Raw genomic sequence first — 115,343 nt, forward strand, 5'->3', positions numbered from 1 at the left:
TTATAGTAGATGACGAGCCCCTCGTTCGGATCGGGATCAAATCAGCGATTGACTGGGGGGCCCAGGGCGTGGACATTGTGGGTGAGGCTGGCGACGGAGAAGAAGCGCTGCGCATGATAACGGAAACCGCGCCTGACGTGGTGCTGCTGGATATCAAAATGCCGAAGATGGACGGGATCGAGGTACTCCGGGCGGTTAAGGACCGGCAGCTTCCTGTGCAGGCCATTGTGCTGAGCAGTTTCGATGATATTACGTATGTGAAGGAAGCTTTGAAGCTGGGGGCGTTCGATTATTTTCACAAACCCGACATGAATGAACGCGAGCTGACCGCGATGCTGAAGAGCGTCCGGGAGCAGTTTGGAAGCCGGGGGGGTCCCGCTCAAGTAGGGCCGAGTGCAGCGGGCAACCGGAAGGAGCAGATGTTATATGACGCTCTCCATGGCCATGTTCATGATTTGCATGAAACGGGGCTTAAAGAGGGCAACATGTACGTCGTCCTTTTCAAAATCAAAAATTATCACACGATCATCCAAAGGTATACCAAAGAAACCGAGTCAATCCTGCCGAATACGGTGCAGAACGTGGTCAGCGAGATTCTGTCCACGGAGAAGGAAGTTGAATATCTTCAGCTGGACGAGCAGTGCAGCGCCGTATTCATCAGCAACAGCGAGCTGAAAAGCCTGCTGGCTTCGTTGACGCGTGTAAATAAAATGGTGCAGATGATCAGCTCCGCGCTCAAGCGCTTTGTGAACATAGACATCGTTTTGGGCATCAGCGACTGGTTTGCCGATTTCGACGGTATTCGGAAGGGCTATGAGCAAGCAGGAACCGCGTTAGCCCATCAATTTTACCACCCGGATACGTCGATATTCTATTATCAGCATCTGAAGCAGAAGAGTGAGAGTGTCTATAAACAGGCGGATGCTTATTTAAGCCAGATGAAGTCTGCGCTCAAGGAAGAAGCGAACGACCGGTTTATGGAGTTGCTGTCCCAGTGGGAGAAGTTTCTGGCGCAAGAGGAATGCATGGAAGAGAAGGATGTCCGTAAGGTATACGAAGGTCTGCTGTTTATGATCGGGGAGAGCGGCGGAGGTGTGCCGGGCGGGGCCGTTCAAGAAGAGGTAGCAGCCTTTGAAGAGATCCACAATTTCCAGCAGCTGTCGGCTGCGTACCGGGCCAGATTCGAGGAGCGGTTTAAGAACCGCAACCATCTGGAGATGAAGGGATACAGCCAGCTCACGCGCAATATTATGGAGTATACGGAAAAGCACTACCCGGAGAGCCTCTCGTTAAAATTGTTCGGGGACTTATTTCATGTCAGCCCGAATTATGTCAGTCGTCTGTTTAAGCAAGAGGTCGGTCAAGGCCTGTTCGATTATATTAATGAGCTCCGGATCGAAAAGGCGAAGACGCTCCTTAAGGACTACCGCTACAAAATTTATGACGTTGCCGAGATGGTAGGGTTTAATAATCAGGCCCATTTTGCGATTGTATTTCAAAAATACACGGGCTTTTCTCCTAAGCAGTATAGGAAAGAAGAAGTGTGATATTCGAAAAGAAAGTGTTATTTTTCATAAAAACGCTCTTGCCGTGCAATCTATTTATAAAAAAATAGTCAATTTTAAAAAATTAATCATCATTTGATTAATTTTTTTTATTGCTTCCGCTCTTTATCATTAAGGAGCAAGGTAAAACGAAAAGAAACGTGGGGGGTAGCATCATGGGTAAATTGAACAAGAAGTTTTCGGCCATGCTGGTGTTGTGCCTGGCTCTTGTTGTTGGTTTAACCGCTTGCGGCGGCAATAAAAGCGCTGACAATAAAGATAATGGAGCCGCAGATGCGGAAAAAGTAACAGTGAATTTCGGATTCTGGGGTACGGCACAGGATTTGGAGATTTATCAGAAAGCGGCGGACACCATCTCCGAGCAATATCCGGAGCTTGAACTGAAAATCAAACAATATCCAAGCAGTGAGCAATTCTGGAACACGCTTCCGGGTGAAATCGCTGCCGGCGTTGCACCTGATTTCATTAAGATGTCCAACGAAGGTGCTTACGAGTACATCAACAAAGGATTGTTCTCGCCAATCGATGACCTGGTTCAAGCAACGGGCGTTGACATGAACCGTTTCCCGGATGCATCGAAGAAAATCTGGAACGTGGATGGAAAACAATACGGTGTGCCGAACAGTGATATGCCGGCGATGTTCTTCATCAACGAGCAAATGTGGAAAGATGCTGGCCTCGGCGAGTACCCAACCACTTGGGATGAAGTGATCAAAGCGGCGAAAGTGCTGAACAAAGGCGATGTGAAGGGCATTATCGTCAATCTGGATGCCTTCCATATTACGAACTACGTGAAGAGCTTCGGCGGCGGCTGGGGCAATGGTGAGACCATCAACTCGCCAGAGAACGTCAAAGCGCTGGAAATGATCATCGATATGTATGACCAAGGACTGGCTGTAACTCCTAAATCAGTCGGCTTTGGCTGGGACGGCGAAGTATTCAGCAACGAGCAGGGCGCTATGAGTACAGGCGGTTACTGGTACAAAGGTTACCTGAAGGATGCAAATCCGGACCTGAAAATGGTAGCTATTCCGGTACCAAAAGGAACAACCAACGGAAGCACCATGAGCTCTGACGCTTATATGGTACTGAAAGACGCGAAGAACAAAGAAGCTGCGCTCAAAGCTGCTTATTACATGACCAATGACGATACGCAAACCGCATTCATGGAGCTTGGCTTTAATCCGGCGGTAGCCTCATTGTCCGAGCAGTATTTCGAGAAAAACCCTGAATTCAAGGCGCTGCAGCCTGCGCTGGAGTACAGCACAGACTATGGTTATCCGACAGATACCAAGCGTTTCACGGATGAACTCGTGAAAGAATTGGAAGGCTTGATTCTAGGTGGCTCCGGTAAAACGGCTCAGCAAATTCTCGACGATATTCAAAGCCAGTTCAAATAAGAAAAAGGCAACACCCGCTCCCGCTCCTTGTTCTAAGGGAGCGGGAGCGGGTGTTAAATGATCCATTCAATTTAAGCCATGGAAGCGGGGGATAAATTATGTCCGATTACAGCAGCAAGCACGCTGATATGAAAGGGAACAAGATCAGGCAATCCTGGTTCCGTTCGCTGGCAGACTCCGACAAAACGCTGGGCTGGTTGTTTACGCTGCCCTTTTTGATTTTATGGGCGTGGTGGTTTCTCTATCCATTTATCCAGTCTTTCGTAAGGAGTTTTCAGGATGCGAATTTCGCTGCCTTGGACCAGGCGAAATTCATCGGCCTCGAAAACTATGTCACCATTCTTCAAGATAAGGAATTCTTCCAGGCGCTGCTTCACTCCCTGGAAATCGTTGTCATCTCGATTCCGATTCAGACCCTGCTGGGTCTGCTCCTGGCGATCCTGGTCAACCAGAAGCTGAAGGGCAAGGGAATATTCCGGACGGTATTCTTCATTCCGTACATTACCTCGCAAATCGCGATCACCACGGTGTTCATGATGCTCTTCAAGAAGGGTACCTTCCTGACGGAATTTTTCGGAGCGTTGGGCTTCGGGAATGTGACATGGTTTGCGGATACTAACTATGCGCTCTTATTCGTATGTATTCTGTTTATCTTTCAACAAGCCGGCTTCACCATGATTGTGTATTTGTCGGGTCTACAGGAAATTCCGAAGGATCTGTATGAAGCGAGCGAGATTGACGGAGCGTCCAAGTGGAACAAATTCCGCTACATTACGGTGCCGTTCCTGAAGCCGATCACGTTCTTCATCGTGTCGGTATCAACGATTGCCGGCTTCCAGATCTACGATCAGATTGCAGCGATTTCCCGGTATGGCGCACTCGGTTCGCCAGCGGGCGCTACCAGTACGGTGGTTACGTATTTCTACCAGCACGGAATCCGTTACATGAACATTGGATACGGAAGCGCGGCGGTGGTGCTGTTCTTCATGATCATCATGCTGATTACGTATCTGCAAAAAAAATTCTTGGATGAGAAGGAGTGAGGGGAATGTTGACCCGTACGAATAACGGTCGGCTGTTTCTGTATATCGGCACGATCATCCTTGGGCTCTTATTTGCCCTTCCTTTTCTCTATACCCTCTATACGTCTATCATCCCGATGCGCCATGTCAATACACTGACGTCGCCGGCCAACTGGACGCTCGAGAACTTTAAAATCTTCTTCACGAATGATGCGTACAACGTGCCGAGATGGTTTCTGAACACCGTGATCATGACCGGCGTCGTTGTCATCGGGAACCTGATCATTAACCCGATGGCCGGCTTTGCCCTGGCCAAGCTGAATTTCAAGGGAAAAGGTCTGATTTATTGGATCGTCGTTGCCACCATGATGGTGCCATACCATATGATCCTGATCCCGGTATATGTGAATGTGGCACAGCTCGGTTGGCTGAACACATTCTGGGGGTTAACGGTACCGTTCCTATATCAAGGTCTGTACATCTTCATGCTCCGCCAGTTCTTCATCTCGGTTCCGAATGAGTTTCTGGAAGCTGCGCGGATGGATGGCCTGACGAAGATGGGCGCTTTCTGGCGGATCGTCTACCCGCTGGCCCGTTCATCGCTGATTACGATGTCGATTCTTGCTTTTGCCGGAACCTGGAACAGTTACCTTGTTCCGAGTACGCTTGCGAATACGCCGGAAATGTATGTGCTGGTTGTGGGTCTGAACAGCGTGAAGGATATGTTCTTTGAGAATACGCCGATGATTATGGCGGGGGTTGTACTGTCCACGCTGCCGATCATCCTGTTCTTCTTCCTGTTCCAGCGCCAATATATTGAGGGGATTTCGAACGCCGGCGTGAAAGGTTGATATAAAAGCCTTGGGAGGGATTAGATATGGATAACGTGGAACAGCGTGCAAAGGATCTTGTCGCGCAGATGACCTTGACCGAGAAGGTTGGTCAGACGGTGCAGTACGGCCGGTGCGAGGAGCAGGAGCTGAAGCTGGTTGCCGAAGGCAAGATCGGATCGCTGCTGAATGTGCATGGTCCGAAAAAGATCAACGAGCTCCAGCGGCTGGCCGTGGAGAAAACGCGGCTGGGGATTCCCCTTCTCATCGGGGATGATGTCATTCACGGTTTTCGCACCATCTTTCCGATTCCGCTCGGCGAAGCCGCCAGCTGGGATCCCGAAGGGATGGAGAAGAACGCTCGCATTGCAGCGGTAGAGGCCGCAGCGGAAGGCATCCGCTGGACGTTTGCCCCGATGGTTGACATCACGCGTGATCCCCGTTGGGGCCGCATCGCGGAGAGCACGGGGGAGGACATCTATCTGTCCTCCCTGGCCGCTGCCGCGAAGGTCAGAGGATTTCAAAGTCCGAATGAGGACGGCTACCCGACGGTGGCGGCATGCGTGAAGCATTTTGCCGGTTACGGCTGGATCGAAGGCGGCCGGGACTATGACACGACGGACATGTCGGAGCGGACGCTCCGGGAAACCGTGCTTCCCCCGTTCTATCACGGGATTCAGGCCGGGGCTCTGTCCGTGATGAGTGCCTTCAGCGAACTGAACGGCGTTCCGGCTTCCGGCAGTCGGTATCTGCTGCGGGATATATTAAAGCAGGAATGGGGCTTTGACGGCATGGTGGTCAGCGATTGGGAGTCGATTGAAGAGCTGATCCACCATGGCTATGCGGAAGACCGGAAGGATTCCGCGTTGAAGGGATTGAACGCCGGCGTCGACATGGACATGCACGCCGGAGTCTATCTCGATCATCTGGAAACGCTGGTCCAGGAAAACCCTGAGCTGCTTAAGCTATTGGACGATGCGGTTCTCCGCATATTACAGGTAAAAATTCGCCTTGGATTGTTCGAGAATCCGTATGTGAGCGAAGATGCTGAAGGCGCCGGAGATCCGCTGAAAGGGCAAGCCATTCCAGCGGATCATCTGGCTCAGGCTAGGGACAGCGCCCGTAGATCGATCGTGCTGCTGCAGAATAACGGCGGAATTTTGCCGTTGGATACCAGTAAGCACAAGAGACTGGCGTTAATTGGGCCGCTGGCGGATGACCGCCACAATTCGATGGGCTGCTGGGCTTGGAAAGGCCGCGATGAGGACGTCGTCACGGTATGGGATGCTTTTCAATCGGAAATCGCACCTAAAGCCGAGGTATTCTATGAGCAGGGCAGCGGCATTCTGGAGGAACTGGATGGGGGAGTAGAACGGGCTGTGGAGCTCGCCAGACAGTGTGATGCCGCCGTGGTCGTTGTGGGTGAATCCGAAGCGATGACGGGCGAGCATTACAACGTAACGTCCATCACGCTTCCATCCTGCCAGGAGCGCCTGATTCAGGAGCTGAAACGCCAGACCGACACGCCGATCGTCGTCGTCCTGATGAACGGACGTCCGCTTGCCACTCCATGGCTGCATGAACATGCGGATGCTGTGGTTGAAGCGTGGCATTTGGGAACCACCACAGGTCATGCGCTTGTGGACGTGCTCACCGGCGCTTACAATCCGAGTGGTCGCCTGCCGGTTACCGTTCCGCGTGCGACGGGCCAAATTCCGATGTATTACAACCGGAAGAATACCGGACGTCCTCATTTGTACGAAGATTATATCGATTGCGATGATTCTCCGCTGTATCCGTTCGGGTATGGCCTCAGTTATACAACGTTCGAATATACGGATTTGCAGCTGGATCGGCATCAAATCGGCTGGGACGAGACCGTACATGTATCCGTGAGCATAACGAATACCGGATCCAGAGCCGGCGAGGAAACCGCGCAGCTGTATATCCGCGACTTGGTGGCAAGCTCTACCCGGCCGGTCAAAGAGTTGAAGGGATTCCGCAAGGTACAGCTGCAGCCCGGCGAGAACCGAACGGTGCATTTTACGCTGGGGCGTGAAGAGCTGGGGCTCTTGGATGAGAGGCTTGCGTTTACGGTCGAGCCCGGGAAGTTCCATGTCTGGGTCGGCCCGCATTCGGAAGAAGGATTGCAGGCTGAGCTTGTGGTTGTTGAGTAAACCGGAATCAAAGGGGGATTTATGCATGGACTACCGCGTAATTAAAGAAGGAGACGTATTTTTTCTGACCGGGCTTAATGGAGATATCGTCCTCGGGGATGATCAAGGCCATGGGTTATATACGAAGGATACGCGTTTCCTGAGCCGCATGGAGCTGTTCATCGACGGCGAGAAGCCTTCGCTCTTGTCCTCTACGGGCGACAAGAGTTATGTGGCATCCTTCCGCCTAATGAAGGATACAAAGGATGTAGGGGCGATTGAAGTGCTTCGGGAGCGTTTCATCTATAATGGCATCCTGTACGAGCGCTGCACCTTGACCAATTATTTTGTGACGGATTCGAATATCGAGTTCACGGTTTCCTTTGATGCCGATTTTCAGGATATGTTCCTGGTGCGTAAATATCGTACCGGGGAAGTTGGCAAGATGGAGGGTATACGGACAGGCGATCAAGATATGACGCTGGCCTATGTCGGCGCCGACAACCTGAAAAGGCAGACACGCATTACTTGGGATGCGGATGGCGGCCAAGCGGATGAATCCGGGAATGTTTCGTTCCCTTTGTCCCTGAAAGCCAAAGAGCAGAAGGTTATTACGTTCTTTGTTTCGCCGATGACGGAGCAGCATACCGCAGCGGAGCCGTTGACCTACGAAGAGGGGTTGAAGAAGCTCGAAGCCTCCTATGAAGCTTGGTACGCGAACAGCTCGCAGGTCCAGTCGGACTCCGCGCTGTTCAGCGGCTTGTACCAGAGAGGACTGCAGGATCTGCGCATGCTGACGACCGATGTAGGCTTCGGCGATACAACGGTCGCGGGGCTGCCGTGGTTCGCGGTTCCATTCGGCAGAGACAGCTTGATCACGGCCCTGTTCATGCTTCCGGTGAATCCGCTCCATGCCAAGGGGACCCTGAGAACGCTCGCAGCTTATCAAGGTGAGAAAACCGATCCTTGGCGGGATGAGCAGCCGGGCAAAATCATGCATGAGATTCGCTATGGTGAGCTGGTCACGACGAACCAATCCCCGTTCTCGCCGTACTACGGCACCATCGACTCCACGCCGCTGTTTCTGGCGCTGATCGGCGAATATTACCGCTGGACGGGCGATCTTTCCTTGGCGGAGGAGCTTAAGCCAAACATGCTGCGGGCATTGGATTACATCGATGCCGCGCTTGAAGCGGGCTCCGGCTTCATGGCCTACAAACAGGAAGCGGAGAAAGGCTTTCCGAACCAGGGCTGGAAGGATTCCGCCAACTCGATCATTCATGAGAACGGGGAGTACGCGGAATCTCCGATCGCGCTGTCGGAGGTTCAGGGTTACGTGTATCAAGCGAAGAAATCGCTGGCACCCGTCTTCGCAGAGCTGGGCGAGCCGGATCTGGCCCGTAAGCTGGAGACGGAAGCCGAGGAGCTTCGCGCCCGTTTCGAAGCGGCCTTCTGGATGGAGGATCAGCAGTGTTATGCCATCGCTTTGGATAAGGACCTGCGTCAGGTCCGAAGCGTCACCTCGAACCCGGGGCATCTGCTCATGAGCGGACTGCCGGAAGAGAGCCGGGCGAAAGCCCAGTCCGAGCGGATGCTCCGAAACGATATGTTTAACGGATACGGTATTCGTACGATGAGCACAGACTCCACCGGATATTATCCGGTGAGCTATCACAATGGCAGCGTATGGCCGCATGACAATGCCATGATCCTGCTGGGTCTCGGCAAGCAAGGATTCAAAGCTGAGGCAGGCAAGGTGATCTCCGGCCTGCTGCAGGCTTCCGCACATTTTGAATACCAGCGTCTGCCGGAGCTGTTCTGCGGACATGATGCGAAGCTGGGCCATCCGGTTCCGTACCCGACAACCTGCTCGCCGCAGGCATGGGCGGCCGGAACCTCGATTGTCTTCCTACAGGCAATGCTCGGATTGTATCCGAATGCGGTGACCAAGGAAATCGCATTGTCCCCGTTCCTTCCGGAAGGGATGAATGAACTGAAGGCCGAACGGATTGCGATCGGAAGCGGCCATCTGTCCGTCAGCGTCGTGCGTGAAGCTGACGGCAGCACGTTCCGCGTGGAAGTGCTTGAGAATACAACCGGATTTAATCTCGTTGGCTGATCGGTCATAAGATATATAGCGGAACAACCTGCCTCTTAGCATTTAAGGGGCAGGTTGTTTTTTTGTTGAAATATTAGGAACATATGTTCTATAATAATGAAGCGAGTTCGAACAACATATTAGTGTATACATATTGGATTGGAGAGAACATATGAATTCCTATTGTACATATGCATTACATCAGATTGAGGTTGCTATCGTTTCCATTGTTGCGATTATCGACAAGCTCGATGAAGCGGATTTGCACGTTAAGCCGACAGAGGGTAAATATTCTGTCGGGGAACTGCTTAAGCATATCGCCGTCATTTGCCGAGCCGATTTCCACATATCCGGAGGAGCCACGCAAGAGGAGATGAGCACCTATTATGCAAGTGTATCGTTAAATAACCTGAAGAATTTACAGGCTGAATTATTAAGCAGCTATTCTTATCTGGAGCAGGCGTTTAGAGAGATGACAGAAGAAGAGCTCCATCAGGAGATGACGTCCTACTGGGGTGTCACCTATTCGAGGTATGAATGGCTGCTCGAAATCGTGGCGCATGTGTATCACCACAGAGGACAACTGCATGCGATGCTGGTTCATTGTAACGGGAAGGATCCGAAGGTACCGTTATTCGAATAGCCTTTGCCCGCAGAAGAACTAAAGGAGGGGCCACGCAACGAAACATGTGGGATTCGTATGTAATTCAAGGTATGCAAAAGGCACCCCAAATCCGGAAATGACCGGAAATGGGGTGCCTTTTAACCCTTTTTATTAGCCTTTCTAGCTGTTTACATCGGATCTGGCAATATGGGCATTTGCCCAATCCGCATGGTCGTAGCCAGTGCCGTCTCCGCCATCAATGACGACCAGTTTCAGTACGTTTGCGCCTGAGATATCAGCATGAACTTTTTTGGCGGAATCAGATCCGGTAACAAGCCCGCTGTCATATACCTTCTCGCCGTCTGCCCAAATTTGAAAGACGACCGATCCTCTATTTCCCACTTCATCATCAATTCCGATATCTGCGGTAAATGTCGAGAAGTTGCCGCCTATATAATAAGCAATCTCAGCATTCGCATGCACACCTAAGCCTTTCGTATATTCTACGCCGCCAATAGTTATGGTTTTTCCGTCGTCTTTTGCTTTTTCACCGTTGCTTTGATCCCGTTCTACGGGCCCCCAATGATTTGCGGAATGAATCCATTCCACATCACTTACATAAGAATCGGCAGCTGGGAGCCGTTCTGGTATCCAGACTATAGAGCCGGCACTCCATTCTGTTTGCTTATTATTTTCTCCATATTTAAATGAGACGGCTGCATCTAATTTTGCGAATCCAGGCTCAACAGTATCAGGGGGCGTCACACGCCAATCTGTTTCAATCGAACTTCCAGGCGAAAGATGGGTGACCAGAGGATCGGTTACTGCCTCTACACTCCAACCATCGGGGGCCGTTAAGTCCAATTGGATGGCCTTGACTGTGTTTTGTCCATAATTTGTAAATTTCGTGGTTAATAGGGCGGTTTCACCCGGAATAACGTAGTTATTACGATAAGAAAATGTGGTTGCCGATTGGACATCAATCGTGTAATGCGCTTCGGGAATCCATTGCTTACGGTAAAAGTCACGTCCTTGGACTACGACCCTGTCATCGTAAATTTGCACATACAATCCTTGGCTTTCGTCCCAGTTTACTGTCGGTGCGAAGGTTGTATAATAGACAGAGGCTGTATTGATGCTCGTAAATTCATTCTGTGTTAGGTTAATATTTGGAAGTCGCATATCCCGATGGGTATGGCCAGAGAATAAAATAACTTGCGGATACTTCGAGAAGAGATCGGTTAGACGCTTTTCTGCTGCTTCATATACGGCGGAAAGGGGCTGATGAAGAAAAACAAACATAGGCTTCTCGCTCTTGCTGCGTTTCTCCAAAGTATCTTCCAGCCAATTCAACTGCTCGTCGCTCAGATAGGCATCGTCTTTGGCGGGAGAATCGACAGGCCCCCAGCTTTCAGAGCCAAGGAATATAAAAGGATAGCCGTTCACCATTTTCTCGTAATACACATGCTCCTCTTCGATAAAGTCTGCGAACCGATTGGTGTTCACTTCATTTCCAGCTCCATTAAAAAACTCATGATTCCCAATGGTCATATACAGATTCATCGGTTTAGGCGATTGATCAAGAAGCTCGCGAGCCTTTGCATATTCTTCGGGAAAACCGTTATTCGTTATATCTCCGTTGATGACCATAGCATCTGCCAGCGGGTCAATGGAATGCAGGTCGTGAAGCGCTTTCGAAAGCTTGTTATGAGAGAACGATGTATCCCTAATATGCAGGTCACTGATCACTTGAAAGGTTGCTTTTGGTTTTTTTTCATTTGCATTTATGTCCCCTTGGGCTGATTGCGCGTGCACTGGAGCACCTAAGGGGATAAGCATACAAGCGGCTAAACCGAGACAAGCCATTACTTTTTTCATTATTATACCCTCCTCAAACGTTCATATAGTTTTCACTTCGCTTTTCTCGGTACAGCTACTGCGGACCATTAGTTTTGTCGGCAAATAGCTGATCAATGGCAAAGGTATCCCCCCTTCCATGCGCTGAAGCAGTAATTTGACTGCGATTCTCCCCATTTCCTCCTTGTGGACCTGTACCGTTGTTAACGGAGGGTTAATGAATTCTGACATTTCGACATTATCAAAAGAAACAACAGATATATCATTTGGAATCGATAGCCCATATTCACCAATTGCCTTGTACGCCCCAAATGCCATTTTGTCGCTAGCTGTAAATACGGCCGAGGGCGGACTCTGCGTGTTTAAAATTTTTTTCATGGCTTCATAACTCTTGGTTAGATCAAAGCAGCCGTCTTGAACCCACTCCGGAATAATGTCAAGATGGTTAAACTCCATCGCTTCTTTATAACCATAGAAACGTTCTTCTTGATCAATCGGCATTCCAACTTGAGAGCTTCCGCCAATATAAGCAATTTTGCGATGACCAAGATCTACCAAATATTGAACTGCTTGCATTGCCGCATTACGAAAATCCACCGTAACATAATCAATGTCCAGCTTAGGTATTCCGCCCACCGATATGACAAATGGAACCCGCTTATTAAGCTCATTTATAAAATCATGCTTAAGCGGTCCGATACAAATAACTCCTAAGTCACTCTCGTTCATATCCCCGAATAAATTGAAATTGAAAATATCTTGCACCTCAAATGTAAAGTCCAATATACATTCTTGATCAAGCAATTCACTTTCGATCCCGTAAATGATCTCTGAAAAATACGGATCTTGGTATTTAGCTTTTACATCATATAAAGCGAGTCCCACTCTCTTTGGAACTTTTTTATTCACTGAAAAATTCTCATTTTTTTGCAGTGAATTGTTAAACTTATGGTAACCCAGGTCCTTGGCAACTTGAATAATGCGCAGACGCGTTTGGTCGTTTACAAGTGCTGTTGAGTTTGCGTTGTTTAAAGCCCTCGATACAGAAGAAATAGATACATTTGCATGGTCGGCAATGTCTTTTAAAGTTATTTTCATTTCGGCATAACACCTGTCTATTGAATTTTCGGAAAGCGCTTACCTTTCCCTTTGTCGCAATCTTATTCTACATTGGAAAATTATTCAACATTTTTTTTGCGCAATTTTTCATTTTTTTCTGCAAATGTCCCCGATAACCTTGGCAGATCCCGCCGGTCCGGGAATGTATCGAAGTGAGATGGTGTTAGCGTGGTCTTTAAGGTGATGCTATATCATGAATTCGTCGTTCGCGCCATGATATTTGTTACATTGAGTTGATATTCTTTTAAATTCGACAAAATAATACAAATTTCGCTATAGACTATGGCTAAATCATTCCTCTATGATAGATATTAAATAGTTTGGCGAGCTATTCTGAAAGCGCTATCCTAACCTCTTCGCTGAACCGAATGATCCTAAGTCTAGGGGGAATCCAACAAACCAGGGATATAGCAGAATCTGTTGTTAACTGAATAGTAAGCGTATACATGATATATCGAAGCCTTGATGAGTGCCGTTAACACAGATTTTACATATCGTTAATACTGTCATGATCTTATCGCTTTATCATAAGAGTGTTCGGTAGAAGGGGGACACGCACTTATGGCAGATCAAAGGACACGGCGTCTTCCCGTAATCGCTTCGATTACCAAGCTGGAACAGATCGATGCAGCTGTGAACAGCACGGTGGAGCGTGTGAACCTGATGACAGGCGATATCATAAAACTCAGGGATATCGTTAATCGACTTCACTCCTCAGGCAAAAAAGTGTTTGTTCATCTGGAGATGGTAAGCGGCATTGGCCGGGATAATTCGGCTGTGCAGTATTTGGCGGATTCGTACAAGATCGACGGGATTATTACGACGAAGACGAATACGGTATTGGCTTCGCGCCAAGCGGGCATTAGCTCGATACAGCGAGTGTTTGCCATTGATACGACAGCTTTAAGAACCGCAGTGAAAATGATCGGACAAGCCCGTCCGGATGAGGTGGAATTAATGCCGGGACTCATACCCCGCGTGATCCGCGACCTGAAGAAGGAAATTCACTGTCCGCTTATTGTGGGAGGTTTTTTACGAAGCGAGGAAGAAATCGATGAGGCGCTGGCAAATGGTGCAGACCTCGTATCTACAGGAGATACGCGTTTTTGGACGTAAGATTCCCTGTACGGTTGATGGATTAACTATAATTACATATTTGCTAGGGGTGGAGACGATGAGATAACCCGAGTAGCAGCTACTTTAGCTTTTATAGGAGGTGGTGGCTCTTAGGTTGCGCTCTTTTGACGTCTCTATTTTTGTGCGCTTTTTAAGGGGTAGACGGGTTGATTGGATGGGGGAATCCCCCCATCTTAGGATCCGCGTGCAGTTGAACCGGCCATTTGATGAAGTGGATAGACAGCAGTGATGAAGATGAATGATGAATAGATTCGAGAGGGGACAACAGATCATCTATGAAAAAGAAATCATGGTTGTTAATGTTACTGACCATATTTATGGTTATTACCACGGCTTGCGGAGGCGGCGGTGGAAGTGAAAGTGCCGGAGGAGAGGTTTCGCTCGACGATGTGGAAGCTGCTTCGATGGATATGAAGAATGATACAACGCCTGTCAAAATCCAGTACTGGCATGCCCATGCGGATGCTCAACTGGAAGGCTTGAACTACATGATCGCAGAGTTCCAGAAGAAGTACCCACATATTACGGTAGAACCGGTGTTCCAAGGCGGCTATCCTGATCTTCACAAAAAATTATCGGCTGCAGTAGCAGCGAACGATGTACCGGCCGTTACTAATGTTGAGGTATCTTCACTCGCTAACTTTGCGGATAGCGGCGTTTTTGCCGATCTGGGTCCGTGGATTAAGCGCGACGAAGTGAAGATGGACGATTTCGCTCAAGGTATGCTGAACGCTTATGCATACAACGGGAAACAATTCGGATTCCCTCTGATCGTCAGCACCAGCGTATTCGTCTACAACAAAACGATGCTGGACGAGCTGGGCGTAGAGCCTCCTGCGAAATGGGATGAGATCGAGGATTTCAATGCGAAAGTAACGAAAAAGGAAGGCGACAAAACGACGCGTTATGCTTTCTCTGTCCCAGGCTGGGACACATGGTACTATGACCCGTGGAACATTAACGGCGGTGGACAAATTCTGACGGAGGACCTGAGTGCCTCGGCTGTCGAGAATGAGGATTCTCTCCGTTACCTCCAGAATTTCTACAAGTGGCAAAATGACGGCAGCATGCATATGGGCTTCGGTAAAGGGGCCTCCGATAATATGCGTCAAATGTTCCTGAACGGTGAAATCGCGATGGTACAGCATACTTCCGCGATGCTGAAAATGTACCGCGAGAATGCGAACTTCGAGGTTGGCGTATCTTTCATCCCTGGTGATAAAGTACGGACCTCCAACATCGGCGGCGCGGGGATCGTCATGATGGACGGTGCCGAGGATCTGGAGAAGGAAGCGGCTTGGAAATTCATCGAGTTCATGACTTCGGCGGAGCAAAACATTAAGTGGGCTGAATCCGTTGGATACCTGCCGACAAGAAAATCCGCAATCGAGTCTGAGGAAGGCGATCAATATTTCGAAAGATGGCCGCAATACAGAGCGGTATACGAGCACTTTGACGAAGTGACACCGCGCATGCAGCACCCGGCTTACCCTGAATTCAGCGAAGTTTACAAAGAAGTCGTAGGGGAAATGGTGCTGAACAAAAAAGATCCGACACCACTTATGCAGGATGCAGCCAAGAAGATCAACGATATTCTGGCTGACTATGAGTGATGCCTATGGAGACCAATAAACATATGACAAAGGCGGCGTCCAATCGGGCGACCGCTTCGGTCTCTAAACGGATCTCCCATACGTTGATCGAGAAGTGGAAGGACTTCTCGTTCGCGGTCCCGGCGTTGTTATTCATGGGCGTGTTCCTGTATTATCCTCTGGGTTATTCCGTGTACATCAGCTTTACGAACTGGAATATGACGCGGCCCATGAAGAAGTTCGTGGGCGTCGATAACTATACGCGCTTGCTGTCAAACTCGGATTTCTATCACTCCTTGAAGGTCACGTTCTTGTACACCGTTATGGACGTAGTGTTCACGCTTGTCATCGGGCTGCTGCTGGCGCTGCTGCTCAACGTGTCATCCTCACGGTTGTTCGGTTTCATGCGCGGCGTTATCTTCATGCCGTATTATGTCTCGATGGTTGTCGCCGCCATGGTATTTACCTGGATTTACAACGGGCAATATGGGCTGCTGAATTCCATTGTCTCCTGGTTCGGCATGGAACCGGTCGAATGGCTGACCAACCCTTCGACGGCATTGCCGGCGCTGGTTGCCGTTTCGGTCTGGAAGGGCGTCGGTTTTGCGATGATCCTCTTTATCGCGGGCATGCGTGGGATTCCGGCCGAGTATTATGAGGCGGCTTCGATTGATGGAGCCAGCAAGTTCCGGCAGTTCCGCAACATTACGCTGCCGCTCTTGTCGCCTATGACACTGTTTCTTGTCATCACGAGCTTTATCTCCTCCATGCAGGTGTTCCAGTCCATCGACGTCATGACGGACGGCGGCCCGCTCAAGGCAACAAACGCGATTGTGTACTGGATCTATACGATGGCCTTTGATGAATTCAAAACAGGAAGAGCCTCGGCGCTTGTCATGATTCTGTTTGTAATCATATTGCTGTTAACATTGGTACAATGGGTGGTCAGCAGGAAGAAGGTGCACTATGAAGGATAATTATATGGCTGGATCCGCCAAATACCGAAAGACCATGATGACGCTCCGCATTATCGGAGCCGTGATCGTGACGCTCGTCATGTTCTTTCCGGTGTATTGGCTGCTGATCAGCGCGCTCAAGACACAGTCTGAGATGCGGATGGCCGTACCTACATTCTGGCCGGAAACCTTTGCCTGGCAGAACTTTGCCGAAGCTTTCCGGGTTATCCCATATGCGCGATTTTTCGGCAATACGCTGCTGATGGCTGTCGGAACGATTATTCTGCAGCTGAACGTGGCGCTTATGGCGGCGTATGCATTTGCGAAGGGGAAGTTCTGGGGAAGGGACGCTCTATTCTTGCTCGTTCTCACCGCATTGATCGTACCGGAGCAGGTTATTTTCGTTCCGGTATACGTCATGATGTCCAAGCTGGATTGGCTGAATACGTTCTGGGCGCTCATCGTGCCTCACGGGGCTTCCGCCTACGCGATATTCCTGCTCAGGCAGGCGTTCAAATCGATTAACAACGACGTGCTGGAAGCGGCACGCGTGGATGGAGCCGGTCGTTTCTCCATACTGTACAAGCTTTTATTCCCGATGGCGATGCCGACGATCGTTACCATGGGCGTGTTGATCTTCATCTCGTCCTGGAACTCGTATTTCTGGCCGCTAATCATGACTAATAACAACGACATGCGCGTGCTAACGGTAGGTATTGCGATGCTGAGGGATTCCATCGCTGGAAATGAAGCCATGTTCTTCAATGTCATTATGGCGTCCAGCGTCATGGCGATTATCCCGATCGTGCTGGTCTTTACGGTCATGCAGAAGCATATCGTGGCCGCGATGGCGAATTCGACGTTTAAATAACCGCATAACCGGATGATGTAGGTATTCTAGACGGTATGGATATGGTGGGTAAGCATACACCGCCATGCCGTCTCTCTGTTTTCTCCCGAAGGTTATGATCTGCTGCAGACAGCAGGGATCGGAAAGTTCATGGCGAACAGTCCTATAGAGCTTCAAATGGTATCCCGATTACGTAACTCAGTCCGTTAACGTACGGTACTGGCCGTGATCGAGGCCATCAATCGACTTAAATATGGAGGGAATGGCACATGGAAGTACGGGGATTGGCTCATAGAGGATATCCGCTGAAATACCCGGAGAACACGATGCTGGGCTTTCGGAAAGCGTTGGAGCTTGGCTTCTCACACCTGGAACTGGATGTCCAGCTGACAAAGGACGGCGTACCCGTTGTGATCCATGATCCAACGGTAAACCGGACGACCAACGGAACAGGGGCAATCAATGCCTTCACGCTGGAGGAAATACGCAAGCTGGATGCAGGTTTAGGAGAAGTCATTCCCACGCTGGAGGAAGCACTGCGCTTTGCCAAGGATCGGATGATCGTTGACATTGAGCTGAAGCAGATGGGGGATACGTACCCCGGCCTGGAACAGAAGGTCATTGACGTGATCAAGGAAACGGGCATGGAGAAGCAGGTATTCCTCACCTCCTTCGATCATTATTCCATTGAACGAGCACGTTCCCTGGACCCTGAAATCGAGCTGGGCCTGGTGATATATGGAGCTACGCCATCGGTATTCCCTTACCTGGAGGAGATCGGCGCTCGTTATGTGTCCGTTAAATATGTGTACGTGACCCCTTCATTTATGGAGGAAGCGCGTAAGCGGGGGGTTCAGCTCATTGTCTGGACGCCGGATGATGAGGCTGTACTGGCATCTCTTGCCCAATACCCTGAGCTCTTGATCGTTACGAACAATCTGGAGGGCTGGGCCAGAGTATACAAGGAGAAGATTGCGCTGAACGCATAACGGCTCACGAAGCCGACGTGCGTGAATAATAAAATCGAAGGATCTGTCCTAAGTTGCGGCGTAGGGCGGATCCTTTTTTTGTGAAGAAGATAACAACCCGTAATTCTATGTGTGTCCACTGCATGACCCAGCGGATTCGTACCATGGAAGGCATCCATTTTTCTTTTATTGAAAATTTAATGAAAATTTTCAGTTGACCTGCGGACAATTGTCCGTTACAATAAAAAACGCATTACCGGACAATTGTCCGTGTATACAGAGATAAGGGAGGATAAGCTCTTGGATATGGGAGTGGGGCCAAGTTCGGCCAAGATTGATTTAAGCAAAATAAAGAGAGGGCCGATTGTTGCCGCACTGATTATTGGCGCGTTCGTTTCCATCTTGAATGAGACACTGCTGAACATCGCTTTCCCAAGCTTGATGGAGCAGTTTGGTATTGGAGAGTCTACGGTGCAGTGGCTTTCAACATCCTATATGCTGGTTGTCGGTATTCTGGTGCCAGTCACGGCGCTGCTGCAGCTGTGGTTCACGACAAGACAGATGTTTATAGGCGCCATGACGCTATTTCTTATAGGTACGATTATCTGCGGCTTTTCACCGGTATTTGGGGTGCTGCTGGTAGGGCGTATCCTGCAAGCGGTCGGAACGGGGCTTATGCTGCCGGTTCTGATGAACACGATACTTAGTATTTATCCGCCTCAGAATCGCGGAGCCGCCATGGGGATGATCGGTCTTGTCATCATGACTGCCCCGGCGATCGGACCGACGCTGTCCGGCTTGATCGTGGACGCGCTGAACTGGCGCTGGTTGTTCTATCTGGTCATTCCGCTTGCTGCGTTCTCCATTGCATTTGCAGCGGTTTTCCTTAAGAACGTATCGATCCTGACCAAGCCGAAGGTCGATTATATCTCGATTATTCTGTCTACTATCGGTTTTGGGGGTATCGTATATGGATTCAGCAGTGCCGGAGAAGGCACTTGGTCTGATCCGAAGGTAGTATGGTGCATTACGGCAGGGGCTATCAGCTTGCTGCTCTTCGTATGGCGCCAACTGAAGATGAAGGAACCGATGCTGGATCTGCGTACCTTCAAATTTCCGATGTTCTCGCTCGTAACCGTGCTGATGCTGGTGCTGATGATGAGCATGTTCTCCACCATGATCATGCTGCCATTGTTCCTGCAGAACGCACTGGGCTTAACTGCGCTTGCAGCTGGCCTTGTCATGATGCCAGGCGGTATCATCAACGGATTGATGGCGCCGATTACAGGAAAGCTATTCGATAAATTCGGACCGAGAGTTCTGATTATCCCAGGTCTTGCTCTCTTGAGCGTCGCCATTTTCCTGTTCTCGCGCATCGACTCTTCATGGACCGGTGGTTATGTCATCTTCCTTCATGTTATGATGATGATAGGGATTTCGATGGTTATGATGCCGGCCCAGACTACAGCGTTGAATCAGTTGCCGCGATTGCTGTATCCGCATGGAACAGCCATCATGAATACACTGCAGCAGGTAGCAGGAGCCGTAGGTATGGCGCTCTTTATCAGCATCATGACAGCAGGTGCTAAAAATTACGTTGAAACAACCGGGGATCTCAATCCGGTAGAGAGCATGGTTGCCGGTCTTCATAATGCTTTTGTAATCGGACTTGTTCTTGCAATCATCGCTTTAGTACTGGGCTTATTTGTTAAACGTACAACTTCACCCGTTGAAGAAGAACAGTCTGCTGCATAAGGTTCCCGTGTGTTCAAATTAGAAAGGGATGCGTGCATTGCCGAAAGAGAATGACGAGTTGGGTCAAAAGATTTTGGATACGGCTCAGGCTTTATTTAATAAATACGGAGTCGAGGACGTCTCCATGCATCAAGTGGCGAAAACGGCTGGGATCGGGCAAGGCACCTTGTACCGCCGTTACCCCAGCAAGAGCAAGATTTGCTTCACGTTGATGGAAGCCAAGATCGATCGGTTTATGGAGGGGCTGGACGTTTACCTTCAGAGCAGCGAAGGTGAACCGGTGGCTCATCGGCTGCGGACGGTGATGACAAAGGTCATTCTGCATTTCAATGAAGATTTGGAGTGGCTAAGGGTGATGCTGACCTCTGACCGTCTGGAGGAAACCAAGAACATTATGTGCGAGAACCCGCCCTTCACGTTTTTACGGTTTCAAATTAAGCGCCTGCTGGAGCGTGCGGCGGAGCAGGGAGTACTGATGCCGCTTGACCCTCAGTTTACCTCTGTGATGCTCGCATCTCTGCCGCGCGCGGATATCATTCTCTACATGCGTGATATGGGATACAGCGCGGAGCAGATTGCGGAGGAATATTGCAGAAGCTTTGTTGACCCGCTATTTATCCATCGCTAAGTCAGATAAAGAGGCCGTTTCGGAAGACTTGATAAGTCTATCCCGGAACGGCCTTTCTGCGTACTATCTTGCACATTCGCTTATCATTTCATTGCAACATTTGGCTAATACGCCCGTCAGTATAGTAGTACATGATAATTTAAGGCACCTAGAAAGGATGATGAGCATGAATAAACAATGGAAGAAGCAAGCGGCGACATTAATGGTTGCAGCCATCGCTGTCTCTGGTGGCGCAGCAGCTTATGCAGCACCCCAGGCTGGAGGCAACCAGGAACAACAACCGGTCGTGATATCGGCTGTAATTGATTATGGGGTTCTGGTAAACGGTAAGAAAGTGGCCGGCGCCGGTTATATGAACGCCGATGCGAAGCAGGTCATGATCCCGCTGCGGAGCGTATCCGAGGCGCTCGGATTTGAACTGGGCTGGAATCAACAGGACCGCTCTGCGGAGCTGACTAAACCGGGATCCCCGATCTGGACCCTCGTGCAAACGGGGAAAGACCAGTATACGGTTAACAAAATGTACAAGTCCCTCGGCGCTGCGCCAGTAAATGTGAAGGGCACGCTCTATGTTCCGGCTAATTTCTTCAGAGAAGTGCTCCAAGCTAACGTATCGGTCGATGGCACGAAAGTGAGCATCTCGTCCGAAGAAGAGGTTAAGAAGGAAACCGTCACTGGCAAAATCACCGAAATTATCAATAACGAAGATCGTAAAGCCGTTCACATGAACGGCACGGGAACCGAAGGAATTGTTCTGAATGTGGATGAGAGCACCATCATCCGCGATGCGGAAGGTACGAAGATTGAGCTTAAGGATCTTGCGGAAGGGATGAAGATCGAAGCGGTTCATAGCTTGGCGATGACCGCGAGCTTACCTCCTCAGACCCACGCTTTTGAAATCAGCGTTAAATCGGACAAGGAAGAGGCGGAGCAGCTCGCTACAGCTGGCGCCATCTCGGACATCAATGCCGATGGCGGCAATCTACGCGTAACGATTAAGGGTAAAGGGTTAACGGAACAATCGCCGAGCGAAGTGATCCTGAATCTGACACCCGAGACGGTCGTCGTGAATAAAGACGGTAAAACCTTGAAAGCTACCGAATTGACCGACGATGCGGAGATTATCGGTTATTACAGCCCCGTGCTGACCAAGAGCCTGCCTCCGATCGGCAATGCCATTAAAATCGTTCTTCAATAAGTCACGAACACAACAAGCCTGGCGGCAGCGCCAGGCTTGTTTTCGGATCATTAATGATACAGGGGAGGGATCTGGATCTCCTTATCGTAGACGGTGATGTTTAAACGCTTCTGTTCATCGAGTGAAGCAAAGAACACCTGATCGAGCGGGATTCCCCGCTCATCCAGCTGAGTCTCCAGCCATTTCCCGGTAAGGTTTAATTTTTGGAGGGTGATCGTCTGAATGCGTCCTTCTTTGACGACGGCGTAAGAAAGCCCGGAATTCGGCCGTTTTAACTTCAGGTCCTCCAGCGTGACGGCGGTCTTCTCCATCTTTTTCAGTATGGATAAGACGCCACTCGGCTCCAATACCGCCATATCGACTTCAGCTATGTCAAATATCTGCTCCTCGCGCAGCATTTGCAAAATGTTATCGATGGAGTATCGGGCTTTTTTCAAATTCGGATAAATGAACTGCCCGTCTTTAACGACAATCATCGGTTCGAACGTAATCCACTTGCCGATGCGCCGGCTCTTCACATGAAGGACAGAGGCTATCTTCTGTAACACGCCGATGGCGACGATCGCGAAGGCGGTGTGGATATGTTCGATTTTTGGATCTGCGATGTCTGCTCCGATCACGGAACCGAGCGACAGGATGATGATGTAGTCAAACACGGGAAGCTCGCCGATGGAGCGGCGGCCCATGAATAAGGTAACGCCCAAGAGCAGCGGGTAGATGGTATAAATTCTTCCAAGCACTAACAGAAGATCTTTGAGGAGTTCCATGGCACAGACCCTTTCTGAAAATTTTACGGTCTTATTTAGAAGGGTTGGCCGATGCCATGAAAAATATGTATGCTCATCCAATTCTATGATCCCATCGTGGCTATTGTCCGGTTCCGTAGGCGTAATCAACTTAGCCTTCGCATAGGCAGGTATATTCGTGCCATCCGCAGAATACTGTACAACAAAATCGTCCATGACGGATGGAGGGAAACGGATGAAGCGCAGTTGGGTGAATTCGCCGTATTCATTTTCGCTTGGCATGTTTGCCATGATGGTCCCGAGCCAGGCGTTCAGCTCCTTTTACATCTTTTTCTACGTGGATACATTGGGTCTAGGCATTGGGCTTGCATCCCTGGCACGAACCGTATTTCTGATCTGGGATGCGGTTAACAATCCGCTCATGGGGTATTGGTCCGATCGAACCAATACCCGGCTGGGACGGCGCAGGCCGTGGGTGTTCGGCGCCATTCCGCTGTTCATGCTGACATTCGTGCTGGTGTTCTCGCCGCCGGAAGGATTGTCTGAGAACGGACTGTTCGTGTGGTTCTTGGTTGCCCTTATCCTGTATGAAGCGGTAGCGACCGTACTATGGGTCAATTATGGAGCGCTGTTCCCCGAGCTGTTCCGCGGAGACCGCATCCGGGCAAAAGCCTCGGCCATCCAACAGGGCTACCAGGTCGTGGCACTATTGATCGGTACCGCGTTGACCCCGATTATTTATGACGCCATGGGGTTCTCGAATATGGCGATTCTGTACGCACTGCTGTTCGGCGTGTTCATGTTTCTCTGCATGATGAGCGTCCGAGAGCAGGAGGTGTACACCGCAAGCGAGCCGCTCAAGCTCGTCCAGGCGTTCCGCGAAACCTTGCGCAACAAGAAGTTTTGGGTGTTTAACATCTCCAACTCCTTTGCCCAGACGGTGAATGGACTGATAAGCTCGACGATCCCTTTTTATGCAAAGTACGTGCTCCGCATCCCTGACAATCAAGTATCCATTCTGCTGGCAGCCGTGTTTGTATCAGTCATTCCGCTGGTATTCGTCTGGTATTGGATGATTCGAAGAATGGATGGTGTGAGAGCATGGCGGTTGTCGCTCGGCGTGTATGGCCTTTCGGTCATTCCGCTCTGGTTTGGTTACGATCTGATCAGCGGGATTCTGGCAGGCATCGGCGTTGGGTTCGGTCTGGCGGGATTTCTGGTAACGCCGGCCATGGTTAGCGGCAACATCATCGACGAGGATGCGGAGCGGACGGGGCTGCGCAGAGAGGGGATCTATACGGCTGTCAGCGGATTTATTACGCGTTCCAGCGGATTGATCTCTGCCCTGGCATTTTTTGTGGTAGGCATGATATTCGGATATGAAAGCGGTGACAATCCGGGAAGTGATCCGGAATCGACCTTCAGGTATTTGATCAGTGTCGTTCCATTGTGTTTGCTGGCTATTTCCTTTCTGTTATCGTTTGCAACCAAAATCGAATTTTCAAAAACTATAGGAGGCGGACACGACCATGGAGCGAAGACTGATCATCAACTGTGACGATTTCGGGCAAAGCAAGGCCATGAATGAGGCGATTCGCCATCTGCTGGAGGAGAACAAAGTCTCCTCGGCAACCATCATGACCGTGGCTCCCGGCTTTGAAGAAGCGGCCTCCTGGGTGGCACGCCGACGTCAACCGAATGTGGGGCTGCATCTAACCTTGACGAGCGAATTTGAGGCTCTGCGATGGCGCAGTTTGACGGGGCACTCCTCCCTTCATGACGCCAGCGGTCATCAATACCGGACCGTTCCGGAGTTTGAACGGGGAGCAGTGACAAGTGCTGTGTTAAAAGAGCTGGAGGCGCAGTACCGGCTGGCGAGCAAGGCCGGCATCCGTATCAGTCATGTGGATAATCATATGGGCAGCCTGTACGGGATGGAAACGGGGCGAAGCCTCATTCCGCAGATGCTGTGGAAGACTTCGCGTTGGCGCCTCCCCGCACGATTGTTCCGCTACATCTACCCGGAGGATCCGCTGCTCAGCTCGCTGCCGAATATCGAGCGTCCGGTTGCGCTCGCCTCAGGCCTTGCTGATACGTTTGGCGTGCCAATCCCGGATTATCTGCTCTCCCATCCGTTTCCTGTTGTCGAGGGGGAGACCTACGACAGCTTCAAGCAATCGCTGATCGATAAGCTGTATAGACTCCCTGAAGGGGTCAGTGAAACCTATGTCCATCCCGGAGCCGAGGATGAGTGGATGCTGGCGAATATCCCGAATTGGGAGAAGCGGGTGTGGGAGTACCGGCTGCTGTTCGATGACGATTTTGCCTACGGACTGCGGGATGCTAAGGTGATATTAACGGATTACCGTTATGTGGAGGAGCACTTGAAGCGTCCCCGCGTGCGCTCGGCTGTTAAACTGATGAAGGTCATGACGAAAAAATCGTGATATAGGCCTATACAGAAGAACAACCCCTGCCGCGGCACCGGCAAGGGTTGTTTGTGCTTTAAGTAGGATCGGCTTGCGCCGACATATGCTGCTCCGTATAACCTTACTTCGCTTCAGCTTCCAACTTGGCGATCTGTTCCTTGTATTGGTCCAGCAATTTCGTCAGCGCCTTTTTGATAGAGTCGGAGTCCTTGGAATCCACCGCTTTGAAGAGATCGATTCTGGCATGGATGAACGCCAGATCCTCATCGTTGATCTTCACTTCCAAACTTGCTGCATCACTGATCTTCACTGCCGCGAAACTTGCTGCCTCGCCTTGGATCACGTCGTATTTCACTTCATCGGACTCTGCATTCACCATTTCGGCCCTTTCCAGCGTTATGCCTTCAAGCGGCGTGATAACGTCCTTAATCTGGGTTGCTTTGAATTCCTTGATGTCCCCGCTGTCTATTAATTCCTGGATATCTTTTGCCGGAGAAGTCTTCATAGCAACGGAAACCTCGAATTCGCCTTCAGCCACAACCGGCTTCATCTCTCCGGCAACTGCAGTTGTAGCGTCGGAGAAAAAGAATGTTCCCTCAGCTCCGGCAAGCTTGCCGTACTTCTCAAGCGTCTCCTTCCAATCCTGTACCGTTTCCGGTGCGTATTTCTCAGCCAATTCCAGCGGATTCGGCAGAATGGAGATGGTTGCAGTAGTTTTAAGAGGCGCGCTTTTGCCTGTTTGACTCGGTACGTCACTTGGGGTATCAGCACCAGAGGCATGTACGGGTAAGGCGGCTGATCCCAGCAGGGCAGCGGATAGGGCAAGTTTACCAAACAGTTTGTGTTTCATCGTATAACACTCCTTATCGGGTTGGTTTGTCTTACAGTACCCAGTGTACGAATCAGCATTGGCAGAACATTGGTGTATTTGTGGAAAAATAATGGCATTCCCCTTCATCATCCCGGAGCTTGGTATACTGGGAGGAGACGAAGCTCGGAGGTACATGGATATGAACCAAAACTATCTCATCGCCGTGATTGACGATGATCAGCATATACGAAATTTAGTGGAGGCTTATTTGCGCAAGGAAGGCTATCGAACCGTGGGCCTTGGCACGGCTGAGGAAGGGTGGGAGATGTGGAGAACGAACCCGCCGGATATGTGGGTGCTGGATATTATGCTGCCCGGCATGGACGGTTTCGAATTGTGCCGGCGGATCCGTGCGGAAGCCGAGGTCCCGATCATCATGATCTCTGCCAAGGATAGCGAAGTGGATAAAATACTGGGGCTTGAGCTGGGAAGCGACGATTATATGGTCAAGCCATTCAGTCCCCGCGAGCTGGTTGCCCGAATCAAACGGCAGCTAAATCGATGGTACAAATTCAATCAGGCGGAGAGCGTTCCGCGGCTTGCGGCCGCTTCCCCGGAGCTTAGCAATGGACGGCTTCAGTTAATGCTGGAGGAGCGGCGAGTATTCTGGAACGGGGAAGAAGTGGATATGACGAACAAGGAATTCGAGATGCTAAAAGTGTTTGCCGAGCATCCGAACCGTGCGTTTACCAGGGACGAACTGCTGACCTCCGTATGGGGGGACGACTATTTTGGAAGCGACCGGGCGGTCGACCATCTCATCAAACGGCTGCGAAAGAAAGTGGAGCAGCTGCCGATCGAGGCCATATGGGGACATGGATATCGAATGAGAACGGATGGGGAGGAAACGTTGATATGAAGCTGGTGCATCAGATCAATCTTGCTTTTGCTTTATCGCTAATACTCGTGCTTTCCGTTACGGCCGTCGTCATTCATTACGTACTGCTGGATCACTTTATCGGTACGCAGCGCAAGGACATGCAGTCCATCGGTGCCGAACTATCGGCAAAGCTGGAGACGGCCGCCGCACAGAGTCTTCCAATCGATAGTACGCCGATTGCCGTCAGTGGTTATACTTCTTCGCGGATTGCGGATGTGGAAGTCATTATTCAAGATGCTCAAGGTAATGTGGTAGCTCCTATGGCAGCTGCTCATTCCTATCCATATACGGAGATAGCCCGAATTACGCCGGAAGACACGGCAACCTTCCAAATCGCGGCGAAGAGTGACATGTATCTGACAGAAGTCACGGCAGTTCCCCAAGGAACGGTAACGCTGATTACGCCGGTCAGCAAGATCAAGGCCATTGAGCAGGCGCTGCTGGGGCGCTTGATGCTCGTATTTGGCGTAGGGGCCGTGATCATGGTGATCTTAAGCCTGTTCATTACCAAGAGGCTGATTAAGCCGCTTATGCATCTGCGCGAAGAATTGAAGAAGGTGAAGGAGCGCCAGTTCTCCGAAGTCCGGCGTGTGTCCGCAAGCGGGGAGATCGGCGCAGTTGCAGAGTCCGTCTACGAAATGGCGGGTGAGCTGGAGCGGTACAACCATGTGCAGAAGCAATTTTTCCAGAATGCCTCCCACGAGCTAAAGTCGCCGCTCATGTCCATATCCGGCTATGCGGAGGGAATTCGGGACGGCGTATTCGAAGGGGAGGATATCCGCAAAGGGCTGGATATCATTATGAGCGAAAGCAGCCGGATGAGAAATATCGTGACCGAGATGACGCTGCTCGCTAAACTGGACAGTGAAGATGATATATTCAAGGCGACAGAAGTGAATTTGAGGGAGCTCGTGGAAGAGACGATCGAAAGAGTCAATCCTCTCCTGGTGAAAAAAGGACTGTTCGTGCATCCTTCCTATGGAGATGATGAATCGTTAATGGTGTATGCCGACCGGGATAAGCTGCTGCAAGCACTGCTGAACATCGTTTCGAATGGAGCAAGGCACGCAAGCAAGCACATCTACATTCAAGCGGCCATCCAGAAAGGCCAAGTCGTGCTCACCGTTTCCGATGATGGCGAAGGCATATCCGAGGAGCTGCTTCCGTATTTGTTCCACCGTTTCGTGAAGGGCAAGAACGGGGAATCCGGCCTGGGCTTGGCGATTGCCCGCGCCATCGTGGAACGCTGTGGAGGGCTGATCACGGCGGGAAATCGGAAAGAGGGAGGAGCCGTCATCTCGTTAGGTTTTCCTCCGTATAGGAAGACAACCATGGTCTAGTTCATGTGTGCCCCAATCGGTGTCCATAGACGGAATAACCCTGGTTGGGTAAGAGGGACTTTTTCTGGGTATTTATACTTAAAGGAAGTCTCTTTTTTTTGCGCATTCGCACATATCAATCAATATTCTCTAACAAAACGCGTAAGCTATAGAGGATTTCAAGTGGGAAGGCAGAATTCTGTATATATCCGGGCAAGCTGGATGATAACAGGTGACAAGCATGATACAAAATAATCAAAAGGCGATGGTGATGTTGTCCATGGATATGCAGTATCGAATTGAAAAAGATTTTCTGGGGGAAAAACAGCTTCCTGTAGAAGCCTATTACGGCATTAATACGGTTAGGGCGGTAGAGAACTTTCCGATCAGCGGGGTTCCCATTCATGCAGAATTGATTTCTGCACTGGGCGAGGTTAAGAAAGCCGCGGCGCTGGCGAACATGGAGCTTGGCCTGCTGCCGAAAAAGATAGGCAGTGCCATTATAGAGGCGGCAGACGAGATCATCGCGGGCAATCTCCGTTCCGAATTCATTGTCGATTCCATCCAGGGCGGAGCAGGCACTTCGATCAATATGAATATGAATGAGGTCTTGGCGAACCGAGCGCTGGAGATTTTGGGAAAACAGAAGGCCGAGTATTTCTACTGCAATCCTAATAATCATGTCAATATGTCGCAATCCACGAACGATGCTATCCCGACGGCGATCCGCATCGCGTCTTACCGTCTGACGCAGGATCTGCTTGGAGTATTCCGGACCTTGGTTGCCGGCATTCAGGAGAAGGCCAAGGAGTTTGATGATGTCATCAAGATGGGGCGCACGCATCTGCAGGATGCGGTACCGATTCGACTCGGACAAGAGTTCGGGGCTTATGCCAATGTTCTGACGCGTGATATCAACCGGATCGAGCGGGCAGCTCAAGGTTTGTTAGTTGTTAATATGGGGGCGACGGCCGTAGGTACGGGGCTTAATGCAACGCCTGACTATATGCACAGCGTTGTTCAGCATTTGATTGAGCAGACAGGCTTCTCCTTGAAACAAGCCGAAGATTTGGTCGATGCCACCCAGAACACCGATGCGTATATGGAATTGTCGGCTGCGCTCAAAGTGTGTGCCGTAAACTTCTCGAAAATGTGCAACGATATCCGCTTGATGGCTTCCGGCCCGAGAGCGGGCTTGAACGAATTGAACGTACCGGCGAGACAACCGGGTTCGTCGATTATGCCGGGCAAGGTCAATCCGGTGATGGCCGAGGTCATGAACCAGGTGTCGTTTCAAGTTATCGGCAATGACCATACGATCAGTTTGGCATGCGAAGCCGGGCAATTCGAACTTAACGTCATGGTTCCGGTCGCAGCGAACAACTTGATGCATTCCCTCAAAATTCTGAAGAACGGCATGGATGTGTTCTACAAGAATCTGATGGTCGATCTTACAGCGAATAAAGAACGCTGCAAGTACTTCGTGGATAACAGCTACGGCATTATTACGGCATTGAACCCGCATCTGGGTTATGACGTAGCCTCCAGACTGGTGAAGGAAGCCCAGAAGACAGGCCAAAGCATCAAGGAGATTATTCTGGAGCAAGGTCTTTTGACAGAGGAACAGATCCAGGTCATCCTGGACCCTTACCATATGACATCCCCAGGCATTGCCGGAGAAGAGTTCCTGCTAAACCAATAAGGTGTACCCTTGTTTTATCGATACAAAGAGCCGACTAAGATGTAGATCTTGGTCGGCTTTTTTTCGCTGTCGGTTATCTCCGGTTGATGACATAGATAAGGCTTGTGAAACCGTTTGAATCCGGTCGCAAGATGTTACCGGCAGGATAAGGGTGGTGTGTTGGTATTATGGATTGTTGAGTGCGGCTATAAGGGAGGCGATGACGTTCTTCTCGGGATCATCCAGCCCCTTATTCGTTTGCCATTGTTCGAGCTCTAGTTTCACCTGTGAAACATCCTGGTAACCAAGATGGTAAGCAATACTGGAAATGACACTTTGCCTGTTAGCATCGTCACTCAAATCAGCGAGTGCTTGAACCATGCCTTCCGTGTCTTGGGTAAACAAATCTCCTGCGATGGCGGCATATTGCTCGGCAGAGGCGCCGTCGAGATTTGTTGTTGCCAGGAACAGGCTTCTGTAATGCTCGGGTTTGATAAGGGAGCGGTGGGTATACAGCAGCTCAAGAGTCGCCAATGTTTGGCTATTACTCAGGCGGTTATATTCTGCCCAGTCTATGCCTTCCAATTGAGCAAGCATGTTCGTGACTTTATTCTCGGTACTCATGTCCTCTCCTTTATATAATGAAAATACGTTCTCCGCCGGACTGTTGTGGTCAATCACTGCAGTTGTCGCAGGTTCGGATGATGAAGTCGGCGCTTCAGCTTGATTGCTCGAGCAGGCTGTTACAAGAAATAGAACGGCCATGAGGAACAGGTAAGCAATATTGGGTTTGAACATGGATTCTCATCTCCTTTACATCCTAAACGGATATTTCCTGTAAAGAGTTACATAACTGGAGAAGAATAAAAGAATATGTTTCCAAAGTTCTGCTTATCCCGTATATATTCATAAATGTTAAGATGAAGGCTGCCAGTTCACTTTCTATTAAGTTTACCGGCAGGCTCCATCTGCCGATAAAAGTGATAGAATAAACGTTAGGTTACATTAAAGTGGCAGTATGATAAAAAGGGGTATGTGATTTTGGATAATCAATGTGGTGAAATAACTGATCTGGAGATCATTCAGCAAACTAAGCAGCAGTGTATAGACAAGGGGATGGACCCGGAGCTTGTTCCAACACATACGAATCGATTGAATGATGAGGTATTGGCCGCAAGGCGTGCAAAATATAAAGAGTACATTGAAGTGATACAAGTTTTCGTGAATAAGTTCCTTTCCTCCGGATCAGGAAACCCTGTCGTGATTACAATTACGGATAACGAGGGATTCATTCTTGATATGGAAGGGGACCCGACCATTATAGAAACAGCCCGGTATTTGGGTATTGCCGAAGGCAACGGCTATTCCCAAGTAGACGGTCCGAGCTCAATTGATCTGTGTCTCCGGTACGAACGGCCATTTACATTGATAGGAGAGGACCATTTTCATCATATTCTTCATCGCATGGCATGTTATTCGGCTCCCTTTCACGGCGAGGATGGGAAGGCGATTATAGGAACGATCTCTCTAATGACGAACAGGGAGTTCGTTCACCCGCATTTGCATGCCTTGCTGTGCACGATGGCCGATTCCCTGGAACGGGAGATGGTTACCCGCAAACAGAACACGCAGTTGCAAACCCTGAATCAGGTGCTCCTCGGAACGAATCATTATGGCGTAATCATTACCGATGCAACGGGTCAAATTCTGGAGATGAACGAAACCAGCTTAAGCCTGCTGTGCCCGGACGGCAGCGACCGAAACCGAGCCCAATATGTGGGTCGATCGGTCTTCGGAATTAAGCCGATTGGCGAGTTTTATGAGCGGGTGATACATCGGCAGCAAATCTGCATCGGAGAAGAGCTTTCGCTTGAGATTTCTGGAAACATGAATCACTATATACTTGATGTTCAGCCTGCTTATGACCGTGAGGGACAGCTCATGCGGGTGGTAGGTTTTCTTCGTGATATTACAGAGCTGAAGCGGACGGAGGAAGTGCTGCGGAATACGGAAAAGCTGGTATTTGCCGGTCAGGTTGCCGTAAGCATCGCTCATGAAGTGCGCAATCCTCTCACCACAGTGAAGGGAATGCTCCAGTTAGCGAATAAGGACGCCTGCCTTCGGCACTATGACCTGATTATGTCCGAGCTGGAGCGGGCTAATCTGATGGTAGGGGAATTTATGATTCTGGGAAAGCCCCAGGCTGCGGTTTTTAAGCTAGAGGACTGCGGTGAAATTCTGACAGAGGTGCTCCACTTGTTTGCCATTCAGGCGGAGCTTAGCGGGATCGACATGACTCAATGCATCGGGCAGCATGCAACGATTCTATGTGACCGGAATCAGATTAAGCAGGTATTTCTTAATATTCTGAAGAATGCGATGGAAGCCTTGCCGCATGGCGGGAATATTCACATTCATCTGGATGTGCAGGAAGGATATCAACGCGTGATTTTTACGGATAACGGCTCCGGCATGACGGATGACGTGCTTCAGCGGATTGGGGAGCCTTTTCATACGACCAAGCCGGACGGCAATGGCCTTGGTATTATGATCGTCCACCGGATCATGGAGAGCCACAATGGCCGGATTGTCATCCGGAGCGAGGAAGAGCGGGGAACATCGGTCGAAATAAGTCTGCCGATCTCGAGTCAGAGCCCATCTAGTTAAGCTGATTAACTATTAAGGTTATGCAGAATTATGCGGATTAACAGAAACAGCGCTGGCCAGGCCAGTCCCTTGAACCTCAGGGACAGGCGCGGCAGCGCTGTTTTTGTACGATGGATTGCTCAATCATTATTCCCAGTAACGGGACATGATGTCCGTAGCCCATTCGGGCTGCTTGGTCTTTGTCTTCGGCAAAAATTCCTCCATGACAGGCTTGATATCAACGACGGGAGTCCCGTCTATAGCATCCAGCCCTTTCACGAAAACGGACCTGCCCTCTCTGCTTACCAACTCCACCATGGTGGCTCCTAGCTTGTTGGGGCGGTTTTTGCCCCGCTGGGCGAAGATACCGACCTTGGGAAAGCTCGGATTATTTCGCGGATGTCTCGCCGCGTACTGGATGCTGTCGTCCTGGACGAGATGGAATACATAGATGATTTCAAGGTGGCTGAACGTTTCAATCCCATCCAGGGAGCATTCATCCCATTCTTTGCCCAGCTTGATCTCCGAGATAACATCCCCCCAGTAATCATCCTGAATCGCCTTTCTTTCGTTATGGATCGTTCCGATCGCCTGTATCGTATACATGCTGTTTCCTCCTTCAGGTTTATCGTTCCTTTATATAAACTTCTGGTGTTTTACCGATCACCGCTTTAAAATCCCGGATAAAATGCGACTGGTCATAATAACCCATATCCATGGCCAGCTCCAGCACATCCTGATGATCAAGGCCTTCAAGCATCTCGGCGACATTCTGCAGTCGGTACAGGCGAATCACCCATTTAGGGTTTACCCCGACGTATTGCTTGAACAGGCGCTGAAGTGATCTCGGGCTCATCTCGAACCATTCGCAAACCTGCTCGACCCGAATGATGTCCCGGTTGTGATGAATCCGATCAATGATGGTATGAATCCGTTCGATCTGTTCATCTTCTTCGGGAAGAACGCGGCGAATAAGCTCCTCCATGTACCTAACCTTTTGCTCCGGTTCCTCTGCGGTCAATAGCTGCTGCTCCAGCGTATGGGGCTCGATTTGGAGAACCTCCATGGTCCCTATGGAGGAATCCGTCAGACGGTCCATGGACGTGTTTACGAACGGATAGAACCCGCCGGGTCTGAACTTGATCCCGAATACTTGCCCCCTGCCCTCCAGATGGTAGGAATGCCTGGTACTGGATACGCCGTAAAAAGCGGTTCGATGGGGCTGAACAACCAAGTTGGCGCAAGGATTAGGAACAACATCCTGCAGATAAGGCTCTTGATCGGTTAAATCCCAATGAATGATCCAGTAATGCTTGATGAAATAGGAAAGGTCCTTGGATGGGGGAACTCGCAGGAGTTGGAACTTCTCTCCGGCTCTGTTCATGTTCAAAATGCCGAGGCTGGACTGACGAGGATGCTGAATCATGGATACATAAACACCTCCGATAATCCGTAACAGGCCAGGATCGATGGACCACTGGCCCTCATACGGGACTTGTGCTTGAAGTGATTCTACAGGTTGCAGCCTGTCGCATTTTTACAATACTTGGATCGCAGCTTCTTGATAACATCATCATATCATAGGAGGACAAGCCGGTCTTACTGCGTATTTCATGGATGGTAGGAGGAAACTAAAATGGAGCCGTTACATTATGAGTTTTATATCGGTGCTTCGCCGGAGAAGGTATGGGATGTCTTAACTTTACCGGAGGGAACTCGAGCCACCTTTTTCGGGAGCGAGCTGAGATCTTCATTTGAAATCGGGGAGCCTTACGCTTATGTGGGTCCGGGGAATGACGGAGAGGAGACGGTTCATGTCTATGGGAAGGTTCTGGCTTATGAGCCGCAGAAGAGACTGAGTCTGTCCGAACATCCGGGTCCGTCGTATTACGCGAATCATGAGGAGCTGGAGTCTCGGATTACGTTCACCCTCGAGCCGGTAGGGAATTGTACCAAGCTGACGCTCGTCAATGATCAATACACGCCGGATCATCCGTCCCGCGCCAAGGCGGCGGACAGCTGGTGGATGGTCATGAGCATTCTGAAGACCTATGCGGAGACGGGGGAGACCCTGGATCTGGGCTGGTAGCCTCATGGTGAATAATCGGCATATGGTCGATCGCATCCAAGCATGCCCGGACCGCGCACTGTGCGTATGATTTATGGATTCGTTATATATTAAAGAAAGCCTATTAAAGAGCCGTAATGGCTCTTTTTTTGTAGGGAATTATAGGTGGCAGGCAGCAGGGGTGGAATTGAAAAGTAATGAATCCCGCTGGCCAATTTCACTTGCCAAATATTCGATAGCGGGTATGATTTAGGTATCCATGCCGGCTTGCCGATAAGCGGCTTCTCGGCAATGGGAAAGATGGGAGTGAAGGAGATATGACGGAGCGGAGGCAACTCCCTGTCCAGCAAATTCGTATCGGTATTATCGGAACCCAGACGATCGTTGATAAAATCATGAAGGTCATTGAAACCTTTCCTTCCTTTGACCCCGTGCCGCTTGTTTTTCAGGATGATGACGAAGCGCCGGCACTGGCTGAGCGGATCGGAGGCGAGGTTGAGGTATTGTTCCTCTCGGATCCGCTGTCCCAGCGCAAGGTGAAGGAGCTCGGACTGGTCTCAATCCCTGTGCATTATGTCCCCGTCACGGACGCGGGTTTATATAAAGCGCTGTTCCATGCCGGGCAGCGGGGAAGACTGGCTGGTGGCATATCGGTGGATACTTTAACCGAGACGATGGTGGTCCGGACGATAAGGGATCTGGGTATCCCGGCTGTACAAGCTGTTATTTACGATGGACCGGCTTATGCCCCGAAGAGGAATCTAATTGATTTTCACCGTCTTCAATATGAATCCGGCGGTTGCTCTGCTGCGTTCACGGGCGTAGAATCGGTGGCCCATGAGCTGACGAGGCTTGGGGTCCCTAATGAATGGCTGCTGCCTTCCGATCAGGATATCGTGGTATCGCTCGAGCGGGCTTTGCTGTCTACGGCATCCCGCCGTAGCAGGGAAGGCCAGATCGTGGTCGGGATGATTAATATAGACGATTTCGGAACCCAGGCGTTAAGACGGAATAATGAGCACGAGGTGCAGAAGCTGAAGCTGGATATTCACCGGATGGTGCTCGATTATGTGGAATCGCTGGATGGCTATTTGACCCATCTGGGCGGTGACGAGTATCTGTTCTTCACGACGCGCGGCATCTTTGAACGGGAAACCGGCGGTTACAAAACGATTCCCTTGGCTAAAGACGTGAACAAAACCTATGGTATTTCGCTCAGCATCGGCATGGGATTCGGCCAGTCGGCCAGCATGGCGGGAACCAATGCGCGCATCGCGATGCGGAAATCCAAGGAGGTTGGCGGCAACGCCTGCTTTATTGTCCGGGAGGATGGAACGCTGATAGGACCGCTGGAGATGGCCGACCCTGTGCAGGAGGTGCTGTCCTTTACAGATGCAGAGCTGATCAAGCGGGCAGAGGACGCGGGTATGACGAGTGCCTATTTGAGCAAGCTGCTGAACCAGCGTGCCCGTTCGGGTAAATATGAATACAAGGTCCACGAGCTCGCTCACCTGCTGGACATTACCGTCCGCAGTGCACATCGGCTGCTCCAGCTGTGGACCGACAACGACTTGGTCGAGATTGCCGGAATCGAGAAGGTGCCGAGGGGGAGACCAAGGCAGATTTTCAGATTTACGTTTTTGGAGTAGCGCTGTGAAATTGCTTTGGAACGGGCGCCCCTTTCGTTACGCGACGAAAGGAGGCGTTTTTTCTGCTCTGTTTTGAACGAAAAAGGCGCGATGGTGCCATATCGACATGGCGAATACGTTCCAGGTTCCACAATGCGGGGATATAAAGTGAGTGTGCGGGCGAAGCGATGCATGGAGAGGGCAAAGGTTTCTCGGAGCAAAGGCCCCGCCTTGATAAATTTCTTTAGCGCGCCCGCAACCTTCCAGATGATGGAACCGTTAGTAGATAAAACGGAAAATATTTATCTTCAGGGGGTTGAAGTATGAGAAAGCGGGGTTCATGGATTGCTGCTTTGATGCTTATCGTATTGCTGGTCAGCGGCTGCTCTTCGGGTTCTCAAGACAAAAGCGCTGGAGGTGCCGCGGCCGTCGAATCGCAAGAAACAACGGCGGATCAAGCCACAAACAAAACAGATGGAGGTGAGGCGGAAGCCAAAAACGAAATGGCGGTGACGAGCAAGAAGAGCGTCGAGGAGCCGGCATCGGCGGATGCCGAGCTTCCGAATATGCCATCGTCTGCCCAGGCTTCCGGCGCAGGGTTTAATTCGCAGGATTTATCAGGCGGGCTCAACAAAAAGCTGATGTACAAAGCGAATATCGTGATGGAGATTCAGGACTATGGAAAAGCGCAGTCGGAAGTCCGGAACACAGTGACGCTTTCTGGCGGTTATATTGTTAATTTCAGCGAAACCCAGTCCAGCAGCGAAAAAGGCGGCACGTTTATTGTGAAAGTTCCTGCAAACGATTTCTCCTCCTTTTTAAACCGTTTGGAGAACATTGCGCATGAAAACCTGCAGCGAAGCATTGAAGGGCAGGACGTGACTGAGGAATACGTCGATTTGGAATCCAGGCTCAAGGCCAAGCAAATCATGGAGGAGCAGTACGTCGCCTTCATGAAAAAAGCGACCAAAACGGCCGACCTTGTCGCTTTTGCCAACGAGCTGGAGCGCATCCAATCGGAAATCGAGCAGATGAAAGGCCGAATGCGTTACATTGACCAAAACGTGTCTTATTCCACGGTAGAAATCAGGCTTTACGAGACGCCACAAAAAAAGGATGATCCCAAAACGTCCGCCATTCAGGCACCGCTCGGGCAGCGGATTTCCCAAGCTTTTCAGGGCAGCATCGACGTGATCACCATCATCGTCCAATGGATTATCGTTATCCTTTCCGGCTCGCTTCCCGTATTGTTCATCGCGGTCTTCGTTCTGCTCATCCTATGGCTGGCGCGAAGATCGGGGCAGCGGAAACGGGAAGAGGTAGTCCGTAAACGAAAGCTGCTCAATAACGGGCCGGCATCTGAGCAAGGGCATCCGGAAGACCAAAAGGACGGAGAAAAACGAATGAAAGACGAATAACGGCAGGAGCAGACCCGGATGCATCAAAAAACGCACATAAAATCCAGAGGAAGGCCAAGGAAAATCTTCAGATTTATGTTTCTGGAATAGAGTATCATATTTGTACTATAATGGAAGTCGAGGTGATTGTGATGAATAAAACGAAGGTCAAATTTACTCGCGTTGAGAAAATCGTCATCTTCACGATGCTGGGGCTGGCAGCCTCCTTTATCATTGCCTTCCTCGTGCTTCGACACATCGTGCTGAACGTTTCGTTTGCTCCCTGAGATCAGGGGGCTTTTTTTAAGAGATAAGAAAGTATAAACATTCGAGGCTTAGCATCCTTATCTCGCAAGAAAAACTTCCTCTAAACGCGGTCTGTCTACTGAGAAAGTACGTCGATAGACGTTTTTCTTATGCTGTCATGAAGATGGTTGCAGCTCGACCGCCGGGGGGTGAAAGTCCCCGTTTCCCGGAAGCAAGTCTGCGAGTATAATGGCACATCGCTGCCTATTTAAAGACAATTTAAAGATTTGTCTTTATATAAAGCGAGGCCGTATGATGAGGATGAATCATCAATCGGAGGAGGAGATTGTTCATGTTAACCGTTGCAGAATTAGAAGCGAAGCTGGCTGAGCCTTCAGCACAGCTTGTTGCCGACCTGGCGTCTTTGGAGGGGGATATCCTTGTGCTGGGTGTCGGCGGGAAGATGGGTCCCAGCCTTGCAAGGCTGGCAGCGAACGCCGTACGTGAAGGCGGTGGTGGCAAACGGATCATCGGCGTATCCCGGTTCTCGAACCAAGAGGCCAGACGCGAGCTGGAGGAGGCGGGCGTCCAAACGATTTCGTGCGACCTGCTGAACGATGGAGAGCTGCAGCAGCTGCCCGAGACTCCTAATGTGATCTATATGGCGGGCAATAAATTCGGCACGACCGGTCGTGAATATTTTACTTGGGCGATGAATTCGTATTTGCCGGGCCGGGTGGCCGAGAAATTCAAGCAATCTCGCATGGTGGTGTTCTCGTCAGGAAATGTGTATCCGTTCTCACCGGTGGGCAGCGGCGGAGTCAACGAATCGGTAGCGCCGGAGCCGGTCGGAGAGTATGCGCAGTCCTGTCTCGGCAGAGAGCGCGTCTTTGAATATTTCTCCCACCAGAATGGTACGCCGATGGCGATCTACCGCCTGAATTATGCTATCGACATGCGTTACGGCGTTCTGCATGAGCTGGCCAGATCGATCCACGAGGACCGGCCGATTCACCTGGCGATGGGGCATGCGAATATCATATGGCAAGGGGATGCCAACGAGATGGCGCTCCGTTCGCTCCTGCACTGCAGCTCGCCTCCTGAAATCATCAACATTACGGGACCGGAGACGATGTCGATCCGCTGGGCGGCACAGGAATTGGCGGTACGGATGGGCAAGGAAGTGACCTTTACGGGTACGGAATCCGAGACTGCACTCCTGAACAATGCTGCGAAATCCCACCAGCTGTTCGGTTATCCGAAGGTGTCTCTGCTGCAGATGCTCGACTGGACCGCAGCATGGGTACAATCCGGCGGCGAGAGCTGGAATAAGCCGACTCACTTCCAAGAGAGAAAGGGGAAATTCTAATGAGCGGACAGGTTCCTACAACTCAACGTTTGGCCCCCGAGAAGCTTAAAGCTCTGCATGAAGGGCTCGTTATACCGGCTCACCCGCTGGCATTGGATGAGAATCGGAAGCTGGACGAACGACGCCAGCGGGCATTAACGCGTTATTATGCGGCATCCGGTGCAGGCGGTATTGCGGTCGGCGTTCATTCGACTCAATTCGAGATCCGCGACAAGGGCATCGACTTGTATGAACCCGTGTTGCGACTTGCGGCAGAAGAGGTTCACAGGGCGGAGCTCGATCGGCCGTTCATGATGGTGGCCGGTGTCTGCGGCCCCACGAAGCAGGCTGTGGAGGAAACAGAGATTGCCCGCAAGCTTGGCTATGACGCCGTCCTTCTCAGCATGGGCGGTTTAAGCGGCTGGAGCGAAGAAGACATTCTAAAGCGCACGGAGGAGGTTGCACAGAGGATGCCGGTGATCGGTTTCTATCTTCAGCCATCGGTTGGCGGCAAGATTTTCTCCTTTGACTTTTGGCGGTCCTTCGCCGAAATTCCGAATATCGTGGCGATCAAGATGGCTCCCTTCAACCGCTACCAGACGATGGACGTCGTTCGTGCCGTCTGTTATTCGAGCCGTAGAGATGATATTGCGCTGTACACGGGGAACGACGATAACATCGTCAATGATTTGCTGACGACGTATCAATTCCAGGTGGAAGGGACGCTGGTCACCAAGCCTATCGTCGGCGGTCTGCTCGGTCATTGGGCAGTCTGGACGAAGAAAGCGGTGGAGCTGCTGGAAGAGATCAAGGAGGCACGCAAGCAGGATCGATTCGCGAAGGAATGGCTGACACGCAACGTGGAGATTACCGACTCCAATGCAGCCTTCTTCGATCCTGCACATCAGTTTGCAGGCTGTATTCCAGGTATCCATGAGGTGCTCCGCAGGCAGGGACTGCTGCAAGGCATATGGTGCCTGAATCCGCATGAGACGCTGTCTCCCGGCCAATCCGAAGAGATTGACAGAGTCTACCGGGATTATCCGCATTTGAACGATGACGATTTTATTCAAGAGCACTTGGAAAGATGGCTAGCGGACTGATACAATGAGGGCAGAATAGTTGAAAGTGGGGAATCGCGCATGCGGTTTAAAGATGTGTTTTCTATTATTGGGCCCAGTATGGTGGGGCCGTCGAGCTCTCATACCGCTGGGGCCGTGCGGATCGGAAGGGCTGCGCGGCGCATATTTGGAGCATTCCCCGATCAAGCGGAAATTGTGTTCTACGGTTCTTTTGCTGAAACCTACCGCGGCCACGGCACCGATCTGGCTGTCGTGGGCGGATTGCTCGATTTTGCCACGGATGATATGCGTATCCGGAATTCGATCGAGCTTGCCGAAGCGGCAGGCATTGAACTTAAATTTAAGACGGCACAGAATGTGGCCTTTCACCCCAATACCGTGGAGTTGAGGCTGACGGACGGCGATCATACCGATGTCATTGCAGGCGCTTCCATTGGCGGAGGCAGCGTGGAAATGCTGCGCGTGAACGGCTTCGACGTCAAGTTTACGATGAATTATCCGGTGCTGCTGGTCTTTCATGACGATACGCCGGGCATGGTCGCGCATATCACCCGGCTCCTGGAGGCCGGCGGCGTCAATATTGCCTATATGGATGTCGACCGCAAGGGAAGAGGCGGTGATGCCATGACGGTGGTGGAGTCGGATGAAGCGGTTCCGGCTGAGTTGATGAAGCATATCGAAGGGTTGCCGAGCGTGCACCGTGTCGTCGTTGCGGATTTGACAGTAGAGGAGGCGCAGTCATGAAGTTTTCTACGCTGGAGCAGATCATCGCATGCTGCCGGGAGGATCAGGTTACGATTGGCCAGCTGATGCTGAATGAACAGATCAAGGAAACGGGGAAAAGCCGGGACGAGACGTTCAAGCAAATGGCCGATTACTACGGCATCATGAAGGAAGCTGTGCACCGGGGGATCCATGAACCCGTCCCTTCCAAAAGCGGCCTGACCGGCGGCGATGCCGTACGCGTCCATCAATACATGAGCAGCGGGATACCCGCGCTCGGTACGGACGCCTGCACGGCACTGGCCTACGCCCTGTCCGTGTCTGAAGTGAATGCCTCTATGGGGCGCATCGTGGCAACGCCGACGGCAGGCTCCTGCGGCATTATCCCCGGGGTGTTCGTCAGCACTCAGGAACGCTTCGGCTGGGAAGACGAGCATTTGGTGATGGGGCTGTTCAGCGCAGGCGCGATCGGCTATGTTATCGCCAACAACTCGTTTATTTCCGGTGCGGAGGGCGGCTGTCAAGCCGAAGTTGGCTCAGCCATCGGTATGGCGGCAGGCGCTTTGACTGAACTTCGAGGCGGCACGCCGGAGCAGGCAGTTCATGCTGTTGGACTTGCACTGAAAAACTCTTTGGGGCTCATCTGCGATCCGGTTGGCGGACTGGTTGAGATCCCTTGCATCGTGCGCAACGGCTTTGGGGCCGTGACAGCACTGGCGGCATCGGATATGGCGCTTGCCGGTGTACGCAGTGTCATTCCATCCGATGAAGTTATTGACGTGATGCTGGAAGTCGGCACGGCCATGCCGTCCAAGCACAGGGAAACAGCGAAGGGTGGTCTTGCGCAGACGCCGACCGGCAAGAAAATCCTGAAGGACTTGTACGGTAAGGAAGGCAAGAAATTGCGGGAAAAGGGTGCCAAAGCAAAGAAAGACGAAATGGGTGAATGAGTTCACACTCATTTTCATAAAAGCCCAAGGCGTCAGGCTTCTCTAATGTACGATGAGGAGGAGAAGAAATTTAACATGCTCCGTGAGGGATTTCATTATGAAATCCCTCATTTTTTTTAGATATTTCTACCGCTTTAGCATTTTCCACATGTATGAAAATCCTGATACTACGCGGTTTTTTGGCATTTTAATGGCTTGGGTGAGAAAAAACAGCATCTCGCCGAAATACGCTTCTTTACGAAACGTGAAAGCGTTTTTATGATGTGGATGGATAGAAAAATCCGTGCCGGAGGATCGGTATCGGCTGCCGAGTGATTTTAGAATATTCCCTGCGCTAAGCTAGGGATCTTCGCCAACAAGGAGGAGTGGTAGGGAGCATCTTGCTATTTGAAACGTAGTCCAGATGAATAAACCAACACGCACAGATGAGAAGAAATAACGGGGGTAGAGTAGCGATTACACAGATTCAGTCAGCAGCATGTAAATGATCTTTTTAAAGGAGGAACGAAAATGACAAAAAAATGGTTTCGTATGGCACTCGCATTCACACTGATAGTTTCGATCCTGGCCGCATGCAGCGGAGGGGGTAAAGAGGCAGCTCCCAAAACGGACGGAGACAAAGCCCCTCCAACGGCACCGGCAGATCCGGATCAATATGGGGATACTGGGGGTCTCGCGCTTCCTTTGGTCGATAAACCGACAACGATCAATTGGATGGTCGTCAGCGAGAAAACCAACCTGAATGATTCCCTGCTTGCAAAGGAAATCGAGAAGCGAACCGGCATCAAGGTGAATTTCCAAGCCTATTCTTCGGCTACCTTTCAAGACAAACTGAAAGTAACGGTTGCATCCGGCAAGCTGCCGGACATTATCCACGGGTTGACGCCTCCGGAGCTGAAGAAGATCGGCAAGCAGAAAGCGGTCGTTGCCATCAACGAATATCTCGACATGCTGCCGAATTTTAAAAAGATGTATGTGGATGAGAATCCGTGGGTCATTCCGTCCTACGGAGACGAATCCGGGAACATCTATACCTGGCCCGTTGCGAATATCAACCGTGACGTCAACCACGGCTTCCTGTACCGTAAAGACATTTTCGACGAGCTGGGCATCAAAGAATGGACGAATACCGATGAATTTTACCAGGCTCTCAAAAAATTGAAGGAAGCCTATCCGGACTCCTATCCTTACGCCTCAAAGACGAAAGAACATATTTTCCGCGATTGGGCCTTCGGCTGGGGAATCGGCGGAGCCAACTATCCGACGTATTACGACGAGAACGCCAAGGTGTGGAAGTACGCTACCATACAGCCCGAGCATAAAGAAATGCTCGATTTCATGAAGAAGCTGTACAACGAGGGACTCCTTGATCCGGAATTCATGACGGACACCGATGATTCCTGGACGGCAAAAATGACGTCAGGCAATAAATCCTTTGTGACCTATGACTGGATCGGACGTTTGGACCTGTTCTACAACCAGGTTAAGAGCCAAAATCCGAACTATGATCTGAGATACGGAAATCCGGTTGGACCGACAGGCAACGGAAAGACGATCGAGAGCATCACGAACGGCTTCAGCATTGCGGTAGCCAACAACGACAACAAGGAAGCTTCCCTGAAGCTGCTCGATTACCTGACGAGCCCGTCCGGCGCCACGCTGGTGACGATGGGCGTGGAAGGCGAGACGTTCAAGATGGAAGGCGATAAAGCCGTCTATCCGGAGCTGACCGACGTGCCGCTGGTGGATATCAGCGTGCTGGAGGATCGTTATGGTCTGTGGCTGCAAGGCCTGTATGTCAATTCCGATAAGCGCAGCGTGTACTTCAATTATACGGAGAAGGAACAAGAGGCTCAGGATAAGCTGCTGAACGGGAATAAATTCGAGCCGCTGGATCCGGTCGTGAACTTTACGGACGAGGAAACCGCATCGATTGCGGAGATCCAAACCTCGCTGAAGAAATTGGCGGATGAATTTAACGCGAAATACATTCTTAACAAAAACTACGGCGATGCGCAGTGGCAGCAATGGCAGGTCCAGGCCGAGAAGCAGGGAGCCAAGCAAATCGTCGATATTTTCAACGCAGCCCAGAAGAGATTGGATGAAGCCACGAAATAATCCGCAGAAGAAATAGGAGTGATGGCGGCATCCGGGTACCACGCTCGGGTGCTGCTCATCATCTTAAGGAGGGAACACCATGTCAAGTGCAGGGACAGAGACAAATCTGGCCAATCCCCGCGGCGGGTTTGGGAGAAGAATGGTTTCGGCCTTTCAGCATATGAAGCGGGACAGACAGCTGTTGATATTGTTTATCCCGTGCCTGTTGTTTTACATTATTTTCCGTTACGGGCCCCTGTACGGCTTAATCATCGCCTTCAAGGATTACAGCGTATTCACCGGTATCATGGAGAGCGACTGGGTCGGGCTCAAGCATTTCGAGAAATTCTTCAACAGTCCCGATTTTTGGCTGTTGTTCAAGAATACGCTGCTTCTCGGCGTATACAATCTGATTTTCGGTTTTCCTTTTCCCATCATTCTGGCGATTCTCTTAAACGAGGTTAGAGTCAAATGGTTCAAAAAGTCGGTTCAAACGCTCAGTTATCTTCCTTCATTCTTGTCGGTCGTCATTATCAGCAGCATGATCATCGACTTCCTGTCGCCCAATCAGGGAATCATTAACCAGCTTATCGCCGCGCTAGGCTTTGAGAAGACGTACTTTCTCATAGAACCGAGCTGGTTCCGAACCATCTACGTTTCCTCGGATATCTGGGCAACCGTCGGTTACGAGGCCATTATCTATATGGCCGCGATCGCAGGGATCAGCCCGTCGCTTTACGAAGCGGCCAAGGTGGATGGTGCCAAGAGGCGCCATATGATCTTCAGAATTACGATTCCCGCCATTCTTCCAACGATTATTATTATGTTTGTCTTGAAGACGGGGTCAATGCTTCGGATCGGATACGAGAAGGTATTGCTGCTTTACAATCCGATGACTTATGAGGTAGCAGACGTATTCTCGACTTATGTCTACCGTAAAGGGCTTCTGGAAAGCAACTACAGCTATGGCGCAGCCGTGGGCTTGTTCGAAGCCGTTGTCGCCATGATATTGCTGCTGTCCTCCAACTACTTCAGCAAGAGACTGGGAGGTAGCGGACTATGGTAAACAACAAACGCTTCAGCCTTCGGAACATCTCGTTGTTCGGGATCATCAATACGCTGATTCTGACGTGCCTTGCTATTATTACCGTGTACCCTGTCGTGTATATCACCGCCGTTTCCCTAAGCGCGACTTCCGAGGTGGTGCAAGGGAATATCACCTTGTTTCCCAAGGGATTTAATCTGGACGCCTATGCTCAGGTGCTGAATGATGATCGGGTGCCGCGCGCCTACCTGAACACGATTTTTTATACCGCCCTCGGTACGGCCATTAACCTGCTGCTTACGGCCGTAGCGGCATATCCGCTTGCACGCAAGAATTTCTTCGGACGCAAGTTTTTCCTGCTTGCGATCATTATGACGATGTTCCTGAATCCGGGGATCATTCCGAATTACTTGATCGTATCAGAGCTTGGCCTCCTGGACAGCGTATGGGCACTCGTGCTTCCGAATGCGATCTGGACCTTTGAATTGTTAATCCTCAAAAGTTTCTACGAGAACATGTCGGAATCCCTGCGCGAGGCAGCCGTCGTCGACGGTGCTTCCGAGTACCGCATCCTGTTCCAGATCGTGATTCCGCTGTCCAAACCGGCTCTTGCCTCGATCGGCTTGTTTTATTTCATGGGCCATTGGAACAGCTTCTTTATCCCGCTGATTTACCTGAACGATGCAAATATGTATCCGCTCCAGGTCGTGCTCAGGGATATGCTGATTTTCAGCGAGAACGGAAGCAACCCGAGCCTGGTAGATGCCTCGGCGCTGGCGCCGCAAGCCATGAAGAATGCAACGATCGTGCTGTCGATGATTCCGGTGCTGCTGATCTATCCGTTTGCCCAGAAGTATTTTGCCAAAGGGGTCATGCTCGGTTCCGAAAAGGGGTGACGGGAAGGTACCGGGGGCTATCATGTTGAATATGAAGGGATGACATCCAAGAGAGGTGAATCCGTATGAATCGATTGATCGCCAACAGAGGATTGCTCCAGATTTTCTTCGCTCTGCAACTGGTCGTCGGCATCATGTTCATATTCAATTACATCGTGTACAAGAATTCCATAACCGGGATTTACGACAAGGTGAGCGAGAACAACCGGATGGTGATCAGAAACATTATTCAGTCGTTTGATACCAGTTTCTCCTCCGTAAACAATTTGATTTTTAACATTCATGCGCTTCCTTCAGACCGGATGCAGTTGGATAACGGCTTGCTGGACATGGAGAAAGTCATCTCCCTGCAGGACAGCTTAACCAGCATTGTGTCCAATGTGGACATCGTGGAAGATGTGGTCGTCTCTTTCGATAATCATGATTTGGCCATAACGACACGCGGAACCAGCAATCTGGACGCTCTGTTTGACAGGCGGTACAAGTCACAGAAGTTCAACTCGATGTTCTGGAAGACGTTTACCCGATCAGAGCACGAGCTTACCATCTTTCCAGCGGAGGTTTATGCGGATCAGAGCAGCGGATACGGCCGGAATCTGATGATTGCCGTGGACGGCAACAAGGTCAGGATGTCGAACAAAAACCTCATGGTCCTGATCAACGTGAACCGGCTGCTTAAAGGGATCGATTTGAACTCGATGATTCCCGACGCCTCGCTCATCGTACTGGATGCGAACCGGAACGTCATCTTGAGCACCGAGAAGGATCTGGATTTGGTAGGCATTCTAAACGATGTATACTTTAACCCGTCGCAGGAAGCCTCCCTCACGCACGACGATTTTGAGTACAATTTCTACAAATCGGACTATAACGGTTTTATATATATCAATAAACTGCCGTACAAGTTTCAAAATATCGATTCCGTCACCAATGCCAACACGTGGATTATGTACGGCGCGATTGCGTTAAACGTCATTCTGTCGGTGCTGCTCAGCATTTATCTATACCGGCCGGTGAAGAACATTGTGCAGCTGCTCGGAGGCAGTTCTCTGAAAGGGAATGATTTCGTGAAAATCCAGAGTGGCATCATCAAGGTCCAGCGGGAGAATGAATCCTTGAAGAAGCAGATGGACCTGGTGGATGAGGATATTCGCCGCGGCGTGTTCCTGCAAACGCTGGACGGTCATCACCATTCGCGCGAGCAGGAAATGCAGATGCAGAAGCATTACACGCATTTTTTCCAGTGTCGGCATTTCATGATGGCAGCCGTGTATTTGCAGCCTGCAGGCAAGGGAGCGGCCATAGCGGATTTTGTCCTGGAGGAGTTAACGGACCAGATCCGAGGCAGCCTGCAGGAACGCTACGAACATGTGGTGGTTTATCATATCGAAGAGCTGAGATTCCTCGCGCTCATCGGTTTGGATCAACCGTCGGACCGCAAGCAGCTGGTACGGAAATTCGAAGACTATATCCGCCTGTGCAACCAGGAGTATACGGATATGTTCACGGTATGGGGCTGCGTTAGCCGGACGTATGAATCCAAGATCAGCAACTGCTGCGAGGCATACCGGAACATTAAGGATGGCCGATTATACCGGAACGTTAATGCGGACACGGATATGGTCGATACGGAGCAAATCCGTTACGTCCCGGATATTTATTATCCGCTTCAGAAAATCGAGAAACTGAGCAACTGCATGCTGAGCGGCAAGGTGGATGAAGGATTGCAGATCGTGAGTGACATTGTTCAGCAGAATGCTGACCTTCACATCCATCATCATCAGATGGTGCATATTGCGGTGAGCATGTTCTTTCTCGTCATGAAGCAGGCCGATTCGCCGTCCGTTGATCGCAATGAGCTGTTTCAGCTGGAGAGTGATTTCATCCGCAAGGTCGATCAAGCCTATACCCATGAAGAGATTCAGGAGGCGCTAATGGAAGTAATGCGCGTGGTGGCCAATACGCGGAACCATGATCCGCGGAGCAAGTTGAATCCCGCCTTCATCTCCCAATATATCGAGCTTCATTATATGGAGAATCTGTATTTGGACCATATGGCTGAAGTGTTGGATACAAGCTCGAAATATTTCTCGAATTATTTCAAGAAGACATTCGGCGTGAATTATGTGGAGTATTTGAACAAGGTCCGACTATCGCACGCGCGTGAATATCTCCGGAACACGGATCTCAGCATTGCCGAAATCGGAGAGAAAACAGGGTATTCGAACTCTTCCACATTTACGACAACGTTTAAGAAGTATAGCGGCGTATCGCCAAGCGAATATCGGAAAGCATCAGGAAAATAAGGTGGAGCAGGAGGGTTCATATTGAAGGCTGTTGCCACGATTCATGGAAAAGTGATCGTTGATCAAATCGAGAAGCCGGCCGGATTGCCGGCAGGCCATGTGCTGATTCGTAGCGAATACTCGGCGGTCAGCCCGGGTACGGAGATGATCTTTATACGAAGAGCATCGGATCAAAAAGTCATTATGGGTTACAGCGCTGTTGGAATTGTCGAAGACATGGGGGAAGGCGTGCAAGGGCTAACCGTCGGTCAACGGGTGGCCTGTTATGGGGCTCCTTATGTGCGTCATGCTCAGTGGCTTACCGTGCCTTCCAACCTAACAGCGATTGTTCCGGATGGAGTGGACCCGCAAGAAGCGGCATTTGCGGGACTCGGAGCGATAGCGATCCATGCCCTGCGGGTAGCGGATCTTCGTTTTGGCGAATCGGCTGTGGTGGTCGGACTTGGCATACTGGGGCAGATGATTGCCCAGGTCGCGCACGCGGCAGCTTGCCCGGTTGCGGGATTTGATCTGAACCCGGAGCGGGTACAGGGAATGAAGCGGCATATTGCTTATGCCTACGATAACCAGGAGCAGCTTGAGGAGCAGATTCAGCGAATGACCGGCGGGCATGGAGCCGACAGTGTCATTCTGTGTGCAAGTGGCTCCGGGGAAGAACTCATTAACTCTTCGATGACATGGATTCGGGATAAGGGGAAAATCGTCATTGTCGGTGATTTGTCTATGACGTACGCCCGGGACCGGATGTTTGGCAAGGAGGCGCAGGTGCTGATATCGCGAGCAGGCGGTCCGGGCCGGTATGACGCAAGTTATGAACTCCGCAATACGGATTACCCGATCGGCTTTGTACGCTGGACGGAAGGTCGTAACATCGCCGAGTATATTCGTCTGTTGGCGGAAGGGAGAATATCGGTCAAACCGCTGATCTCGCATGTGATCCCCGTGGATGAAGCGGATAAGGCTTATGAGCGGTACGGCCCTGGATCAACGACGCTGGGGACGATATTTAACTACGCGGACAATGCGTGAATTCCGGGAATGGGATTCGCGGTAGAGGAACGAGAAGAGGAATCGTTATAGCTGTCTTTCTGAGCAGTGATGCCACTGCAGAAAGACGGCTTTTTGCGTGCGACGGGATCCGATCTGCCAAACTATTAATTTACAATAATATACAATTAAATTATACTAGTAGTAGATATGGATAATTTATCATTTTATATAGAGACATTTACATATCTAATCTTCTTAGGATTTATACATATAAGCAGCATTCCTCGTTTCCATCGATTTTGGAAGGGTGGTGGTTTATTCGAAACCGTTTTACCAAACTGTAGCGGTAATGGCTTTCCAATTCGAAAAACAAAGGAGCGAAGCGTGATGAAAGTATTCCGAAATTCGATCATCCGTAAGTCGGCTGTGTTGTTCTGTGCTGTTCTACTGATCTTGCCAGCCGGATTGTCTCTGGCGGCCAACAAGCCGTTTCCCCAGCATACGTCGTATACGAGCGGTTCGATTAAACCAAACAATGTGACGCAGTCAGCGATGGACAGTGCGGTCAAGAACAAATGGAACAGCTGGAAAGGGTCTTTCCTGAAGCCTGCAGCGACAGGGCAATATTACGTAAAATACAATTCGGCGGGTGAGACAGTGTCCGAGGCTCATGGCTACGGGATGCTCTTCACCGTTCTGATGGCGGGATACGACAGTAATGCCCAGTCGTATTTCGACGGACTTTATCGATATTATAAGGCGCATCCGAGTAATAACAATCCATATCTGATGGCTTGGAAGCAAAACAGCAGCTTTCAGAATATAGGGGGAGCCAATTCGGCAACGGACGGCGATATGGACATTGCTTACGCACTCCTGCTTGCGGACAAGCAGTGGGGAAGCAGCGGATCGATTAATTACCTCCAGGCAGCTAAGAATATTATCAATGCTATCATGAGCAGTGACGTTAATCAGTCCCAGTGGACGCTGCGCTTAGGCGATTGGGCAACAAGCGGCATCTTCGACACCGCCACGCGCCCATCGGATTTCATGCTGAACCATATGAAGGCATTCCGTGCGGCTACTGGCGATGCCCGTTGGGATAATGTCATTAACAAAACCTATACCATCATCAACTCTATCTATAACGGCTACAGCTCGAATACTGGCTTGCTTCCGGATTTCGTAGTCAAGTCGGGCAGCAATTATCAGCCTGCGGAAGGGGGATTCCTGGAAGGGGCGAATGATGGAAAATACTATTACAATTCATCCCGGACTCCTTGGCGGATTACGACTGACTATCTGATGACCGGCGATACGCGTGCGCTGAATCAATTGAACAAGATGAACACGTTCATTAAATCAGCCACAGGCAGCAATCCTGCCAACATCAAGGCAGGGTATAACCTGAACGGCACCGCGCTGGTAACTTATAACAGTGGGGCATTCTATGCTCCTTTTGGCGTAAGTGCGATGACTTCGTCCAGCCACCAGAGCTGGCTGAATTCGGTATGGAGTTACACGGCGAACGCATCCGCAGAGGGATATTATGAGGAAAGCATCAAGCTGTTCTCGATGATCGTGATGTCGGGGAACTGGTGGACATATTAAATTATTACACCATTTAACTTTATGTAAATTCAAAATAAAGCCCTGATCCGTTACGGATCAGGGTTTTTTAGTTCTTTCCTACCAATAATTGATTTATAGTAAAAAATAATAAGAATTTGCATTGATATTTCACATAGAGCAATGTTAATATCTTATTAAATATAAAACATTTTATATTAATATGAATTAAATTCAGGCTGAAGGCTTAACTAAGGGCATTGACATCTTGGTTTTTCTTTTTGTGAAAGGGTTTACAAGAATGAAATCGGGAACGAAGGGAGAATCGTATGCACAAGAGCATGGTGCGTAAGATGGCTGTGGCAGGGATAGCGGCAGTTTTACTGGTTGGAGGTTTAGGCTCTGCAGGTCAAGGACCTTCGGCGAGCGGTCCGGAGGTAAACGCGGAGGCAGCGCCGCTAAAGAAGGGGGAGAAGGCGCCTATATTCCGAGAGGCATCCGTTCATGATCCGTCCGTCATTAAAACAGAGGATACATACTATGTGTTCGGTTCCCACCTGGCCGCCGCCAAATCGAAGGACCTGATGAGCTGGGGCATGGTGGCGTCGGGGGTCTCGAATGGCAACCCGCTGATTCCGAACGTGACGGAGGAATTGAAGGAAACGCTGGAATGGGCACAGAGTGATACCTTGTGGGCAGCCGATGTGATTCAGCTGGCAGACGGCAAATTCTATATGTACTATAACGCCTGTAAAGGGGATTCTCCGCGATCTGCCATGGGGATTGCGGTTGCAGATCAGATTGAGGGGCCTTATAAGGATACGGGCATTATTCTGAAATCCGGCATGTGGGACGAGATCAGTGAGGATGGAACCATCTATGATGCAACGAAGCACCCGAATGTGGTGGATCCGGATGTGTTCTTTGATAAGAACGGCAAGCTGTGGATGGTATACGGCTCCTATTCCGGCGGGATTTTTATCATGGAGCTGGATCTGAAGACCGGAAAACCGCTGCCTGGGCAGGGATACGGCAAGAAGCTGCTCGGCGGCAACCACAGCCGGATTGAAGGGCCGTACATGCTCTACAACCCGGTGACGGATTATTATTATCTGTATCTGTCCTATGGCGGATTGGATGCGGTTGGCGGCTACAATATGCGGGTCGTCCGCTCCAAAAATCCGGACGGTCCTTTCTACGATGCGGAGGGTAACGATATGAGAGAGGTGAAGGCGGATCCTTCCCTTCCGCTCTTTGATGACCGGTCGATTGAGCCGTATGGCGTGAAGCTGATGGGGAACTATTTGTTTAAGCGCTTGATCGGCGATCCGGGAACGGGAATTGGCACGGGAGCCGTATCGCCGGGCCATAACTCCGTCTATTACGATGAACGGAATGGAAGAACATTCCTTATTTTTCACAGCCGCTTCCCGCAGCGGGGGGAAGAGCATGAAATCCGGGTGCATGAATTGTATATGAACCAGGACGGCTGGCCGGTATCCGCTCCATACCGCTATGCGGGTGAAGAAGCCAAGGAATCCAAGAAAATCACGCCGAATGATGCGGCAGGAGACTACAAGCTGATTCAACACGGAAAAGATATTTCGTCCGTCATCAAAGAATCGGTGCCAATGGAGCTTCAAAAGAACGGCAAAGTTACGGGCGAAGCAGAAGGCACATGGAAGATCAGCGGAAAGCGGGATGTGCAGCTTACCCTGGATGGAAAGAGTTATAAAGGCGTATTAACTCCGCAGTGGGATCCGGAAGCGAAGCGGCAGGCGATGACCTTTACGGCCCTCGCGGCCGATGGAACCGCCGTGTGGGGTGTTCGTCAGTTTGATCGGAGCGACAGGGAACTTGTGGATGCCGTGCAGAAGGACCTGTTCCTCGGGGATGTGAGCGGTGTGTTCTACGATCTTGATTTGCCGTCAGAGGCTTCCGGCGGTGCGGTCATTCGCTGGAGCTCCTCTCATCCCGAGGTTGTATCAGCCGAAGGTAAGGTCCATCGTCCTGCTGCCGGGGCCGGGGACGCGAAGGTGACGCTGACCGCTCAGATAACGAAGGGTAAAGTGAAGACTTCCAAAGCCTTTGACGTGACCGTGCTGCAGCAGTCGGCAGGGCCGTTGCTGCTGAATTATCCATTCAGTGAGAATGAGGTTGGCTCGGTATTAGACAGCTCGGATAATGGATTTCACGGCAAGGTCCTTGGAGGGGCCCAGTGGAATGAGAAGAGCCGGCAGGGAGGCGGAATGGACTTTGGCGGGACAGACGGCTACATTGAGCTGCCGAGTCGGGTTACGGATACAGAGGACTTTACCTTTGCGGCTTGGGTATATTGGAAGGGTGGAGCACCCTGGCAGCGAGTGCTGGACGTAGGGAATGGACTTGCCAGGCATATGTTTCTGACACCATCCCAGCATTCGGGCGTTCTTCAATTCACGCTGCATGGCAGTGAGGGAGACCAGAGTCTCTTGTCAAAGGCACCGCTGCCGAGCCATGAATGGACGCATGTTGCGGTCACGCTGCAAGGGAATACCGGTAAGCTGTACGTGAACGGTCAAGTCGTTGCATCTGGTGATCATATGAAACTGAATCCGAATGAACTACTGGCAACGGAAGCTTATTTAGGTAAAAGCCGTTTTGCGGCCGATCCTTATTTTAACGGGAGCTTGGATGAGGTGCGGATTTATAACGAGGCGCTAACCGACAGCGAAATCAAGAAGCTGGCGGAATGATTTTACACAGTGCAGTCATAAGTTATGAGTTATGGGTTTTGAGTTTTGCGTGCAGACTACCGTCTGCACGCTTTTTTGTATTGGCGTTAAAATAACGGTTGACAGAAGGATGTATATCAGATATCTTAATATTAAGTTAAGTGACTATATAAAAGTTAGTTGGTTGAAAGGAGTAAGTTTAAAGTGTTCAAACGTTAGCGAAGATGAAGCAGGTTAATCATTCTATATGTATATATCTTTAAATTAAGATATCGATGGATGGTATCAATGAATTTCTATAAATAATGAAAATGAATATGGAGGCGTATAAAATGGCTATAGATATTGGATTGTTGTTACTTCGTTTGGTGGTTGGGTTGTCGTTCATGGCGCACGGTGCACAGAAGCTGTTTGGATGGTTTGGCGGTTACGGGCCGAAAGGGACAGGCGGCTGGATGGAATCGGTTGGCATTAAACCTGGTGTCGCAATTGCGGTGTTGTCAGGTCTGATGGAACTGGTTGGCGGGCTGTTGTTTGCTGCCGGATTTCTCACGGTGCTCGGTGCAGCGCTGATCACGCTAACGATGCTGGGTGCAATTGTGAAGGTGCATGGCCGGAACGGGTATTGGTCTACAGCGAATGGATATGAGTATAATCTGCTGTTGATCGCAGTCGCAGTTGCACTGGCACTCACGGGTGCAGGTGCATATTCATTGGATGCAGTAATCTTTAACTAATCGATAATGGGGGCGTGCAGATATGAGTGATCTGACAACATTAATTAAGAGCCGGAGATCGGCTAATCTGTTTATGGAAGGGATTGAAATCCCGGATAAGGATTTGATTGATATATTTAATGAAGTTAAATATGCACCTTCGGCTTTTAATTTGCAGCATACACACTATGTTGTAGTTAAGGATCCCGATATCAAGCACAAAGTTTATGAAGCCGCCAACAAGCAGCATAAGATACTCACTGCATCGGCCGTTGTCGTTGTGCTGGGGAATAAGCAGGCCTACCGGGAAATCGGGAAAATGAACGAGGGCTTTCTGAATTTGGGCGTGATCGACAAGCTCGAATATGACATGACGGTTGAATCCGTCACGAACTTTTATGAAGCGGGTGGAGAATCCTTTATGAGGGATGAAGCCATTCGCAATGCCAGTCTATCCGCGATGCTGCTGATGATGGTGGCCAAGGACAAGGGGTGGGATACCTGTCCGATGATCGGTTTTGATCCCGTGGCTCTGCAGAAGGAACTGGATATCCCGGATGCTTATGTGCCTGCCATGCTGATCGCGATCGGCAAGGAAGATGCAAGAAAACCACGTCCCCGGGGTTACCGCAAGCCCGTACTGGAATTTGTAAGCTATAATCAATTTTAAATGATGCATGATATGAGAGGGAGCTCCCGCTGCAGGTCTTTAGATCTGACGGGAGCTTTTTTTCATCCGCTTTGATAAACATTCCTCTCCGTTTTGACGATGATGAATATAAAGAGATCGGTGCAGCGCCAATCCTAAATACGATTGTATTCATTATATATGGGGGTGAACGAAATGAAGACGAGGAAGCGGGCGTATCAGCGATCCGGACAGATCATAGTGCTGGCTGTCATGACAATTATGTTACTGGTGGCATGCACGAAGGAGGTACCGGGATCCATACCGCAAAATAGATCGACTGCCGCCGAGCCGAGCGCAGGAGAAGCTGGGAATCCATCGGAAATGCCGGCAGCGGCAACGGTAAGCTCGCGTACGGCATTCCAGCCGGAAGATCAAAGCAATCACCAGGTTAAGCAAGAAGCGGAGTCGCCAGAGGGGGAGTCCAAATATGACCCGATTGAAGCAGTTCTCAATATGTATGAGGCGCTTCAGGCTAACGATTCTACATTATATTTCCGTTATGCTGACATTCCGAGCGTTCGTATGTCCCCCGCCAAGCTGAAGGTGTTATTCGAAGAGGCTGGCAAGCGTGAAGTGAGACCGGAACGGTTCAAGCTTTTTGATAGAGAAGGGCTGGATCGGGAGAGCCGTCAGATGTTAGCTCTTACGTACGGCAGCCAAGCCGAAATTGTGCTGGAAGAGCTTAGTCAGGGCGATCATAACCTGTGGTTTGTGACGGCGTTTACGGATGGACTTAAAGTGGTAGAGCAATCCACGGTCTATCCCGGTGCCTACGAGCTTGGAAGAGAGGCGACAATGGAAGAACTTATCGCGATAGAGATCCAGCATACGGCTGAAGATAGGGAATTTCTTGCGGCAAAAGCGAAGCAGCCTGTATGGAACCCGGTGCAGACCGTTTCCTTACTGTACCAGGCAGCGCAGGCGGAGGATGCAGAAGCCTTTTATGAGATGTCCGGTGGGGGCGAGGGATACTTTTCGGGTCAGTATGCCCGGGACATGGTGGAATTTACGGAATGGATGAAGTCTTTTGAAAGCGTGCAGCATATTTCAATCGAATCGGTTCCGCCGGAGAATATGGCCGGGAGTTATAGAGAAGAATATAATAAAAGCTTTGGCGACACATGGCAATTCATTGTGGCTTGGGACCCGAAGCATGAAGCAGGCTACCAAGGGACATACTGGATTATGGCGCCTAGCGAAGACGGAATTCAATATGTGGTAAAGCAGACGCTTACCGCCAATCTGGAATCTTTTTTCAAGTGAGGAATGGAATACATACATAGTGAAGACAAATATAGCAGCGCCGCTCATGAAGTGAACGATGACCAAATCGGGTCACAGTTCAAGAGCAGGGCTGCTATATTATCGTCAATGGGCTTGGTTGAATTACGGCTGAAGATTTTGGAGCATATCCATCGTTTCGTTTATTTTAGTAATGGTTTGAACGATGTTGGAATTCTGGAAGTCGGTCACTCCGTTTTGAATTTGATCCATGTAGCCGTTGATGTCAGTCAGCAGCGTGTCATTTAAACCGACCAGCTGTTCATGGATGTTTTGCGCAAAAGCAGGGGCTTCAATGCCGTTAAACTCCGAGATCCGGGTTTTCATCGCTTCGAGTTCCTTGGTCAGCGTTTCCTTGGCATCTGTATTCGTAGCGGCTTGTTGGGCAAGCTCCGGAATAGACTCGGCAAATTGGGATGTTTCATTAATAAACGTGGTAGCTTCTTTTGTATAATCCAAAGAATTGTTCACGCTGTCCACCAAGGAGCAGCCGGAGAGAACTCCCAGTACAAGTGAAATCAACAATAATCTTTTGATCATTCTCATCCTCCTGTCGTCTAAACGCAGTTCTTATACGTTGTATACGTATGGCCAGGAGAATGGTTGTATTTTTTTCGCGGATTAATATTTCCCCAGCAGCCAGCGAATAAGCTCAATCAAACTTGCCAGGATGCCGCCGGACCAGGGGCTTTCGACTGAAGGAGCGGGCTCCTCGGGCTGGATGCCTTTCCCCAGCGAAGTCATGTCAACGGATGAGGAGGGACCCGTATTTCCGCATAGATGGGGTTTGAGCTTTTGCCCGCTTTTGTCGGCGAACACGATATATTCCTTGCCTGTTTCAAAGGATTCCCAGCCATTGGAATAAAGGGTGACGGTAGGGGAATCAGAATCTCCTTTCCACCATTCGGCAACCTGAAATACATAGCTGCTTTTGGATATATCGGCTTTAGGGTTGGACGAGGCCAACGTGCCCCTGAATACCGCATCCGAGGTTTTTAATTCTTCGGTAAGCTTTCGAGGCTCCACGCATGACAATGCGGATGCCGTGGAGTGATCTGCGCCAAGCCATAATCCGACAGTAAGGGAAAGAGCGATCATGGCGAGAAACCCTTTTTTCATATCGACGCCTCCTTTCGGGATGATTATGTATTTAGACGAGGAGGGTTTCACCATTGTTGCAGCGTTGCTTGGAAATAAATTCGACGCAAAATGGCTCCGAGGAGGATTAAGTATTGAATTCTTAGTTTCTGCCAGAAGCGCAAATACCCCGCAAGCCAAAATGGCTGCGGAGCAGAATTGAACCTGGGCGCGCGTATCGCGGGTCGATTGCTTTTTTCACGATCATGATTAGCGGTCCAGCATGTGAGCGGGAATAGCAGTTAGATCTGCTTTGCTTCCAGCCGTTTGGCGATGATGGACAGAAGATAATTCAGCGTGAAGTACAGCAACGACGCAAAAACAAGGGCGGGAATAACATAGTCATAGCTGGAACCGCTAAGAATTTGTACGTTGCGCATCAGCTCAGGCAGCGAAATGATCACGGCGAGCGAGGTGTCTTTAATGAGCGAGATGAACTGGCTCACCATGGGCGGGGACATCCGGCGCAGCGCTAGCGGGAGAATCACGTGCCGCAGTGTCTGCATATAAGAGAGACCCGACGCCCGGGCTGCTTCGATCTGGCCTTTATCCACCGATACGAGGCCGCTGCGGACAATTTCGGCGATCATGGCTCCTTCAAAAATGCTCAGGCCGACGACGGCCGCCCAGAAAGTGGGGATTCGAATCCCGGTCTGCGGCAGAACCATGCCGATGAAGAAAATGATCAGCAGCAGCGGCAGATTGCGGATTATATCCACCAAAAAGGCCGTTGTCCTCGACAGGAAGGGCGTTTTCGTATATCTCACAGTCCCGAGCACGGTTCCAATGATGAAGCTGAACACAATGGATAAGCCGGCAACCTGCACCGTGATCCAAAAGCCTTGAAGGAGATATCGCAGATTCGGCCAGGAGTACGCACCGATAAAATCCATCTCATGCCACCTCCTGTTTATTGGGCAAACTTGCGTTTAACGTCAATTGCTTCTCGCAAAGCGGCGCTCCATATAATGGACGGCCAGGCTGAGCGGTATGGTCAGGAGCAGGTAGAACAGGGCTACAAACGTATAGACGGGAATGCCTTTGAAGGTGCTCAGGTTAATCAGATCGGCATAATACATCAGGTCGAGTCCGGCGATAACGCCGAGGACCGAGGAATTCTTGACCAAATTGATCAATTGGTTGCCGATGGCCGGCAGTACGATTTTGATCGCCTGCGGAAGTATGATGTAGCGCATATTCTGGATATAACTCAGCCCGGAAGAGCGGGCCGCCTCCGACTGTCCGGAGGGCACCGCTTGGATCCCCGCCCGAATGGCTTCGGCAATGAAAGCAGCCGTGTACACCATCAGCCCAAGCGTACCCGAAGTAAACGGGTCAACCGGTATGCCGAGAGAGGGCAGGCCCAGGAAAAAGAAAAATACAACCACCAGGAGTGGAATGTTGCGGATAAACTCTACATAGATGGCGCCAATGGCTTTCAGTATGCGGAATGGGGCAATCCGCAGGATGGCGATCAAGGTGCCCAGCACCAAGCTGCCTATCAGCCCAAGCAGGCTGGCGAGAATGGTCTGGCCCAGGCCAGCCATAAATTGATCCCAATGCTGGACCAGAATGTTAAAATCCCACAAGGTCAAAATGCCTCACCTCCAATGGGGGATGATGATCGGGTGGCCGGTCAAAAGAAGCCAGGCAGTTCCGCCCCGCAAAAGGGAGGAACCTGATTGGAGCCATGATGCCTTAGGACCGGCCCGACCATTACATGCTTGCGGTTATTCCGGTTTCACGCCCATCCATTGCTCATACAATTTGTCGTATTCGCCGCTATCCTTCAGCTCCTTCAACAGCTCATTGACGGTTTTCACAAACTCCGGATTCCCTTTTTTGATGGCCATGCCGTATGGTTCATCCGTAAAGTTTCCGCCGACCAGCTCAAAGCTCGGGTCCTGCTGCTGCATACCGAGGAGGATGGAATTGTCGGTGGTCAGGGCATCGCCCTGTCCCGCCTTGAGTGCGGTGAAGGCGTCCTGATAATTCTCGAATTCGAGAATGACGGCGTCGGGCGCTTTCTCACGGATATTTTGCGCAGAGGTAGAGCCCTTTACCGTGAGCACCTTCGTATCCTTGTTCAAGCTTTCCAGACCCGTGATCGGGCTGCCCTTCTTCACCAGCAGGGATTGGCCGGCTTCAAAATACACATCGCTGAAGTCCACCTGCTCCTTGCGCTCCTCTGTTATGGTCATCGTGGCGATAATGATGTCGATGTCCCCGTTCTTCAGCATGTCGATCCGGGTTTTGGAGGTAACCTCCTTCAGCTCGACCTTGGTCTCGTCACCGAGAATCTTTTTGGCCAGCGCTTTGGCGATGTCGATATCGAAGCCCTCTACATTGCCGGTGGCAGGGTCCTGCAATCCGAACAGCTTCGTATCATATTTCACGCCAGCTACAAGCTTGCCGCGTTTTTTGATCGCCTCGAGGGTATCCGTATTGCCGGAACCCCCGCACCCTGATGCGACCAGCATCATCACTAACACCAGAAGGGCCGCACTCCATCGGAATGGTCTCGTAAATCTTTTCTTCATACACCAGATCCCCCTTAAAGATATGAATTCTCTCGAACAAGCAAACTCCTAACGGCGCGTTGTCCGAGCGTGGACTCCTTGTCTCTTGTGGCAGCCACCATGACAATCCTAAAAAGCAAAGCAACAATTCCTTTTCCACCCCTACGCACCAAGCCCAGGTTAGTGATGCAGCAGGCGGCTCAGGAACGCCCGTGCTCTCTCTTCCCGCGGCTGATTGAAAAAATCGGAGGCGGGTGTATCCTCGATAATCCGGCCTTCGTCCATAAAGACGATTCGATCTGCGGCTTCGCGGGCGAAACCCATCTCATGGGTAACCACGGCCATAGTCATGCCTTGATGGGCGAGTGAACGCATGACATCCAGCACTTCGCCGATCATCTCCGGGTCGAGTGCGGACGTCGGTTCATCAAACAGCATAATCTTCGGGTTCATGGTCAATCCGCGGGCAATCGCCACCCGCTGCTGCTGACCACCGGAGAGTTGGGAAGGATAGCTATCCGCTTTGTCCGCAATTCCGACTCGCTGCAGGTACTTCATCGCTTTTTCCGTCGCTTCCGCTTTGGACATCCCCAGCACCTTCATGGGTGCGAGAATGATGTTGTCGATCACCTTTTTGTGCGGGTACAGGTTGAAATGCTGGAAGACCATCCCGATATCTCGCCTAAATGTATTGATGTCGATCTTTCGGTCATGCAGCTTGACGCTATTCACGACAAGCTCGCCATCCGTAATGCTTTCGAGCCGATTGATACACCGAAGCAGCGTGCTTTTACCGGAGCCGGAAGGTCCAACGATGACAACGACTTCCCCCTGGGAAATGGTTAGGTCGATTTCTTTCAGAACATGGAAGGTTCCGAAAAATTTGTTGACGCGGCTAAATTCAATCAGTAGAAATCCCCTCCTATTCATTTCGAATTGGACGCTTGCATGCATGTAAGCTTGTGACCTGTCTTGGTGCCAGGCCCTTTTTACACTGGTATGGCAAAGGGAGCTTGTTCCATGCCACTTTTAGGAAAATTTAGTATCCAAGCGGTGGGGAGTGAGATATAATAGGGGGCGTATTCATATGAAGGAGGCCACATGGATAAACGTGCAAAAATAACTGAAATCGACCTGGTTCGGGGCTTTGCGATGATGGGCGTGCTGATGGTGCATGCGACGTCGTTCGCCACAGTTCAGATGCGCGGGGACGATTTTTTTGGCTTGTATAACTTCCTGAACATATTCTCGAAGGTTGGAACGACGACTTTCATATTTCTGAGCAGCTTTGTGCTGTTCTATAACTATTATCACCGCCCGTTCAAAGGCCGTGACTTGGCAAGGTTCTTCAAGAACCGGCTGATGTATATTCTGGTACCGTATCTGCTGTTCTCGGTGTTATTCTTTACGGTGGCCTGGTATCATCGCGGGGGGGAGTCAAATCTGGCGGCAATGCTGGAGAGCTTCTGGCCCAAGCTGGCGACGGGGAAATCTTACACGCACTTATATTTCATCTTCATTAACATCCAGTTCTATCTGCTGTTCCCACTCGTACTGATGCTGCTGAAGCGATTCCGCGGCTTCGCGGCGGTCTGCGTGCTGGTCGGCATTGTACTGCAGTGGGTGTTCTATATCGGCAATGATGCCTGGTGGGACGTAACGAACCGGAACAGCTGGTCGCTGTCGTTTCTGTCGTATTATTTTCTCGGGGCATGGATCGGCATTTATTATGACCGGGTCAAGGATTGGCTGACTTCAGCGCAGCATGCCGCAAGACCGGCCCTGCGCAAGCTGGGCTGGGTCGCGCTCTGGGCGATTTGGCTGGGCGCCGCCCTGGTGCATATCGGCCTGCGATACAATCAGCGGCTGCTAGGGACGGAATATCATCCGCTGCTCTACGATGCCTTCTGGAATGTGCATACGTTAACCACTGCCCTGGTCATGCTCCAGGTCGCGCTGGTATTCGGGAATAAGAGGGTATGGTGGTTGAACGGATTCAGACGGCTCGGGGTGTATTCCTTCGGCGTTTATCTGGTGCATCCGCTGGTCCTGCTCTTCTACCGGGACTTTCCTCCGCAGACGGAGAATTCCTGGCTGATGCTGGCGTGGTATGCCGGCGGGCTCGTCTGCGCACTGGCGGTTTCGTATGTGGTGGTCTACAGCATTAGCCTTCTCGGGGGCTGGACCTGGATCTTTTTCGGCAAACTGCCGGGCAGTTTGCGGACGGGAAGATCACCAAATCCTCCTGTTCCGGCTCAGCCGGTTACGGAGGCATCATCGTAAGTTCGATAAAGTGGAAAAGGCGCAATCTTCGCAAAGAGGAGAGCGCCTTTTCTTTTTGCCCGAGTGGCGATATTTCAGAATGATTCCCTGATTTTCGGAATGAGGCTTATCATCTGGGATGTCATGCTATATTTGGTTTGATACTCGGTCTGTGGGTGGTACGAAGACGTTGCTAAGTACAGGTCAATTACATTCGTTACAGACATGAAAAGCGAGGGAGTGCCAATATGAAGGATAGCAGAGATTCCTTAGTAAACGGTTTCATAAAGGCGGACGGCAAGCGCATAGTTAATGGAGATGGTCAGGAAATTCTGCTGCAGGGAGTCGGGCTTGGCAGCTGGCTGCTGCCGGAAGGGTACATGTGGAAGATGCCGGAGCAAGGAGACCGACCTCGGCGCATCGAAGGCATGGTTAGGGACCTGATCGATGAGGAAAAGGCGGCGGCTTTTTGGGAAGCCTATTATGAGCTTTATATCGCGGAAGCCGATATCCGGCAGATCGCTGCCGAGGGCTTTAACTCCATCCGGGTGCCGATCAATGCCAGGTTTATGATGGCGGAAGGACAGCAGCCGCCTTTTGTATATCACGAAGGCCATTTGAAGCTCATCGATCGGGTGATCGATTGGTGCAGGACGTATTCGCTGTATGTTATTCTGGATTTGCATGGCGCGCCAGGCGGACAGACCGGCGCGAATATCGATGATTCCGAGCGGGATTTGCCGGAGCTGTTCACGGATCGGCTGAATGTGGAGCGAACCGTGGCGCTGTGGCGTATGCTGGCAGAACGCTATAAAGACGAGTGGATCGTGGCCGGTTACGACCTGCTTAACGAGCCGCTGCCTGACTGGTTCAGCGAGTATCATGATCGGGTGATGCCGCTGTATAAGGAAATCACCGCGGCTATACGCGAAGTGGACAAGCGCCATATGATCATTTTGGAAGGTGTCCACTGGTCAACGGACTGGAGCATTTTCGACGAGAAATTTGACGATAACCTGATGCTGCAGTTCCATAAGTACTGGAATAATCCCGACACGGAGAGCATTCAGAAGTATCTGGATCTTCGCGAAGAATGGAATGTGCCGATCTTCATGGGTGAAGGCGGCGAGAACAACCCGCAGTGGTATACGGGCGCATTCCGGTTGTTCGAGGATCATAACATATCCTGGAACTTCTGGACCTGGAAGAAGATGAACACTCAAAACTCGCCGTTCTCGATCCGCATGCCGGAAGGCTGGGAGAAGCTGACGGGTTACCTGGAAGGCGGAGAGAAGCCCTCTTCAGCCGAAGCGGAAGCGATTCTGGGCGAATATCTGGATCATCTTCCACTGGCAGCCTGCGATGCTTATCCGAACGTATCCCGGTCATTGCTGCGCCGGCTGCCCATTCAGATTCCGGCAGAGTTTTACGGATATCGGGGTGAGGGTGTCTCTTATCATATTGAGGCGAAGGCCAGTCAGGATATCGGGCTCCGGGTTCATGACGGTGTTCCGATGCGGATGATGACGGGCAAGGCGGAGAAACCAAGCTACGCTCCGGAAGGCGGCAAGCCATGGATAGAGGATAACCTGGTATGCGTGCAGCTCCGGGAGGGAGATTGGCTCGCTTATGATGCGAATTGCGCTTCCGCAGACGTTTTTCATCTGGACATTCGGGGACGCATTCCCGAGGGGACGGTGGATTTGATGCTCCAGATCGGGGATCGGGAGCCTGAGCTTATCTCCTTGTCGGACTCTGGCGAAGGACAGTGGCGCATCCATAGGGTGGCTGAGGCTATGCCGATTGTGGAAGGCCCTGTGGATCTGGTGTTCATGGTGAATAAGGGCCGAATCGAGCTGGATTGGCTGGAATTTACCGAAGCGCGTTTAAATTTATAAGTTGAAGGGGAGATGGCATTATGACGGAACAGGCCGCAATATCGGAAGGGCTGTACCAATGGCTGGATGGAAGTAATCTGGAATCGAAGCAGCACGAAGCGATGATGCTATTGAGCGCAACGGAAGATGGATGGCCGCATACGGCCATGCTCAGCGTGGGGGAGGTTTTGGCCTTAGACCGGAACCGGCTACGACTTGCGTTATGGCAGGGGACGACTACGACTGGCAATCTTCTTCGGTCCGGACAGGGTACGTTGGTGGCGATTCATGATGGAGCGGCCCATTATGTTCGGCTGCGTCTTCAAGGGCTTCCCGATCTGCCGGATGCCCGGCATCCGCTGCAGCGTTTTGAGGCCGAGGTAGTGGCTGTTCGCGAGGATATCGCGAAGTATGCGGATATTAAATCGGCCGTGAAGTTTCAACTGCACGACCCGGATGAAGTCTTGCAGCGCTGGAAGGAAACGCTGGAGGAATTACGAAAGTAAACGTTTACGGCGTGAAAAACCTGCTCAAGATCTAGCTCCCGGCATATGCCGGGAGTTGTATATGCCTACTCATGCCTAATCGGAATGATGCCGAAGAAAATAACTTTAATTTTTCCGCAGAATCTTTTGCATTGGTATTTGCTATCGGCAGTAAAATGTGTTAAGATATGAATATCGAAATCGACCTGAATTCACATATTGTAGAGGGTTGTCATTTCTGGTAACCTTGTGCAATATGTGAATTTTTTTATTCCGTCTGCGAAGAAAAAAGGTCATGTAAATATATATCAAGGAGGATTCCCCCATGCAAACAGGAACTGTTAAATGGTTTAATGCTGAAAAGGGCTTTGGTTTCATCGAAGTTGAAGGCGGTAACGATGTATTCGTTCACTTCAGCGCGATCCAAGGCGACGGCTTCAAAACGCTTGACGAAGGCCAACGCGTTGAATTCAACATTGTTGAAGGAAACCGTGGACCACAAGCTGAGAACGTTGTTAAATTGTAATTACAATTGAAAACTGCCCTTAATGTGTGACATTAAGGGCAGTTTTCTTTTATACGGCGTTTCTATTTTCTAAGACGAGAATAAGGAGGAGCGTTCATGTATTCGCGTAAAAACTCGATGGAGAGTATTCCTGAAGAAATAACAGAAGTATGGGCATGCACGAAGGAAGACTGCAAAGGGTGGATGCGGGACGATTTTGCGTTCGACACGGAACCAGTATGCCATTTGTGTCAATCCCCTATGGTCAAAGAAACGAGAAGCCTGCCGCAGCTAGTTAATACCAATAAACAACAGAAATCTCTGGCTAAGGGGATTCAGATCGAGCGCAAATAGCAGCTAATACCTAGAGAAAGCGCTGGGCAAACACAAATTCTTCTTGAAGCTACCTTCGGATTTTATGGTAAATCCGTCTATTTCTGTTTCATTGGAAGGAGAATGGTTAGTAATACTTGTACCCTTTCATTCTCATTCAGAATGATTTACAGCATAAGGGACGCAAAATTCAAAGGAGTGAAATGTATTGAACACGCAAACCGAGGTACTGAAGCGAAACATTGACAACATGATCAGCCAGGATAACCAAGGCGGCTTGAACGATCAGGAGAAATTCATCATGCAAAAGCTGATGCGTGAGAAATACCAACAGGAACACGAAAGCAAACAGGAACAACGTGAGGAAGACAAAGGGGAATAACTGGGGAACCGTTTGATATACTTGAGGATATAAACGATAAACGTCGCCGCGACGATCCAAGGGATCGCTTGTGGCGAACAATCGTTAACAAGAGGGAAGGCATGAATGGCAGCTATGGAGGCTGCTGTTCATGCCTTTTTTTGTGCCTGGAATGAGCACAGGGCGCAATATTTCGTTTTCAGGATGCATTTTTTCGTAAATGCCGAAGCCTACCCGAAAAATGAGCCCCTTGAAACGAAATCTGAAACCTTTCATGCAGAGAAAGGACGATCTACAATATAAACATAGAGAATGTAAAGGTTTTCAAAATGATAGGATCAACCTGGAGGTCATAACCATGCAAAATCAACTTCATGCCGATGTTTCCGAAACCGGTGTCGGTCCCGTAATGGAGCCTTCTGTACAGAAGAAGCTTGACAGAAAAAGATGGCTCAGGAAACTCTACGGCCAACGACATCTTCAAATTATGGCGCTGCTCGGCGTTGCGTGGATGATCATCTTTAACTACATTCCGATGTACGGTGTCATCATTGCATTTAAAGAATTCAATATCGTGAAGTCCATCGGCGAAGCTCCATGGGTTGGACTAGAGCACTTCAAGGAGTTTTTCTCAGACGAGGACTTTACGAACGTGATGCGGAACACGCTCGGGATCAGCTTGCTGAAGCTGTTTATTGGATTTCCGCTTCCGATCATTTTTGCACTCTTTCTGAACGAGATCCGGTCCGTTCGCTACAAGAGGACCATTCAGACGATTTCTTATTTGCCTCACTTCTTGTCATGGGTCATTCTGGGCGGCATTCTGATGACCTGGCTCGCGGATATCGGTATTATCAATAATATCTTGCTGGCTCTGCATTTTATTGATGAGCCGATCACCTACCTGGCCGAACCGAAATACTTCTGGGGAATTATTATCACTTCGGATATATGGAAGGAGCTTGGGTGGTCCGCGATTATCTATCTGGCGGCCATTGCCAGCATTTCGCCTGAAATGTACGAGGCGTCGACGATTGATGGCGCAGGTCGGTTTCAGAAGATGTGGTACATCACCCTTCCCAGTATCAAATCGACCATATCCATTCTCTTCATTCTTGCGGTTGGTGGTGTGCTGAACTCCAACTTCGATCAGATTTTGGTGCTCCGAAACACGCTGAACGAAAGCGCGAGCAACGTCATCGATATTTTCGTGTACCACACCGGGATGCAGAACGGACGTTACTCCTACGCGCAAGCCGTTGCATTGTTCAAGTCCGTCATTGCGATTATCCTGCTGTTGATCGCGAACAAGGTGACCAAAAAACTGAACGACACATCACTATTCTAGCGAGACCAGCAAGAAGGGAGACGAATAATCCATGTTTAAACGCAGAACCAAATGCGAAGCCTTCTTCGATATATTCAATAATTTCGGCATGCTGATCGTATGTTTTCTGACGATCTACCCGATCTGGTACGTGCTGGTGAATGCCTTCAATGACGGGCAGGATGCCATGCGCGGAGGGATCTACTGGTGGCCGCGGATGTTCAGCCTCGAGAATTTCAGCGCGGTGTTCCAGAGCTCTGGCATCATGACGGCGATGGGCATTACCGTAACCAAAACCGTGATTGGCGTGTTCATTCACGTCCTCTTTACCGCCATGGTGGCTTATGCATTTTCGCGAAAGGGTCTTATTGGCGGTAAAATCTATATTTTGCTGGGAACGGTAACGATGTTTTTCGGCGGCGGACTGATTCCTACTTATCTGTTGATCAAGGATTTGAATATGCTTGACAGTTTCCTGGTTTACATCATACCAGCCATGTTCAGTTTCTTCGATCTCATCATCTTCATGACCTTCTTCAGGGAAATTCCGGACGGTCTGGAGGAAGCGGCAAAGATTGACGGGGCCAATGATTGGTCGATCTTCCTAAGGGTGGTGCTGCCGGTATCGATGCCGGTTATCGCGACAATCGCGTTGTTTCATGGGGTGTACCAGTGGAATGACTATTTCACCGGCGTCATCTACATCAACAATACGGATTTGCAGCCGATCCAGACGTATCTGTATAAGGTCGTCGCACAATCCAGCTCCAATCAGATGATGGCTCAGGTTCCGGGCGGCGTTGCCAAGACGGTCACCTCCCAATCGATCAAAATGGCAACCATGGTTGTAACGACGGCGCCGATCGTCTTCGTCTATCCGTTTCTGCAGCGGTATTTCGTCAAAGGGATGATGATCGGCTCCATTAAAGGTTAATTCTCGGTGTCTGATCATGCAGCTTCCCTCTCCCGGGGGGAGGGGAAGTTCTTACAGGTAGCTTCTCTTGCCTAATTTGGCGGGAGTTCTATATAATCATATTTTTAAATAAGAAAAGGGGTAAACACATGAGCAAGATGCTTAAGCCAAAGAGCCTTCTGTTGTTGATGTTCGCACTGGTCATGGCCTTTACAACAGCATGCTCGTCCGGCGGTGATAATAGCGGCGCGTCGGAAAAAGAAAAAGAGGAAGAAAAGCCGGCAGAAGAAGTAAAATTGACTCAGGATCAGCCGGGATGGGAAGTCGACACCTCCCCGATTACATTTGACTGGTACATCAACTTTGCCTGGTTCCCGAACAAATGGGGCGAGGACATTACTTCTCAATACGTAACCAAAAAGACGGGGGTTAATCTTAATCTGATCGTACCTGCGGGGAACGAAGCCGAGAAGATGAATACGATGATCGCTTCCGGTACATTGCCAGATTTTATTACGCTAGGGTGGTATGAAGACGCTGTCAAAAAGATGATTGAAGGCGATTTGGTCCTGCCGCTGAACGAATTGGCTGATCAATATGATCCGTATTTCTATAAGGTAACGGACCCTGCGAAAGTGTCATGGTACACCAAGGATGATGGTAACATTTACGGTTATCCGAATGCCTCCTCATCCCCGAAGGACTATGAGAAGTTTGGCGACAACATCACATCGAACCAAACCTTCTTGGTACGCAAAGACATGTATGAGGCACTGGGAAGCCCTAATATGCGCACACCGGAAGGGTTCCTGAAAGCGCTTGAGGACGCCAAGAAAATGTTCCCGGATGTGAACGGGCAGCCACTCATTCCGTTTGGATTGCATGATTTCCATGAAAAAGGAAACAGCTCTTTGGAGGGTTACCTGCAGAACTTCCTTGCCATTCCACAGGATAAAGACGGGAAATTGAATGACCGTTCAACAGATCCGGAATATGTAAAATGGTTGAAAACCTTGCGTCTTGCTAATGAAAAAGGATTGATGTCTAAGGATATTTTCGTGGATAAACGTCCGCAGATGGAAGAAAAAATCGCACAGGGACGCTATTTCGCGATGCTGTACCAACGCAGCGATATGGCGAACCAGCAGAACGCGTTGTATGCAAACGATCCGAATTCCGTCTATATCGCTGTGGATGGGCCGGCTAACACCAATCTGGATCAGCCGACGCTGTCGGGTCCTTCGATCTCCGGCTGGACGGTAACCTTGATCTCGAAAAACGTAAAAGACAAAGCGCGTGCCATTCGCTTCCTGGATTACCTGATCTCCGAAGAAGGTCAGCGTGATACTTACCTTGGCGAGAAAGGCGTGACATGGGATACGATCGATGGCAAAGACCAATTCCTGCCAGAGGTTGCAGAGCTGCTGAACAGCGACCGCGGCGCATTCGACAAGAAGTATGGAGCATCCCATACCTTCTGGATGATGATGGATAACAATGTTACGCAGCCTTGGGCGCCTCCGGCCGTGGAACCGTTCAAGCAGATGGAAGACTGGACTCGTGGAAAGACCGAGAGCTTCTCACAATTCGATCAACTGGATCCGGATGCAAGCTCCGAGGAAGGTATCATCAACGACAAGGTGTTGAACGAGTGGGGTAAAATTCTGCCGAAGCTGATCTTTGCCAAAACGGATGCCGAGTTCGATCAGATTTGGAACGATTACCAAGCGAAGCGTGAATCGCTGGGATTTGCGAAAGTGCAGGAATACAGACAGAAAGAATACGAAGAGAACGTGAAGAAGCTTGAGGAATTCTTGAAGTAAGGATGATCCGCTCAGGCAGATGAACAAAATGAAGACTCAAGGTACCCTATTATCGATTTTGTCGAAATAGGGTGCCTTTTGTCGCATCACGAGCTAATATAGGAGGGTATCCGATCGGCTGATGCCGCCTTTCCATTCATGGCTCGGCTGCGGCCATACATAGAAAACGGGAAGTGACAGTCATGATGACACGATTAAGATCGCTTATTCAATCGTTTACTTATTGGTTTGGCCGCAGGTCGATGCAGAGTCGTTTGGTTGCTGCGTATATCTTGATTTTGCTCATTCCGAGCATTATCGTATCGAACTATTTTTTTAAGCAGATCCGCGATACCTATATCAGCGATGCGCTCAACCAGAACTCGTTCCTGTTAGAAATTGAGAAGATGAACATGCTGAACCAGATTGAGGCGATTGAGATGGCCGCTCAGCTGGCAATTTCGGATGACGGGATCAAGGATTATCTCCGGATCAATGAAGAACCGGAGCCGGCGTGGTTAATCGATTTGGCTTGGGGGCCCTTCAAGGATATCCAACGGATCCAAACCAACAATCCGAATATCACGCACCTTCGGTTATATACGAATAATTCCAACGTAACGGAAATGTGGCCTATCATTTTCCAGGAGAAACGGATCGCAAGCGAGCCGTGGTTCCCTAAGATCAAGGATTTGAACGGTGGGGAACTCTGGGTATTCAACTACAGCGATCCCGATATTCTGCAGCGTTACGCTGCCGATGCCTCCGAGGAGCTGCCGAAGGTGTCCTTGATTCGCCAAGTCCTTAGCGGGAGTTACCGTGGCGTGATCCAGGTGGATATGCTGCTCAAGCACTTTGCTCCGAAGACCTTTGCCGGTATCGTGGATGACAGCTCACAGATGGTCATTGTCGATCAGGAAGGACAGCTGTTCATGGACAGAAGCCAATCGTTTATGACCAGTCACGAGGGACTCCGAGATGAGGTGGCGATCCAATTCGCCAATCTGAAGCAGCAGGCGGGTGACTTCGAGAAAACAGTACATGCCCGGTTCAGTTTAAACGGCTCCTCGTTCCTGCTGATTGCGACACCGATGGAACGGCTTCATGCCCATGTGCTGAATATCGTTTCACTGGAAGGGGCGCTGAATAACGTATCCAAAGCCCAGGGGCAGATTATCGCGGCGAACATCGTATTGATTTTTCTGCTGTCGATCATTACGTATTACCTGAATTCCATTATCCTGAAGAGTTTACGCCGTTTAACGGAGACGATGAAGAGAGTCCGCAAGGGCGAAGTGACCGCGACGATTGCCATCCAGGGCGGCGGCGAGGTGGGAGAGCTGGCGCATCATTTTAACAAATTGATCCGCACCATCAATGAACTGATTGCCCAGGGTGTACGCAAGCAAGCGGTGACCAAGGAAGCGGAGCTGCGAACGCTGCACAGCCAGATTGACTCTCATTTCCTATACAATACGCTGGAAAATATAAAGATGCTGGCCGAAATCGAGGGGCAGCGCACAATTTCAGACGCGCTGACCTCCCTTGGCGGGATGATGCGCTATAATTTCAAATGGTCGGGGGAGTACGTCAAACTGAAGGATGAAATTCGCCATATTCGCAATTATATTGATGTCATGAATATCCGGTTTGATGAGCCGATCCGGCTTGAACTTAACATTCCGTCTGAATTCATGGAGCTCGAGGTATTGAAAATGTCGCTGCAGCCCATCGTGGAAAATGCCGTCAAGCATGCCTGGCCCGAGTTCCCGGATCAGGAGAAGCGGATCAAGATCGATGCTATTGCCTGGGAAGAGAACCGGATCACGATTAACGTCACGGATAACGGCATCGGGATGGAGCCTTATCGGCTGGGCAGGCTGAGCGAGATTCTGCGAACGGCGGACAACGAGGAACTCCCCTCCGTAGATTACGGGCGAGGTGGAGTGCAGGCTGGAGGAATCGGACTTCGGAATGTGCACCAGCGAATCCGGTTGTTCTACGGGAATGAATATGGAATCGAAGTGAAGAGCGAAGAGGGGGAGTTCACGCAGGTGACCATGACATTCCCTAAGGTTCTGTTAACAGGAGGAGGCAGTGGACATGAGAAGTCTGATGATCGTGGATGATGAGAAGAATATCCGGTATGGGCTGAAAACGATGATTGAACGGGAATTCCCGGATCAATACGAGATCCGCTTGGCTGCCCAGGGGCAGGACGCGCTGGATTCCTTCCGCGAAGAACCGGCCGAGATCGTCATTACAGACATTCGGATGCCGGTCATGGACGGGATACGCCTCATTGAGGCGCTTGCTGGACTGGAAGAAACAACGGGTGTTAAACCCGTCGTTCTAATCCTGAGCGGATATGACGATTTTGAATATGCGAAGGCGGCGATCCGTTACCAGGTGAAGGAGTACCTGCTTAAGCCGATTCGACGGGATGAGCTGTTCGCTGCCCTCCGAAAGACAGAAGAAGCCTTGGTCCGGCAAGCGGAAGTGAACAACCAGGTGGCCGCCAGTGAATTATATCTTCAGCAGCTGCAGACCCATCGGCTGAAGGAGCTGCTGGAGCTGCCCCAAGGGCTGGGGATGGACATGGAGGCTGCCGCGAGCGAAATCGGGTTTGAATCATTCGTGAAGCCATTCCGGGTAGCGGTGATGAAATACAAGTATGAAGACGGCAATTCCATGAATAAGGATGAGCTGAAGCAATTGATTGATAACATGAGGGCTTCAGTGGAAGGACGGATCAACGCTTGCTTTCTGGACAGCAAGGGGAGGGTCGTGCTCATCGGCAGTCCGGACGGGCAATTCGAGAAGCTGGCACGGCAGTTTACCGAGCGGGAGATGGACGGGCTCTTCGTTGGCATTAGCCGGGAAGGCTTCCGGATCGAAGATATCCGCATCTGTTACATTCAGGCGCTGACCGCCCTGAGCTATACATTCATCCATCCCAACGTCAAGCTGATGAGCCATGATGATATTCAGGGAGAACTGCGCACGTATCCGGTGCCGGAAGAGAGTATCCGCAAGCTGGGCAACATGCTCGGCACAGAGCGGGAGCGGGAGATCCAGGCGCTGCTGCTGGATATTTTCCATATCGGAGATATGCCGCATGTGGCCATCGATTATTTGGAGTTTGTCAGCAAGCGGATCAATGAGCAGGTGCTGGATGAGGTATTCCGTGTGTACGGGGAATCCATGGTGGAAGTGTTGAAGCTATACCGAAAGGTGGGAACGATGGACAATTACCGTCATTTTCACACCTATTTCAGAAATCTGGAGCATTTGCTGCTGCACGTGAATGAATATGTTAAAGGGATTCGTTCCGCCCACAGTGAGCATTCCGAGATCAAGGCAGCGGTGAGTTACATGGAGGAGAATTATCACAGGCCGCTAAACATGGCGATGGTCAGCAATTATGTGTCTTTGAATTATTCTTATTTCAGTGAAGCGTTTAAGGCCCATACGGGTGAGAACTTTGTGGTATATCTTAAGAAGCTGCGGATTACGAAGGCCAAGGACCTGCTCCAGGACGGTGCCATGAAGCTTGCCGACATTGGCAAAGCGGTCGGCTTCGAGAACACCAAGCAATTCTCGCGCGTATTCAAAGAGCTGGAAGGGATCTCGCCGCATGAATACCGGATCAAGGTACAAACGGGTGCGGGATTGCAGCATGAATAGTCCGGCTAACGTTTTGGCATGGTCCTGCCGCATATCTTGAATTGGCGGGATCGATTTTATTTTTTGCGCTGGCGACGATAGATCGCATCTCGTTTTATCCTTAATATGGTAAAATAGAAAAATCGGAGGTGCGTTATGTCGAAAGCAGCGAAATGGATCTGGGTATGGATTGTAGCATTGGTGCTGGTATGCACCGTGTTTCTGATTGAACATCAGAAGAAGATCGAACAGGGGACACAAATGACCTTGCAAAGCATATTGGGCACATCTCTATTTCAAATATGGAGTCATTACACCGACATTCTGGAGTTGAAGTCCATGCCTCTTCATGAAGCGCGCCTTGCAGAAGTACGGCTGAAGCTGGCAGCTATCGAGGCGTATTCCAAGACAGCGGATGAAGCCGTCCGTTCTCAGCTGCTTAACCCCATCGCTGCAAAGTTCCTGGCTCTGTCTGACAGCATAAGGGAGAGTTATGTGGAGAACGGGCGCTTCTCGGACGAAGATATCGAGAAATACGCGATTATTATGCGGGATTCGGAAGCATTGATTCCTCTGATGTACAAGGTCTATTACGTTTCGGAATCGGTTGAGGGGGGCGAAGTCAACCTGGACATCTCCGATTACGGCGAATTGGTAGCGCTTAACAACCGGTTAAAGCATGATCTGGATGGTTTTACTACGAAGAAGTAATTTAGTGAATCCAAGGACCCAGAGAAGAACGATATGGATGACAGAAAAAAAGACACCGGATCGGCTTTCCTGGGACATACCTGGAATTCGCGATCGGGTGTCTTTTCTATATGCAGGATTATGTAATCCCCATGTTATTTATTGAGCTGCAGTCTCTAATGTGGACAGCGTCATTTCCATTTTGCGGGTGATTTCTTTCTGCCATTTCACATCTCCAAGCTGGATCGCAAGGTTCAGCAGGTCTAGATAATCATCGATTTGCAGAGAACAGCGGCGGGAAGTCGTCTTCATAAGTCAATCGGCTCTCCTTTATATATAAACTCTCCAAGCGAAGCGTGTAGGAGCTCAAACGTCCATTCTCAACACATTCTCACTTGTCCGGTAATGATAATCATTATCATATGGCTAATTCTCATTATAAAGAGTTCCCGCACAGGTTGCAAGTCACTTTCTTAGATTTTTGCGTAAAAATGAATTAATTCATAAAGAACCGCTGCCTGTATTTACGCGGCGAGATCCCTTCCTGCTTCGTGAAACAGGAGGTGAAGTACGCTGCATGATTGAAACCGACCTCTTCAGCGACCCGGCTGATGCTGTAGTCCGTCTGCATGAGGAGCATTTTGGCCTGCTCGATCCGGTAGCGCTGCAAATATTCAACAGGCGAACAGCCGAATTCCTTCTGCATGCAGCGTGCGATATAAACAGGGTGGAAGTTAATGCGTTCGCCAAGATCCTGCACCTTGAACTCCTCACGGTAATGCTTCCGCAGATACGCCGCGGCCTGCTCGGCACAGGCAGAGGAAGGGGAGGACATCGGTGTATCCAGTGCGGCGGCCAGCTGTTCGATGAGCTCTTGGAACACCACCTGCTGCCGCCATAGAAATTTGGCCTGGTGACCGTACTGAACGAGCGAAGACATGGTAGCCAGGAGCTCCAGGGCCTTTTCCGGTTGAGGAAGGGTGCCAAATTGGGGGATATTAACGGAAAAATAGTTCGGCGTCATCGCCTTCAGCTCCGGAGCCTCTTCTCTTCTAGGCGTTTGGCATGCCTCGTCCGCATGCCACTCCCCGGAGGTTTGGAAATGAAGCCAGTAATAATCGGTCTCCACCGTGCATCCCTTCGTGCCGAAATGATGCGTATCGGGACGCAGGATGAGGAACATGCCGGGTTCGATTTCATAAGGAATGCCATTCTCCGTGACATGGAGCTCCCCCTTCATGACCACGAGCAGGTCAAAGATACCGATGTTTTTACGGTTGGGATGTCCGCTGTGAATAGGAGCGCGGGTGAGCCCGCTATTGATATATTCCGGCAGCGGCGGAACGGTAAAATTCAGGATTGTCATAAGAAAGCCCTTTCGTAATTCTCGAGGTTTGAATTTTGATAGTTTTCGTTCGGAAAATGATATTATAACTCCAGTATACCATCTATAATTTGAGAAGGTTAAAGACCGTTTCATCATGAATTATGTTTAACCCTTACATCATGGGCGGAGGTTGGAATGTTGGATAAAAACACAAACAAATTTACATTATGGGTTCTCGCATGGCCCATATTCATCGAGCTGTTCCTGCAGTTTTTGCTGGGAGCGGTGGATACATTGATGGTCAGCCGGATTTCCGATGATGCGGTTGCGGTGGTTGGCTTCTCCAATCAGTTGTTTCAGGCTATGACAACGTTGTTCATGACGGTTGCCAGCGGTGCCGGCATTCTCATCGCTCAGAAGATCGGTTCGCATAAAACGGGCGATGCCCGAACGATCGGCATCATGGCGGTGAGTGTCACCACGATCATCGGATTGGTGTGCAGCGGGATATTATTTGCGATGCCGGAGGCCATCGCTTCGGTCCTCCAACTGCCGGACCATTTGCTTCCGCTTGCCGGAACGTATATCTCCATTGTCGGCGGCGGGATGGTGCTGATTGCCATGATGGCTACGATGAGCACCGTCATCCGGAATACCGGCAATACGCGTGCACCGATGTATGTCGCGATCGGAATGAATATCATTCACGTTGTTATGAACTATGGGTTTATTTTCGGCGCTTTCGGGTTCCCGCAGTGGGGACTTACCGGTGTCGCGATCTCGACGGTGGTCAGCCGTCTGCTCGCTGTGCTCTTACTGCTGTATATATTCCTTCGTTCATTTGAATATCGGATCAAATGGAAGGAGTTCCGTGTGTTCAACCGTCCGCTGTTCGGCGAAATTCTGAAGATTGGATGGCCGCTCGGCATCAATATGTCTTGCTGGGTGTTCACGCAGCTGATCATCTATTCCTTCATTGCAACGCTGGGCGCTGCCGAGCTGGCTGCGCGCACGTATATGAATACACTGGAATCCTTCTGTTTCTTACTGGGTTCTTCGATTGCGATGGCTGCCCAGATTCAGATCGCGCATCTGTTTGGCGCGGGCCGGATCAAGGAGGCTTATCGGAGCGCGTATCGCGCGCTGGGCGTCGGGGCTGTTTATGTTGTAGTCAATGCCTTCCTTCTGTATGTGTTCGGGAAGCAGCTGCTGGGGCTGTTTACGGACGATAAGACGATCATTGCGATAGGCGCATCGCTCCTGGGCATGAATCTAATTCTCCAGCCGGGCAAAATGCTCAACATGGCCCTCGGCAACTCGCTTAACGCCGTCGGAGACACGAGGTTTACGATGTATATTTCCCTGGGCTCGATGTGGCTGGTCGCTACCGTGCTCTCTTATGTACTTGGCATTCACATGGGATGGGGGCTCATCGGCATATACTCCTGCATGATTGCCGACGAGTATTTGCGGGGTATGCTGTCCTTCTTCCGCTGGCGCGGGCAGAAGCACTTGAGAAAGGCAGAGCAGGTAGAGCCGGCGAGCCATCAGGCACAGCCAATGGAACCGATCCCGGCGCAAGCGTAATGACGGGCTATAATATAGAAAAAGGATACTTCGGCCGTGCGGCATCGGGGTATCCTTTTTTTGCCATACTATAAAATTAACGTACTCGAAAACTTTTCACCTGCATGCCGGGGTATTGTAAGTGTTTGGCCAAGTGAAAGGAGGCAAGCACGGTGTGGTAAACGACCTTATACAACGATTAAAGATGGAATACAGCGACGAACTGTTTGAACAACTGTATCGGTTATATGCGGATCGGGCGATTCGAACGGCAACCGCAATCACCGGGAGTCCGGCAAGCGCCGCCGATGTGGTCCAGGAAACGTTTATCCGGGTTTACCGTAATCTGGAGTCCTATGATTTGAGCAGGCCCTTTGATCCATGGTTCAACCGGATTCTCTATAACGAGTGCAACCGGTATTTGAAGAAACATGCGAGGGTGGTGCCTTCCGAGATTTCGGAGGAGAGGGATCTTCCCTCGGAGAACGACACCTACGATTTTGACCGGCACGGCGAGGTATATGAGCTGGTGCAGCGGCTGGATGACCAGCACCGGATTCCCGTCATTTTGAAATATTTGAATGATGTTACCGAGAAGGATATCGCGTACATGATGGAGCTGAACGTCAACACAGTGAAGTCCAGATTGTTCAAAGCTCGAAAGAAGCTGAAGGAATGGATACTGAAGAATAGGGGAGGGAATCAGCATGGGACGTGATCCATTGGATCTAGAGATTACAGACGGTCTGAAAAAGGGTACGAATGATGCGCTGCGACATAAAGACGAGATTTGGATAGCGATTAAAGAGCGGATTCATAGCGAGCAAGCCCAGCGGCCTGCGAAATCGGAGACTCCCTTCGCACCGCGGGAATCGAAAGGGCGCCGCCGTTCGGGACGAAGAGCGGCAGGATGGATTGCGGGAACCGCTGCTGCGGCAGCTATTGTGCTGACCGTCAGCTTCCAGACGGCACCGGTTCAGGCGTTTATTGATCAGGTGAAGGAATGGTTTGCTCCCCAGAAAACGGTCGAGCAGGAGCTTGAGGGCACGCCGGAAACAAGCGTAGATCAGCTGCATGAGGGTGCGGATTACGTCATTTACATTGATGAGAGCCGGTTTAAAATGGTTCATGAATCGGGCGTGGACCGCATTGAATTGAAGGAGAAGCCGACGGATGATCGCTATCCGGAAGTGTTCATGGAAATTTCGCAGGAGGGCATCGATCCAAAGACCGCCGCGGATCGGATCCAGGCGGAGCTGCAAGAGTATCCGAAGGTCGAGTCGAATTCGGTGGATGAACCGATTCAAGGCTGGGAAGTGCGTGCCGTTGGCGGAACCGGCGGCAAAGAGTGGGATGATCCGGTTATACGGTATTACGTATTTGATAACGGGCAGGGCGGCAGCTTTGTCGTGAAGCAGCAGTATTTCCTGGAGGCTTCCGAAGGCTTCGGTGCGCGTTTTCATAACATGATGAAGGAATTCCATATTACGACCAATACAAATGCAGAGTCTGACAGTAAGTAGATAGCTTCAGTTTATGATATAAACAAGGATAGTCCAATCGAATGATGAGAGGCTATCCTTTTTAAGTGATTAAAGATCGGTTAGAAGTGCTAGCAGATAACAATATGTAATGTTACATAACATTATCAAGGTCTAATGAATATATTGAGCACTCCCTAATTCTGGGATATATTATTTTTAATTTATTGAAAATGCCCATAAATCAAATGATAATGATGGATATCTTTAATTGGAAACGCTTTTCCTATTGCATGTTCGATTTGTTATATTAAATAACATTAAATAGAATAACTCTAACGAACACATATTTTAATGTTATGTATTATTACATAAAAGGAGAGTGCCATAATGAAACCAAAGTCAAAACGTCCTTTAGCGGTCTGGAGTACCGCTGCATTCACCGCTTTTGTTATTTCTTTATCTCCTCTTGGAACCTATGCGGCACATGCTGCCACAGTGACGGAAGTGAAAGGAACGGTTAGTACGGCTGCACCCGTACAGACTCCTGCAACGCCGGGAAGGAATACGACGGTACCTCCACTATCGGAAGCTTCTAAGCAATCGACCAAGCCGAACGTGCTGGTCATTGCGACAGGCGGGACTTTGGCAGGCCAATCGACGGATGCCACCAGTTTTCAATCTTATCGGGCGGGTACGCTGAAGATTGAAAATATGGTGGGCGAGCTTCCGAATACGGACAAGATTGCGGATATCAGCACGCTCCAGTTCGGCAACTCCGGGTCAAGCGCTTATACCATGGCGGATTTATACGATCTTTCCCGGACCGTCGACAAAGCGTTGAAGGTATACGATAGCGTCGTTGTGACGACGGGGACGGATACGATGGAAGAGATCGCGTACTTCCTCGATCTGACGGTGCAAAGCGACAAACCCGTCGTTATCACGGGTTCCATGAGACCTTGGACGGTGATTGGTTCCGATGCCCAAGCGAACCTGTACAACGCGATCAAGCTTGCCGGAAGCGGCCGTACGGATTCCTTCGGCACGGTGCTGATGCTGAATGATACGATTCATCTGGCACGCGGCGTAACCAAGACCAATGACTACCGTACCGACACGTTCGAAACGCCTATGCTGGGCGCGGTCGGATATATCGATGACGAGAATATCCGTATCTACCGGGCTCCCCTCCGTGCAATGAGGGGGAAAGGTCAAGGCAAACCGGTGTTTGACCTGAGCAAAATCTCGAAAGGGGATCTGGCGAAGGTCGAAATTGCGATCTCCTATCAGGAAGCCGGCGGCGGTGCGATTAAAGGCTTTGTGGCAGACGGAGCCAAAGGCATCGTCACTTCCGGCACTGGTGCAGGCGGCATCTCGAAAGAGATGAGCGCGGCCCGCAAGGATGCTATCGAGAAGGGGGTGGTTTTCGTAACAACGACCCGTACAGGCTCCGGCAGCGTATACGGCGGCGGAGAGGGTATCATTTCAGGTGACAACCTTAGCCCTCAACAAGCCCGCGTTCTGCTGCTGCTCTCCTTGTCCTTTACGGATGATTTCAATACCATTAAGGGTTGGTTCGCAACCTACGGAACACCTGAAGTGTAATCTTAGTTACTCTATTTGGCTACTCCTTATTCCTACTGAACCATGAAATTCCTTCCACCAATATATTTGCCGCCAGGGATAACCTGGCGGTCTTTTTTTGTTCGCAAGCACGAAGAGACAAATGGCTATTTGCGGCTGTCAGATTCAGCGGCTGAAAATAACATTCCTGCCAATCGGATTATAGCCGAGGAGTTCTGCATCAACCGGATGGTAACAGGGGCGTGAGCGTTGAGGATATTTTCGTCGATTTATTGCTTTCTATGTCAGCTATTTGTATACTTTACAATAGTAAACGATTACTATAAGTGAGGGATCCTATGAAGAAGCCGACCACGATACATGATATAGCGAAGATGGCAAATGTTTCTTCGGCGACGGTTTCGCGCGTGTTAAGCAACAGCAGTTATCCTGTCAGCAAGGAGCTTAAAGAGCGCATCCGGCAAATCGCGAAGGAGTCCAATTATATTCCGAATATGCTCGGCAAACAGCTGAAGAAGAACAGCAGCAATACAATCGGAGTCATCATACCTTCTATTGTGAATCCATTCTATTCCTCCGTCATATTCGGGATCGAAGAGGTGGCTCGGCAGAATAGTTTTACGGTTATCGTATGCAATTCCCTGCAAGACCCGGCGCTGGAAGATGAATATTTAAGGACGATCATGGAGAAACAGGTCAAAGGCCTGATCATCTCCTCGATCTCCAAGGATAAGAGCCAGTTGACTCAGTTGATGAAGCTTGGACTGAACGTCATCGCCATCGATCAGAAGATCGACGAGGATAACATTAACCAGATTGAGTTCGACTATCACAAAGCCGGTTACATCGCAACCAAGCATCTGCAGGAGAAGGGGCATGAACGGATCGGTTACGTTACTTCCAAGCTGGATCGCCCAAGTCGCCGAAGCATCCATCAGGGTTATATGTCGGCGATGAAGGACGTGGGTCTCAAGCCGCTGGTGGTCGAGTCGCCGACCGAAGAAGTGTATAATGCGATTACCGAATTCGATACGGGCAAGCAGCTCACGCAGAAATTGCTGGAGCATTCTTCGCCGCAGCCGACGGCGATTTTTGCATGCAACGACATGATGGCCTTTGGGGTGATCAACGAATTGTCACAGCGTGATATCCAAGTGCCGGAGCAGATTTCAGTTATGGGCTTTGACGGCATTGATGTGGGGCAGATGATTCATCCGCCGCTTACAACGATTAAGCAGCCCGATTACGAGATGGGGAAGATGGCCTGCAAAATGCTGCTGGATATGATGCAGGGCGACGATAGTCCGATGTTTGATGTTATGCTGCAGCCTAAATTGCTGGAGAGAAAATCGGTCCGGGATATCCGGGAAAACAAGTGAATACAAGGATGGCATAAAGCCCGGGCATCACTGCTCGGGCTTTATTTGTTTTCATAATAAAAGATATCGATTACTAACTTTTTGCCTATCCTTCTCTTGATTCAACAAGTGGAAAACAATGCCTATTAAACCTCGGAATACCTTATATAACGCTTGAATTCAGACTTTTATAATAAAAAAACATCGAAGGAGAATAGAAAACTCTATTCAAGAAAGGGCTTCCATGCTATACTCGTTACAGAAATCGATTACTATAAAAATAATGCCTTTTGGTATGAGTTGGAGCAGAAAACACGCAATCCTGTTTTTTAAACAAAAAAGGAGGGTTTTCAATGTCAAAAAAGGTAAAGGTATTCACCCTGATGCTGGCGTTTATGATGATTTTCACGGCATGCTCCTCATCCGGAGGGTCAACCGACGGGGAAACTCCGCCGGGCGAACCGGGAGGCAGCAAAGACAAAGTGACGCTCAAGATTGGGCTTCCCGGCAGTTATGAGGTGACGAGTAAGGAAATTATCGATGGCTTTATTGCTTCCCATCCCCACATCAACGTTGAAATTCAAGAAGCGCCATGGGGGGACTTTACGTCCAAGATCGCCACGCAGATTGCAGGCAACACCATGCCGGACGTCTGGTTCCAAGAGAACGCCACCATACTTAGCTACGGACAGCGCGGTGTAGCAGAGGATTTATCCTCTTACATTGAAGCTGATTTGAAGGCAGACGAATACATCGATGGCTTGTTCTCGGCCAAAACGCCTGAAGGCAAGATCTGGGGTGTACCTCACGGTATTAACCCGATTGCACTCGCGTATAACCAGGATGTTTTTGAGAAAGCCGGCGTGCCAGTGCCGACCGACGATTGGACCTATGACGACCTGATTGAGGCCTCCAAGAAGCTGACGATCAAAGAAGGAGACAAAACGAGCCAATTCGGATTTATCGGATCCTTTTCCATAACCAATGGCTGGTTCCCTTGGATCAAGCAGGCAGGCGGCTCTGCCCTGGACGATACCCTGACGAAATCGCGGTTTGACGATCCCAAGACTGCGGTCGGTTTACAGCAGCTGTATGATGGGCTGGACCAGGGATATTTTGCGGATATCGACTTTCTAAAAGCGAACGGCGGCGAGCTCGAAGTATTCGCAAGCGGCAAGGCTGCGATGTACTTCCTCCAATACAGCTTGCAGGTGAATATGAACGAGAGTTTTGCCGATACGAACTGGGATGTTGTCAAAATTCCGAAAGGCGTTGACGGCAAACGTTATGTTCCGATGGTAGCCAACACGTGGCTGGTCTCCTCCAGAGCGAAGCAGGAATCGAAGGATGCCGCCTGGGAGTTCCTGAAATATTACCTCGGCGATGAAGTGCAGGACATGATCGTTAAGACGGGATCCACGCTTCCCGTGAAGAAGTCGGCACTGGATCAATTGAAGGACAGCACAACCAAACCGCTGAACAAAGAGGCTTTCACGGACGGCATTAACGAAGGCGGCGTTACCCTGGATGAAAATGCTACTTGGAGCGAATGGCGCATTCTGGTGCAGCAGGTGGTCAATGAAATCATGGTAGGCAATGTCTCGGTTGAAGACGGCGTGAAAGATATTCATACCAAAGTTCAGAACGTACTGGACTCCAGTAAATAGCTTCATGGGATAAGAGCGGTGCAGTCTTGACGACGTATCGGGCTGCACCTCTCTTCCCGCTATCGAAAGGTAGGTGTGTCATGCAGAAACAAGGGTACTGGGGCTATATATTCACATTGCCGTTTGTCATTAATGTCGTGGTATTCCTCTTATTTCCGATTGTATTCTCCACATATATTTCCTTCACGGAGTGGGACTTGTTTAACGCACCGCGCTGGATCGGGCTGGATAACTGGGTGCGCGTATTGAACAAACATGAATTCTGGGTATCCATCCGAAATGTCTTTATGTTTGCACTCATCTTCGTGCCGATTCAGACGATCATGGCGTTTGTGATCGCCTTTATGCTGAATCAGGCCATTCGGGCCAAGGGGTTGTTCCGCTTGTTCTATTTCCTGCCTGTCGTTACTCCGTGGATCGCCGGCGGCGTGGTCTGGGTGTGGATGTTCAACTACCAATACGGCGTCATCAACTGGGTGTTGGAATCCATCGGCCTCGATCCTGTGAAATGGATAGATAGCAGCAATTGGCTGATGGTCGTCTCCAGCATCGCGATTGTTCAGGTATGGAAGGGCGTTGGTCAATCCATGATCATGATCCTGGCCGGGATGCAAAATGTTCCGAAAGAGGTGCTGGAAGCCTCGCAAATCGACGGCGCCAACGGCTGGAAGCAGTTGACGAAGGTGGTGTTCCCGATGGTAACGCCGATGGTATATCTCGTTATGATTCTGTCCACCATCTCGGCGTTTCAGGCATTTGATGTGTTCCTCGGCCTGTTCGGTTCCATCACCACGGGAATTCCGGAACGGAACATGGTTCCGAACCTGCTAGTGTACCGGGATGCGTTCCTGCTCTTCAAAATGGGACCGGCATCCGCAACGGCCTGGCTGCTGTTTGTCATTATTCTAGGCTTCACCTTGTTCCAGAAGTATTTTGAGAAGAAGTGGGTGCATTATGACTAAGACTACTCACCCCTTACTTAAGGTGCTCATGTACCTGCTACTGATTGTCGGTGCGGTATTCATGGTGTTCCCATTCATATGGATGCTGTCCACATCGCTGAAAACGGTAGGCGCCATTTCGCAGATGCCGCCGCAGTTAATCCCGAATCCGATGAATTGGGATAACTATGTGACGATATGGAATAAAGTCGACTTCGGTCGATACACCCTGAACAGTTTTTTCATCGTCTCGATCGAGATGGTTGGATCCTTGATCTCCTGCGCGTTTGTGGCTTTTGGACTTGCGATGTTCACCTTCCGGCTGCGGGGGCTCATCTATATGATCATGCTGGCAACCTTAATGATTCCGTCTCAAGTGACCATGATCCCGACCTATTTCATCTGGAAGGAATTTGGCGCATTGAATTCGTATTACCCTTTGATCGTGCCCAGCTTTCTGGGCGGGGCGTTCGGTATTTTCCTGATGCATCAGTTTATCAAATCTTTGCCTAAAGAGCTGTATGAATCGGCTACGATTGATGGCTGCAGCCCGCCGGGCATATTCTTCAGAATTTATTTGCCGCTGTGCAAGCCGGCGCTGGCGGCGCTAGGGGTATTCACTTTCATGGGGGCGTGGAACAACACGCTGGGACCGCTGATTTACCTGCAAGACAAGGAATTATATACATTGCCGCTCGGCTTGCTCTACCTGAAATCGGAGAACGTCAACCAAGCGCTGCTGATGGCAGGGGCCGTCATTACGACGCTTCCAGTCGTCATCGTCTATCTGTTCGCGCAGAAGCAATTTGTTCAGGGTATCGCTTCGACAGGGATGAAGGGCTGAAGGAGGAACTTACGACATGAAGAAGTACGTACTGGTCGGCGCTGGGTCAAGAGCGCTGTATATGTTTGCTAAACCGATGGTAACCGATTGGAAGGGGAACGTTGCCTTTGAAGGCGTGTATGATGCCAATCCGGTGCGGGCGCGCTTTCTTAGCGAGGAATGCGGGGGAGTTCCCGTATATGATGATTTCCGCGGCATGCTTGCGGCTGTGAAGCCGGATGTTGTCATTGTGGCGAGCACGGATTACACGCACCATACCTATATCGTGCAAGCCTTGAGAGCCGGCTGTGATGTCATTAGCGAGAAGCCGATGACGATTGATGAAGATAAATGCCGTGAAATTTTGCAAGCGGAGCAGGATAGCGGTAAGAGGGTGACGGTTACGTTCAACCTCCGGTTTGCGCCTTATTTTGCGACCGTGAAGGAATTGCTGCTGCAAGAGGTCATCGGGGATGTCTACCATATTGATCTGGAGTGGTTTCTGGACCGCCGGCATGGCGCGGATTATTTCCGTAGATGGCATGCCGAGATGAAGAACAGCGGCGGACTGCTGGTTCACAAGTCCACGCATCACTTCGACATCATGAACTGGTGGATGAACAGCCGTCCTGTGGAGGTCCATGCCTTTGGAACGAGACGGGTGTATGGGGACGATCGGCAGGATCATGGAGAACGATGCCTTACTTGCCATCGGAAAGACGAGTGCGATTTCTATATGGATATCGAAAAGGATCCGTTTCTTGAAAAATACTATCGCCAGGCTGAAGAAGCGGACGGATATTTCCGGGACCGGTGCCTGTTTGACAGCCGGATCGACATTTATGACACGATGTCGGTCAATGTCCGGTATGACAATAATGCGATGCTGACCTATTCCCTCGTCGCCTATAGCCCTTATGAGGGATGGCGCGCTGCGATCAACGGCAGCAAAGGCCGGATCGAGGTCTCGAATATATACAGCAACGCGGATATGAAGCAAGGGGAAGCGAGCAGGATTCATATCTTCAGAACCGATGGCACGGAAGAGGTGGTCGAGGTCAATACATCGGCCGCCGGTCATGGCGGCGGGGATGCGAAGCTGCGCAAGGCGCTGTTCGAAGGCGGAATCGAAGATCCTCTAGGTCAACAAGCCGATAGCTCGGTAGGCGCCGAATCCCTTCTGATTGGTGCTACAGCCAATCGTTCCATTGCCGAAGGCCGGGCGATGAAACTTCCGGACGTTTCGCCGAAGTTTGTCAACGGGAGTTCACCGAGATGAACAGCGTTCAGGAACTGGAGCAGTATATCTGCACATTATACGACACGAGGGATCAGTTGAAGGTGCATGTGTTTGAACGTTCCGATGCCGCATTTGCAGCCGGGGATGTTATTCGGGATGCCATCGTCACACCCGAAGCGGCGAGAAAGCGGCAGGAGGAGATCAGGGGGGCTTTCCTGAGGTCCATCGGCGGGCTTCCTGATGCGTTTGCCAACCTGGAAAGGGAAGAAGGGACGTCATTCGTGGAGAGGATACAGCCTGGCGTTTCTTTGCCGAATGTATACACGAACAAGGCGGCAGGACGAATCAGTAAAAAGGCAGAAGGGACTTCAGAGGGCGCGTCGCTCGTCAGGCTCCGTTCCGGGCGCGCAGCGGGAGAAACAGGTGATGATGGAGCGCAAGCCAAACATCAGCCTCCGCTTAATGCACATACGGCGGGTGTCGTTAGTGGAGACGGCTTTCAGGTAGAGAAGGTCATATTCGAGTCCAGTCCGGGGTATTATGTCACTTCGAATCTGTACCTGCCCGATCACCGGGAAGAACGTTCCGCGGCCGTCCTGTTTCTGAGCGGACACGAGCTGGGGGCGAAGCATGATGCCTATTATCAGCGCGTGATCCAGCACTTCGTTCGGGCCGGCTTGATTGTGTTGGCAATCGATCCGATCGGGCAGGGCGAGCGCCTTAGCCTTCATGATTTCGAAGATCGGGAAGGAAGCGTCATATGGGGAACGAAGGAGCATCAGCAATACGGCGTTCAGTGTCATATGCTCGGCGACAGCGTAGCCCGCTATTTCGTTCACGATGCCATGCGTGCCGTCGATTACTTATGCGAACGGCCCGATGTTGATCCGGCCCGGATCGGCGTAACGGGGAACTCCGGCGGCGGAACGCAGACGGCCATGATGATGGTTTGCGATGAACGCATTGCGGCGGCGGCTCCCGCCACATTCATCATGAACCGGCAGCTGTACATGCATGCCGGCGGCGTGCAGGATGCCGAGCAGGTATGGCCGGGTCTGTCCGGGCTGGGTTACGACCATGAGGATCTGCTTATCGCTTTTGCGCCGAAGCCGCTGATCGTGCTGGCGGCGGAGTACGACTTCTTCCCGATTGAAGGCACGCGGCGTACCGTGGAGCGAGGAAGACGCTTCTGGGAGCTGCTGGGTCAACGCGATGACCTGCAGCTTGTGACCGACGCCTCGACGCACCGCTATACGGACCGGCTGGCCACGGCGGCGGCGGCTTTTTTCGTCCGGCATCTTGAGGTGAAGGTTGCCGCCAGTCATGCAGTGAAGATAGAGGCGCTTCCGCCGGAACAACTGTGGTGCAGCCCCAGCGGTCAGCTGTACCGGGATAAGGCTGATGCAAGGTCGATCCGGGACTTCAATGCCGATCGCTGCGACCAACTGGCCGCAGACCGGTCGCTGCTGCCGACGCAGCAAAGACAGGATCAAGCAAGGCAGTGGCTACTGGAGAGAATCTACGCCTCCCGCAAGCCTTGCGAATTGAACCCGCGCATTATTCGTCTGGGCGCAGTGGAGGGCCTTGAGGCCGATTATCGCCTGTGGTGGTCACAGGAAGGCATCATGAACAGCGGTTATGTATTCCGACTGGCCGGGGTTATAACCGAACGAAAGCAGCCGCTGACCATTGCGGTTTGGCGGGGAGGGACTCGCCGATTGAAGGATCACTGGGCCTGGATTCAGGAGGCCTGTCAATCCGGCCGCGCCGTACTGGTGCTGAATACGTCCGGAGTCGGTCCGCATGAGCCTTATCCGATATACGAAAAACCTGCGCATTCCTATTTTGGCGTGCTGCATAAGCTTGCCGATGATTTGATCTGGCTCGGGGACAGTTTGGCTGCGCTGCGTACGTACGATGTCATCCGGTGCATGGAGGCTATCTCCCACTTTGATGAGTGGCAGGCGGGAGCGATCCCGTTCTATACGGTGGGTCGGGAAGGGCTGTATGTACAGCTTGCCGCGGAGGTTGACCGAAGAATCGGCACGGTTACGGCCATTCATCCTGTGAGCAGCGCAGCCGATCTGGTCAGGGCGCGGCAGCTTGAGGAGGAGGAAGCGATGAGCGTCGTGTTTCCCGGCATGTTCAAGATGCTTGATCCCTCCGAGCTGAACGAACCACGGGTAGAATATCGCGGGCAACTAGAGGGAAAGGATGTGGAAGGACATGAGTAAACCAAAACCACTAACGGTCACGCTGGTCGGAGCCGGCCTTCGCGGCATGATTTACAGCGGTTATGCGCTCCAGCGACCGGAGGAGATGCAGATTGTTGCCGTTGCCGATCCGGATGAGGTGCGGCGAAGCCGCTGCCAAGCGAAGTTCGGGATAGCGGATGAGCAATGCTTTACGAGCTGGGATGAGCTGTTTGCAGCCCCCCGTCAATCGGATGCGGTCTTCATCTGCACGAGGGATCGGGACCATTATGAGCCGACGATGAAGGCGCTGGCAGCTGGGTACCATGTGCTGCTGGAAAAGCCGATGTCGCCGGAGTGGCAGGAATGCATCGATATGGGTCGGCAGGCGGAAGCCTTCAACCGTACGTTAACGATTTGCCATGTTCTCCGTTATGCGCCTTTTTTCCAAGAACTTAAACGTTTGATTGATGAAGGACGGATCGGTCGTCTGATGTCGATCCAGCACAATGAGAACGTCGGCTATTGGCACCAGGCGCACTCGTACGTGCGGGGATATTTCAATAACAGCGAGTCATCCAGCCCGATGATTCTGGCCAAATCCTGTCACGACCTCGACATTATGCAATGGCTGGCGGGAGGACAATGCCTGAGCGTTGCCTCCTATGGCCACCTGTCGCATTTTCGTCCGGAATCGGCTCCGCCCGGCGCGCCGAAGCGCTGCCTGGATGGATGCCCTGTATCCCATGAATGCCAGTACTATGCGCCGAATACGTATCTGATCGAGAATGCGGGTTGGAAGGGCGAGGCCGCGAGCAACGATCCGAGTTACGAAGCGCGTTACCAAGCGATGCTGGAGGGTCCTTTTGGCCGGTGCGTGTACCATTGCGATAACGATGTCGTGGATCACCAAGTCGTCAGCATGGAATTCGAGCATGACATTACGGCGGTGTTCACGATGAGCGCGTTCACGGAGAAATGCAACCGTACCATCAAGCTTATGGGGACTGAGGGCGAGATTCGGGCCACGATGGAAACCAACGAGATCGAGATCCGCCGCTTTGGCAGCGGCAAGCAGGAAATGATCCAACTCGTCGATCCGGAAGGACATGTAGGACATGGAGGCGGGGATATGCGCTTAATTGAGGATTTTGTGAAGTCGGTCAGATCCCAGGGGCAGCATAACAGCTCAACTTCTGCCCAAGCGTCGATACAGAGTCATCTGATGGCCTTTGCCGCCGAGCGTTCCCGCGTAGAGAAGCGCATGGTTAGGCTGGAGGAATTTATGAATAGCGACGTTCTGGCTTAAATTTACAACGCTGTACAACAAGGAGGAATTATCATTATGCAATTGAACATATTGGAACATGCGGATCAAGCAGGTTTGGAGGCAGCCCGCGCTTGCGAGGCGATTCTCCGCGACACGATCGCGGAAAAAGGAAAAGCGCGCATCGTCCTGTCAACGGGCGCGTCGCAGTTTGAGTTTTTGTCGCAATTCGTGAAGCTGAATATGGAATGGGATAAGATCGAGATGTTCCATTTGGATGAATATATCGCGTTGCCGGAATCTCACCCCGCGAGCTTCCGTAAGTATTTGAAGGAGCGTTTTCTGAAATATGCGAACGTCGGCCAGGCATGGCTCATTGACGGGGAAGGAGATCCTGAGGAAACGGTGAAGCGGTTGAATGAAGAGATTGCCAAGGCTCCTGTGGATCTGGCCCTGATCGGCATTGGGGAAAATGCGCATATTGCCTTTAATGATCCGCCGGCCGATTTTGATAATGAGTCGCCTTATACCATCGTGAACCTGAGCGATACGTGCAAGAGCCAGCAGGTAAGGGAAGGCTGGTTTGCATCGAATGGGGAAGTGCCGAAGCAAGCGATAACGATGACAGTCCAACAGATTTTGAAGAGCCGCCATATCGTCTCGGTCGTGCCTCATCAGGCCAAAGCGGCTGCCATTCAGAATACCATTCAAGGCGCGGTGGACAACCGGGTGCCAGCTACCATCCTGAAGACGCATCCCAGCTGGATGCTGTATCTGGATAAAGCATCGGCAGCGCCGATTTATCAATGGGCGTAGTTAGGGGGACGCCTATGTTGTGGCGTGGAAAGCTCCCGCATACCGGCGAATCGGTTGAGGTAGAGGCGGCGTTAGACGGACGGATCGCGGCTATACGCCGGTTGGGACAGAACGATAAGACGGCGTTACCTTGGATCAGCAGCGGCTGGATCGATGTGCAGGTCAACGGCTTCGGGGGATACGACTTGAATGGGACCGTGACGTCGCAGAGCGATATTGAAGGCGTGACGCGTGCGCTGCATCGGCGAGGGGTTGCCGCATACTTGCCGACGGTCATCACGGGCAGTTATGACCGGATGCGTCAAGCATTTAGCGGGTTGTCCCGGTATGTCCAGTCCGGGGAGTTCGGAAGTGCCTCTATTGCCGGCATTCATATGGAAGGTCCATATCTATCCGGTGAAGACGGCAGTCGAGGGGCGCATCCGAGGGAGTATATCCGGAATCCGGATTGGGATGAGTTTCAGCGGCTCCAGGATGCGGCTGGCGGGCTTATCCGGATGGTGACGCTCGCGCCGGAGCGCGAAGGCTCGGTTCCTTTTATAGAGAAGTTAGTCAAGGCGGGCGTGGTTGTGGCGATCGGGCATACGATGGCTACAGGGGAGCAGATCGATCGGGCGGTGCAGGCAGGAGCGACGGTATCAACTCATCTGGGGAACGGTTCACAGACCGTTCTGCCGCGCCACCCCAACTATATCTGGCATCAGTTGGCGGACGACCGGTTATGGGCAACCTTTATACCGGACGGCCACCATCTGGCGCCCCCTGTGCTGAAAGCGATGCTGCGGGCGAAACGGGACAAATCGCTGCTTGTCAGCGATGCCGTCATGTTCGGTGGCATGGCTCCCGGACGGTACAGCAGCCTCATCGGAGGCGTGGTCGAGCTGACGGCAGACGGGCGCCTGTATACGGTAGAGAATCCGGCGATACTGGCCGGATCCGCTTCTTCGCTGGACGTTGGCATTGCGAATGCGATCCGCTATACGGATATGACGCTGGCGGAAGCGGTAAGCGCGGTCACCATCCGCCCGGCTGTGGTACTGGCTATGCCGCAATTGGGCGGGCTTACGATCGGGAATCCGGCGAACTTGACGCTGTTCGACTGCGATTCAGACGGATCGGGTATGGCTGTCCGGGAGACAGTTGTGGCAGGCGAGACGGTGTACGGTCCTATTTGATATGAGGGTGTAGGAGGCTGCGGGAAAATGAACAGCGTCCGCGAACAACACGTCCTGATTCTTGCAGGGGACTTGGAGAAGTGCAAAGAGTCACGCTCACCGATCGAGAAAGTCCTTTTATGGGACTTTGGGCAGCAAATCTGCTGCCCTCCAGCAGACTACAACTCTCTTTGGCCATCGTCTGGCGGAACCAATACAAAAAACCATCCTTATGCGAGTGATCATTGCGTTAGCTCGCACAGGGATGGTTTTTCTTTTGTTTTATTTTTCGATATGCTCCACAAACCAACGGACGATATGACTCAAGCGCTTCACCCGCAGATGCGGATGGCCGCTTCGGGACAAGTTGTGATCCGCACCCGGGAAACGGATGAACTGAGTTTCCCGGCCGAGTCGCTTCAAAGCGATAAACAGCTGTTCTCCCTGTTCGATCGGGCAGCGGAGATCCTGTTCTCCGTGAAGGATGAGAAGCGGCGTATGGACGTCCTTCACGTAAGCGAGCGGGGAATGCTTCCACAGCTTCTCCAGATCGTCCCACGGATTGCCCCAGATCTGATCCTGCGTAAAGGTGTAGCCGATATCGCTGACGCCGTAGAAGGAGATCCAGTTCGATATCGAGCGCTGGGTTACCGCTGCCTGGAACCGGTCGGTATGACCGACGATCCAGTTGGTCATGAAGCCGCCGTAGCTGCCGCCGGTCACGCCAAGACGGGAAGCGTCGATATAAGTGTAGGTATTCACAACATAATCCACGGCTTCCATCAGATCCTGGTAATCTCGTCCGCCGTAATCTCCTCTAACGGTATTGACGTGTACCTGACCGTACCCGTGGCCACCCCGAGGGTTGGTGTAGAATACCGCATAGCCGGCTGCAGCAAGCAGCTGGAACTCATGCATGAACGTATGTCCGTACATGGCTTGCGGACCGCCGTGAATCTCAAGCACGGCTGGGACCTTGGTGCCTTCCGTGAAGCCGGCAGGCTTCATGATCCACCCTTGAATCGGCCAGCCGTCCGACGTCCGGAACGTAAAGGACTCCGGCGTGCTTAACGTAAGCTCGTTCCACAGCTCCTCGTTGCAGTTTGTCAGACGCTTCTCCTCGTTCTTAGCGATAGAGAAGCTGAACAGATCGCCAGGCTGCAGCGGGTCGGCAGCGGCGAACACCACGTTCTCCTCCGGTGTCAGAGCGAATTGGTACACCTCTCGTTCGCCCGATACGACCAGCTCATAGGATGAACCGTCCAGAGCAAAACGTCCAATATGAACACTGCCATCCTGGCTGAGCTGGATGTATACGGATTGGCCGTCCTTACTGAACAGCGGAGGCGTTCCGGCTCCGGCTCTCATGTCGCTGACCGCGGCGTGCCCCAGCTGAATATCCATGTCCGTGAAGAGCACGCGGGATTTTCCGCCCGATAGCGGAACCAGGTGGATTTTGGTCAGGGTGGCAAAACCGCAGCTGAGGTCGCTGGCAAGCATGAGCATATACTGCCCGTCCGGGGTGAATGCAATGGAACCGATCGAGAGGGTTCCATCCGTCAATTCGGTTACGGATCCGCTATCGAGGTCCATGACAAACACATCGCCTGTCAAACGAAAATCCGGATCCGGGAATTGCTCCGTGGCAAGGCAGGTGCTGTATGCGATGCGGGTGCCGTCCGGTGACCAGGCGAAGGCATGTATATCAAAATCTCCTTCTGTAATTTGCTTGCATTCTTCCGTTGCCGGATTTACGAGGTATAGATGATGTCGACGTTCATTCCACAATCCTGCGCCATCGGCTTTATATTTAATGCGATTAATGATTTTTTCCTCAGGGAGCTTGTTTTTGTCGTCTTTGTCTGATTCTTCGCTTTCCGTAGATTCGGCTGCTTCCGCCTCGCTTCTAACAAGTAGGCGTGCGCTATCCGGGGACCATTTAAAAGTGCTGACACCGTGCTTCATGTCGGTAACCGGCCTTGCTTCCCCGCCGTTGGCAGGCATGATCCATACCTGCGGCTTATCGCCCTTTTTGCGCAAGAAAGCAAGCTCCGACCCGTCAGGGGACCAAGCGGGTGCTGCATCCGCCTCGCCGGACGTGAAGGGAACATCCTGGTCTCCTTCTGCAGGAAGCAGGCGGATATGGGAACGGTAACCGTCGTACTTTTCGCTGACGGATTTATGTACATAGGCTATGGCTCCACTAGTTGGAGATACGACAGGGTCATTCACCCAGTGCATCCGGTACAAATCCTCTGGCGTTATGAGTCGCTTATCAGTCATGAATCATCCTCCTAATCTTCTTGTGTGAGTTAAACATCATTATCCCAGATAATGGCATGGAAATCTAGATGAAAAGTGAAAGGGGAAATGTGAACGTTTCGTACCAAATGCTAGTAAAACAGAGGGGGAATTACAATAATTCTAGATTGTAAAATGAAGCTCTAGAACTGAAAACAGCTCATTAATTTTCAACTGGTCAATTTAGAAGCGATACGGTGTGCTTTTTGTTATAATTGAGACAGGCTCTCAATTAGGAGTATGTAAAATAAAACCAACTATATATAGCTCAGGAGGAAATAAGATATGAACGTAAGTGAAGCTATCCGCACGCGCCGCAGCCTTGGCAAGGTCAAGCCTGACGCTGTACCGCAGGAATGGATTGAACAAATCGTAGAAGCGGGAACCTGGGCGCCGAACCATAAGCTCACGGAGCCGTGGAAATTCTTTGTCATGCAAGGGGAGGGCCGCGACGTGCTCGGCAACGCACTTGGTGACATTCAGGCGGCAGGTGGTGATGATACAAGTGAAGAGGCTGTAATTGCAGCACGCGAGTCAGGACGTACGAAGGCGTACCGGGCTCCGGTTGTTATCGGTGTGGCGGTCGAACCGTCCACGGACCCCAAGGTGATTGAACTTGAAGAGTACGGAGCGGTGTTTGCCGCTATTCAAAATATGCTCCTGCAAATTCATGAGCTTGGCTTGGGTGCAGTGTGGAGAACGGGCGAGCCGTGTTTCCATTCGCTGATGAATCAAGCGTTCGGATTGAAGCCTGAAGATAAAATGCTGGGTTTCCTATACATCGGATATCCGGATATGGAACCTAAGCAGGGGAAACGTCAACCGGCAGCGAACAAAACGGTATGGCTGAATAGTGCTGCAGACCTGTAGTTGATCTACCCTCCACCGCAAAAATCCGGTATAATGAACCCTAAGTTTGTCTATAGGGTGTTACGGCATCCGGGCGATTGACACTAGGGGAGTGTACGGGGATGAAATTTCGGTTCAAGCAGTGGGATCTGGGGAGCAAGTTTATTTTTATAGCCACCTGTTTAGCGCTGGCCTCTTTCTTTTTTAAATGGCTGGATATCGGCGTGGCTGCAGAGAATGGTTTTTTGCAGGGCGGCGTGTTTTTCATCGTATGTTTCATTTATCCATTTTTGAAAGTGATCCGCGAGAAGAAGATGAACAAGCTGATTGCCTACATTTTTGCGCTGGTCGCTATATTTTTGACGATGACGTACGTGTCATCCAAAACCGTAGATTTCTTCGGCCAGACAATAAGAGGGGCGGCGGCAGGGCCGTATTTGTTCTTGGTGTCATGCGGACTGCTGAGCTTCGGTATTTTTAGACGCAGGTACTAGACTCGCTGCGCATGCTTTTGTATATGGCGTGATAGGAATGAAGGGCTGAACCCGGAGGCGACATACCTCTGACAGGGACGGCCCTTTTTCTATTTGAGACAGATCACCACTGGGTGAGAAGGGCAAAGCCGCTGATCGACACCGCGTAAATGATTAACAGCACCACGGCGTACTTTTTGGCACGGATGTTCAAGTTGAAGACGGCGGAGAGTCCGTTGTTGATTATATTTCCGATGAATAGAATGAGCATGAGCGCGAGTGCAGTGATCGCAACGATGAGCGTAGCGGTTTCCATGGGTTCGTGAATCCTCCTGTTTTAGCTGCTAATGGCGTATAAGATACATTCCATTGTAATGGACGAAGTTTAAACCCCGGTTAAATGTAGTTAAAAAATGAATACACCTGGCAAGTGGTGTAACGTTGAGCGGGATACTGGGATTTTGATATACTGGAGAAAGCGACTTTACAACCGCTGCATTACATCAACAGGAGGGATTTCAGAATGGCCAATCAAACTTTTACCGATGGACCTACTTTGAATGACGGCGTAAAAATGCCGTGGCTGGGCCTTGGCGTATGGAAGACCAAAGAAGGCGAAGAGGTTATTCAGTCCGTAAAATCAGCAATCGCTGCAGGGTACCGCAGCATCGATACAGCTGCCATCTACGGCAATGAAGAGGGCGTAGGGCAAGCCATTCGCGAATCCGGAGTTTCGCGGGACGAGCTGTTCATCACCACCAAGGTGTGGAATGATGACCAGGGGTATGAGAAGACGCTGCAAGCTTTTGAGACGAGCCGCAAGAAGCTCGGGCTGGATATCGTTGATTTGTATCTCGTGCACTGGCCGGGAAAAGATAAATACCTCGATACGTGGAAAGCATTGATTCATCTGCAAAAGGAAGGACTCGTGCGTTCCATCGGGGTCAGTAACTTCCAGATCCGCCACCTGCAGCATATCATCGAGGAAACGGGTGTCGTACCGGTTGTCGACCAAGTCGAATTGCATCCGCTGCTCTCCCAGAAGGAGCTGCTAGGGTATGCACGCGAGAATAATATCGTCCTGGAGGCGTGGAGTCCGTTGATGCAGGGCAATCTTGATCAACCAGTGCTCGCGCAGATCGCGGAGAAATACGGAAAAACCACGGCGCAAGTCATTCTGCGCTGGGATATTCAGAACGGTGTCATCGTCATTCCGAAATCGATTAAAGAGCATCGCATTCGCGAAAATGCGGGCATCTTCGATTTCGAGCTTTCGGCGGAGGATATGGCAGCCATTGACGGCTTGAACCAAAACAAACGTTTTGGCTCCAATCCGGATGAAGTCCTGTTCTAAATTTTGCTTCGATATAAAAAGAGCGAGCACAACCCGGAATGAGGGAAGTGCCCGCTTTTTTTTACGTTATTTATCAGGATGGAGTTCCTCTTGCAGTTATCGTTCTTTGAGCCCATCCACAGGAAACAAAGGTTCACCAATCGTACCGAGCTTTCCCTGTATTAGATCTTCGTGCAATCTTTTCAGCCAGTTCAGGTCGGTCTTGGCATGTTCATACATCCCGATCATCAGATGCTGGGCGCTGCGGGGGACGATATGTTGGTGTTCCACGTATAATTGATATGCCTGGTTCACCCGATGCTCTGCTTCCCGGATACGGGACTGCAGGATCGGGGCCAGAACGGCCGGGTCCGCGAGTCGCGAGAACGGCAGCGCAATATAGAGCGGGTGATGCACGGGCTCGATGTCCCTGAATTTTTTGAGCAGCAGCTGCTCAAAAAGCTTGCGTCCGGCATCCGTGATCCGGTAGATGGTTTTGTCTGGGCGGCTATCGCTCTGTATGGTTTCCACTGCTTCGATATATCCGTTCTCGGCAAGCCGGTCTACCGCGTAATAGAGAGAGCCCATCTGAAGCTTCGTATACTGATCCATGCCACGATCCTTCATCTTGATCCGGATCTCGTATGGATGATGGTCTCCTTCCAGCAGCAAGCCCAGGATGGCCAGCTTCATCGACATGACATTAGGCTCCCTTAGCCTTGGCAGGCACGGTCACCCGCTCGTTGCCCATCATGAGCACGAACACGAGAGCCAGTACCGCCGGCACAAGCGCCCACAAGAACGTATTCGCAATGGAATCCGCCAAGGAAGTCGTAATCTGTTCACGCACGTTCGGCGGAAGCTGCCCCATCACTTCAGGTGAAAGAACGGCATCCGCATTTAACTCGGCACCGGCCGGCGCGTTTCCTCCGGCTTCAGCAAGTCGGCTGTTAAGGCCGTTGCGCTGGATGATCCCGAAGATCGTAATCCCCACCGTCATGCCGAAGGAGCGAAGGAAGGAGTTCGTCGATGTTGCCGCGCCACGCTGTCTGGCATCAAAGTTATGGATGGAGGCCATGCTGAGCGTGGAGAACGAGAAACCGACGCCAAAGCCGGTCAGGACCATGAAGATCGTCAACAGGTAGCGCGGCGTATCCGGGCTTATCGTGCTCAGGCAGAAAATGCCTGTGATAAAGCACAAGACGGACAGAATCATGATGTTTCTAAACGAAGTCCGGGTCGTCAGCATACCGCCGCCTTGGCTGCCGAATACGCTGCCGAGCATCATCGGCATCAGAATGAGGCCTGAATTGGTTGCTGATCCACCGTACACGCCGCTAACAAAGATCGGGATGTAGATGGTTGCCACGATAAAGGTTGCTCCATAGAACAAGGCAACGATATTGCTCGAAGCAAACAGGCGTTTACGAAACATTTGGAACGAAATAATGGGTTCGGCTGCCCGGGTCTCTGCGAACAGAAACGCAATAAACAGAGCAATGAATCCCCCGAACAAGCCTAGAATTTGCGGTGAGTCCCATGCATAGGTTTGCCCGCCCAGTTCCAGACCGAACATCAGGCAGATGATTGCCCCTACAAGCGTTGCGGCTCCCGTCCAGTCAATCTTTTGCTTGGCATGGGAACGAGTCTCCTTATAGGAGGTCATGATGAAAATAAAGGATACGATCCCGATTGGAACGTTGACATAGAATATCCATTCCCAGCCGACGCTATCGGTAATAAAAGCACCCAGCAGCGGTCCCATAATGCTGGAGGTACCGAATACGGCACCGAGCAAACCCGTCATTTTACCGCGCTTCTCCGGCGGGAACAGGTCAAACACGATGGTAAACGCAATCGGCATTAGAGCACCGCCGCCGATTCCTTGAATCGCCCGGTAAATAATAAGCTCTGTCATGTTGTTGGCCATCCCGCAGAGGGCGGAACCGATCAAGAAGACAACCAATCCGAATATAAAGAACCGTTTCCGCCCGTACATATCGGACAGCTTGCCGAAGATCGGTGTGCCGGCCATTACGGCAACCATGTAGATCGAGGTTACCCAGACGACTTGGTCAAAGCCCTGGAGATCGCGGATAATCGTCGATAAAGCCGTGGCTACAATCGTGTTATCGATGGCGGCCATGAAGATGCCGAGCAGCAGACCGGCCACGACCAATTTGATGTTGCTTTGTTGTGCATTCATGTTAAGAATACTCCTTTTCCATATTCAACTATGTACATATTATTCAAATTTGAATAATTCGGTGGTTATATTGTAGCCGGATTAACAGATGTTGGCAAGATGTTTAATGGCACTGCCTGTCTCTACATTCTGGACAAGAAAAAACAAGGCCAACCCAAAGCTTACGGGATGACCTTGCAATAATAGGGAATCGGCTGCTGGGATGCCTTCGCGTCAAGACACGCTGTTAGCTGCTTCCAGTTAATACTTAACAGTTCATCTGCGGCGATTTGGGATCCAACTGCATAAATTCGATCCGATTGCCGTCCGGGTCCCTGGCCCAGCACTGCCAGTTGAAGTCTTTTCCTTGGACCGGCGGGACGTCGAGTTTCACGCCCTGATTGCGGAGATGTTCCGCGATGCGCTCGATATGTTCCACCTCGAGGCAGAGATGGGAGAATCCGACGGGCCGTTCTACTTGCTCCGGTTTCTGTTGCCCACCGTAAAACAATTCGATAAACTGTCCGTCACGCACCTTAATGTACTCGATCCAGGGTTCACCTTGATCGTTAGGAATATCAAAAGCACGGGTGAAACCAAGAATATCACAGTAAAAATGCAGAGACTTCTCCATATCGGCGACATCGAACGCCAGATGGGCGATTCCTTTAATCATGACAGCATTCCTCCTTGGTATGTATCAACGCTTAAGGATCAGGCGAGTTCATAAATCTATTGTAGCTTATTCTGTATACGCTTCCATATATATTTGCAAAATCGGAGGAATAAAACAATGGAGAGAAAAAGGACCGACCTGTTACGTTCGGTGAAGAACGATAAGGGGCGGTCCTTATTTGTATATTGGATAGCAGCCTACAAACACATGGATTAATGATTGCAAAATGATCAATGTAATTGTTTTCGGTGACTCCAGAAATTAGGCGTCCCTAGCGCCTCTGATGCACCGGAACTTCTTTACGCCCCTGTTTCATGGGCGACTGGCATAAAGGACAGGCCTTGCTCTCCCGATCCCGAGCGCCAGCGGCGATTCTCGCGTTGACTCGCTGCCAGCCTTTGCAATTGGCGCTGGTGCACAGCCACACGTCGACGATCTCCGTTGCAGCGGGTGCAGTCTGATGCTGTAAGCTGGGAGTGGAGCCTGATCCTGAACCGATGCGTTGGCTCCTCTGGCTGGCAGTGCTTACCGTTGCCCGCCCAGCAGGTGAAGGCAAGGATGAGCGCTTGGCTGAGGTTGAGGTCTCTATGCGGACCGTACGCTTTGCCGTAAACGTCGATCGCGGCGTTGACCCGCCGCCCTTGCTTGGTATGCTGTTGCCTTGCTTGCTCTGCTCGTCCGTAACGAACACATCGCGGAAGAAGCGGGAAACCTCCGCTTTTCGCCCCCGATAAAAGCCAGGCGAACTGACAATCAATTCATCCCGAGCCCTAGTGATAGCGACATAAGCCAATCTGCGCTCCTCTTCCAGCGCATCCAGCGCCTTATCCTCTTTGTCCGATAGCGGACGCTGATCGTCCCTGCGCTCGGCGTCCAAAGCGGACGTATGCGGCAGAATGCCCTCGCTTGCCCCGATCAGGCATACCGAGGGAAACTCCAGTCCTTTGGATTTATGGATCGTCATTAAGCGGACAGCATCGGCATGTTCGTCCCGTTTCATGGCCGCCATTTCCTTATGAATGATGATCAGCCGATCGACAAATTCGACGAACTCAGCGATATCCCCAAAGCGTTTCGCTGAAGCCTCCAACTCATCCAGACCTTCCTGTATGAATTCCTTATGGAGGGTGATTTCCTGGCGCTCGTCTGCCTCCAGAAACTTGTCATAGAATTGGCGCCTCATTTCCTGTACCGCCTGAAGGGGCTCCATCGCCTTTAGTCCCTTAATGAGCTTTGTGCGATCTCTAATATTCTCGATCTGAAAATCCTTCAGGCCGGGAAAGGATAGAAGATGCGATAGAGGCCCTTTCTTGGGACGCGGAGCATCCTGCTGCCGGATGAAAGCCATGCCTTTATCCCGGTTCATGTACAGCGTATGGAGCATGCCCTCCATGGCCGTGAAATTGCGTCGGTCCAGCGACAGCCGCAGATGGTCCATAAGCGGTTTGACAATCCACTGCTCGTAGAACAGATCTCCGTTCTCGTAATGAATGAACGGAATCTCCCGCATCACGAGCTGTTCAAAGATAGCCCGGCTGTTGTTCGCGGTCCGGTACAGAATCGCATGATCGCGGTACTGCTTTCCGTGCTCCCGGACCTGCTCGGTAATATGGGTCAGCAGTTGCTCCGCTTCTTGGTCTGGATCGCCTGGACGAAGATACAGCGGCACGCTGCTGCTCTTGCGGGTCGAACGCAGCTGCTTGGGGCGGCGCCGTTCATTGACGCGGATAATTTCGTTCCCCAGCCCGACGATCGAGGAGAGAGAGCGGTAATTGATATCGAGCGTCACGACCTTAGCCCCGGGAAACGTCTGGTCGAATTCCAGGATGAATTCGTTGCGTGCCCCGTTGAAGCCGTAAATGGTCTGGTCATCGTCACCCACAACCATTAAATTGCGGTGCGGGGCGACGATTTTTTTGAGCAGCTCATAAGGCAGCAGTCCCGTATCCTGGAACTCGTCGACCATGACATAACGGTACCGCCTTTGTAGGGAGGCCAGCAAACCGGGATCTTGAGACAGCAGACGGTGGGACATGACCAGAATATCATCAAAATCCATCTGGCCATGGTCTTTCTTCCACGCTTCATAACGGGCAAAAATTTGCCTTTGCTCGACTTCTGCAGGTGTTTTGACAGGCAGCTCGTCAAGTCCGGTCATACTCATTCGATGGGCAGACCAGAGCGATAGCAGCGTCTCAGCTTCGTAGCTATCCTGCAAGCCCATTTCCCGCAGAATGCGCTTCATAATAAATTGCTGATGTCTGGAGTTGCTCAGGATTTCCTGCTTGTAGCCACGGGTTCGCAGCAAGTACAAGAAGAAGGAGTGGAAGGTTCTGGCCGTTACTTTGGCGGTTTCGCTAGCCCGTAAGCCGGGAAGCGCCATGATGCGTTCTTTCATCTCGGCTGCCGCCTTGGATGAGAAGGTGACAAGCAGGATGGAAGACGGATCAACCTTCTTGGCCGCAATGAGGTAGCCTGTCCGGCTGACCAGCACGGAGGTCTTCCCGGAGCCGGCGCCTGCAAGCGTAAGCAGCGGTCCTTGGGTATGTCGTACAGCTTGGATTTGGGCGCGGTTCAGCAGCAGTCCCCGGGATTCCAAGCCGCGAAAAAAAGCCGCATCCGGCGCGTCATCGCTGATCAGGTCCTGGCTGTTCTCGAAGGAAGCCAGCTTGGCAAACGGAATATCCTGACGCTCTCCGCCGTATGGGCGTTTATAGAAGGGTATGGATGTCATGAAATTCACCAATCATTTCGTATTTCGATTATCGTCCTACCAGTTTACCGGATTCTCGGAGGTCTGGCAAAGCGCAGGATATGGATAAGAACCATGGGATGCGAGTACTTATGAAGGCATGATATGAATTTCAGAGGCACACGCCAGAATTGCACTGATTTGCTCTGACACATCTGTCAGCGCAACCCGCGGATACGAACCAACTTTACACCCGGGGAAAGTGTTATATCATTTAGGATTGTTTTTAGAAGAGCAAAGAAGAGACGAGCATGTTCAAGGAGGAATCTTATGCTGGTTGTTATTGCTATTCTGCAGCTCATAATGATTGGGATCTTGCTGAACATCAACGGGAAGCTGAAGCCGCGAGACTATATTGCTGAAGCGATGGAGAGGGGCCGCCGAATCCGGGAGGAGCGGGAGAGGAAGCGGCAAATGGAGTTATGGTCACATGAGGCAAGTGCTGACAGCGCAGATCATTCATGACCTGAATCATTTATATGAATAACAAAAATCCCGGGCTCAAAATAGGGGAGTCCGGGATAGCTGTTGCCCTTATGTGATTTTGTACATCGTGAGCATGGCTTCCTGTGGTGCACGACGTGCGTAGTCCGGGGGAGGCCTGGATGGCTGTTGACATTATTCATGTCAGCAAGCCTGTTGAAGTATACGGCATTCGCCAAAAGACCATCACTCGGTCCAATTCCACAGCCGCACTTCTCCGACCCGCAGGTCGCGGACCCAGGATACCTCACGCAGGGTCAACAGCTCCTTAACGGGGCCGGTAATGACAGCACCATAGAGACGAACGCCGTTCTTTTCCACGTAAGCTAACGAAGCATCTACGTCAACAAACGGAGCCACCCGGTCGGCAATCAGGTCATACTCTTGCAGCAGCCGCAGCGATTTGACGAAGTGCTCATTCCGCAGTTCCCCGTCCCCATAGGTGTCTATTGAAGGGTAATGCCCGCCGCTGGACACGATTTTGCCAAACCAACCGCGTTTTTCTTCCTTATAGGAGGTAATCGTCAAATCGTCATGATGCCAGACGGGATAAGACGGAAAGCCGACAGGATCGGTGATTACTCCATCATGACCGCCGAATCGGTCATCCGGCCCGGTATCGACGGCAAACCAGACAGCCTCCATATCCCGGTTCTCGAACTGCTTCAGCAACTCGTCGGTCGAGAAGAAGCGGTTAAACGATACATAAGCCTCGGCCACGGTACCCTCTGGGAGTTTTTCAAGCCTGGACCAATCACCGCTCTTGGCGGAAGAGGTGCTAGCGTTCTGTTCTTTCGACTGTTCCTTGGGATCTTCTTCTTGATTTGCGGAAGAAGTCTCCGCAGAGCTATCCGGCCGGTAGAAAATCTGTGATATACCCGAGCTGCCTTCTTTCCAATCCATTTCGACCGACGGCAGCCCGAACAGGAAGTTCACGGTATATTTGCCGACGGTCACTCGTTCTTTCCCTACTTTCTTGTCTATATCCCCATACACTTCCTGCATGAAGAAGACTTTGCCCTGACTGTTGAGTCGAACGTCGATGTTAGGCTGGGATATCGAGATAGCGGAAGCGATGGCATCCCGATATTTATCGTTTCGGCTTGGGTCGCCGACACCGTAGAATAACGCTGTACCAATTGAGCTAAGGATGGATACAACCAGAAACACAGAAATAACCGTCAGCGTATTCGAGATTCGGGCCTTCCATTTGCCCCTGCGCACGATTCGCTTTTCTTTCTTGGGCGAGAGGCCGGTCTGATCGTCAGCGCGCTTGTGCATAGCGCTATTAGAAATAGAGCTTGTGTTATCCATCATTTCATCCAGGTAAGCCTGGTATTCCTCCAGCTTTTCCATTTCCCGCTCTACTTCGATTTTTTCCTCGTCACTCAAATGGCCATCTGCGTAATCCTTCAGCCGCTGTTTAAATTCTTCGCTCATAGTGTCCCTTCCTTTCGTTTCATTTCCCGCAGCCGTTGCCTGGCCCGAAATAACGTGATTTTGATATGGGATAAGGTGATGCCCATAATATCCGCCGCCTCCTGGTAGGAGAATTGATGGAAATCCACCAAGATAACCGCCTGCCGCTGCTTCTCCGGAATATCCGTCAGCAATTGCCCGATTTCTCTTTGGGCTTCTTGCTGAAGCAGGATGTTCTCCGGGGTATTGCGGTCGATCATCTGATCGAAAAAACCAGCGTCCCTCACGATGCTGCGGCTGGCCTTCCGCTGATAATCCACATAAGCGTTATGGGCAACCCGAAATAGCCATGGCTTGATTCGTTCTTCCTTCCAATCCTCAAGGAACAGGTAAGCGCGATAGAAGGTTTCCTGTACCAGGTCTTCCGCCGTATGGTGATCATAGGAGAGGGAGTACAAATAACGATAAACGTCCTTCACGTAATATTGATATATCGATTCCAGACTGTTCAGTTTCATGTCCTCCCCTCTAAGTAACACACGTTTAACCAGAGCATAAAGTTACACTTTCGGCTATAAAGAAATGAAGCAGCGATTGAGCCCCTTAGTCGCAAAAAACAAAAGCCCGCCAGATGAGCGGGCTTCCGATAGAATATGAAGTGCTGTAGAAAAGGGGGTTACCGTAAACGGTGGGACTCACGCGTTGTGCAGTATTCGGAAATCACTTGCTATTCTTGTCTATGTAGGCCGTCAGCGTTTTGTATTGCTTGCTGTCTTTTTCGGCATAGTCCAGCGCTGTTTTTCCGGACGCGTCTTGGATGGAGGCATCCACTTTGTGCTGGTTCAGCAGCTTGTCGATGAAAAAGTCATTCTTGTGGATGACAGCCAGATGAAGCGGTGTCTGACCATCGAAATTTGGCAGGTTGTAATCAAGCTCACCAGCTTTTCCGTCCATCTGTACAAACGGGTCGTAGAGGGAGGAATCGCCGTTTAGAATCAAATAGTGCAGCAGGCCGTTGCCGGTTGCTTCGTCTTGGGAATACAACTTCGCTTCACCGGCAGCGATAACAATATAAATCTTTTGCATATTCAATTCGCCGTTCACTTCGATCAGCTTGCCAAGGTTTTTCACCAAATGGCGTTCTTGAGCAGGTGCTCCTTCGGACTCGGAAGGCGTAGTCGGGCCAACCGGGATTGCCTCTCCATTCGAGGATTTGGGAATAATCCCGATCTGATCGGCACCAACAGAGCCGACCTGATATCCAAGCGCTTCCGAGAAGTCCCGGACAGGGACATAGAGCTTGTTCTGAATGACAACGGGGGACTCGGACAGCTTGGCCTCCGAACCGTTGACCAGGATCTTGGAATGGGACGGTACGGCCTTCAGATAAACGGCAGCGCCAACAACCGTACCTGCTGTTAGTGCCACGCCGACGATTGCGCCAAGTGCAAAAGCAGGAATAGAAGAGAAACGTTTTTTCATAATATCCTCCCATGGCGGTATATGGACTTTTACACCATTATATACCAATACAGCGTTACCTCAATTGAATACTCGGATCCAACACGATAATTCGCTGTTCATTTAGCGCGGTGTGTAGCAGATCATCCTTCAGTTGCTGCGTGCTGGTTATGACCTCAGGCTGGTTTGTCTTGATATCCGTTGTTAGTTTGTTCACTAATCGTTCGATCGATAGCATATCCCGATATTCTGGCGGGGAGTAGTCTTCCCAGTACTGATCTTCGCTGATGCCCATCGTATCCAGAATGCGCGAGTGCTGTTCTTGCACCTGCTGCGGCTGGGTCTCCAATGTACTCCGAAGCTCCTTGGCCCTTTGAACTCCATCTTCCAGACTCGCCGCAACGCCTTGTTCATCGGCCAATTGAAGCATCAATTCCTTTGTTGCCATTTCTTTAAGAAGCGCCGAGTCATCAGGAAAGGGCGCGGTGCTATGCGCGAGGTTAATCTTATAGGTAGTTAAATTGGTATGCGTGATGTAGGTGGAACCAACTTGAATTAGCGCCTGTCCGTTCATGTTGTCGTTCATGCGATGATCCTGGCCTGAGCGATCCGAAGCATCCGTAAAGAAGAGTATGATGCTTACCGTCAGGACGCTTGCCACAGCGATACTGAGAATGGTGATATATTTACGGTTTATTTTCATGCTGTCATTCCTCCTGGCATGAATATATAGGTGCTTAGATACTAATATAGACGTTTCGTCAGCCTGAAAGGTTCTAGAAAAATGCGAAAAAAACGCCTAAAGGCACAAGGTATAAGTGCTTTCAGGCGCAGAAGTTGCATGATGATGGAATGACAGGCTTCACGTTGAAACTTACTTACGAAGCAGTCGGGTTTTATGTGCATAGATAATCGCTTTGTCCGCGAGAAAGGCAGCGTAGAGGAGCAGGAAGACCGAATAAGGAAATCCGGTACCGTCCAGGCTGGGAACCAACCATTCAGCGGCAATAAAGTACAGCAGGGTCAACAGCACCGGGAGCTGCCGTTTCAGGTGGTATTTCCAAACCGACCAGATGACACCGGCAGTCCCGGCAAACAGCATGAGGAGACGGACGGCGTCCAATGCGGATTGCACGACCTTTCTGGCTTCCTCATTTCCGATCGCAGCCGCATATTTGGAGGTGCGGCCAGCAAATATGCTCCGGAAGAGATGAACCAAAGGGTTGCCTTCGATGTATCTCGATTCGAGCCACAGCGAGACAAGGTTCCACGGACCGGACATATACATCAAACGATTGAAAAGCGGGATGTTCAGCCACCATGGGGACAAGATGAGTAAATAACCCGCGCTAATAAGAATGAGCCCGCCGGTTACAATTTTGACCGGACTGCGGTACTTGATCCAAAAGGCAATGAACAATACCGGGTACAGCAGCGCCTGAAGGTTGTAGCAAGCCATAAGCGCCGTAAGCGCGCCGGCAGCCGCGTACCAGCCAGCCTGCTTCAATTCAAGCGCTCCGATGACGGCGCAGACCAGAAGAAGCATTAGGGTCTGCATGGTCGTATCCGGCAGGATCAGCCGGACGGCGCCGTAAGCCGGCCAGAATAGCGCGTAGATCATGCATGACAGAAAAGCGATTCGCGTATTAAACATGTAGCGGGACAGCACAAAAACCAAGTAGACGGAAAATGCATGGAAGAGACATTGGAGCAGCTGGTAGGCAATCAGGGCAGCATCCATGCTTCCGAACAAGGCGGTAAGTCCGGCAATCATAAGCGGCACACCGGGCATGACGCTGGAGGCATGTTCTTCCAGGTCTCCACCGGGGTGGCTGATCATGGCCGCACTTTGGATATATCGTTCTTCGATTACGCTGCTTATGCTCGGGGAACGTTCATCAAGACCGGTAAGAACCAGCAGACATGACATAACCAGAACGGCAGCAATCAGTACCAGCAGCATCCTTCGCTGCACACGGTTTAACGTCCATATGGAAAACAAAGGGTCCACTCCACTCTGTATATAATCTCTAGGGTTCAAATCAGAATTTATACCCTTATACATTAAAGAATAAACGGTGAAATAAAAAGGCTCCGCCAAAACGGAGCCCATAAGTTCAAGTTACGCTGCAGCGACAAGATCTGTCCCACGATTAAAAGCCGCTGTGATACTTATCGTTACTGGATGAACGATCCTTTGACGTCCCGTCCCGCTGCTTCTCTTCCTGGCGCTCCAGCCTGGCGTCTTCCATCGGAATCGGGTCCACATGCTGTTCACTCTCAAACTTATCGAACAGGCTTTCTTGTTCCGTCGGGTATTGTTCAGGGTGATCCATGTTGCCGGGACCGTTGTGAAGCGGAAGATCCTTTTTCTTCTCAGCCACCGTTTCTCACCTCATTTTATCGTTGTGATACTACCTTTATACCTTATTTGGGGAAGTATCAAACATGAAGAGGCGATAAAGGGGAGGGGATTGGTTTCTTTAAGACGTCTCCGAACTGGCTGCAGGCTGCTGCTGCGCTTCTGCCTTAAGTCTTAAATAACGGATAAACAGCTCAACAAGCTCCGGATCGAATTGCGTGCCCGAGCAGCGGAGCAATTCTTCAATTCCCTCCTCGAAGGTTTTCGTTTGCTGGTAAGGCCGTTCCGTTGTCATCGCGTCAAACGAATCGATAATGGTCAGCATCCGGCACAGCTTGGGGATTTGGCTGCCCTTGAAGCCGTGCGGATACCCACCGCCATCATATCTTTCATGGTGCAATTCGATGTAAGGAACCAGTTCCTTGAACTTCTCGTTCGTTTCTGCAATGCGTTTCCCCCAGCTGACATGCCGTTTGACGGTTTCCCATTCGCCGGCCGTGAGCTTGTCCCGTTTGTTCAAGATCCCCCAAGGAATCTCAAGCTTGCCGATATCGTGAATGAGTGCGCCGAGTACGAAATTGCGTCGCTCCACACTATCAAGCTCGAGCACTTCGCTGATATCCATGGCATAGCGGAATACCCGTTTGGAGTGTTTGAACGTATCCACATCTTTATACAAGAACAGCTTCAGCTGCTGCTCGATATCGCGGACGTCTTCCGCGAAGTCGATCTCGGATTCTTTTTCGGCGCCGCTCCCGTATACATGCACATTATTCTTACCCTGCTTCTTGGCATAGTACAGCGCCTGATCGGCAAGCTCGACGAGTTGTGACTTGTCATGGATGTCAATCCTATAGGACGCAACACCAGCAGAGAATGAGAGACACCCCGAGGGAAAAATCTCGACGCCGTCAAAATAGGTATCGTTCAGTTTTTTGCGAAGCCTGTTAATGAAGGAGCGTGCTTTGTTGTCATCGTAACCCGGCATGAGAATCGTGAATTCCTCGCCGCCGAAACGGGAGGCTACCACCTCGGCCATTTCGGATTCTACCTTGAGGTAATTGCCGAGAAATCCGAGCAGCATGTCGCCTTTCAGGTGTCCGAATTGATCGTTGTATTTTTTGAAATCATCAATATCGATCATGGCCAGTGACAATGGCGTCTCATTGGTCTTGGCTTTCTTGATCTCGTCTTCCAGCAAATTTTCGAAATAACTGTGATTGTACAATCCGGTTCGTTGATCCTTGATGGCTTTCTCTTGTACCTGTTTATACATCGTGAAGAGCTGCTTGAAGGAATAGGATAGCATCACGCTGAGACCTATAAACAAGGTTAGTCCGAATACGCCGTTATGTACGATGAGTATGGAGAGAACCAGCGAAAGAATGAGCGTGCTGAGGTAAACTAGCAGTGTATCTTTCATGAAGGTTTTCAAAATATCATATAACGATCCCTTGTATAGAAGGTAGTAGTAGAAACCGACAAGGAAGACGTTGATAACAAAATAAACAACCAACGCTGCAACATACGCGCCAAATTGATTATTGTGAATAGGGCCTGCTTGTCCGCCTGCCATTTTGAAAATGAAGGAGGATCCGACGATCATCACGGTATACACGGAGAAATTAACAAAATGCTTCCAAAAGGGGATTTTTCTGTCGTAAAGCGCCATGGCAAGGGAGACGAGCAGGATGACGGACAGCGCAAAAGGTGCCCCATAGATAAAGATGCATGCCAGGTAAACAGAGGAATCCATGGACTGTAAATTACCCTCTGGCGGCAGCTGGAAGGTGAAGTAATTTAAGATGAGGGCGGCGCCTAACATCGCATAGACCCATACCCACTGTGAAGGAGTATAATGGAGAATTTCCCCTTGATGCACCAGCAGGAAGATGGAACAGCCCAGAAGAGAAAGAAAAACAAAATACAGCTGTCCCGCAAAGCCTTGAGAGAACCTAGGACGCTTAAATATGGACATAAATGATTTCTCCTCAATAAAAATCAATGGTGTATTCTCCACATTTTAAGGTATATTGCGATGCAAAACAACGAAAAAGATGTAAAAAAACAGGCTGAATTTTCCAGCCTGTTTCTTATGGAAGTCTATTATCCGAATCTGTAACCGGAAGTCAGAGCGACAACAACAGAAGCAACGATGATGGCATTCAATACGATGCGGGAATACTTGATTTTATCAGTTTTCTTCACAGTTCTCCCTCCTTTCCAGGTGGTATGATGTATGATTAATTTTGTGGTTCCACACGTTCATTGGTATCGGATTTGCGTATTAAGGTTTGAACAGGGGTATTCTTCCCGGAAGTCATTAGATGGACGATGTAGAAGAATATACCGACATTCATGATGATATCTCCGATACTGATCACCTGTGTTCTTGGGTACGGCGGGGATAACGGTATAATGTCTCCAAGGAACGGCAGGCGGGTAGAGGCGTCCATCAGATAGTGTTTGGTGATGACGGTGCTGTTGCTCAGCATGTCCACGTAATAAGGATCCAGAACGGAAGTGGCGCTCATCGATACGGGCATTCTGCCACCGTTCACTGCCATGACAAGGAAATTCAGAAAGACACCTGCCAAGATGCTGCCAAAACCTTTCTGATCCCGGTTTATCCAGAGAAAGATCATACCGGCGACGTAGATGAACATAAAGACGTAGCCACTTGCGGCTGCCAACCAATCAGAGTTCACTTGAAAGCGGAATATCAGCAGCTGCACAATCAGGAGTATGGGGAAGATTAAGCCGCCCTTCAGACGGATCTTACTGAATTGCTGCAGTCCATGACGGAGTCCGCCACGTATCAGTCCGACAATTAATCCGAGTATAATGCCGTCAAATACCATGATAGAATTCCTACTTTCATAGTTCATTATCTCTGTAATTAATAGTTCGACAGCGAATTGGTAATTCCTTCAACAAAAATCAAATTTTATGAAAAAAATTAGGAGGTCGGATAAAAAGCTTGTCCCTTCCTGTATGAATCTAAAGATTTATGTATATTATAGCAGATAAAAAGGATAAATCTTCCTACTTTTTTCGTGTTTCTGTTGCAGAAAAGAGCAAATTATCGAACTTTACATACCTATGGGGGGTATAGTAAAGTTAAATGGTACAATATTATATGATAGGAGGACGACAGCATGAAACAAGTGACATTGACAGTGGAAGGCATGTCCTGCAACCATTGCGTGAACTCGGTGGAAGGTGCGCTGAAGAATGCGGGAGCTTCTGGTAAAGTCGATCTTGCATCCAATACAGTGGCCGTCGAATACGACGAAACCAAGGTCAGCCTTGAAGCATTGAAAGAAGCGATTGAAGAGCAAGGCTACGATATCGTGTCCTAACGAAAGATTCCCTGGAACAATCCAAAGCCGCGAGCTTTGGCTAAAATAGGAGCCGGCTGCTGAAGCGATCGACAGCAAGCCGGTTTTTTTGCGCTGCCAATCACCTCCCGCGTGAACTTGCACTGCTCAAGCCGAAGTTTCATAATAGATGAAACAATTCTTTCAGAGCCTAAGGAGTGGAAACTCGATGAATGATACCCTATCACTTCTAATGAACCATCGATCGATTCGTAAATATTCGGATCAGCCCGTGTCCGAGGAGCAGCTTAGGGCAGTTGTGGCAGCAGGTCAGATGGCATCAACCTCAAGCAACGTCCAGGCATACAGCGTGATTGCCCTTACCGATCCAGAGAAGAAGCAGCGGTTGGCCGCTTTAGCGGGAAATCAGGCGTATATTGTGGAATGCCCGGTATTTCTGGTGTGGTGCGCGGATCTGTATCGTTTGAAAAAAAGCACAGAGTCGCACGTGGTTGATCAAGAGACGTATGAAGATTCGACCGAGAATTTCATCGTGGCCACGGTGGATGCCGCTTTGGCTGCGCAGAATGCCGCGATCGCCGCGGAATCGCTCGGTCTTGGCATCGTGTATATAGGCGGGGTCCGCAACTCCATTGCCGAGTTCTCCGAGGCTTTGGAACTGCCGGAACTGGTCTATCCGGTATTTGGCATGTGCCTGGGCTACCCGGATCAGGAGCCGGGGCTTCGCCCTCGGTTTCCGGTGGAGGCTGTTTTGCACCGCGACAGCTATCATCGCGCGGCTATAGAGGAAGTGAAGAACTACGATCGAACCTCTTCCGAATACTTGTCCCTGCGTACCCATGGCAAAAACAACACGCCGTGGTCGGCGCTTATGGCTAAACGCCTGGCAGAGCCGATAAGGCTGCACATGAAGGACTTCCTGAAAGGGAAGGGCTTTATGGGGCGTTAGACATCAATAGAGAAAGCCGGTACGGCGCTCTCGTAAATCAATAGAGAGAGGCGGGTACGGCTGCTCTCGTGGGAATACTCTTCGAGGGTACGGTGCTAGGAACTAAGCTCGGCCGCCTAACCGAACCCGGCCGCGGAACCAAGCCAGGCCGCGGAACCAAGCCCGGCTGGCGTGGGATTGGTGGCGTGGGAGACGCAGTGCACCGTAAGTTTGCCGTAGCTTCCAAGCCGAGCAGTGCACCGTAAGTTTGCCGTAGCTTCAAAGCCGCAAGCCGGAACGAGTTACGGCCCGGCCCGGCAGTAGCAGTATCGGACAGCAGATCCGTTATTTTCGCTATGGGCTCGTTTTTGCCGGATCTATCGGACACACGTTCCGTTAAGTAGGGTATAAGCCGAAATATGAGAGCCTTATTCGGTGAATTACGGACCTCATGTCCGCTACCATTCGAAAAATGGCGCTTTTGATCAAAATAAGGTCCGCTGAGTCCGCTAAAATGTGCAACTATTTTGTACATCGTGCGCACTGCTCCCTGTGCGCGATGCGTTGTTCGGGGCATGCTTGGATGACTGGTCGGCGCTAAGCGTGCCGCCATGTACGACGCTTGAACGTAAGCTATAACACAGAAACGGGGCTGTCCCAAAAGGTCATGAAATACGGACCAAGGGACAGCCCTTTTTCAGTGGTCTCCTTTTATATGGAGATTGCTGATCAGGATGACATGGGTCGGCAAATCCATCTTCTCCGCATGCTGAACCCAGTCTGATCTATTTGCCAATGCCCTGCTGACGGTATTGTCCGGGCGTGATCCCTTCAAGCTTCTTGAACATTCGATTGAAGTAGGGAGGCTGATATCCTGCAGCTTCCGCAATCTCGTGAATGCGAAGATCCGTGGTCAGCAGCAATTCTTTACAGCGGTTCATGCGCACGGTTGTCAGATAGTCTATATAATTCGTGCCCGTCATCTGCTTAAACGCTTTGCTCAGCTGGGATACGCTGACACCGGCTTCCATGGCCATGGCATCCAGGGACAGGTCTTGCATCCCGTTTTGCTCGATTTGCTCCAGTACGTTTTCGACCAGCGATTTCATGGAGCTGTTGAAATTTTTTGTTAACTGATCGAGGTAGGGTTCGATGATTTCTTTCTGGAACCAGGTCACGCAGGCCTTCGGATCCCGAAGCAGGGACAGCTGTTCCTGCAGATTGGAGAAATTGTACACCTGATATGGGTTTAAGCCAGCCTGCAGCATAGACCGGTGAACGCTTGTGATTAACCGCATGAGGCCATGGTGGACATGCCACTCCGAACCTCCCCCGGCCTGAAGCGCCGTTACGAAGCGGCTTAGGGAACGCAGCGCATCTTCCTGAAGCCCAAGATTCAAGGTGTGAATGAAATCCTGCTCCAATTCCAGCGGAAAGTCGATCCAGTCGTTTTTCTGGGAAAGCACGGTTTCTGCCTCCAGCAGCTGACTGCCTGCATCAAAGGATCGGTAATGCAGCGCCCGCTTGGCCTGTTCGAGAATATGGGGAACATCCGTCCAGGTTGAGCTTGGTCCTCCCAATACGATGGTTGCCGACATGCGGAGCGTATCGCGCAAAGCCCGCATGATCTGATCGCACAGCTCCCTCATCAAAAGTGACTGTTCATCGGCTTGATGGGAAGCCGGAACGATCAAGATGACGCCGAATGAGCCGTCGAAGAAATTGATGGGATGCATATACGCGCTTATGTCCTCTGCCAGCTCCTGGATCACGTTCAGGGCGGCATAGGTGAGAAGATGCTGATCGTTTTCCGTCAGAGGCGTCCGATCCTCCCCGTGGGTATGCTGCTGAAGCACGATGGCCGAGAACTGTTTATGGGTAATGTCAAGATCCATCTCTTGCAGCTTAAGGACGTATTCGGGCTCCGTCAGGTGGGCGGCTTGTCCACTCAAAAATTGATTGATATAAGCCTCCCTGATCGCGGGCAAGGACCGCTTCCATTGGCTTTGCAGCGTATCGTGCGAGAATCGGTACTGCTTCCACTCGTGTTCAATAAAATCAAGCTCATTGTATCGCAAGCTCGGTTTGGCCTGATCACCGCCAATCATATTCAGCATCTTGCTTATAGGACGATACATGCTCTTAGAGGCAAACCAGCTCACAGCCAGTGATGCCGCAAGCGCAAAAGCAAAGCAAATCAGAATGATATGGGTGTACGGCTTCGTTGGCGCAATGATCTTGGATTGCGGCGTGCCTGAAACATAGGTCCAATTTTGTTGCATTTTTTCAAATTGAACGGTGTTCACCAGCAACACATCTTGGTCCACCGGAACCTTCAACCGCAAATGATTCGCACTTCGGGCATTCTCCGGAAGCTTCAGCTGTTCCTGAATCGCGCTCATCGCTTTCGGCATGCTGCGGCTCATTCCCGACTCCCCGATGACGTGACCATGGTCGTCCAGCAGGAACGAGAGATTCTCGCTATTGCGAATGACGTGCAGCTTCGACGGATCAATATAGATGACGATCGCGCCATAGGGCGTATGACCGTTGAAGGGAAGTCGCATGACGAGCGCGTGGGAAGATTTATCCTTGTTAAATGGCCGCTCTAGGTCATGGACCCAGAACATGTCCGAATCTCCTTCCATGAGCTTGTTGAAGCTTATCGCATCCTGTTCCTGATCCAGCGTCCGCAGGCCGATATCAGGCTCCATGATTTTGTTTTGCTTTTTGATATACAGATAGACCTGATCCACCAAGGGATCGGCATTCCCCACTAGGTTGAGCGTACTGAACAGCTCGTTTGTCTCCTCGACATTCGATACAAAGTCCATATCCGACAACGAAGGCTTGAAATGGGGCTTCACCACCATATTGAGGGCGTAGTGGACCAACTGGGTAAATTGCTCGTCTACTTGTCTCGCAGCGTCAACCAGGGCTTCTTCGTTCCGCTGCTGATATTGGTTAATCATATGCTGGTTGCCCACATAAAGGTAAACGGCCGTAATGGCCGAGATGGGGAGGCATGTTAACAACACGGCCAGCGCGATGCTTCTCCAATACATAATACCTTTGAAAACGGATTCATGATTCTGTTGCCTCATTACTTTAACCCCCTGTTGGCATAGACAAATCAAAGGCTTAATCAAGCGAGCCGGTAAATGATTACTTCCTATCATAGCGAATGAGTGGATGAGTTGAAAAGATCATATCTTCCCAATTGAGGTTGGGACAACGTTATCGATTAACCGAAGCGGACGTTCATTCGTCGTGGAAAAAAAGTGCAATACAAGGAAACGAAAGGGTCCTCAATACCTTAGAGACCAAGCATTTCCCTGTGTTGTGCAGGAAGATACGGGCGATTGGAAACGGCGGAAAAAAAGTGGAATTGCAGGGAATGTTGCAAGCGTTTACATTAGAACTACATTCC

The 115,343-nt window shown here is 50.7% G+C and carries 102 protein-coding genes (1 of these 102 cut by a window edge); 72 read left to right on the forward strand and 30 right to left on the reverse strand.

The features are described from left to right. From MHH48_RS02660 to MHH48_RS02690, 7 genes are all read left to right on the forward strand, one after another. Window positions 1-1,547: the 3' portion of a response regulator gene (locus tag MHH48_RS02660; protein ID WP_076322680.1), read on the forward strand. 10 nt of this gene lie to the left of the window's left edge; only the last 1,547 of its 1,557 coding nucleotides appear in the window; its start codon lies beyond the left edge, outside the window; its stop codon occupies window positions 1,545-1,547. Window positions 1,548-1,720: 173 nt separating this feature from the next. Next, window positions 1,721-2,965, forward strand: coding sequence for a sugar ABC transporter substrate-binding protein (locus MHH48_RS02665; protein ID WP_076322397.1), 1,245 nt, complete (start codon window positions 1,721-1,723; stop codon window positions 2,963-2,965). 98 nt (window positions 2,966-3,063) lie between these two features. Further along, on the forward strand, window positions 3,064-4,008 hold the full coding sequence (locus tag MHH48_RS02670; RefSeq protein WP_076322396.1) for a sugar ABC transporter permease: 945 nt from the start codon (window positions 3,064-3,066) through the stop codon (window positions 4,006-4,008). Between the two features lie 5 nt (window positions 4,009-4,013). Next, window positions 4,014-4,838: a carbohydrate ABC transporter permease gene (locus MHH48_RS02675; RefSeq protein WP_076322395.1), complete on the forward strand. Its 825-nt coding sequence runs from the start codon at window positions 4,014-4,016 to the stop codon at window positions 4,836-4,838. 26 nt (window positions 4,839-4,864) lie between these two features. Then, window positions 4,865-6,994, forward strand: coding sequence for a glycoside hydrolase family 3 N-terminal domain-containing protein (locus tag MHH48_RS02680; protein WP_076322394.1), 2,130 nt, complete (start codon window positions 4,865-4,867; stop codon window positions 6,992-6,994). Window positions 6,995-7,019: 25 nt separating this feature from the next. Beyond that, window positions 7,020-9,092: an amylo-alpha-1,6-glucosidase gene (locus MHH48_RS02685; RefSeq protein ID WP_076322393.1), complete on the forward strand. Its 2,073-nt coding sequence runs from the start codon at window positions 7,020-7,022 to the stop codon at window positions 9,090-9,092. 151 nt (window positions 9,093-9,243) lie between these two features. Then, window positions 9,244-9,714, forward strand: coding sequence for a DinB family protein (locus MHH48_RS02690; RefSeq protein ID WP_076322392.1), 471 nt, complete (start codon window positions 9,244-9,246; stop codon window positions 9,712-9,714). 141 nt (window positions 9,715-9,855) lie between these two features. Here MHH48_RS02690 and MHH48_RS02695 read toward each other — a convergent pair whose 3' ends face one another. Together MHH48_RS02695 and MHH48_RS02700 are read right to left on the reverse strand one after the other, a co-directional pair. After that, entirely contained in the window at window positions 9,856-11,553 is a 1,698-nt protein-coding gene (locus MHH48_RS02695; RefSeq protein ID WP_076322391.1) for an NPCBM/NEW2 domain-containing protein, read from the reverse strand. Between the two features lie 21 nt (window positions 11,554-11,574). Then, window positions 11,575-12,630, reverse strand: coding sequence for a LacI family DNA-binding transcriptional regulator (locus MHH48_RS02700; RefSeq protein ID WP_076322390.1), 1,056 nt, complete (start codon window positions 12,628-12,630; stop codon window positions 11,575-11,577). A 582-nt stretch (window positions 12,631-13,212) separates the two neighbouring features. On the opposite strand from MHH48_RS02700, the gene MHH48_RS02705 reads away from it, so the two are divergent. The 8 genes from MHH48_RS02705 to MHH48_RS02740 all read left to right on the forward strand — a co-directional run bounded on the left by MHH48_RS02705 (window position 13,213) and on the right by MHH48_RS02740 (window position 21,735). Further along, entirely contained in the window at window positions 13,213-13,767 is a 555-nt protein-coding gene (locus MHH48_RS02705) for a glycerol-3-phosphate responsive antiterminator (RefSeq protein WP_076322389.1), read from the forward strand. 296 nt (window positions 13,768-14,063) lie between these two features. Continuing rightward, window positions 14,064-15,401 carry an ABC transporter substrate-binding protein gene (locus MHH48_RS02710; protein ID WP_076322388.1) on the forward strand — a complete coding sequence of 446 codons (1,338 nt, stop codon included), beginning with the start codon at window positions 14,064-14,066 and terminating at the stop codon, window positions 15,399-15,401. A 5-nt stretch (window positions 15,402-15,406) separates the two neighbouring features. Beyond that, on the forward strand, window positions 15,407-16,357 hold the full coding sequence (locus MHH48_RS02715; RefSeq protein WP_076322387.1) for a sugar ABC transporter permease: 951 nt from the start codon (window positions 15,407-15,409) through the stop codon (window positions 16,355-16,357). Beyond that, window positions 16,347-17,207, forward strand: coding sequence for a carbohydrate ABC transporter permease (locus MHH48_RS02720; RefSeq protein WP_076322386.1), 861 nt, complete (start codon window positions 16,347-16,349; stop codon window positions 17,205-17,207). The genes MHH48_RS02715 and MHH48_RS02720 overlap by 11 nt, the downstream gene beginning before the upstream one ends. A 248-nt stretch (window positions 17,208-17,455) precedes the next feature. Beyond that, window positions 17,456-18,175: a glycerophosphodiester phosphodiesterase family protein gene (locus MHH48_RS02725; RefSeq protein WP_076322385.1), complete on the forward strand. Its 720-nt coding sequence runs from the start codon at window positions 17,456-17,458 to the stop codon at window positions 18,173-18,175. Window positions 18,176-18,454: 279 nt separating this feature from the next. After that, window positions 18,455-19,909 (forward strand): MDR family MFS transporter, encoded by a 1,455-nt coding sequence (locus tag MHH48_RS02730; RefSeq protein WP_076322384.1) that lies wholly within the window; start codon window positions 18,455-18,457, stop codon window positions 19,907-19,909. A 28-nt stretch (window positions 19,910-19,937) separates the two neighbouring features. Beyond that, window positions 19,938-20,537: a TetR/AcrR family transcriptional regulator gene (locus tag MHH48_RS02735; RefSeq protein WP_339269848.1), complete on the forward strand. Its 600-nt coding sequence runs from the start codon at window positions 19,938-19,940 to the stop codon at window positions 20,535-20,537. Window positions 20,538-20,703: 166 nt separating this feature from the next. Then, window positions 20,704-21,735 (forward strand): copper amine oxidase N-terminal domain-containing protein, encoded by a 1,032-nt coding sequence (locus tag MHH48_RS02740; RefSeq protein ID WP_076322382.1) that lies wholly within the window; start codon window positions 20,704-20,706, stop codon window positions 21,733-21,735. Window positions 21,736-21,785: 50 nt separating this feature from the next. Here the strand turns inward: MHH48_RS02740 and MHH48_RS02745 are convergent, their stop codons facing one another. Beyond that, on the reverse strand, window positions 21,786-22,502 hold the full coding sequence (locus tag MHH48_RS02745; RefSeq protein ID WP_076322381.1) for a DUF421 domain-containing protein: 717 nt from the start codon (window positions 22,500-22,502) through the stop codon (window positions 21,786-21,788). 214 nt (window positions 22,503-22,716) lie between these two features. Between MHH48_RS02745 and MHH48_RS02750 the strand changes: the two genes are divergently transcribed. After that, window positions 22,717-24,039 (forward strand): MFS transporter, encoded by a 1,323-nt coding sequence (locus tag MHH48_RS02750; protein WP_076322380.1) that lies wholly within the window; start codon window positions 22,717-22,719, stop codon window positions 24,037-24,039. Beyond that, complete coding sequence (locus MHH48_RS02755; protein WP_076322379.1) at window positions 24,011-24,928, forward strand: polysaccharide deacetylase family protein; 918 nt, start codon at window positions 24,011-24,013, stop codon at window positions 24,926-24,928. The genes MHH48_RS02750 and MHH48_RS02755 overlap by 29 nt, the downstream gene beginning before the upstream one ends. 103 nt (window positions 24,929-25,031) lie before the next feature. Here MHH48_RS02755 and MHH48_RS02760 read toward each other — a convergent pair whose 3' ends face one another. Further along, window positions 25,032-25,760, reverse strand: a complete 729-nt coding sequence (locus MHH48_RS02760) for a hypothetical protein (protein WP_076322378.1) — start codon at window positions 25,758-25,760, stop codon at window positions 25,032-25,034. Between the two features lie 160 nt (window positions 25,761-25,920). Between MHH48_RS02760 and MHH48_RS02765 the strand changes: the two genes are divergently transcribed. The 3 genes from MHH48_RS02765 (at window position 25,921) to MHH48_RS02775 (ending at window position 29,682) form a co-directional block, all read left to right on the forward strand. Then, window positions 25,921-26,640, forward strand: a complete 720-nt coding sequence (locus tag MHH48_RS02765) for a response regulator transcription factor (protein WP_076322377.1) — start codon at window positions 25,921-25,923, stop codon at window positions 26,638-26,640. Next, complete coding sequence (locus MHH48_RS02770) at window positions 26,637-28,001, forward strand: HAMP domain-containing sensor histidine kinase (protein WP_076322376.1); 1,365 nt, start codon at window positions 26,637-26,639, stop codon at window positions 27,999-28,001. The genes MHH48_RS02765 and MHH48_RS02770 overlap by 4 nt, the downstream gene beginning before the upstream one ends. Before the next feature lie 259 nt (window positions 28,002-28,260). Continuing rightward, entirely contained in the window at window positions 28,261-29,682 is a 1,422-nt protein-coding gene (locus MHH48_RS02775) for an aspartate ammonia-lyase (RefSeq protein ID WP_076322679.1), read from the forward strand. Between the two features lie 165 nt (window positions 29,683-29,847). On the opposite strand, the gene MHH48_RS02780 is transcribed toward MHH48_RS02775, so the two are convergent. Continuing rightward, a complete protein-coding gene (locus tag MHH48_RS02780; protein WP_076322375.1) occupies window positions 29,848-30,459 on the reverse strand; it encodes a hypothetical protein in 612 nt (203 codons plus the stop codon). A gap of 237 nt (window positions 30,460-30,696) precedes the next feature. Between MHH48_RS02780 and MHH48_RS02785 the strand changes: the two genes are divergently transcribed. Then, window positions 30,697-32,328 carry an ATP-binding protein gene (locus MHH48_RS02785; protein WP_076322374.1) on the forward strand — a complete coding sequence of 544 codons (1,632 nt, stop codon included), beginning with the start codon at window positions 30,697-30,699 and terminating at the stop codon, window positions 32,326-32,328. Between the two features lie 126 nt (window positions 32,329-32,454). Here MHH48_RS02785 and MHH48_RS02790 read toward each other — a convergent pair whose 3' ends face one another. Further along, window positions 32,455-32,913, reverse strand: a complete 459-nt coding sequence (locus MHH48_RS02790) for an SAM-dependent methyltransferase (RefSeq protein ID WP_076322373.1) — start codon at window positions 32,911-32,913, stop codon at window positions 32,455-32,457. A 19-nt stretch (window positions 32,914-32,932) separates the two neighbouring features. Further along, window positions 32,933-33,733: a helix-turn-helix domain-containing protein gene (locus MHH48_RS02795; protein ID WP_076322372.1), complete on the reverse strand. Its 801-nt coding sequence runs from the start codon at window positions 33,731-33,733 to the stop codon at window positions 32,933-32,935. Between the two features lie 210 nt (window positions 33,734-33,943). Between MHH48_RS02795 and MHH48_RS02800 the strand changes: the two genes are divergently transcribed. The 18 genes from MHH48_RS02800 (at window position 33,944) to MHH48_RS02885 (ending at window position 56,036) form a co-directional block, all read left to right on the forward strand. Continuing rightward, window positions 33,944-34,396 carry an SRPBCC family protein gene (locus MHH48_RS02800; RefSeq protein WP_076322371.1) on the forward strand — a complete coding sequence of 151 codons (453 nt, stop codon included), beginning with the start codon at window positions 33,944-33,946 and terminating at the stop codon, window positions 34,394-34,396. Window positions 34,397-34,692: 296 nt separating this feature from the next. Beyond that, window positions 34,693-36,024, forward strand: a complete 1,332-nt coding sequence (locus tag MHH48_RS02805; protein ID WP_076322370.1) for a hypothetical protein — start codon at window positions 34,693-34,695, stop codon at window positions 36,022-36,024. Between the two features lie 302 nt (window positions 36,025-36,326). Beyond that, window positions 36,327-37,421 carry a DUF4349 domain-containing protein gene (locus tag MHH48_RS02810; RefSeq protein WP_076322368.1) on the forward strand — a complete coding sequence of 365 codons (1,095 nt, stop codon included), beginning with the start codon at window positions 36,327-36,329 and terminating at the stop codon, window positions 37,419-37,421. Between the two features lie 131 nt (window positions 37,422-37,552). Beyond that, window positions 37,553-37,687, forward strand: coding sequence for a hypothetical protein (locus tag MHH48_RS02815; RefSeq protein ID WP_256720511.1), 135 nt, complete (start codon window positions 37,553-37,555; stop codon window positions 37,685-37,687). A 311-nt stretch (window positions 37,688-37,998) separates the two neighbouring features. Beyond that, on the forward strand, window positions 37,999-39,015 hold the full coding sequence (locus MHH48_RS02820; RefSeq protein ID WP_076322367.1) for an NAD(P)-dependent oxidoreductase: 1,017 nt from the start codon (window positions 37,999-38,001) through the stop codon (window positions 39,013-39,015). Continuing rightward, window positions 39,015-40,097: a dihydrodipicolinate synthase family protein gene (locus MHH48_RS02825; RefSeq protein ID WP_076322366.1), complete on the forward strand. Its 1,083-nt coding sequence runs from the start codon at window positions 39,015-39,017 to the stop codon at window positions 40,095-40,097. The genes MHH48_RS02820 and MHH48_RS02825 overlap by 1 nt, the downstream gene beginning before the upstream one ends. Before the next feature lie 39 nt (window positions 40,098-40,136). Continuing rightward, on the forward strand, window positions 40,137-40,820 hold the full coding sequence (gene sdaAB / locus MHH48_RS02830) for an L-serine ammonia-lyase, iron-sulfur-dependent subunit beta (RefSeq protein WP_076322365.1): 684 nt from the start codon (window positions 40,137-40,139) through the stop codon (window positions 40,818-40,820). Beyond that, window positions 40,817-41,749, forward strand: a complete 933-nt coding sequence (sdaAA, locus tag MHH48_RS02835; protein WP_076322364.1) for an L-serine ammonia-lyase, iron-sulfur-dependent, subunit alpha — start codon at window positions 40,817-40,819, stop codon at window positions 41,747-41,749. Before sdaAB ends, sdaAA begins: the two co-directional genes overlap by 4 nt. A 510-nt stretch (window positions 41,750-42,259) precedes the next feature. Further along, the gene (locus MHH48_RS02840; RefSeq protein ID WP_076322363.1) at window positions 42,260-43,867 is read left to right on the forward strand and encodes an extracellular solute-binding protein; all 1,608 of its coding nucleotides are present in this window, start codon (window positions 42,260-42,262) and stop codon (window positions 43,865-43,867) included. A 79-nt stretch (window positions 43,868-43,946) separates the two neighbouring features. Next, complete coding sequence (locus tag MHH48_RS02845) at window positions 43,947-44,912, forward strand: ABC transporter permease subunit (protein ID WP_076322362.1); 966 nt, start codon at window positions 43,947-43,949, stop codon at window positions 44,910-44,912. Further along, window positions 44,906-45,787 (forward strand): carbohydrate ABC transporter permease, encoded by an 882-nt coding sequence (locus tag MHH48_RS02850; protein WP_076322361.1) that lies wholly within the window; start codon window positions 44,906-44,908, stop codon window positions 45,785-45,787. Before MHH48_RS02845 ends, MHH48_RS02850 begins: the two co-directional genes overlap by 7 nt. A 65-nt stretch (window positions 45,788-45,852) precedes the next feature. After that, the gene (locus MHH48_RS02855; protein ID WP_076322360.1) at window positions 45,853-48,093 is read left to right on the forward strand and encodes an AraC family transcriptional regulator; all 2,241 of its coding nucleotides are present in this window, start codon (window positions 45,853-45,855) and stop codon (window positions 48,091-48,093) included. A gap of 21 nt (window positions 48,094-48,114) precedes the next feature. Further along, window positions 48,115-49,122: a zinc-binding alcohol dehydrogenase gene (locus MHH48_RS02860; RefSeq protein WP_076322359.1), complete on the forward strand. Its 1,008-nt coding sequence runs from the start codon at window positions 48,115-48,117 to the stop codon at window positions 49,120-49,122. A 348-nt stretch (window positions 49,123-49,470) separates the two neighbouring features. After that, the gene (locus MHH48_RS02865; RefSeq protein WP_076322358.1) at window positions 49,471-50,694 is read left to right on the forward strand and encodes a glycosyl hydrolase family 8; all 1,224 of its coding nucleotides are present in this window, start codon (window positions 49,471-49,473) and stop codon (window positions 50,692-50,694) included. A 287-nt stretch (window positions 50,695-50,981) separates the two neighbouring features. Continuing rightward, entirely contained in the window at window positions 50,982-53,387 is a 2,406-nt protein-coding gene (locus tag MHH48_RS02870; protein ID WP_076322357.1) for a LamG-like jellyroll fold domain-containing protein, read from the forward strand. A 311-nt stretch (window positions 53,388-53,698) separates the two neighbouring features. Beyond that, entirely contained in the window at window positions 53,699-54,103 is a 405-nt protein-coding gene (locus MHH48_RS02875) for a DoxX family protein (protein WP_076322356.1), read from the forward strand. A gap of 22 nt (window positions 54,104-54,125) precedes the next feature. Continuing rightward, window positions 54,126-54,752 carry a nitroreductase family protein gene (locus tag MHH48_RS02880; protein ID WP_076322355.1) on the forward strand — a complete coding sequence of 209 codons (627 nt, stop codon included), beginning with the start codon at window positions 54,126-54,128 and terminating at the stop codon, window positions 54,750-54,752. A gap of 174 nt (window positions 54,753-54,926) precedes the next feature. Further along, window positions 54,927-56,036, forward strand: a complete 1,110-nt coding sequence (locus MHH48_RS02885; RefSeq protein WP_256720508.1) for a hypothetical protein — start codon at window positions 54,927-54,929, stop codon at window positions 56,034-56,036. Between the two features lie 123 nt (window positions 56,037-56,159). Here MHH48_RS02885 and MHH48_RS02890 read toward each other — a convergent pair whose 3' ends face one another. The 6 genes from MHH48_RS02890 to MHH48_RS02915 all read right to left on the reverse strand — a co-directional run bounded on the left by MHH48_RS02890 (window position 56,160) and on the right by MHH48_RS02915 (window position 60,664). Beyond that, entirely contained in the window at window positions 56,160-56,594 is a 435-nt protein-coding gene (locus MHH48_RS02890) for a DUF6376 family protein (RefSeq protein WP_076322354.1), read from the reverse strand. Window positions 56,595-56,675: 81 nt separating this feature from the next. Continuing rightward, complete coding sequence (locus tag MHH48_RS02895; RefSeq protein WP_076322353.1) at window positions 56,676-57,173, reverse strand: hypothetical protein; 498 nt, start codon at window positions 57,171-57,173, stop codon at window positions 56,676-56,678. Window positions 57,174-57,433: 260 nt separating this feature from the next. Continuing rightward, window positions 57,434-58,084, reverse strand: a complete 651-nt coding sequence (locus MHH48_RS02900; RefSeq protein WP_076322351.1) for an amino acid ABC transporter permease — start codon at window positions 58,082-58,084, stop codon at window positions 57,434-57,436. 42 nt (window positions 58,085-58,126) lie between these two features. Next, window positions 58,127-58,780: an amino acid ABC transporter permease gene (locus tag MHH48_RS02905; RefSeq protein ID WP_179090632.1), complete on the reverse strand. Its 654-nt coding sequence runs from the start codon at window positions 58,778-58,780 to the stop codon at window positions 58,127-58,129. Window positions 58,781-58,921: 141 nt separating this feature from the next. Then, a complete protein-coding gene (locus MHH48_RS02910; RefSeq protein WP_076322350.1) occupies window positions 58,922-59,731 on the reverse strand; it encodes a glutamate ABC transporter substrate-binding protein in 810 nt (269 codons plus the stop codon). A gap of 159 nt (window positions 59,732-59,890) precedes the next feature. After that, window positions 59,891-60,664 carry an amino acid ABC transporter ATP-binding protein gene (locus MHH48_RS02915; RefSeq protein ID WP_076322349.1) on the reverse strand — a complete coding sequence of 258 codons (774 nt, stop codon included), beginning with the start codon at window positions 60,662-60,664 and terminating at the stop codon, window positions 59,891-59,893. A 147-nt stretch (window positions 60,665-60,811) separates the two neighbouring features. Between MHH48_RS02915 and MHH48_RS02920 the strand changes: the two genes are divergently transcribed. From MHH48_RS02920 to MHH48_RS02980, 13 genes are all read left to right on the forward strand, one after another. Beyond that, window positions 60,812-61,993, forward strand: a complete 1,182-nt coding sequence (locus tag MHH48_RS02920; protein ID WP_076322348.1) for an acyltransferase — start codon at window positions 60,812-60,814, stop codon at window positions 61,991-61,993. Between the two features lie 227 nt (window positions 61,994-62,220). Next, window positions 62,221-63,870, forward strand: coding sequence for a glycoside hydrolase family 5 protein (locus MHH48_RS02925; RefSeq protein WP_076322347.1), 1,650 nt, complete (start codon window positions 62,221-62,223; stop codon window positions 63,868-63,870). A 20-nt stretch (window positions 63,871-63,890) separates the two neighbouring features. Further along, window positions 63,891-64,355: a hypothetical protein gene (locus MHH48_RS02930; protein WP_076322346.1), complete on the forward strand. Its 465-nt coding sequence runs from the start codon at window positions 63,891-63,893 to the stop codon at window positions 64,353-64,355. 304 nt (window positions 64,356-64,659) lie between these two features. Next, window positions 64,660-64,860 carry a cold-shock protein CspD gene (gene cspD / locus MHH48_RS02935; RefSeq protein ID WP_006207896.1) on the forward strand — a complete coding sequence of 67 codons (201 nt, stop codon included), beginning with the start codon at window positions 64,660-64,662 and terminating at the stop codon, window positions 64,858-64,860. 96 nt (window positions 64,861-64,956) lie between these two features. After that, window positions 64,957-65,193, forward strand: coding sequence for a cold-shock protein (locus tag MHH48_RS02940; protein WP_071222231.1), 237 nt, complete (start codon window positions 64,957-64,959; stop codon window positions 65,191-65,193). Between the two features lie 187 nt (window positions 65,194-65,380). After that, window positions 65,381-65,554, forward strand: a complete 174-nt coding sequence (locus MHH48_RS02945; protein ID WP_179090623.1) for a hypothetical protein — start codon at window positions 65,381-65,383, stop codon at window positions 65,552-65,554. Between the two features lie 105 nt (window positions 65,555-65,659). Next, window positions 65,660-65,836 carry a hypothetical protein gene (locus MHH48_RS02950; protein ID WP_179090622.1) on the forward strand — a complete coding sequence of 59 codons (177 nt, stop codon included), beginning with the start codon at window positions 65,660-65,662 and terminating at the stop codon, window positions 65,834-65,836. Window positions 65,837-65,891: 55 nt separating this feature from the next. After that, the gene (locus MHH48_RS02955) at window positions 65,892-66,881 is read left to right on the forward strand and encodes an ABC transporter permease subunit (RefSeq protein WP_076322345.1); all 990 of its coding nucleotides are present in this window, start codon (window positions 65,892-65,894) and stop codon (window positions 66,879-66,881) included. 31 nt (window positions 66,882-66,912) lie between these two features. Beyond that, window positions 66,913-67,794 (forward strand): carbohydrate ABC transporter permease, encoded by an 882-nt coding sequence (locus tag MHH48_RS02960; RefSeq protein ID WP_076322344.1) that lies wholly within the window; start codon window positions 66,913-66,915, stop codon window positions 67,792-67,794. 128 nt (window positions 67,795-67,922) lie between these two features. Then, window positions 67,923-69,596, forward strand: coding sequence for an extracellular solute-binding protein (locus tag MHH48_RS02965; RefSeq protein ID WP_179090621.1), 1,674 nt, complete (start codon window positions 67,923-67,925; stop codon window positions 69,594-69,596). 182 nt (window positions 69,597-69,778) lie between these two features. Further along, on the forward strand, window positions 69,779-71,704 hold the full coding sequence (locus MHH48_RS02970) for a sensor histidine kinase (RefSeq protein ID WP_076322343.1): 1,926 nt from the start codon (window positions 69,779-69,781) through the stop codon (window positions 71,702-71,704). Next, window positions 71,679-73,262, forward strand: coding sequence for a helix-turn-helix domain-containing protein (locus MHH48_RS02975; protein WP_076322342.1), 1,584 nt, complete (start codon window positions 71,679-71,681; stop codon window positions 73,260-73,262). Before MHH48_RS02970 ends, MHH48_RS02975 begins: the two co-directional genes overlap by 26 nt. A gap of 135 nt (window positions 73,263-73,397) precedes the next feature. After that, on the forward strand, window positions 73,398-73,952 hold the full coding sequence (locus tag MHH48_RS02980; RefSeq protein WP_076322341.1) for a hypothetical protein: 555 nt from the start codon (window positions 73,398-73,400) through the stop codon (window positions 73,950-73,952). Between the two features lie 138 nt (window positions 73,953-74,090). Here MHH48_RS02980 and MHH48_RS02985 read toward each other — a convergent pair whose 3' ends face one another. Beyond that, window positions 74,091-74,243: a hypothetical protein gene (locus tag MHH48_RS02985; protein ID WP_179090620.1), complete on the reverse strand. Its 153-nt coding sequence runs from the start codon at window positions 74,241-74,243 to the stop codon at window positions 74,091-74,093. Between the two features lie 184 nt (window positions 74,244-74,427). Beyond that, the gene (locus MHH48_RS02990) at window positions 74,428-75,297 is read right to left on the reverse strand and encodes an AraC family transcriptional regulator (protein ID WP_076322340.1); all 870 of its coding nucleotides are present in this window, start codon (window positions 75,295-75,297) and stop codon (window positions 74,428-74,430) included. 156 nt (window positions 75,298-75,453) lie between these two features. Here MHH48_RS02990 and MHH48_RS02995 point away from each other — a divergent pair, with 156 nt between their 5' ends. The 13 genes from MHH48_RS02995 (at window position 75,454) to MHH48_RS03055 (ending at window position 91,371) form a co-directional block, all read left to right on the forward strand. Next, complete coding sequence (locus MHH48_RS02995; RefSeq protein WP_076322339.1) at window positions 75,454-76,845, forward strand: MATE family efflux transporter; 1,392 nt, start codon at window positions 75,454-75,456, stop codon at window positions 76,843-76,845. A 154-nt stretch (window positions 76,846-76,999) separates the two neighbouring features. Then, window positions 77,000-77,542, forward strand: a complete 543-nt coding sequence (locus tag MHH48_RS03000; RefSeq protein ID WP_076322338.1) for a sigma-70 family RNA polymerase sigma factor — start codon at window positions 77,000-77,002, stop codon at window positions 77,540-77,542. Further along, window positions 77,532-78,347: a hypothetical protein gene (locus tag MHH48_RS03005; RefSeq protein ID WP_076322337.1), complete on the forward strand. Its 816-nt coding sequence runs from the start codon at window positions 77,532-77,534 to the stop codon at window positions 78,345-78,347. The genes MHH48_RS03000 and MHH48_RS03005 overlap by 11 nt, the downstream gene beginning before the upstream one ends. A 345-nt stretch (window positions 78,348-78,692) precedes the next feature. Beyond that, the gene (locus MHH48_RS03010; RefSeq protein ID WP_076322336.1) at window positions 78,693-79,913 is read left to right on the forward strand and encodes an asparaginase; all 1,221 of its coding nucleotides are present in this window, start codon (window positions 78,693-78,695) and stop codon (window positions 79,911-79,913) included. A 317-nt stretch (window positions 79,914-80,230) separates the two neighbouring features. Next, a complete protein-coding gene (locus MHH48_RS03015) occupies window positions 80,231-81,271 on the forward strand; it encodes a LacI family DNA-binding transcriptional regulator (RefSeq protein WP_076322335.1) in 1,041 nt (346 codons plus the stop codon). Between the two features lie 332 nt (window positions 81,272-81,603). Next, complete coding sequence (locus tag MHH48_RS03020) at window positions 81,604-82,917, forward strand: sugar ABC transporter substrate-binding protein (protein ID WP_076322334.1); 1,314 nt, start codon at window positions 81,604-81,606, stop codon at window positions 82,915-82,917. 80 nt (window positions 82,918-82,997) lie between these two features. Beyond that, complete coding sequence (locus MHH48_RS03025; RefSeq protein WP_076322333.1) at window positions 82,998-83,879, forward strand: sugar ABC transporter permease; 882 nt, start codon at window positions 82,998-83,000, stop codon at window positions 83,877-83,879. Continuing rightward, window positions 83,872-84,702, forward strand: a complete 831-nt coding sequence (locus MHH48_RS03030) for a carbohydrate ABC transporter permease (RefSeq protein ID WP_076322332.1) — start codon at window positions 83,872-83,874, stop codon at window positions 84,700-84,702. Before MHH48_RS03025 ends, MHH48_RS03030 begins: the two co-directional genes overlap by 8 nt. Before the next feature lie 16 nt (window positions 84,703-84,718). Beyond that, window positions 84,719-85,960, forward strand: a complete 1,242-nt coding sequence (locus MHH48_RS03035; protein WP_076322331.1) for a Gfo/Idh/MocA family oxidoreductase — start codon at window positions 84,719-84,721, stop codon at window positions 85,958-85,960. Next, window positions 85,957-88,155, forward strand: coding sequence for an acetylxylan esterase (locus MHH48_RS03040; protein WP_076322330.1), 2,199 nt, complete (start codon window positions 85,957-85,959; stop codon window positions 88,153-88,155). Before MHH48_RS03035 ends, MHH48_RS03040 begins: the two co-directional genes overlap by 4 nt. After that, window positions 88,148-89,422 (forward strand): Gfo/Idh/MocA family oxidoreductase, encoded by a 1,275-nt coding sequence (locus MHH48_RS03045; RefSeq protein WP_076322329.1) that lies wholly within the window; start codon window positions 88,148-88,150, stop codon window positions 89,420-89,422. Before MHH48_RS03040 ends, MHH48_RS03045 begins: the two co-directional genes overlap by 8 nt. A 36-nt stretch (window positions 89,423-89,458) precedes the next feature. Beyond that, entirely contained in the window at window positions 89,459-90,196 is a 738-nt protein-coding gene (locus MHH48_RS03050) for a glucosamine-6-phosphate deaminase (RefSeq protein ID WP_076322328.1), read from the forward strand. Between the two features lie 14 nt (window positions 90,197-90,210). Continuing rightward, window positions 90,211-91,371, forward strand: coding sequence for an amidohydrolase family protein (locus MHH48_RS03055; RefSeq protein ID WP_076322327.1), 1,161 nt, complete (start codon window positions 90,211-90,213; stop codon window positions 91,369-91,371). A gap of 261 nt (window positions 91,372-91,632) precedes the next feature. On the opposite strand, the gene MHH48_RS03060 is transcribed toward MHH48_RS03055, so the two are convergent. Next, window positions 91,633-93,633, reverse strand: coding sequence for a S9 family peptidase (locus MHH48_RS03060; RefSeq protein ID WP_076322326.1), 2,001 nt, complete (start codon window positions 93,631-93,633; stop codon window positions 91,633-91,635). 303 nt (window positions 93,634-93,936) lie between these two features. Here MHH48_RS03060 and MHH48_RS03065 point away from each other — a divergent pair, with 303 nt between their 5' ends. Both MHH48_RS03065 and MHH48_RS03070 read left to right on the forward strand, forming a co-directional pair. After that, window positions 93,937-94,521, forward strand: coding sequence for a nitroreductase (locus MHH48_RS03065; protein WP_076322325.1), 585 nt, complete (start codon window positions 93,937-93,939; stop codon window positions 94,519-94,521). A gap of 101 nt (window positions 94,522-94,622) precedes the next feature. Then, window positions 94,623-94,994: a hypothetical protein gene (locus MHH48_RS03070; RefSeq protein ID WP_076322324.1), complete on the forward strand. Its 372-nt coding sequence runs from the start codon at window positions 94,623-94,625 to the stop codon at window positions 94,992-94,994. Window positions 94,995-95,097: 103 nt separating this feature from the next. Here the strand turns inward: MHH48_RS03070 and MHH48_RS03075 are convergent, their stop codons facing one another. Continuing rightward, window positions 95,098-95,289 (reverse strand): hypothetical protein, encoded by a 192-nt coding sequence (locus MHH48_RS03075; RefSeq protein ID WP_076322323.1) that lies wholly within the window; start codon window positions 95,287-95,289, stop codon window positions 95,098-95,100. Window positions 95,290-95,496: 207 nt separating this feature from the next. On the opposite strand from MHH48_RS03075, the gene MHH48_RS03080 reads away from it, so the two are divergent. Beyond that, window positions 95,497-96,327 carry an aldo/keto reductase gene (locus MHH48_RS03080; protein WP_076322322.1) on the forward strand — a complete coding sequence of 277 codons (831 nt, stop codon included), beginning with the start codon at window positions 95,497-95,499 and terminating at the stop codon, window positions 96,325-96,327. Between the two features lie 96 nt (window positions 96,328-96,423). Here the strand turns inward: MHH48_RS03080 and MHH48_RS03085 are convergent, their stop codons facing one another. From MHH48_RS03085 to MHH48_RS03100, 4 genes are all read right to left on the reverse strand, one after another. Further along, window positions 96,424-97,005, reverse strand: a complete 582-nt coding sequence (locus MHH48_RS03085) for a PadR family transcriptional regulator (RefSeq protein ID WP_076322321.1) — start codon at window positions 97,003-97,005, stop codon at window positions 96,424-96,426. Between the two features lie 4 nt (window positions 97,006-97,009). Beyond that, entirely contained in the window at window positions 97,010-98,512 is a 1,503-nt protein-coding gene (locus MHH48_RS03090) for an MDR family MFS transporter (protein WP_076322320.1), read from the reverse strand. A 247-nt stretch (window positions 98,513-98,759) separates the two neighbouring features. Beyond that, window positions 98,760-99,167 carry a VOC family protein gene (locus MHH48_RS03095; protein ID WP_076322319.1) on the reverse strand — a complete coding sequence of 136 codons (408 nt, stop codon included), beginning with the start codon at window positions 99,165-99,167 and terminating at the stop codon, window positions 98,760-98,762. A 271-nt stretch (window positions 99,168-99,438) separates the two neighbouring features. After that, complete coding sequence (locus MHH48_RS03100) at window positions 99,439-101,901, reverse strand: UvrD-helicase domain-containing protein (RefSeq protein ID WP_076322318.1); 2,463 nt, start codon at window positions 101,899-101,901, stop codon at window positions 99,439-99,441. A gap of 288 nt (window positions 101,902-102,189) precedes the next feature. On the opposite strand from MHH48_RS03100, the gene MHH48_RS03105 reads away from it, so the two are divergent. Beyond that, the gene (locus MHH48_RS03105) at window positions 102,190-102,384 is read left to right on the forward strand and encodes a hypothetical protein (protein ID WP_076322317.1); all 195 of its coding nucleotides are present in this window, start codon (window positions 102,190-102,192) and stop codon (window positions 102,382-102,384) included. 204 nt (window positions 102,385-102,588) lie between these two features. On the opposite strand, the gene MHH48_RS03110 is transcribed toward MHH48_RS03105, so the two are convergent. From MHH48_RS03110 to MHH48_RS03145, 8 genes are all read right to left on the reverse strand, one after another. Next, the gene (locus tag MHH48_RS03110) at window positions 102,589-103,842 is read right to left on the reverse strand and encodes an anti-sigma factor (RefSeq protein ID WP_076322316.1); all 1,254 of its coding nucleotides are present in this window, start codon (window positions 103,840-103,842) and stop codon (window positions 102,589-102,591) included. Continuing rightward, window positions 103,839-104,339 (reverse strand): sigma-70 family RNA polymerase sigma factor, encoded by a 501-nt coding sequence (locus MHH48_RS03115; protein WP_076322315.1) that lies wholly within the window; start codon window positions 104,337-104,339, stop codon window positions 103,839-103,841. The genes MHH48_RS03110 and MHH48_RS03115 overlap by 4 nt, the downstream gene beginning before the upstream one ends. A gap of 202 nt (window positions 104,340-104,541) precedes the next feature. Then, entirely contained in the window at window positions 104,542-105,303 is a 762-nt protein-coding gene (locus MHH48_RS03120) for a stalk domain-containing protein (protein ID WP_076322314.1), read from the reverse strand. Window positions 105,304-105,358: 55 nt separating this feature from the next. Further along, the gene (locus MHH48_RS03125) at window positions 105,359-105,985 is read right to left on the reverse strand and encodes a hypothetical protein (protein WP_076322313.1); all 627 of its coding nucleotides are present in this window, start codon (window positions 105,983-105,985) and stop codon (window positions 105,359-105,361) included. A gap of 171 nt (window positions 105,986-106,156) precedes the next feature. After that, window positions 106,157-107,284 carry a glycosyltransferase family 39 protein gene (locus MHH48_RS03130; RefSeq protein WP_076322312.1) on the reverse strand — a complete coding sequence of 376 codons (1,128 nt, stop codon included), beginning with the start codon at window positions 107,282-107,284 and terminating at the stop codon, window positions 106,157-106,159. A gap of 151 nt (window positions 107,285-107,435) precedes the next feature. Next, window positions 107,436-107,666: a hypothetical protein gene (locus MHH48_RS03135; protein ID WP_076322311.1), complete on the reverse strand. Its 231-nt coding sequence runs from the start codon at window positions 107,664-107,666 to the stop codon at window positions 107,436-107,438. A 99-nt stretch (window positions 107,667-107,765) separates the two neighbouring features. Then, window positions 107,766-109,622: a diguanylate cyclase gene (locus tag MHH48_RS03140; protein WP_076322310.1), complete on the reverse strand. Its 1,857-nt coding sequence runs from the start codon at window positions 109,620-109,622 to the stop codon at window positions 107,766-107,768. Between the two features lie 265 nt (window positions 109,623-109,887). Beyond that, window positions 109,888-110,505, reverse strand: a complete 618-nt coding sequence (locus MHH48_RS03145; RefSeq protein WP_076322309.1) for a DUF5317 domain-containing protein — start codon at window positions 110,503-110,505, stop codon at window positions 109,888-109,890. A gap of 297 nt (window positions 110,506-110,802) precedes the next feature. Between MHH48_RS03145 and MHH48_RS03150 the strand changes: the two genes are divergently transcribed. The 3 genes from MHH48_RS03150 to MHH48_RS03160 all read left to right on the forward strand — a co-directional run bounded on the left by MHH48_RS03150 (window position 110,803) and on the right by MHH48_RS03160 (window position 112,179). Next, a complete protein-coding gene (locus tag MHH48_RS03150) occupies window positions 110,803-111,006 on the forward strand; it encodes a cation transporter (protein ID WP_076322308.1) in 204 nt (67 codons plus the stop codon). 187 nt (window positions 111,007-111,193) lie between these two features. Continuing rightward, window positions 111,194-111,934, forward strand: a complete 741-nt coding sequence (nfsA, locus tag MHH48_RS03155; RefSeq protein WP_076322307.1) for an oxygen-insensitive NADPH nitroreductase — start codon at window positions 111,194-111,196, stop codon at window positions 111,932-111,934. Between the two features lie 68 nt (window positions 111,935-112,002). Beyond that, entirely contained in the window at window positions 112,003-112,179 is a 177-nt protein-coding gene (locus MHH48_RS03160) for a hypothetical protein (protein ID WP_179090619.1), read from the forward strand. 519 nt (window positions 112,180-112,698) lie between these two features. On the opposite strand, the gene MHH48_RS03165 is transcribed toward MHH48_RS03160, so the two are convergent. Continuing rightward, on the reverse strand, window positions 112,699-115,017 hold the full coding sequence (locus MHH48_RS03165) for a helix-turn-helix domain-containing protein (RefSeq protein ID WP_076322306.1): 2,319 nt from the start codon (window positions 115,015-115,017) through the stop codon (window positions 112,699-112,701). Between the last annotated feature and the right edge of the window lie 326 nt (window positions 115,018-115,343).

The organism is Paenibacillus sp. FSL F4-0100, from assembly GCF_037993005.1.
In the GTDB taxonomy this organism is placed as follows: Bacteria; Bacillota; Bacilli; order Paenibacillales; family Paenibacillaceae; genus Paenibacillus_AQ.

Coding starts and splice junctions, on each gene's coding strand:
- MHH48_RS02665 (WP_076322397.1), top strand. CDS start 1,721: ATGGGTAAATTGAACAAGAAGTTTTCGGCCATGCTGGTGTTGTGCCTG.
- MHH48_RS02670 (WP_076322396.1), top strand. CDS start 3,064: ATGTCCGATTACAGCAGCAAGCACGCTGATATGAAAGGGAACAAGATC.
- MHH48_RS02675 (WP_076322395.1), top strand. CDS start 4,014: ATGTTGACCCGTACGAATAACGGTCGGCTGTTTCTGTATATCGGCACG.
- MHH48_RS02680 (WP_076322394.1), top strand. CDS start 4,865: ATGGATAACGTGGAACAGCGTGCAAAGGATCTTGTCGCGCAGATGACC.
- MHH48_RS02685 (WP_076322393.1), top strand. CDS start 7,020: ATGGACTACCGCGTAATTAAAGAAGGAGACGTATTTTTTCTGACCGGG.
- MHH48_RS02690 (WP_076322392.1), top strand. CDS start 9,244: ATGAATTCCTATTGTACATATGCATTACATCAGATTGAGGTTGCTATC.
- MHH48_RS02695 (WP_076322391.1), bottom strand. CDS start 11,553: ATGAAAAAAGTAATGGCTTGTCTCGGTTTAGCCGCTTGTATGCTTATC.
- MHH48_RS02700 (WP_076322390.1), bottom strand. CDS start 12,630: ATGAAAATAACTTTAAAAGACATTGCCGACCATGCAAATGTATCTATT.
- MHH48_RS02705 (WP_076322389.1), top strand. CDS start 13,213: ATGGCAGATCAAAGGACACGGCGTCTTCCCGTAATCGCTTCGATTACC.
- MHH48_RS02710 (WP_076322388.1), top strand. CDS start 14,064: ATGAAAAAGAAATCATGGTTGTTAATGTTACTGACCATATTTATGGTT.
- MHH48_RS02715 (WP_076322387.1), top strand. CDS start 15,407: ATGGAGACCAATAAACATATGACAAAGGCGGCGTCCAATCGGGCGACC.
- MHH48_RS02720 (WP_076322386.1), top strand. CDS start 16,347: ATGAAGGATAATTATATGGCTGGATCCGCCAAATACCGAAAGACCATG.
- MHH48_RS02725 (WP_076322385.1), top strand. CDS start 17,456: ATGGAAGTACGGGGATTGGCTCATAGAGGATATCCGCTGAAATACCCG.
- MHH48_RS02735 (WP_339269848.1), top strand. CDS start 19,938: ATGCGTGCATTGCCGAAAGAGAATGACGAGTTGGGTCAAAAGATTTTG.
- MHH48_RS02740 (WP_076322382.1), top strand. CDS start 20,704: ATGAATAAACAATGGAAGAAGCAAGCGGCGACATTAATGGTTGCAGCC.
- MHH48_RS02745 (WP_076322381.1), bottom strand. CDS start 22,502: ATGGAACTCCTCAAAGATCTTCTGTTAGTGCTTGGAAGAATTTATACC.
- MHH48_RS02750 (WP_076322380.1), top strand. CDS start 22,717: ATGAAGCGCAGTTGGGTGAATTCGCCGTATTCATTTTCGCTTGGCATG.
- MHH48_RS02755 (WP_076322379.1), top strand. CDS start 24,011: ATGGAGCGAAGACTGATCATCAACTGTGACGATTTCGGGCAAAGCAAG.
- MHH48_RS02760 (WP_076322378.1), bottom strand. CDS start 25,760: ATGAAACACAAACTGTTTGGTAAACTTGCCCTATCCGCTGCCCTGCTG.
- MHH48_RS02765 (WP_076322377.1), top strand. CDS start 25,921: ATGAACCAAAACTATCTCATCGCCGTGATTGACGATGATCAGCATATA.
- MHH48_RS02770 (WP_076322376.1), top strand. CDS start 26,637: ATGAAGCTGGTGCATCAGATCAATCTTGCTTTTGCTTTATCGCTAATA.
- MHH48_RS02775 (WP_076322679.1), top strand. CDS start 28,261: ATGGATATGCAGTATCGAATTGAAAAAGATTTTCTGGGGGAAAAACAG.
- MHH48_RS02780 (WP_076322375.1), bottom strand. CDS start 30,459: ATGTTCAAACCCAATATTGCTTACCTGTTCCTCATGGCCGTTCTATTT.
- MHH48_RS02790 (WP_076322373.1), bottom strand. CDS start 32,913: ATGTATACGATACAGGCGATCGGAACGATCCATAACGAAAGAAAGGCG.
- MHH48_RS02795 (WP_076322372.1), bottom strand. CDS start 33,733: ATGATTCAGCATCCTCGTCAGTCCAGCCTCGGCATTTTGAACATGAAC.
- MHH48_RS02800 (WP_076322371.1), top strand. CDS start 33,944: ATGGAGCCGTTACATTATGAGTTTTATATCGGTGCTTCGCCGGAGAAG.
- MHH48_RS02805 (WP_076322370.1), top strand. CDS start 34,693: ATGACGGAGCGGAGGCAACTCCCTGTCCAGCAAATTCGTATCGGTATT.
- MHH48_RS02810 (WP_076322368.1), top strand. CDS start 36,327: ATGAGAAAGCGGGGTTCATGGATTGCTGCTTTGATGCTTATCGTATTG.
- MHH48_RS02815 (WP_256720511.1), top strand. CDS start 37,553: ATGAATAAAACGAAGGTCAAATTTACTCGCGTTGAGAAAATCGTCATC.
- MHH48_RS02820 (WP_076322367.1), top strand. CDS start 37,999: ATGTTAACCGTTGCAGAATTAGAAGCGAAGCTGGCTGAGCCTTCAGCA.
- MHH48_RS02825 (WP_076322366.1), top strand. CDS start 39,015: ATGAGCGGACAGGTTCCTACAACTCAACGTTTGGCCCCCGAGAAGCTT.
- sdaAB (WP_076322365.1), top strand. CDS start 40,137: ATGCGGTTTAAAGATGTGTTTTCTATTATTGGGCCCAGTATGGTGGGG.
- sdaAA (WP_076322364.1), top strand. CDS start 40,817: ATGAAGTTTTCTACGCTGGAGCAGATCATCGCATGCTGCCGGGAGGAT.
- MHH48_RS02840 (WP_076322363.1), top strand. CDS start 42,260: ATGACAAAAAAATGGTTTCGTATGGCACTCGCATTCACACTGATAGTT.
- MHH48_RS02845 (WP_076322362.1), top strand. CDS start 43,947: ATGTCAAGTGCAGGGACAGAGACAAATCTGGCCAATCCCCGCGGCGGG.
- MHH48_RS02850 (WP_076322361.1), top strand. CDS start 44,906: ATGGTAAACAACAAACGCTTCAGCCTTCGGAACATCTCGTTGTTCGGG.
- MHH48_RS02855 (WP_076322360.1), top strand. CDS start 45,853: ATGAATCGATTGATCGCCAACAGAGGATTGCTCCAGATTTTCTTCGCT.
- MHH48_RS02865 (WP_076322358.1), top strand. CDS start 49,471: ATGAAAGTATTCCGAAATTCGATCATCCGTAAGTCGGCTGTGTTGTTC.
- MHH48_RS02870 (WP_076322357.1), top strand. CDS start 50,982: ATGCACAAGAGCATGGTGCGTAAGATGGCTGTGGCAGGGATAGCGGCA.
- MHH48_RS02875 (WP_076322356.1), top strand. CDS start 53,699: ATGGCTATAGATATTGGATTGTTGTTACTTCGTTTGGTGGTTGGGTTG.
- MHH48_RS02880 (WP_076322355.1), top strand. CDS start 54,126: ATGAGTGATCTGACAACATTAATTAAGAGCCGGAGATCGGCTAATCTG.
- MHH48_RS02885 (WP_256720508.1), top strand. CDS start 54,927: ATGAAGACGAGGAAGCGGGCGTATCAGCGATCCGGACAGATCATAGTG.
- MHH48_RS02890 (WP_076322354.1), bottom strand. CDS start 56,594: ATGATCAAAAGATTATTGTTGATTTCACTTGTACTGGGAGTTCTCTCC.
- MHH48_RS02895 (WP_076322353.1), bottom strand. CDS start 57,173: ATGAAAAAAGGGTTTCTCGCCATGATCGCTCTTTCCCTTACTGTCGGA.
- MHH48_RS02900 (WP_076322351.1), bottom strand. CDS start 58,084: ATGGATTTTATCGGTGCGTACTCCTGGCCGAATCTGCGATATCTCCTT.
- MHH48_RS02910 (WP_076322350.1), bottom strand. CDS start 59,731: ATGAAGAAAAGATTTACGAGACCATTCCGATGGAGTGCGGCCCTTCTG.
- MHH48_RS02915 (WP_076322349.1), bottom strand. CDS start 60,664: ATGCATGCAAGCGTCCAATTCGAAATGAATAGGAGGGGATTTCTACTG.
- MHH48_RS02920 (WP_076322348.1), top strand. CDS start 60,812: ATGGATAAACGTGCAAAAATAACTGAAATCGACCTGGTTCGGGGCTTT.
- MHH48_RS02925 (WP_076322347.1), top strand. CDS start 62,221: ATGAAGGATAGCAGAGATTCCTTAGTAAACGGTTTCATAAAGGCGGAC.
- MHH48_RS02930 (WP_076322346.1), top strand. CDS start 63,891: ATGACGGAACAGGCCGCAATATCGGAAGGGCTGTACCAATGGCTGGAT.
- cspD (WP_006207896.1), top strand. CDS start 64,660: ATGCAAACAGGAACTGTTAAATGGTTTAATGCTGAAAAGGGCTTTGGT.
- MHH48_RS02940 (WP_071222231.1), top strand. CDS start 64,957: ATGTATTCGCGTAAAAACTCGATGGAGAGTATTCCTGAAGAAATAACA.
- MHH48_RS02950 (WP_179090622.1), top strand. CDS start 65,660: ATGGCAGCTATGGAGGCTGCTGTTCATGCCTTTTTTTGTGCCTGGAAT.
- MHH48_RS02955 (WP_076322345.1), top strand. CDS start 65,892: ATGCAAAATCAACTTCATGCCGATGTTTCCGAAACCGGTGTCGGTCCC.
- MHH48_RS02960 (WP_076322344.1), top strand. CDS start 66,913: ATGTTTAAACGCAGAACCAAATGCGAAGCCTTCTTCGATATATTCAAT.
- MHH48_RS02965 (WP_179090621.1), top strand. CDS start 67,923: ATGAGCAAGATGCTTAAGCCAAAGAGCCTTCTGTTGTTGATGTTCGCA.
- MHH48_RS02970 (WP_076322343.1), top strand. CDS start 69,779: ATGATGACACGATTAAGATCGCTTATTCAATCGTTTACTTATTGGTTT.
- MHH48_RS02975 (WP_076322342.1), top strand. CDS start 71,679: ATGAGAAGTCTGATGATCGTGGATGATGAGAAGAATATCCGGTATGGG.
- MHH48_RS02980 (WP_076322341.1), top strand. CDS start 73,398: ATGTCGAAAGCAGCGAAATGGATCTGGGTATGGATTGTAGCATTGGTG.
- MHH48_RS02985 (WP_179090620.1), bottom strand. CDS start 74,243: ATGAAGACGACTTCCCGCCGCTGTTCTCTGCAAATCGATGATTATCTA.
- MHH48_RS02990 (WP_076322340.1), bottom strand. CDS start 75,297: ATGACAATCCTGAATTTTACCGTTCCGCCGCTGCCGGAATATATCAAT.
- MHH48_RS02995 (WP_076322339.1), top strand. CDS start 75,454: ATGTTGGATAAAAACACAAACAAATTTACATTATGGGTTCTCGCATGG.
- MHH48_RS03005 (WP_076322337.1), top strand. CDS start 77,532: ATGGGACGTGATCCATTGGATCTAGAGATTACAGACGGTCTGAAAAAG.
- MHH48_RS03015 (WP_076322335.1), top strand. CDS start 80,231: ATGAAGAAGCCGACCACGATACATGATATAGCGAAGATGGCAAATGTT.
- MHH48_RS03020 (WP_076322334.1), top strand. CDS start 81,604: ATGTCAAAAAAGGTAAAGGTATTCACCCTGATGCTGGCGTTTATGATG.
- MHH48_RS03025 (WP_076322333.1), top strand. CDS start 82,998: ATGCAGAAACAAGGGTACTGGGGCTATATATTCACATTGCCGTTTGTC.
- MHH48_RS03030 (WP_076322332.1), top strand. CDS start 83,872: ATGACTAAGACTACTCACCCCTTACTTAAGGTGCTCATGTACCTGCTA.
- MHH48_RS03035 (WP_076322331.1), top strand. CDS start 84,719: ATGAAGAAGTACGTACTGGTCGGCGCTGGGTCAAGAGCGCTGTATATG.
- MHH48_RS03040 (WP_076322330.1), top strand. CDS start 85,957: ATGAACAGCGTTCAGGAACTGGAGCAGTATATCTGCACATTATACGAC.
- MHH48_RS03045 (WP_076322329.1), top strand. CDS start 88,148: ATGAGTAAACCAAAACCACTAACGGTCACGCTGGTCGGAGCCGGCCTT.
- MHH48_RS03050 (WP_076322328.1), top strand. CDS start 89,459: ATGCAATTGAACATATTGGAACATGCGGATCAAGCAGGTTTGGAGGCA.
- MHH48_RS03055 (WP_076322327.1), top strand. CDS start 90,211: ATGTTGTGGCGTGGAAAGCTCCCGCATACCGGCGAATCGGTTGAGGTA.
- MHH48_RS03060 (WP_076322326.1), bottom strand. CDS start 93,633: ATGACTGATAAGCGACTCATAACGCCAGAGGATTTGTACCGGATGCAC.
- MHH48_RS03065 (WP_076322325.1), top strand. CDS start 93,937: ATGAACGTAAGTGAAGCTATCCGCACGCGCCGCAGCCTTGGCAAGGTC.
- MHH48_RS03070 (WP_076322324.1), top strand. CDS start 94,623: ATGAAATTTCGGTTCAAGCAGTGGGATCTGGGGAGCAAGTTTATTTTT.
- MHH48_RS03075 (WP_076322323.1), bottom strand. CDS start 95,289: ATGGAAACCGCTACGCTCATCGTTGCGATCACTGCACTCGCGCTCATG.
- MHH48_RS03080 (WP_076322322.1), top strand. CDS start 95,497: ATGGCCAATCAAACTTTTACCGATGGACCTACTTTGAATGACGGCGTA.
- MHH48_RS03085 (WP_076322321.1), bottom strand. CDS start 97,005: ATGTCGATGAAGCTGGCCATCCTGGGCTTGCTGCTGGAAGGAGACCAT.
- MHH48_RS03090 (WP_076322320.1), bottom strand. CDS start 98,512: ATGAATGCACAACAAAGCAACATCAAATTGGTCGTGGCCGGTCTGCTG.
- MHH48_RS03095 (WP_076322319.1), bottom strand. CDS start 99,167: ATGATTAAAGGAATCGCCCATCTGGCGTTCGATGTCGCCGATATGGAG.
- MHH48_RS03100 (WP_076322318.1), bottom strand. CDS start 101,901: ATGACATCCATACCCTTCTATAAACGCCCATACGGCGGAGAGCGTCAG.
- MHH48_RS03105 (WP_076322317.1), top strand. CDS start 102,190: ATGCTGGTTGTTATTGCTATTCTGCAGCTCATAATGATTGGGATCTTG.
- MHH48_RS03110 (WP_076322316.1), bottom strand. CDS start 103,842: ATGAGCGAAGAATTTAAACAGCGGCTGAAGGATTACGCAGATGGCCAT.
- MHH48_RS03115 (WP_076322315.1), bottom strand. CDS start 104,339: ATGAAACTGAACAGTCTGGAATCGATATATCAATATTACGTGAAGGAC.
- MHH48_RS03120 (WP_076322314.1), bottom strand. CDS start 105,303: ATGAAAAAACGTTTCTCTTCTATTCCTGCTTTTGCACTTGGCGCAATC.
- MHH48_RS03125 (WP_076322313.1), bottom strand. CDS start 105,985: ATGAAAATAAACCGTAAATATATCACCATTCTCAGTATCGCTGTGGCA.
- MHH48_RS03140 (WP_076322310.1), bottom strand. CDS start 109,622: ATGTCCATATTTAAGCGTCCTAGGTTCTCTCAAGGCTTTGCGGGACAG.
- MHH48_RS03145 (WP_076322309.1), bottom strand. CDS start 110,505: ATGGTATTTGACGGCATTATACTCGGATTAATTGTCGGACTGATACGT.
- MHH48_RS03150 (WP_076322308.1), top strand. CDS start 110,803: ATGAAACAAGTGACATTGACAGTGGAAGGCATGTCCTGCAACCATTGC.
- nfsA (WP_076322307.1), top strand. CDS start 111,194: ATGAATGATACCCTATCACTTCTAATGAACCATCGATCGATTCGTAAA.
- MHH48_RS03165 (WP_076322306.1), bottom strand. CDS start 115,017: ATGAGGCAACAGAATCATGAATCCGTTTTCAAAGGTATTATGTATTGG.